The following is a 115,343-nucleotide window of genomic DNA, read 5'->3' as shown; positions in this document are numbered from 1 at the left end:
CTTCACATCGCCGTTGAGCTTGGCCAGCACCTCGCGGCGCTTGCCTCGTTCGACTTCTAGCGCCTGGCGGCGGGTATCGAGGTCGGCGCGCTGGGTCAGCAATTGCGCTTGCTGGTTGCCGATGTCACGTTCGACACCGGCCAGTTGGCGCAGGGTGTCATTGAAGGCGCGCAGTTGCTCCAGGCGCGCCTTGCTCAGGTAGTCGTAATAGGTGAGTGTTCGCGCGAATTTTTCGGGGTTCTGCTGGTTGAGCAGCAGCTTGAGGTATTCCTCACGGCCATTCTGATAGGCCGAACGGGCCTGGATGGCAATCAGCCGCTGTTGTTCAACGCGGGCGCTCTGGAGTTTTTTTTTCTCGGTATCAAGGCGCTCCAGCTCGCCCTCGGTCTTTTTTAGTTGCTGCTGCAGGGCCTCCACCTGCTTCTCCAGGTTGCCGATGTCGGTTTCGGTGGCCTTCAGGTCTTTCTGCACGCCGGCCTTTTCTTCCTGGAGCTTGCCCAAGGTTTTCTTGAGCTCGGCGATGTCCTGGCGGGTGGCGTCCAGTTGCTGCTGGGTCTGTGCGCGCTCGTCGGCGAACGCCGGGGTGAGCAGGCAAGACAAGGCGAGAAGGATCAGGGCGCGAAGCATGGGTTTGGCATACCGGGGATGGAGACTGGCCTAGTATGAATGAGCGGCAGGCTGCACGCTACACGCCACAGGAAAGGGCCGCGAACTGGCCCGTGCTTCTTGTGGCGTGTGGCATGACTGTCAGGCGTCGATCAGGATGGACGTGCCTGTCATCTCGGCAGGCTTCTCCAGCCCCAGCAGCTTGAGCATGGTCGGTGCCACGTCTGCCAGCACTCCGCCTTCGCGGACCTTGAGGTTGCGCTTGCCTACATAGATGAACGGCACCGGCTCGGTGGTGTGTGCGGTGTGCGCCTGGCCGGTGGATTCGTCTTCCATTTGCTCGACGTTGCCATGGTCAGCCGTGATCAGTGCTTCGCCACCGACCTTGTCCAGCGCCGCGACGATGCGGCCCATGCAGCCATCCAGGGCCTCGACGGCCTTGACTGCGGCATCGAACACACCGGTATGGCCAACCATGTCGCCGTTCGCGTAGTTCACCACGATCACGTCATGACGCTGCTGCTCGATGGCTTCGACGATGCGGTCGGTGACTTCGGGCGCGCTCATTTCCGGCTGCAGGTCATAAGTAGCGACCTTGGGCGATGGAATGAGGATGCGCTCTTCGCCTTCGAATGGTTCTTCGCGCCCGCCCGAGAAGAAGAAGGTGACATGTGCGTACTTTTCGGTCTCGGCGATGCGCAGCTGGGTCTTGCCATTGTTCGCCAGGTATTCGCCCAGCACGTTGTGCAGGCTGGCCGGCGCGAAGGCGGCCGGCGCCGGGATCTTGGCCGAATACTGGGTCAGGCCGATGAACGCCGCCACTTTCGGCAGACGCGCGCGCGGGAATTCGTTGAAGTCCGGCTCGACGAACACGCGCGACAGCTCGCGGGCGCGGTCGGCGCGGAAGTTCATGAAAATCACTGCATCGCCGTCTTCGACCTTGACGGGCTCGCCGATGCGCGTGGCCTTGACGAACTCATCACTCTCATCGCGGGCGTAGGCTGCTTCGAGACCGGCCAGGGCAGTGTCGGCGGTGTATTGCGCGTCACTGTCTACGATCAGGTTGTAAGCGGCGCTCACCCGGTCCCAGCGGTTGTCGCGGTCCATGGCAAAATAGCGGCCGATGAGACTGGCGATGCGGCCTTTGCCCAACCGGGCGAACGTGGCATCGAGCAGTTCGATGGAGGACTGGGCGCTGCGCGGCGGGGTGTCGCGGCCATCGAGGAAGGCGTGCAGGTAGATTTTTTCGGCCCCACGCTGCGCAGCCAGCTCAGCCATGGCAACGAGGTGGTCCTGGTGGCTGTGAACGCCACCGTCGGACAGCAGGCCGAGAATGTGCACGGCCTTGCCAGCGCCCGCCGCCGCATCGACCGCACCGGTGAGCACCGGGTTGGTGAAGAACTCGCCGTCACGGATGGCCTTGGTGACGCGGGTGAAGTCCTGGTAAACGACGCGCCCGGCGCCCAGGTTCATGTGGCCGACCTCGGAGTTGCCCATCTGGCCATCCGGCAGGCCGACATCCATGCCCGAACCGGAAATCAGGCCGTGCGGCTGGGTAGCCTGCAAGCGGTCGTACACCGGCGTGTTGGCGGCGTGGATGGCGTTGTACTCAGGGCTTTCGCTGTAACCGAAGCCGTCCAGGATGATCAGGACCAGGGGTTTGGGCGTGCTCGTCATCAATCAAACTCACGGTTGTTCAAAGATGATAAAGACACGCATTTTAGGGCAAATGCGCCGGTGTGGGCGAATAATCGTCCTCAAGCCCGACCGGCGCACCCTCACGGCATTGTGTAACGGCACTTGCTTCGCGGCCCGGTCAGGCTTTGGTGGCACCGGGCTGGTGTGTATACTGGCCGGCATTTTCAATCGCGTGGAACACCCCAGATGGTTGCTAACCTGATTCAATTCGCGACAAACCACTACCTCCTGGTGGCGATCTTCGTCGTTCTGCTGGCGGCATTGCTGGTCAACGAAATCCGCCGTGGCGGGCAGAGCCTGAGCAATGGGCAACTCACCGCCCTGGTCAACGCCGACAAAGGCCTGGTAATCGATATTCGCCCGGCCAAGGAATATGCTGCCGGTCACATCGTCGGTGCGCTCAGCATCCCCCAGGACAAGCTGGCCACCCGCATGACCGAGCTTGAAAAGCACAAGGACAAGACCCTGATCGTGGTGGACGCGATGGGTCAGCATGCCGGCACCGTGTGCCGCGACCTGCTCAAGGCTGGTTACAACGCTGCCAAGCTCAGCGGTGGCGTTTCCAGCTGGAAAGCCGACAACCTGCCTTTGGTGAAGTGATATGAAACCTGTCATCGTCTATTCCAGCGACTACTGCCCCTACTGCATGCGTGCCAAGTACCTGCTCGAAAGCAAGGGTGTGGCATTCGAGGAAATCAAGGTCGATGGCAAGCCGCAGGTTCGCGCTGAAATGACCCAGAAGGCCGGTCGCACCTCCGTGCCGCAAATCTGGATCGGCAGCACCCACGTCGGTGGCTGCGATGAACTGCATGCCCTGGAGCGCGCCGGTAAGCTCGACGCACTGCTTGCCGACTGATTTTTGCACTGCATTCCCAAACATTAGGATAAGGATCTGCCATGACTGACCAACAGACCACCGGCGCTGCTGCAGAAGACAACAGCCCTCAGTTCTCGATGCAGCGCATCTACGTGCGTGACTTGTCGTTCGAAGCCCCGAAAAGCCCGCAGATCTTCCGTCAGACCTGGGAGCCGAGCGTTGGGCTTGACCTGAACACCAAGCAAAAGGCCCTGGAAGGCGACTTCCACGAAGTGGTGCTGACCCTGTCGGTGACGGTCAAGAACGGTGACGAAGTCGCCTTCATCGCCGAAGTGCAGCAGGCGGGTATCTTCCTGATCAAGAACCTGGATGCCGAGTCGATGAGCCACACCTTGGGTGCGTTCTGCCCGAACATCCTGTTCCCGTATGCCCGCGAAACCCTGGACAGCCTGGTGACCCGTGGCTCGTTCCCGGCCCTGATGCTGTCGCCGGTCAACTTCGATGCGCTGTATGCGCAAGAAATGCAGCGCATGCAGGAAGCCGGCGAAGCACCCACCGTGCAGTGATCGCCCGCATCACGAAAAGCGCCCTTAGTGGCGCTTTTTGTTTGCCTGGCATAAAGCCCCTAGCAGGCCCCCGTGGGCTATTGCGCTGCTGCGTAGCGCTTTGTCAGCTGCCGGCAAACCCATTCTGGCGCCAGGCTTCATAGACCGTCACCGCCACTGTGTTGGACAGGTTCAGGCTCCGGCAGCCGGGGCGCATGGGCAGTCGCAGCCGTTGTTCGGCAGGCAGGCTGTCCAGCACTTCGGTCGGCAGGCCGCGGCTTTCGGGGCCGAACAGAAACGCATCGCCTGGCTGGTAGGCCACTTCATGGAAAGGGTGCGAACCTTTGGTCGTGAAGGCGAAGAGCCGTGGCTGGCCCAGGCTTTCGAGGCAGTGCGCCAGGCTCGGGTGGCGCTTGAGCGTGGCATACTCGTGGTAATCGAGGCCTGCGCGGCGCAAGCGCTTGTCGTCCAGTTCGAAGCTGATGGGTTCGATCAGGTGCAGCGCGCACCCGCTGTTGGCGCACAGGCGAATGATGTTGCCCGTATTGGGTGGAATTTCGGGTTGAAAAAGGATGACGTGAAACATGCACGGCTCCAAGCATGAAGATGGCGAGCATTCTACCCCTGAACTGGACGTGCGATCGAAAGCCTTCCCTCGGGTGATGCTTTCATTGGCGATTGTGGGCGTGATGATCGGCTTGATGATTGGCCGCCTGACCGCGCCCGTCGAGCGTGAGTTGCAGCAGGTGAGCGTGGCGCAAGACGGGTTGGTGTTGTGGTTCAACGCAGAACCCAAGCTGCATGGCGAGATTGTGGAAGGCACCGTGGCGTTGCTGTTTCAGGCCAAGGGCCGCCCTCAGCGAGGGCAGCTGACCGTGCGTGGCAAGCCGGTCAGCTGGCGAGTGCAGGACAGTCAGGAGGGCCTGCTGTTGACGGTGGTGGCTGCGCGTACGCTGCAGGGTCACTGGTCCAGTGAAGAAGTATCTGGACGGTGGCGTGTGCAGGTGGACCTGCACGAATAAAAGAGGGGATTCCCGGCCTGCCTGTACCAAGGTCCCCGAAACGTGTGCGTGAGCGAATAAAAGAGGGGTCACCTGGCCTGCCTGTACCAGGGCCCCGAAACTGGAGTTATTTGTCTTATTGCAGGTGCCGTGCCAACTTTTGAACCCTGTTAATGCGGGGTAAAAGGGGGAAAACGGCCAGTATGCGCGGCCATTTGTGCCTTCAGGCGGTGCGTGTGGCACAGCAACGGTGCACCTAACCCTCAAACTGAAAAGGGCCGCTAAGCGGCCCTTCTCTGGTGTTCTGCAGCAGTCGACGCCTAGTGGTCTTCACCCTCTTCCTCATCACCACCGGCGACGTTCATGCCCAGCTCCTTGATCTTGCGCGTCAAGGTATTGCGACCCCATCCCAGCAACAATGCCGCATCTCGGCGCCGCCCTGCGGTGTGCTTGAGGGCCGTCTCGATCATGATGCGTTCGAAACTCGGTACGGCGCTGTCGAGCAAGCTGGTCTGCCCGCGCGCCAGTGCCTGGTCCGCCCACTGGCGCAGCGCTTGCTCCCAGTTGGTAACCGGCGTGGCATCCTGCGGCAGGTTCAATAACTCAGGTGGCAAATCGCCGATCAGTACCTCACGGCTCGAAGCCATTACCGTGATCCAGCGGCAGGTGTTTTCCATCTGTCGCACGTTGCCCGGCCATGGCAGGTTGCGGATGAATTCCTCGGTCTCGGGCTTGAGTACCTTGGGTTCTACCGACAGCTCCTGGGCCGCCCTGGCCAGGAAATGGCGAGCAAGGGCGGGAATGTCTTCACGGCGATCTGCCAACCGAGGGATATGAATGCGAATGACGTTCAGGCGATGGAACAGGTCTTCGCGGAACTTGCCGGCCTGCACCAGCGCCTCCAGGTTCTGGTGGGTCGCTGCAATGATGCGCACATCGACCTTGACCGGAATGTGGCCGCCGACGCGATAGAACTCGCCGTCGGCCAGCACGCGCAGCAGGCGCGTCTGGGTATCGGCCGGCATGTCGCCGATTTCATCGAGAAACAGTGTGCCGCCGTCCGCTTGCTCGAAGCGTCCTCGACGCAGGTTGGCCGCGCCAGTGAAAGCGCCTTTTTCATGGCCAAACAGCTCCGACTCCATCAGGTCCTTGGGGATCGCCGCCATGTTCAAGGCGATGAAAGGTGCGGCTGCCCGCGGGCTGTGCCGATGCAGTGCGTGGGCGACCAGCTCCTTGCCCGTACCGGACTCGCCATTGATCAGTACGGTGATGTTGGAATGGCTCAGGCGCCCGATGGCACGGAACACCTCCTGCATTGCCGGTGCTTCACCGATGATTTCAGGCGTGCGCGCCAGGTTTTGCGGCACCTCCAACCCTTGCTGCTCCTGGGCGTGCTGGTTGGCACGCTTGACCAGGGCAACCGCTTCATCCACATCGAAAGGTTTGGGCAAATACTCGAAAGCGCCGCCCTGGTATGACGCCACTGCGCTATCCAGGTCCGAGTGTGCGGTCATGATGATGACCGGCAGGCGAGGGTGTTGGTCGCGTATCTGCGCCAGAAGCTCCAGGCCACTGGAGCCAGGCATGCGGATGTCGGAAATGATCACGTCTGGCTGCTGACGGGCCAGGCGACCCATGACACCCTCGGCGCTGTCGAAGCTCTGGGTGGTCATCCCTTCCTGTTGCAGGGCTTTTTCAAGGACCCAGCGAATGGAGCGATCATCGTCGACGATCCATACGGTTTCACTTCGGCTCATGAGGCGGTGGCTCCTTGTTCCAGGGGCAGATAGATTGAGAAGGCGGTGTGGCCTGCGTGGCTTTCACACTCGATCAGCCCCTGGTGCTGGCTGATGATGTTTTGGGTAATGGCCAGGCCCAGGCCGGTACCGTCCGGGCGACCACTGACCATGGGGTAGAAGAGGGTGTCCTGCAGCTCGGCAGGGATGCCAGGGCCGTTGTCGATGATCTCGACGCGTGCCACCAGGCGATGGCGCACGTGGCCGATGGTGAACTGGCGCAGTGCCCGGCTGCGCAAGGTGATGCGGCCCAGGCGCAGCTCATTTTGCGAGCTGATGGCCTGCATGGCGTTGCGCACGATGTTGAGCACCGCCTGGATCATCTGTTCGCGGTCGATCAGCACGTCCGGAAGGCTGGGGTCATAGTCGCGCGCCAGGGTGATGCAGCCCTGGCTTTCGGCCTCCACCAAGCTGCATACCCGCTCCAGCACCTCGTGGATATTGGTCATGGCCAGCGACGGCAGCTTGTTCGAGCCCAGCATGCGATCGACCAGGTTTCGCAGGCGGTCAGCTTCCTCGATGATCACGTTGGTGTAATCGCGCAAGCTCTCTTCGGGCAACTGACGCGCCAGCAATTGTGCTGCACCGCGAATACCGCCCAGCGGGTTCTTGATCTCATGGGCCAAGCCGCGCACCAGCATCTTGGTGGTCTCTTGCTTGCTCAGCTGGGCTTCTTCCTTGGTGATGCGCAGCAGGCGATCGCGCGGGTGGACCTCCAGCAAGAGCAAGGTCTGGCCCAGGTGCAGGATTGGTGTGACGGCATAGTCCACCGTGATGGTCTGCCCCGTCAGCGAGGTCAACTGGGCTTCACGCTTGGTGAAGGGGTGCGCCTGCTCCACGGCCTGACGCAGCGAACTCAACGCTTCGGTGGACTCGGTGAACAGTTCGCTGATGAACTGCCCGTGACTGCGCTGGCCACTGACGGCTAGCAGCATTTCGGCGGCCGGGTTCATGTACTCCAGCCGCAGCTCGGCATTGAGCAGCAGCGTGGCCGTGGTCAGGTTGTCCAAAAGCAGACGGTGTTGTGCATCGCTGATGGTCATGGTGCGGCGTCGACCTCTTTCGGTGCTTGCTGGCAAAGGAGGCGCGCGATGCGCGACACATCCAGTGGTGGCTGTTGGTCTGGAAATGCAAGAAACAAACCAAGGCGCCGAAAAGAGGCAGATTCGACAGGATCCTGTGAGTTTTCGCCCAGATTCGCACCAGAAGACACTGCATTAACGTTTCAGGTGCCTCATTATGGCTTGAATCGCAGTGCGGCCATGGAATTGCTGCACCATTTTGGAGCATAAGGTGTTTAAGACGGATCGCAAAGCTGGCCAGTTGCCCTGATCATGCCCTGCTTCATCAGCGGTGCACTTGGCCGGCTCGCAATAGCGGTGGCCACGCTTCGTGCGCAGGCCTGACCGTCCTGACGCCTGAATGCCGCGAGCTGTTCAAGCAACTGACCTTCTAGCCTGTCCAGCTTCGGGCGAATGACAGTCTGCAGGTCCGCCCGAAGGTTGTCCGGCGCCCGCCCTTCCAGGCGCCATTGGTGAAGCAGGGTGTACTGCACAAGCTTGTTGGCTTCTATCTGGTCGGCAAAAAAGGCTTCGGCATCGTGCGGGGCCAGGCCCAGCCCGGGCGCGGCCACCTGCACGCGCGCCAAGACTGCTTGCTCGCGGTCAGTGGCTTGCACGGGTTGCTCTTTGTCCCATTTGTGCAGGGCAACGGCCTGTGCAATGGCCAGGCGCTGCTCAATGGTATCTAGCAACGGCTCAAGAGCAGGGTGCCGCGGTGAAGCGGCGGTGCAGCCGCTCAAGCTGAACGCGGTGAGCAGGCAAAGCAGTCGATTGCGCATGGGGTGCCTCCTTAGGATGGAGGCTTGATTTTGAGAGGGAAGGGCAACGGATCGAGGTAGGCAACTTCCGAAATGCTTGAAGTCCAAAACGCAAACGGCCTCCCAAGGGAGGCCGTTTCGATCGAGTCATCGGCGCCAGGCGCCGATCAGATCAGCAGCTGTAGTACAGCTCGTATTCAAGCGGGTGAACGAAGGTGCGGACCTTGATTTCTTCTTCGCTCTTGAGCTCGATGAACGCGTCGATGAAGTCGTCGGAGAAGACGCCGCCCTTGGTCAGGAACGCACGACCTTTGTCCAGCTCTTCCAGCGCTTCTTTCAAGCTGCCGCACACCTGCGGGATGTCCTTGGCTTCTTCAGGCGGCAGGTCATACAGGTTTTTGTCGGCTGCATCGCCTGGGTGAATCTTGTTCTGGATGCCGTCCAGGCCAGCCATCAGCAAGGCCGCGAAGGCCAGGTACGGGTTGGCCGATGGGTCCGGGAAGCGCGCTTCGATACGGCGGGCTTTCGGGCTGCCAACATAGGGAATACGGATCGAAGCCGAACGGTTGCGCGCCGAGTAGGCCAGCATTACCGGTGCTTCGAAACCTGGGACCAGACGCTTGTACGAGTTGGTCGACGGGTTGGTGAAGCCGTTCAGAGCCTTACCGTGCTTGATGATGCCGCCGATGAAGTACAGGGCGGTGTCAGACAGGCCGGCATAGCCTTCACCTGCGAAGGTGTTCTTGCCGTCTTTCCAGATCGACATGTGCACGTGCATGCCCGAGCCGTTGTCGCCGTACAGCGGCTTTGGCATGAAGGTCGCGGTGCGGCCGTAGGCGTCGGCAACATTGTGCACGACATACTTAAGAGCCTGGACTTCGTCGGCCTTCTTCACCAGGGTGTTGAACTTGACGCCGATTTCGTTCTGGCCTGCAGTGGCCACTTCGTGGTGGTGCACTTCGACCAGTTGGCCCATTTCTTCCAGTGCGTTGCACATGGCAGTACGGATTTCGTGGTCGTGGTCGAAGGGTGGCACGGGGAAGTAGCCACCTTTGACGCCTGGACGGTGGCCTTTGTTGCCGCCTTCGATATCGGCACCGGTCATCCACGAGCCTTGCTCGGAGAAGATCTTGAACATCGAGCCGGAGATGTCCGACTGGAACTTCACTTCGTCGAAGATGAAGAATTCGGGCTCTGGGCCGGCGAACACGGTGTCACCGATGCCAGTGCTCTTGAGGTATTCCTCTGCGCGCTTGGCGATCGCACGTGGGTCACGGTCGTAGCCCTGCATGCTCGACGGGTCGACGATGTCACAGGTGATGATCAGCGTCGGCTCTTCGGTGAACGGGTCCAGAACGGCAGTTTCGTCCACCGGCATCAGGATCATGTCGGAGGCTTCGATGCCTTTCCAGCCAGCGATGGAGGAGCCGTCGAACATCTTGCCGACTTCGAAGAAGTCTTCGTCCAACGCATCACGCGCCGGCATGGTCACGTGGTGCTGAGTACCTTTGGTGTCCGTGAAACGCAGATCAATCCACTTGACGTCATGATCTTTGATGAGCTGAACCGACTTCGACATGTTGTCCTCCGGATGGTCTAGGGCACGGTTGGCCGCCGCCCTGGAAAAAGGGTGTTGCCGGGCGCGGATAGTCGGCCAAGCTTACCTGCCTCACAAGGGAGCAAATTGCATGCCAGTGCTCGAAAATGGCGAGGTCTGGACAGAAGGAGGCGTTTACGGGCATCTGGCTGGGGCTGCAGATGGAAAAGTGCACCCTTACGATGCGATTTTTTTGAGTTTCGCACCAATAGGGTGCGTCGGGTTGGATGGCTGTGAGCTGGCCATGTTCCAGGTATGGGTTCAACCAGATGCTATGCGCCGTCTACCCCTACCATGCAGATACCTCCTCAAGCCCCAAAGCGCGGTGTCTGAAGGTGGTCTCCTGCATTTTTCTGCAAGCTTCTGCTCAAAAGTTGGTCAAATCCTGAGCAATTTCCGATATAATTCGCGCCCCTTATTTTCGGCAGGCCCTGCGCGCGCTGTAAACCAATGAAACTTATCGTCAAAGTCTTCCCAGAGATCACCATCAAGAGCCGGCCGGTGCGCAAGCGCTTCATCCGTCAGCTCGCCAAGAACATCCGCAACGTGCTCAAGGATCTGGATCCTGAGCTCGTGGTCGATGGTGTCTGGGACAACCTCGAGGTGATCACCCGCATCGAGGACGAGAAGGTTCAGCGCGAGATCGTCGAGCGCCTGACCTGTACGCCGGGTATCACCCACTTCCTGCAGGTCGAGGAGTACCCCCTGGGTGACTTCGACGACATCGTTGCCAAGTGCAAGCAGCACTTCGGTCACCTGCTGGCCGGCAAGCACTTTGCGGTGCGTTGCAAGCGCGGTGGGCACCATGACTTCACGTCGATGGACGTTGATCGCTACGTTGGCAGCCAGTTGCGTCAGCAGTGCGGTGCGGCCGGTATCACGTTGAAGAACCCGGATGTGCTGGTACGCATCGAAATTCGCAACCAGCGCCTGTTCGTGATCCACAACCAGCACCAGGGGATCGGCGGTTACCCGCTTGGCGCCCTGGAGCAGACCTTGGTCCTGATGTCCGGCGGCTTCGACTCTACCGTGGCCGCCTACCAGATGATGCGTCGCGGCCTGATGACGCACTTTTGCTTCTTCAACCTCGGTGGACGTGCCCACGAACTGGGCGTGATGGAAGTGGCACACTTCCTTTGGAAGAAGTACGGCAGCAGCCAGCGCGTACTGTTCATCAGCGTGCCCTTCGAGGAAGTGGTCGGCGAGATCCTCAACAAGGTCGACAACAGCTACATGGGCGTCACTCTCAAGCGCATGATGCTGCGCGCCGCGACGCGCATGGCCGAGCGCCTCGAGATCGATGCGCTGGTGACCGGCGAAGCCATATCCCAGGTGTCCAGCCAGACCCTGCCGAACCTGTCGATCATCGACTCGGCCACCGACAAGCTGGTGCTGCGCCCTCTGCTGGCGACCCACAAGCAGGACATCATCGACCAGGCCAACGCCATCGGGACCGCCGATTTCGCCAAGCACATGCCCGAGTACTGCGGCGTGATTTCGGTGAACCCGACCACCCATGCCAAGCGTCACCGCATGGAGCACGAAGAAAAGCAGTTCGAGATGCAGGTGCTCGAGCGCGCCATTGAGCGCGCCAAGTTCATCTCCATCGACCATGTGATCGATGAGCTGGGCAAGGACATCGAGATCGAAGAAGTGGCCGAGGCATTGCCGGGCCAGATCGTCATCGATATCCGCCACCCCGACGCCCAGGAGGACGAGCCTCTGGCGATCGACGGTATCGAAGTCCAGGCGCTCCCGTTCTATGCCATCAACAGCAAGTTCAAGCACCTGGACCCCACGCGCCAGTACTTGCTGTATTGCGACAAAGGTGTGATGAGCCGTCTGCACGCACACCACCTGCTCAGTGAGGGACATGCCAATGTGCGTGTTTATCGTCCGGCATAAGACGCCAGGGCTGTATGGCGGCAGCATCCGCCATCGCCCTCCCGACCTACGGGCCCGCTGAGCCTCAAACGTACTTATTCGCCGCCTACACTGGCGGCAACCGAATCCTCTGATCGAGATACAGTTGTGATCGAAAATCTGCGTAACATCGCCATCATCGCCCACGTTGACCATGGTAAAACCACCCTGGTCGACAAACTCCTGCGCCAGTCGGGCACGCTCGAGCGTAACGAGCTCAACGACGAGCGCGTGATGGACTCCAACGACCAGGAAAAAGAGCGCGGCATTACCATTCTGGCGAAGAACACCGCCATCAACTGGAACGGCTACCACATCAACATCGTCGACACCCCCGGCCACGCCGACTTCGGTGGCGAGGTTGAGCGTGTGATGTCGATGGTCGACTCCGTGCTGCTGCTGGTCGATGCCCAGGACGGCCCGATGCCACAGACCCGCTTCGTGACCAAGAAGGCGTTCGAAGCTGGCCTCAAGCCAATCGTGGTCATCAACAAGGTCGACCGTCCGGGCGCGCGTCCTGACTGGGTTCTGGACCAGATCTTCGATCTGTTCGACAACCTGGGCGCCACCGATGAGCAGCTGGACTTCAAAGTCGTCTACGCCTCGGCCCTGAACGGCATCGCCGGCCTGGACCACACCGATATGGCCGAAGACATGACCCCGCTGTATCAGTCGATCATCGACAACGTACCTGCGCCTTCGGTTGACCGTGACGGCCCGTTCCAGATGCAAATCTCGGCACTGGACTACAACAGCTTCCTCGGCGTGATCGGCGTTGGCCGCATCGCCCGTGGTCGCGTCAAGCCCAACACCCCGGTTGTCGCCATCGACACCAACGGCAAGAAGCGTAACGGTCGTATCCTGAAGCTGATGGGTCACCACGGTCTGCACCGCGTCGACGTTGAAGAAGCCCAGGCTGGCGACATCGTCTGCATCAGCGGTTTCGACGAGCTGTTCATCTCCGACACCCTGTGTGACCCAACCGCGGTCGAGGCGATGAAGCCACTGACCGTTGACGAGCCAACCGTATCCATGACCTTCCAGGTCAACGATTCGCCGTTCTGCGGCAAGGAAGGCAAGTTCGTCACCAGCCGGAACATCAAGGACCGTCTGGACAAGGAACTGCTGTACAACGTGGCCCTGCGCGTTCAGGAAACCGATTCCCCTGACAAGTTCAAGGTATCGGGCCGTGGCGAGCTGCACCTGTCGGTACTGATCGAAACCATGCGTCGCGAAGGCTTCGAGATGGCTGTGGGCCGTCCGGAAGTGATCATTCGTGAAGTCGACGGCGTCAAGCAAGAGCCGTTCGAAAACGTCACCATCGACATCCCTGAAGAATCCCAGGGCAAGGTCATGGAAGAGATGGGCCTGCGTAAGGGCGACCTGACCAACATGGTTCCGGATGGCAAAGGCCGTGTGCGCCTTGAGTACAACATCCCGGCCCGTGGCCTGATCGGTTTCCGTAACCAGTTCCTGACCCTGACCAACGGTGCAGGCATCCTGACCTCGATCTTCGATCGCTACGACACCATGAAGTCGGGCCAGATGTCCGGCCGTCTGAACGGTGTCCTGGTATCGGTCGAGACCGGCAAGGCCCTGACCTACTCCCTGGAAACCCTGCAGGCGCGCGGCAAGCTGTTCGTCGAGCACGGTCAGGAAATCTACGGTGGTCAGATCATCGGCCTGAACAGCCGCGACAACGACCTGGGCGTGAACCCGACCAAAGGCAAGAAGCTCGACAACATGCGTGCTTCGGGCAAGGACGAAGTCATCGCCCTGGTTCCGCCAGTTCGCCACACCCTGGAACAGGCCCTGGAATTCATCCAGGACGACGAGCTGTGCGAAGTCACGCCTAAGTCGATCCGTCTGCGCAAGAAGATCCTGGACGAAGGCGAGCGTACCCGCGCGGCCAAGAAAGCCAAGAACTGAGTTAGCTCAGGCTCAATGAAAACGCCCCCGGTCGAAAGGCCGGGGGCGTTTTTTTATGTCCAATTCTGAGTCAATGCAAAAATAGGTGTTGCCTTTGATGTCTCGCGTGCGCTGTTCTTTTATCTTTATGCTCAGAAAATACTTATGACAACGGTAGGCGTTTAGGTAGGTGTCAGACCGAAAAATTAGTTTTATGCAGTGGAATACAGAAATCGTTATTAGAACCAAATACTCTATCTCAGCTAGGGTAAGGTAAAGGCAGCCGCTGAGTACCTGCTTCCATGTGTGCGAAAGTCTAGAGGTGTTTTAGCTTACAGTCTCCAATCGCTAATTTGAGATCAGGAGATTGAAATCATGGCGGCATTGAATGTTTGCAAAGATATCTGTGTGATTGATAATGGCATAACGGACGAAGAGCACACGAAAATACTCAAGCTCCTCACTGGCGCAACGTGGCGTTATGGCTGGCCCTATCCTTATGCTCCCCTTGATCGGCCATGTTGGCATAGTTTTATTGCTGGTACTCGCAGGAACGAGTTGGAAGATTGTGAACAAGAATTACGAGAGCGAACAGACTGGGGTTTCCTGGCGGATATCTGGGCGCGTATCAAAGCTGCGCACATGCCCTCGGCGACACTGTTAGGTGTGTACGCCAATGGTCAAGCCAGCAGTCAGGATGGTCCTATTCATCGTGACAATACAGTCGAGGCACCAGGGAAAACCGTAATGCTGTTCTGCAGTGAGTACTGGGCCACTTGCTGGGGCGGGGAGTTGGTGTTCTACGACGCTGACAAAGAAAGTATCGTCCTGTCGATACAGCCCAAGCCGAGGCGGGTTGTCGTTTTCAATGGGGAAGTGCCGCATGCCGCTCGGGCACCTGGTGTGAGTTGTAACCGGCTACGTATGAGCATCGCCTTCAAGACCCTGATAAGGGAGTAGCGAAAGATGGCCAAAACACTAGAAATTATCTTGGGCTACGTTGAGAAACCGGTGGCAGTGGGTGCAGCATCTACTTCCCTGACGGATCAGTACAATAGCGACAAGTCAGGGTTTGCTCTCGTGAACCAGAGTGCCCAGGCTGGCGCTGCGGTCGCAGGTGTAACATCAATTGTGAAACTGACTGCGGGTTTTACGCCCTTTCTCAATATCAAGGCTAATACGCTTGCGGCGACTACAGTATTTCTAAAAATTACTGCTCAGTACAAAACTGACAAGAATTTTGACAAAGGTGACGTCCTGAGCCTTGTTGGGAATGTTGCGGGGATTGTCGGTAGCGTAAGCCTGCTCGCTGGAGCTGGCACTCCCGCAGCCATTTTTACTGCTGTAGGCGTTGGAGCTAATGCGTTGGGGATTCTGAATTCCGATGCGGCAAAAAATTTGTATCACTCTTTAATCGCCCCTGTCCTGCAAAAGCATTTCGTTGCAAACACGAATGCCATCTATCCTGATTATTGGGTGGCTCCGGATTTTGCCCTTGCATCCCTCGCCCAAGTCAGCGCAATCTATGCGGGTCGAGTTGCGGTAGCCCATTGGAATTCGGACACGCAGAGCGTAGTGGCTGGAAGTGATCATTTGCATCTCTATCAAATATCTGCGGGTGGCGGGGGTGGGTATTTTGAGCCGGATGGTGGGGGTGGGCCTATCATATTTCCATTGCCGGAGTACCCTGGGTGGAGTGTTGATATAGGTCCTATAGAAATTGTTCCGCCTGGGGGAGGACTAGGTGGAGTTGATAGATACCATTGAAGTGCTTCAATAGTCTGTTTGTTAAGCGTAATGGGAGGAGCGTGTGCATTCTTTTTCCGGTTTCGTTAAACTGCTCAAGTCGTCCTCTCCATTAAAGTGCGCCCAATTGCTCACGGTTGTTGTGGTTACGATGCTGGCAGGTGTTGCGCTTTATTTAAGTCAATTGATGGTTTATACAGCTCCAGATGCGTCTAGATTGATGGTCATAGAGGGAAGGGTGTCCGGTTATCCGGACAGCTGGGAGCATAATCGTTCGCTGGTGCATTTTGGCGTAGCGTACAAACTGGATGGGAAGCGTGAGGGTAAACCTATCTATACCTATCGGGAGCTGTATGAGGCGTCGAGGCTTCGTATCAACACAAAAGTTGTTCTCACGGTAGAGCGTGTGGATGAAGGCAGCAGGGTGCGTGAACTTGCCACATTGGACGGACGAATACTCTACGACGATCGGCTTGGTCAACAGGTCGTGCTTTGGAATAACGAATCGATTCGATCCACGGTAATTTTGGGTTGCTTGGCATCAATAGGAACTGCCGTAGCTGCGGTCGTCATGCTTGCACGTCATCAGCGCGGGATGGGCCTTCAGAGTTGACTTGGATTCTGGGCCATTTTCGCTCCTCCTGCAGGTGTAATGAAAACGCCCCCGTTCGAAAGACCGGGGGCATTTTGTTTGTCCAGTTTCAAGTCAACCCGTGGATAACATGCCGAGGCATGAGTGGCCATTTCCCTCTATTCGACGTTTTGAAGGTGCTTCAGGTTTCAATAGCTATTCGCGGACTTCACGACTAAGACTGGTGTCATGGCAGTGAAAATATCCTGATTGAGGCGTAACAAAAGATGGCCGCAACGCTGGAAATTATCATGGGTTACATCACGTCGGCGGCGGAGCTGCTACCTCCCTGGTTGTCAATCACGACAGCGAAAAGCTGAGGCTCGCGCTGGTCGATCAAAACGCCCAGGCCGAATCCACAGTCAGCAGTGGAAACCTGTGGGGGCAGGCTTACGGTGAGAGGTCGGCGTATGCAACGGATTACCGCCCAACCACCTTCGGCTTGTACGCACAATACCCCGGCCGTGGCCCGACCTTCGGATGGTTGCGGCAGGTGTCGGGGCGCTTGTCATAAATGGTGCACAGCCGGCTCTTACGATCCAGATACATGCAATCGTCGTTGCTCATGCGCGTCAGGGTGAAGATGCCTGACTTCTGGTTGAAGCGCTCGATGATGCCTTCTTTCTGCAAGCGCTTGGCCACGTTCTTGGGCGGCTCGTCTTTTTCGAATTCATCCACCACGCCGATGCGGATCAGGTCCTTGATCTTGACCTCCACCGGCAAGGTGCAGCAAGTTGAGTGGCAGCCGCCGCACATGTGGCTGGCATAGCGCTGCCAAGTCTCCAGGCGGTCGACTTCGGCAGCGGCGATCAGGGTCGTTTTCATCGTTTTATGAGGTGGATCACGGTGTAGGGCGCGCGATGATACCGGAATTGTTCAATTTATGAACAATTTTATGACCGGTTGCACGCTGCCGCGCAAATACTCGAACACTGGTGATTGCGGCCGGTCGAAGCGTCTAGGCTCAACATTTGCTTTCTGCTCTTGTCCACTTGCCCCGAGGATGACGCATGTCCCAGGAACCCAAAGCGCGTGACGCTGAAGTCGCGGATTTTCGCGCCGCAGTGCTGGATAAACTTACCTATGCCGTCGGCAAGGACCCGGAGCATGCTTTCGATCATGACTGGTTCGAAGCCATCGCCCTGGCCGCGCGCGACCATATGGTCGATCACTGGATGGACCATACCCGGCAATCCTACCGACGCAGCCAGAAGCGGGTGTACTACCTCTCCTTGGAGTTCCTGATCGGTCGCCTGCTGTATGACAGCCTGAGCAACCTGGGCCTGCTGGACATCGCGCGCGAAGCGCTGGACGGCCTGGATGTGGACCTGGAGCGCATTCGCCTGCTCGAGCCCGACGCGGCGTTGGGCAACGGCGGCCTGGGCCGGCTGGCGGCATGCTTCATGGAAAGCATGTCGACGCTGGGCATTGCTGCGCATGGCTACGGCATCCGCTACGAGCACGGCCTGTTCCGGCAGGCGATGGTGGACGGCTGGCAGCAGGAACAGACGGAAAACTGGCTGGATTTCGGTAACCCATGGGAATTCGAGCGGGCCGAAGTCATCTACCCCATCAGTTTTGGTGGCAGCGTCGAAACGGTCAGCGACACGCATGGCAACCAGCGCCAGGTGTGGTCACCCAGCGAAACCGTCCGGGCGGTGGCGTATGACACGCCGGTGGTCGGCTGGCGAGGCTCCAGCGTCAATACCTTGCGCCTGTGGCGTGCACGGGCGCTGGAAGAGCTGCACCTGGAGCGCTTCAACGCAGGTGACCACCTGGGCGCCGTTGCCGAGGTAGCGCGCGCCGAAAGCATCTCCCGCGTGCTGTACCCGGCCGACAGTACCGAGGCTGGCCAAGAGCTGCGCCTGCGGCAGGAATACTTCTTCGTGTCGGCATCGCTGCAAGACCTGCTGCGCCGGCACCTGAACATGCACGACAACTTGCTCAACCTGCCCGATGCGGCGGCCATTCAGCTCAACGATACCCACCCCTCCATCGCCGTGGCCGAGCTGATGCGGTTGCTGGTCGATGAACATCAAATCCCCTGGGATACCGCCTGGGAACTGACCGTGGGTACCTTGGCCTACACCAACCACACCTTGCTGCCCGAGGCCCTGGAAACCTGGCCGGTGGCATTGATGGAACGCATGCTGCCAAGGCACATGCAGATCATCTACCTGATCAACGCCTACCACATCGACTCGTTGCGGGCCAAAGGCATGCACGACTTCGACGTGCTGCGTGCCGTGTCCTTGATCGAAGAAGACAACGGCCGGCGGGTGCGCATGGGCAACCTGGCCTTCCTGGGCTCGCACAGCGTCAATGGCGTGTCGGCCCTACACAGCCAATTGATGAAAAGCACGGTCTTTTCCGAGTTGCACAAGCTGTACCCGCAGCGAATCAACAACAAGACCAACGGCATCACCTTCCGCCGCTGGCTCTACCAGTCCAACCCCCAGCTGACCGGCATGCTGGTGGAGGCATTGGGCCCGGAACTTCTGGACGATCCTGAGCGGCTGTTGACCGGGCTGGCTCCGTTCGCCGACAAAGCCAGTTTCTGCAAGCAGTTCGCGGCGCAGCGGCTGCACAGCAAGCGTGCATTGGCGAGCATCATCCAGGACCGGGTGGGCGTTACGGTGAACCCGGAGGCGATGTTCGACGTGCAGGTCAAGCGCATCCACGAGTACAAGCGGCAATTGCTCAACCTTCTGCACACCGTCGCGTTGTACCAGGCCATTCGCCACGACCCGGGTACGCACTGGGTACCGCGGGTCAAGATCTTCGCGGGCAAAGCGGCGGCCAGCTACCATCAGGCCAAGCTCATCATCAAGCTGACCAACGACATCGCGCGCGTGGTCAACAACGATCCCACCGTGCGCGGCCTGCTCAAGGTGGTGTTCCTGCCCAATTACAACGTCAGCCTAGCCGAAAGCATTATCCCGGCCGCGGACCTTTCCGAGCAGATATCCACTGCCGGTTACGAGGCCTCGGGTACTAGCAACATGAAGTTCGGCCTCAATGGCGCCCTGACCATCGGCACCCTCGATGGCGCGAACGTGGAGATGAGTGAGCAGGTCGGCCCCGACAACATGTTCATCTTCGGGTTGACGGCGCAGCAGGTCGAGGCGCGCAAGCGCGCTGGCGATTTTGGTGCCTCTGCTGCCATCGCGGCCTCCGGGCGCTTGAACGATGTGTTGCAGGCCATTCGCAGTGGCGTGTTCTCCTCGGACGACCCTTCGCGTTACACCGGTCTGATCGATGGCCTGATTGGCTACGACCGCTTCATGGTCTGCGCCGACTTCGATGCCTATTGGGATGCTCAGCAACGGGTGGAAGACCTGTGGCACCAGCCGCAGCAGTGGTGGCGCATGGCTGTGCTGAACACGGCACGCATGGGCTGGTTCTCGTCGGACAGGACCATCCGCGAGTACGCGACCGAGATCTGGAAGGCACTGGACTGACACAGGGACGGCCAGGGGGGCACCGCTCTGGCTCGTCAGCGTTGCCATCTGTAGCGAGCACAGGCTGGCCGGCGCCAGGATGGGGCCGGCAGCCCGGTGCCCGACCGTCGGCCTGGCGAGCGCTGAACTCCCGATCCATTGTGCCGTCTGACAGCCGTGGCGAGTCTCATCGCTCGCTAGCCCGCCGCTCTCCCTGTAAACTGCGTGGGTTTTCCATCCCCAATCCTGTTGGAGCCATACATGTCCCGCGTTACCCTTAGTCGCTATCTGATTGAGCAGACCCGCAGCAACAATACCCCTGCCGATCTGCGCTTCCTGATCGAAGTGGTGGCGCGTGCGTGCAAGGAAATCAGCCACCACGTGTCCAAGGGCGCCCTTGGCGGCGTGCTGGGCAGCATGGGCACCGAAAACGTCCAGGGCGAAGTTCAGAAGAAGCTGGACGTGATCTCCAATGACATCCTGCTCGAAGCCAACGAGTGGGGCGGTCATCTGGCCGGCATGGCGTCCGAAGAAATGGACAATGCCTACCAGATTCCGGGTCGCTACCCCAAAGGTGCCTACCTGCTGGTCTTCGACCCGCTGGACGGCTCCTCCAACATTGATGTCAACGTGTCGGTCGGCACCATCTTCTCGGTACTGCGTTGCCCCAACGAGTACCTGAGCCAGAACGAAACCCTGAACGAAAATGCCTTCCTGCAGCCGGGTACCGAGCAGGTGGCGGCCGGCTATGCCATCTATGGCCCGCAAACCATGCTGATCCTGACCCTGGGCAACGGCGTCAAGGGCTTCACCCTGGATCGCGAATTGGGCAGCTTCGTGCTGACTCACGAGAACATCAGTATTCCGGAAACCACCGCCGAATTCGCCATCAACATGTCCAACCAGCGTCACTGGGAAGCCCCGGTACAGCGCTACGTGGGCGAGTTGCTGGCAGGCGAGACCGGCCCGCTGAAAAAGAACTACAACATGCGTTGGATCGCCTCGATGGTGGCCGACGTACACCGTATTCTGACCCGTGGCGGCCTGTTCATGTACCCGCGCGATGCCCGTGAGCCGAGCAAGCCGGGCAAGCTGCGCCTGATGTATGAGGCCAACCCGATGTCGTTCATCATCGAACAGGCCGGTGGCGCGTCCACCAACGGTTACGACCGCATCCTCGACATTCAGCCAGAAAGCCTGCACCAGCGCGTGTCGGTGATCCTGGGCTCGAAGGAAGAGGTCGAGCGCGTCACCGCCTACCACAAGGAGTAAGTCATGCTCGCACCTTGGCAGCCTTTGCTGGAATGGTGGTTCGGTTGGGGCACCAGTGCCCAGGCCGTGGCTGACGAGAAGAGCGCCCAATGGTTCGGCAAGCATCACGACGCCGAGGCTCAGGCGCTGTTCGGTGAGCTTGTAGAACAGGCGTTGGCTGGCGGGCTAGACGAGTGGCAGCAAAGCCCTCAGGGCTGGCTCGGGCTTCTGCTTCTGCTCGATCAGTTGCCACGCATGATCTACCGCGACACGCCGCGTGCGTTCGAAGGTGATCGGCGTGCGCAAGTGGTTGCCCTGCAAGGGTTGCAGAAGGACTGGGATTACCAGTTGCTCCCGATCCAGCGGGTATTCGTGCTGCTGGTGCTCGAACATGCCGAAGTGCTGGACTGGCAGAACATGTCCGTCGAGCGCTACCAGGTGCTGCTCGATGAGCAGCCTGAAGCCAACCGTCGGTTGTTCGAAGGTTTTCTGGATTATGCCCAGCAGCACCAGCGGGTGATCGAGCGGTTCGGCCGGTTCCCGCACCGCAACCTGGTGTTGGACAGGCCAAGTACCAGTGAAGAAATGGACTTTCTGCTCGAGCCCGGTTCCAGGTTCTGAAGCGGCGTTGTGCGTCCAATGCCTGAGGCCGCCCTTCATGGGCTAATGCGATTGACTTGAAACCGTTGGGGCCGCTGTGCGGCCCATCGCGGCCGGTCCGGCGCCCCGGCGAGGCCGCTCCTACACCAACCACGTAGCGCCTGAATTGACGGGTTCGCAGCTGGGGCCGCTTTACGGCCAGTCTGGCATACCGGTAAAGCCGGTCCCGCCACGTTCTGCGGCCTCGCCTATTCAGGCATCACGCGGTCAGTGTAGGAGCGGCCTCGCCGGGGCGCCGGACCGGCCGCGATGGGCCGCACAGCGGCCCCAGTGGTGTCCGCTATTTCAGGCCCAGCCCAAGCATATAAAGCCCCATACAGAACACACCCATCCCCCGGCGGCTCATTCGAATAAGCCGTTTTCCCGATCAGCGGTAGCAGTCATGGGCAGGCCCACCAGGGAACCTGGGAGGCATTTTCCCGTCGAAGGGCACTGCAGGCCACTCGCCTGCTCCCTCGTTCAGGAGTGTCTTCATGTCGTTGCGTTCCCTCGCCCTGTTGTCGCTGTGTGTCGTGCTTGTCGCCTGCAGCAAGATCAATCAGGAAAACTATTCCAAACTCAAGGCTGGCATGAGCAAGGCCGACGTCGAGCAATTGCTCGGCACGCCAACCGAGTGCTCGGGCGCTTTGGGCATGAGCAGTTGCACGTGGGGGGACGAACGTAGCTTCATCAGCGTGCAGTACGCGTCGAACAAAGTCTTGATGTATTCCGGGCAGGGCCTCAAATGAGGGCTGTCGGTCTGCTGTTGGGCCTGTGCCTAACCCTCTTGCTCGGCGGGTGCGCGGGGTCGATGAATGACCCGCTTGCACCGAAGACCGCAGGGCAGGTTGATCTCAAGCGTTATCAGGGCAAGTGGTACGAGCTTGCACGCTTGCCCATGCGCTATCAGGCCGGCTGCGAACAGTCCGAGGCGCATTACAACCTACGGCCCGACGGGTCGTTCGGTCTGCTGAACCGCTGCCGCACCCTGGGTGACGAGTGGTTGCGTGCCGAGGGCCGCGCCTATATCGAGGCGCCAGGTCATACCGACAGGCTGTGGGTCGAGTTCGATAACTGGTTCACACGGCTGGTCCCGGGCGTTGCCAGGGGCGAATACTGGATCTTGTACGTGGACGAGCGGTACCGCACCGCGGTCGTCGGCAGCCCGGACCGCAAATACTTGTGGATTCTGTCACGCACGCCCAGCTTGCCGGCCTGGGAGCGCGAGCACTTGCTGGCCAAGGCTCGCCAGCAGGGCTACGACACCAGCCGGTTGATTTGGCGAGCTTCCGATCAGCAGATCATCAAGATGCACTGAGGACGTTGCAGGCGTGGTGGGCCGAAAGGAACGTCAAGCCTACCGGGTTCTCCTGTACTGCCTCAGCTTGAATCGCGGTCGCCACTACGCGGCCTCGATCCCTTCATCCCAAAAGCTGCCGCAGCACCTGAGCGAATGCCGCCCGGCTTTGCTCCTCTTGCAGATGATGGCCTTGGCGTACCACCCACTGTCCATTGACCATCACGTCGCGCACCTGCCGATCGCCGCCGGCAAACAGCCATCGATTGAGAATGCCGTCGCCATCGGTTGTGGCGATGTAGGGGTCCTGATCATCAAGCACCAGCCAGTCGGCGCGCTTGCCTACAGCCAGTTCGCCAATGGGCTGGCCCAGCGCCTGTGCACCCCCTGCCCACGCAGCGTCAAGCAAGGTGCGCCCGACCATGGGTTGATCGTGGCGATGCAAGCGGTTGCGCCTTTGGTCGCGCAGGCGTTGGCCGTATTCCAGCCAGCGCAGCTCTTCGACCACGCTTAGCGAGACATGGCTGTCCGAACCAATCCCCAGGCGCCCGCCCTGCGCAAGGTAATCCGCAGCCGGGAAAATGCCGTCGCCCAGGTTGGCTTCGGTCGTCAGGCACAATCCCGCCACGGCGCCGCTGCGGGCCATGGCTGTCACTTCGTCGGGCTGGGCGTGGGTGGCGTGTACCAGGCACCAGCGCTCATCCACGGCCACGTGTTCATACAGCCATTGCAAGGGCCGCAGACCGCTCCAGGCCAGGCAGTCATCGACTTCCCGTTGCTGCTCGGCAATATGAATGTGCACCGGGCATTGATCGTCACTGGCTGCCAACACCTCGGCGATTTGCCCAGGCGTCACAGCCCGCAGCGAGTGAAAGCACAAGCCCAGCCTCTGCGCCGGTTGCGCGGCCACCAGCGGCGCCAGTCGCGCCTGCAGTTGCAGGTAGTGGTCGGTGGACTGGATGAACCGGCGTTGGCCAGCGCTTGGCGTCTGGCCGCCAAAGCCTGCATGGCTATAAAGCACCGGCAGCAGGGTCAGGCCGATACCGCTCTGCGCGGCCGCTGCGCTGATCCGGCGAGACAACTCGGTCGGGTCTGCATACGCATTACCTGCCTGGTCGTGGTGCACGTAATGGAACTCCGCCACCGCGGTATAGCCCGCTTTGAGCATCTCGATGTAGAGCTGGCGGGCGATGACCTGCAACTGCTCAGCTGTGATCTGCCCGACCAGGCGGTACATGAGGTCGCGCCAGGTCCAGAAGCTGTCACTGGGGTCGCCGGCGACTTCGGCAAGCCCGGCCATGGCGCGCTGGAACGCATGGGAATGCACATTCGGCATACCGGGCAGTACGGGGCCCGCCAGATGCTCTGCGCCGTCGGCGCAAGCGTCGGCTTCAACCCGCGTCAGGTACCCGTCCACGCCGACGTCGAAGCGCACATCGCGGGCCCACCCTGAGGGCAACAAGGCACGTTGGGCAAAATAGGCGGGCATTACGGGCTCCTGTTTTTGTTAGGTTGTATATACATATACAGGCGTTTGCCTGCCGGGTAAACTCCGGCAAGCTAATGCTCATTTCTTATGCACAAGGATTCCTGGCCGTGCCGACACCTCCTGTCAACGCGCTGGTTGCCCCCATGGGCGAGGGCCCGGCGCCGCTGTACGCGCGGGTCAAACAGATGATCAAGCAGCACATTGATGACGGTAGCTGGCCGCCGCATCACCGTGTGCCATCGGAAAGCGAACTGGTCAGCCAACTGGGCTTCAGCCGCATGACCATCAATCGTGCCCTGCGCGAGCTCACAGCCGAAGGGCTGTTGGTGCGCATGCAAGGTGTCGGCACCTTCGTAGCCGAACCCAAAGGCCGCTCTGCGCTGTTCGAAGTAAACAACATCGCCGATGAAATCGCCGCGCGTGGGCATCGGCATAGTTGTCAGGTCGTGGTGCTTGCCGAGGAAGCGGCAGGTTCCGAGCGAGCGCTGGCCTTGAACATGCGCGAAGGCCAGCGGGTATTTCATTCGCTGATCGTGCATTTCGAGAACGATACCCCGGTGCAGATCGAGGATCGCTACGTCAACGCGGCCGTGGCGCCCGAATATCTGCTGCAGGACTTCACCCGTCAAACGCCTTATGCCTATCTGTCCCAGGTAGCCCCACTGACAGAGGGTGAGCATGTGGTCGAGGCGATCCTGGCAGAGCCCGAGGAGTGCCAACTCCTGCAAATCGAACGCGGCGAGCCATGCCTGCTCATCCGCCGCCGTACCTGGTCCGGGCGCCAGCCGGTCACGGCCGCGCGGCTGATTCACCCCGGATCGCGCCACCGCCTGGAAGGACGTTTTGGCAAATGAGCCGAGTGCATGTATTGCAGGCGCGGGGCTACCCGCGCATGGCCTGGAAAAACGGCGGCGGCTTCACCGAGGAAATCGCCCGTGACCAAGGCCAGGGCCTGGACGGTTTTGGCTGGCGACTGTCGATTGCCGATATCCAGGCGTCGGGTGCTTTTTCGAGCTTCGCCGGCTACCAGCGGTTCATCACCGTGCTGCAGGGCGATGGCATGCAACTGTTGGTAGACGGCCAACTCAGCCGGCCGTTGCTGCCCTTCGACGGGTTTGCATTCGACGGGGCAAGCGAGGTCGATTGCCAACTGATCGGCGGGCCGATTCGTGATTTCAACCTCATCTATGCACCGCAGCGCTATCGGGCACGCTTGCAATGGCTGGAAGGTTTCAATCGTGTGCACACCTCGGCTTCGACCGTGCTGCTGTTTGCCGGCAGCCAAGCGGTAGACGTTAAGGCGGGGCAACAGGCCCTGCAATTGGAGCAGCATGACTGCCTGCAACTGGAAGGCAACGAAGCGTTGCTGGCGTTGGACGTACAGGGGCGGTGCTGCCTGATCGAACTCGATCCCCGTTGAGCTGACCCTGGGCTGGCATCGCTTGCAGCGACACGGTTTGAGAATTTCACTTGTCCATGCTTGTACATACAAGTAAAGATGTGTTTGTATTGCTCCACGACATATCTGCTGCAGCCGACCGCAAAGGACATTCCCGTGACCGACAACAACAAATACCGTGACGTTGAAATCCGTGCCCCGCGTGGCAATACGCTCACTGCCAAAAGCTGGCTGACCGAAGCGCCACTGCGCATGTTGATGAACAACCTCGACCCGCAGGTCGCCGAAAACCCCAAGGAGCTGGTGGTGTACGGTGGCATCGGCCGGGCCGCGCGCAACTGGGACTGCTACGACAAGATCGTCGAAACCCTGACCCGTCTGGAAGACGACGAAACCTTGCTGGTCCAGTCCGGCAAGCCGGTCGGCGTGTTCAAGACCCACAGCAACGCCCCACGCGTGCTGATTGCCAACTCGAACCTGGTCCCTCACTGGGCCAGCTGGGAGCACTTCAACGAACTCGACGCCAAGGGCCTGGCCATGTACGGCCAGATGACCGCGGGCAGCTGGATCTACATCGGTAGCCAGGGCATCGTACAAGGCACTTACGAAACCTTCGTCGAGGCGGGTCGCCAGCACTATGGCGGCAGCCTGAAGGGCAAGTGGGTGCTGACCGCAGGCTTGGGCGGCATGGGTGGGGCCCAGCCATTGGCCGCGACCCTGGCCGGGGCTTGCTCGCTGAACATCGAGTGCCAGCAAAGCCGTATCGATTTCCGCCTGCAAACCCGCTATGTCGATGAGCAGGCCACGGACCTGGACGACGCGCTGGCGCGCATCGCCCGCTACACCGCCGAAGGCAAGGCCATTTCCATTGCCTTGCATGGCAACGCGGCCGAAGTGTTGCCTGAGTTGGTCAGGCGCGGGGTGCGGCCAGACATGGTCACCGACCAGACCAGCGCGCATGACCCGCTCAACGGCTACCTACCTGCCGGCTGGACCTGGGAGCAGTACCGCGACCGCGCCCAGACCGACCCGGTAGCCGTGGTCAAGGCGGCCAAGCAATCGATGGCCGTGCATGTGCAGGCCATGCTCGATTTTCAGCAGCAGGGCGTCCCCACTTTCGACTACGGCAACAACATCCGCCAGATGGCCAAGGAAGAGGGTGTGGCCAACGCGTTCGATTTCCCAGGTTTCGTGCCGGCTTACATTCGCCCACTGTTCTGCCGCGGCATCGGCCCCTTCCGCTGGGCAGCGTTGTCGGGCGATGCCGAAGACATCTACAAGACCGATGCCAAGGTCAAGGAACTGATCCCCGATGACGCCCACCTGCACCGCTGGCTGGACATGGCCCGCGAGCGCATCAGTTTCCAGGGCTTGCCGGCCCGCATCTGCTGGGTAGGGCTGGGGCTGCGGGCCAAGCTGGGCCTGGCGTTCAACGAAATGGTGCGCAGTGGTGAGCTGTCGGCACCGATCGTGATCGGACGCGACCACCTCGATTCGGGTTCGGTAGCCAGCCCCAACCGCGAAACCGAGGCCATGCGCGATGGCTCCGACGCGGTCTCCGATTGGCCATTGCTCAATGCCCTGCTCAATACCGCCAGCGGTGCCACCTGGGTGTCGCTGCACCATGGCGGCGGTGTCGGCATGGGCTTCTCCCAGCATTCGGGCATGGTCATCGTCTGTGATGGCAGCGACGAGGCGGCCGCCCGTATCGCTCGCGTGCTGGCCAATGATCCAGGCACCGGTGTCATGCGTCACGCCGATGCCGGTTACGCTATCGCCATTGAGTGCGCGCAAGCGCAGGGGCTGGACCTGCCGATGATCACCGGCTGATCACTGTCCTCTGCAATGCCCCACAAGGTGATACTCAACAACAAGAAGAGGCGGGCTGGCGCTGCCTGCCATGCCTCGCGAACTGGAGTAGCAACGTGACCGAACTTACCCTCAAGCCCGGCTGCCTGACCCTGGCGCAACTGCGCACTGTGCATGCAGGCCCAGTAAGGCTTCAGCTCGACGCCAGCGCCGGCCTGGCCATCGATGCCAGCGTGGCCTGCGTCGAACAGATCATCGCGCAGGACCGTACCGCCTATGGCATCAACACAGGTTTCGGGCTGCTGGCATCGACCCGCATCGCCAGCCACGACCTGGAAAACCTGCAGCGTTCGCTGGTGCTGTCCCATGCTGCCGGGATCGGCGCGCCCCTCGATGACGCTTTGGTCCGATTGATCATGGTGCTGAAGATCAACAGCCTGAGCCGCGGCTTTTCCGGTATTCGCCGCAAGGTCATCGACGCGCTGATCGCGCTGGTCAACGCCGAGGTCTATCCTCACATCCCCCTCAAAGGCTCGGTCGGCGCTTCCGGTGATCTCGCGCCGCTGGCCCACATGTCCCTGGTACTGCTGGGGGAGGGCAAGACGCGCTATAAGGGCCAGTGGCTTGCGGCTACCGAGGCCCTGGCCATCGCTGGCCTTGAGCCGTTGACCCTGGCCGCCAAAGAGGGGCTCGCCCTGCTCAATGGCACCCAGGCCTCCACGGCCTATGCCCTGCGCGGGCTATTCCATGGCGAGGACCTGTTCGCCGCCGCGGTCACCTGCGGCGCGCTCAGCGTGGAAGCCGCCCTTGGTTCGCGCTCGCCCTTCGATGCCCGTATCCATGAAGTGCGCGGCCAGCGCGGGCAGATCGACACCGCTGCCTGCTTCCGGGACCTGCTGGGGGACACCAGCGAGGTATCGCTCTCGCACCAGAACTGCGACAAGGTCCAGGATCCTTACTCGCTGCGCTGCCAACCACAAGTGATGGGCGCCTGCCTCACCCAACTGCGCCAGGCTGCCGAGGTGCTCGGCGTCGAGGCCAATGCTGTGTCGGACAACCCTTTGGTGTTCGCCGCCGAAGGCGACGTGGTTTCAGGGGGTAATTTCCATGCCGAGCCGGTGGCGATGGCCGCCGACAACATCGCCTTGGCCATCGCCGAAATGGGCTCGTTGAGCGAGCGCCGCATCTCGCTGATGATGGACAAGCACATGTCCCAACTGCCGCCTTTCCTGGTAGAAAACGGTGGGGTCAACTCCGGCTTCATGATTGCCCAGGTCACCGCCGCTGCCCTGGCAAGCGAGAACAAGGCCCTGTCGCATCCCCACAGCGTCGACAGCCTGCCGACCTCCGCCAACCAGGAGGACCATGTGTCAATGGCTCCGGCTGCCGGCAAACGTCTATGGGAAATGGCCGAAAATACCCGGGGCGTGCTGGCGATCGAATGGTTGGGCGCCTGCCAGGGCCTGGATCTGCGCAAAGGGCTCAAGACCTCCGCCAAGCTTGAGCAAGCACGCCAGGCGTTGCGCTGTGAAGTGCCGCACTACGACCGCGACCGGTTCTTTGCACCGGACATCGAAAAGGCCGTGCACCTGCTGGCCGAAGGCAGCCTGACCGCGCTGTTGCCAGCGGGCGTGCTCCCTAGTCTGTAATGCCCTTGGGGGCCTTTGGTGGCGGCCCCCGGATCTCACGACCACAAAAACAATTCAAGGACGTGACATGCAACCTGCACAAGGTCTAAAGCGCGGGCTGACTGCCCGCCACATTCGTTTCATGGCCCTCGGCTCGGCTATCGGTACCGGCCTGTTCTATGGCTCGGCCTCGGCCATCCAGATGGCCGGCCCGGCGGTATTGCTGGCTTACCTGATTGGCGGCGCAGCGGTATTCATGGTCATGCGGGCATTGGGCGAGATGGCCGTACACAACCCCGTAGCCGGGTCGTTCGGTCACTATGCCAGCACCTACCTGAGCCCCATGGCCGGCTTCATCCTCGGCTGGACCTACGCGTTCGAGATGGTCATCGTCGCCATTGCCGACGTGACGGCGTTCGGTATCTACATGGGCTTCTGGTTCCCGGAGGTCGCCCGCTGGACATGGGTGCTGGGCATAGTCTTGTTCATCGGCGCGCTCAACCTGTGCAACGTCAAGGTGTTCGGCGAGCTGGAATTCTGGCTGTCCTTGCTCAAGGTGGGGGCGATCGTGGCCATGATCCTGGCGGGCCTGGGCATCATGGCGTTCGGCTTCAGCCAGGTGGGCAGCGGGCAGGCCGTGGGCCTGGGCAACCTGTTCGACCATGGTGGTTTCATGCCTAACGGTGTCGCCGGGCTGATCGCCTCGTTCGCAGTGGTGATGTTCGCCTTCGGCGGCATCGAGATCATCGGGGTGACCGCAGGCGAGGCCAAGGATCCGCAACGGGTGATTCCCAAGGCGATCAACGCCGTGCCCCTGCGCATCCTGCTGTTCTATGTACTCACCCTGTTCGTGTTGATGTGCCTGTACCCCTGGCCGCAGATTGGCAGCCAGGGCAGCCCCTTCGTGCAGATCTTCAGCAACCTGGGGATCGGCTCTGCGGCTGCGGTGCTGAACGTGGTGGTGATCTCCGCAGCCGTTTCGGCCATCAACAGCGATATCTTCGGTGCGGGCCGCATGATGTATGGTCTGGCCCAGCAGGGGCATGCCCCCAAGGGCTTCAGTCGGCTGTCCAGGCATGGCGTGCCGTGGATGACGGTACTGGTCATGGGGGCAGCGCTGCTGGTTGGCGTACTGCTCAATTACCTGATCCCCGAAAACGTGTTTCTGCTGATCGCCTCGATCGCCACCTTCGCCACCGTCTGGGTCTGGCTGATGATCCTCATCACTCAAGTGGCGATGCGGCGCAGCATGAGCCGTGAGCAGATGGCCGAGCTCAAGTTCCCGGTACCGTTCTGGCCCTGGGGGCCGGCGTTGGCCATTGCCTTCATGGTCTTTGTCTTCGGTGTGCTTGGCTATTTCCCCGACACCCAGGCGGCGTTGCTGGTCGGCATGGTCTGGCTGGTCTTTCTGGTGGCGTCCTACCTGCTGTGGTGCAAGCCGCGGACAGGACAGGGCGCGCCAGTGGCCGAAGCCGCCGAGCTGCATCGCTAGCAAAGGAGAACCTGCATGAAAACCCTCTGGCAGCACTGCCATGTGGCAACCATGGCCGAAGGCCGTTATTCGATCATCGAAGACGCCGCCATCGTGACCGGTGGTGGGCGAATCCTGTGGATCGGCCCACGTGCCGACTGGGCAGTCGAAGGGGCCGAGCAGACGGTGGACCTGGGTGGTGCCTGGGTAACGCCCGGGCTGATCGATTGCCACACGCACGCGGTATTCGGCGGCAACCGCAGCGGCGAGTTCGAACAGCGGCTGCAAGGTGTGAGCTATGCCGAGATCGCCGCGCAGGGCGGGGGCATTGCCAGTACCGTGAGGGCCACCCGCGCCGCCAGTGAAGACATGCTGTTCGCCAGCGCCCAGCAGCGCGTCCAGGCGTTGATGCGCGATGGCGTGACCACCCTGGAGATCAAGTCCGGTTACGGCCTGGACCTGGCCAACGAGCGCAAGATGCTGCGTGTAGCCCGACGTCTGGGTGACGAGCTGGGTATCACGGTTCGGGCCACGTGTCTGGCAGCCCACGCCTTACCGCCGGAATACGCCGAACGCAGCGACGACTACATTGCCCACATCTGCAATGACATGCTGCCGGCATTGGCAGCAGAAGGGCTGGTGGATGCGGTGGATGCCTTCTGCGAACACCTGGCCTTCTCACCCGCACAGGTTGAACGCTTGTTCATCAAGGCGCAGCAATTGGGTTTGCCGGTCAAGCTGCACGCGGAACAATTGTCCTCCTTGCACGGCTCCAGCCTGGCTGCCCGCTACCAGGCACTGTCGGCCGATCACCTGGAATTCATGACAGAAGAAGATGCCATGGCCATGGCAGCGGCTGGCACCGTGGCCGTCTTGTTGCCCGGCGCGTTCTACTTTCTGCGCGAAACCCAGCTTCCGCCAATGGACGCCCTGCGCCGGCACGGCGTGAAAGTCGCCCTGGCCAGCGACCTGAACCCGGGCACTTCGCCGGGCCTGTCGCTGCGGCTAATGCTGAACATGGGCTGCACCCTGATGCGCATGACGCCTGAAGAAGCCCTTGCCGGTGTCACCACCCATGCGGCGCACGCGCTGGGCATGGGAAGCAGCCATGGCACCCTTGAAACGGGCAAGGCTGCGGACTTCGTTGCCTGGCAAATAGAACGCCCTGCCGACCTGGCCTATTGGCTTGGCGGCGACCTGCCCAAGCGCGTGGTGCGCGGCGGCCATGAACGTGATATCTGAGCGAGGCGAGATGGACAAGGTACTGAGCTTTCACCAGGGCCAATTGCCGCTGTTGATCAGCATTCCCCATGCGGGCCTGAAGCTGACCCCGGCAGTGGCCGATGGCCTGGTCGACCAGGCGCGCAGCCTGCCCGATACGGACTGGCACATTCCCCGTCTGTACGATTTCGCCCAGGCGCTGGGCGCCAGCGTACTGACGGCCGAGTATTCGCGTTTCGTCATCGACCTCAACCGCCCGGAGGACGATAAGCCGCTGTATGCAGGGGCCACCACCGGGCTCTATCCGGACACCCTCTTTGAGGGTGAACCTTTGTTCAAGGAGGGGCTGGCGCCAAGCCCGGCAGAGCGCAAGCACTACCTTGAGCACATCTGGCACCCTTATCACAGGGCAATCAGGCATGAGCTGGCACGCTTGCGTGAGACGTTTGGCTATGTCTTGCTCTGGGACGCCCACTCCATCCGCTCGCACATTCCTCGGCTGTTCGACGGCAAGCTGCCGGACTTCAACCTCGGGACCTTCAACGATGCGAGTTGCGACCCGAGCCTGGCCCAGCGGCTGACGCACGTCTGCCAACAGGCACAAGGTTACGATCATGTGCTCAATGGGCGCTTCAAGGGCGGGCACATCACCCGTCACTACGGCAACCCAGCCGCTCACGTTCACGCCGTCCAACTGGAGCTCGCGCAAAGCACCTACATGCAAGAGCGTGAACCTTTTACCTACCGTGAAGACTTGGCACGCCCAACCCAGGCGGTGCTCAAGCAGCTGCTGGAGGCGCTGCTGGCATGGGGCCAGGCGCGTTATCGCAACTGAAGCCAGTCGGCCAGGCAGCGCGCGGTGCACGCGCGGCCTGGTCTATCGTCAGTCTTTGGCGACCTCCTTGAGCGTGAGCTCGCGCAGCAGTGCCTGCTCCTCGAGCTCCCGGTCCACTTGCAAGCCTTGTTGCAAGACCACCTCTTCCTGCAGCGGATGGCTGGTATTGGCCAGTTCCATCACCCGCTGGCGGTACCGGTTCTCAATTTCCTCGAACCGCTCGGCGTATTCACCGCGAAGGCGCTGGGTCCAGTCCTGGTTGGACAGCAGGTAATCGATGAAGGCTTCGCTGTGTTCGCGCTTGCGCACGTGTTCGAGAACGCTCGAAAGCTCATCGGCTGCCAGGTTGGCAGCACTTCGGAAACGCATACGGTCAGCGATGGGCAGCTCGAGTTCCTTGGCCAGCTCGCGGCGGTAGGCCAGGCGCACCGAAACCAGATCCCCCGGTATCGCGCGGTGCTGGGCAAGGCGTTCGAGTTCCTCTACCCGGAACAGCTGCAGCAGCCTTTGACGCATCTGCTGCAGGCTATCCCCCGCATCAATCACGACACGTTGATGCATCAGGTACAACTCGATGTTGTTGAACGCCTGAAGCGCACCGTCATGGCAAGTTTGTGCGCCACTCTCGTCAGGCAGCGCCTCTACAGCGATGCTTTCCAGCAATGGCCGCTCGGCCGGGTTGCTCGCCGCCGCGACCAGCATCAGTCGCACCCGTTCGCAGAAGCTGCCCCGGGTGGCAGGCTCCACATAAGGGGCCGCGTTTTGCAAACGGCCTGCCAGGCGCAGCAAGTCGCTGCCTGCAAGCGCCTCCCAGCATGCCTGCAAAGATTCATTTTGCAGTGCATTTCCCAGCATCCACGACTCCATCCGGGGGGTATCGTCACTGGCCACCGGGAAATGCGGGTGGTCCAGGGAGCCATCACTGGAACCGTCGGTGAGCAGTAGATCGTTGGGAATGTCCAGGGCGAAGGAGAAGCTGTGGTGGCTGTCCGAAAACGTACGGACCCGCTGGATGGTTGCAGCTGGCAGCGGGTTGTCGAGCAAGGACACGGAAGAAATCGGAATGGCGTTATCCAGATTCGACAGGATGTGGTCCGGCAGTTCGGTGATGTTGTTCGAGCTGAGGTCCAGCAATTCGAGCGGCAGCAACTGATCGCACCAGCTTGGCCAGCCCTGCAGGTCCATGTTGCTCAGCACCAAAGACTGCAGATTCGCCGCGAGGTGAGCAGGGACGTGGTTGATGGCGCCCACCCGGTTGCCCGACAGGTCCAGTGAGGTGAGGTGGGGCAGGCGACCAAAGATCTCGAACATGGGTTGGTCGATTTCCAGGTTCATGTTGCGCAGTTCCAGGTACTCCAGCGCTGGCAAGCGCAGCAAGGCGGTAGGCAGTGTCGATTGCGGCGCTTGATGACCGTCTATGGTCAAGCGCGTGATACCTGGAAAGCGACTGAGCAACTCATCGAGCTGCGCAGTCGTGCCCCGCAGGCGAGTCAAGGCCAGGGCGCGAACACGCTCGCCAAAGAATGGCGGCAGGCGCCTGGGGAAGTGCTCAATCGACACGTCTTCCAGTTGCAGCCTGAGGTATCGATGGCCCTGTTCCTGATGCGTCCAGAAATCGTTGATCGCCGTTTCAATGCGCTGACGCTCGGCCAGGGCGGTTTGTGTCAAAGGGTTGCTGGAACTCGATGCCTGCGCCCAGCCTTCGAGCGCTTCTCGTACCTGCGAGCGCTCGTTGCGCAGGCGCGTGATTCCCTCGATAAGCGACGGCGGTTGGTCCACGCGAATGCCGGAAGTGTCCAGTTGCTCGTTCATAAGCAAACGCTGCACGTGAATTTCGTTTATAGGGTTGCCTTCAAGATTGATGACCGGCGGCAGGCGAAGTGATTCGGCTTCGTGCAGCAGGAACGTTGGCAGCGTGAGCAGGTTATTGTCGCGCAGCGACAGCTCACCGATGCGGCTCAAGGCGTCGCTGCCGATGCCCATTGGCCATTGCGACAGCTGCATGCGGTCGAGCCCGAGGTAATTGAGTGTGAGCGCGTGGAAGCTAGGCCGGTTACTCTGCGCCAAGCGGTTTCCAGAGAGGTCCAGATGACGCAGTTGACCGGCGCCGGTCAGCATGTCCAGGTCACTGGAGGACAAGGCAATGTTCTGGTTGGTCAGTGCCAGGCGCTGCAACCGTGGCAGATTCTCCAGAATGGTGGGTATGCTGAACATGAATGCCGAGGGTGTTGCCCGGGGTGTGTAGGGACGGTCGATTTCCAATGCCTCGAGTTGCGGCATCTGACGGAGCAGGCGTTGCAGCAAACGCTCGTTCTGCGCCCAACTGGCCATCGCGCCTGAGGGCAGGTCATACAAGATCAGGCTGCTCACTCGCTGGTAGAAGAACTCGGGTAAGTTCAGCGGAATATCAGCCAGAGAGATCTGCGCCAGGCGTAACACGGCCGAACTCCGGTCGCCTTCGTCCAACGCCGTGTCATACCAGAACTGCACGATCGCCTCGCGCAATGCGTCGTAGTTGCGTGCTGCCTCGTCGGTCGGCGGCGAGATGGCCTCGCTCCAGTCATCGAGCCTGCTTTGCAGTTCGGTGCGCTGTTCGGCCAAGCGTTGCAGGTGCTCGAAAATCTGCAGGCGGGTGCGGCCGCCACTGGCCAGCGTATTGATTACTTGATCGGCAGAGCGGCCGGTACGCTGCGCCAACTCCAGTGCCTCGACCGCTGCAATGAGTTGTGAGTGAGAGACCGCATGGGCTTGCGGGCCACCGCCGCTCAGCGGATACCCCAGGCGACCATCGGCAAGGCGCATGGGTGAGCGATAGCCGGGGCGCACCGGCCGCATGCCCAGAACCTTGCGCAAGGCTGGGCGAGGCAGCAGCGGGCTTTCCTGCATCAGGTGCTGCAGGGCCGGCGCGTCAGCCGCGCCGAGTTTTGCCATGACCTCTGGCAGCGCCGCGTGCAGCGCGGTAAAGAGGTCCGGATGTGCCGTTATCAGCCGAGATGGATCGTCTTGATCCTGGACGATGTACCCCGCATGGGCATGGATGATGGTTACGCGGGGGCTGCCTTGCTCGGGGCCGACTGCCTCGGCTTGAGTGGGCCAGGACCCACCCCTTACGATTTGTAGTCTGGTTTCGGCAGGCCATTTGCTGAGTGTGGGCAGGGTGTGCAGCACCAGTCGATCGCTGTCCCAGCCTTGAGCCCCTACCAGGAACAACCCCTCGTAAGCCCGCGCCAGACGGACCTGTTGCAGATAAACACGAATTTCCTCACTCAGCCGCAGCGGCACCCTACCGCTTGCCAGCACGCCTCGTTCGTTGGCATTGGCGCTGCTTACCAGCTCGTCGGCAATGGCGGCTGGAAGACCGGGGTATGCACGCATGATCGGTTCGGCATCGGGCAGTTGGGCCGATGTCATGCGGCTGTAGGCTCTGGAAAATTCGGTTGATCGGTCTGCCGTGGTGGGCAGCTGGCTTATCGACTGGTCAAGCTTGAATCGCTGCAGCGTGTCTTGTAGCAACGCAGGCAACCGCTCGTTCTCCACCAGCGCCCTGCGCACGGCATCTTCGTCCGTGTCACTGATCTTTAGCATTCGTCGCAGCGTCGGCTCATCGAAGTCGGCACTCAGGTGCCCCATTCTTTGCAACAGTGTCGAACCTGTCCAGGTAGCTGGGCGGTCTGTGACCTGAACCCACGCGCCAGCGCCATTATGGCGCAGCGGTGGCTGATAGCGATGCTCGCCGCGTGGGTGTTGCAGCCGGTATTGGCCGGTGCCAGCGTCTGACACGACCCGATACTGGCGGCCCTGCAGTATCAGCCGTTGTTGACCCTCATGCACCAACAGGCCCTGCTCATTGGGCACCCCTGCCTGCGGCAGTGGGTCCTGGATTTGATAGGGCGTGAGATCAGGTTTCCACAGACTTACCTGCCCATCAGGCATGCCCACGTCTTCCAGCTCCTCGATGAATGACGGGGTTTCTACGGGAGTGCGCGCGTCACCGGGTTCGTCGTCGGGTTCCTCGACGATGGGTTCGTCGCCCTCGGAGGCTTCCGATGTTCCCTTGAGCGCATGGCCAGCAGCTGCCAGCGCAGCCATGACCGCTACGTTCTCGACGACATCGACCAGATAGTCGTAAGCCGTGTCGCGCTCGTCTGCTTCCCAGGCTTCGATGCCCTCATACACTTCATGGGCTAGCTGGACGATACCCACCAGTAGCATGGCCTCACCGAGGCCAGGCACGAAGAAGCCGGCGATGTTCAGTGCCAGTAATGCGCGCTCGGCAATGAGTTCGCGGTGAGCCTGGGCCGCACGCCGGTCGACGATCTCGGTTGGAACGGCGTGAAAGAGAATGTCCTGTTCATGACGTTCCACCTTGCGAAAAGCCATGAGCCCCTCAAACGCGTGACTGAAAGGCGTTTGAACGGGATAGAGCCTGGCATTGGGATCGAGTACGGGCTCGTACACGCCGCGAGTACTCCAGCCCAGCGGCATCAGACGCGCTTGCAGGCGCTGTCGAACCATCGCCTTGTCGCGCTCGGGCACATGCTTGTCCAGGTAGCCCATGTCGGCCTGAAGTCGATCCCGCAGCACGTCATGCATGGCCTGCGTATCAGCGAACTCCTTGAGAGGAGTATGCTCGTCGGCGGGAATGTACAGCGCAACGCGGCTATCGGTAGCCGATTGCGTGTCGATGGCCACTACCCCCGTCAGTACGCAACCCCAGAGTTGCAGCTCGCTGAACCTGATCCCTGAGGCGTAAGGGTCCAGCTTTTGATCAAGCGGCACTGCCAGCGCGGCGGTGTAGAACGTCTCGCTGATATCGCCCTTCAAGCGAGCGTAATGCAGGGACTGCCGCCAGGCCGACCCCTCTGTTCGTCCCAGTGTTTGATACACCTCCAAGGCCACCTCGTCGGCACTGCGGTCGGCCGTTGCGGCCGGGTAATAGATCGCGTGGATCAGGTCGTGATATTTCCTACCAATGTCCAGCGTTCGACACAGGTCGGCGAAGGCCTCTGCCGGTATATCCAGCGCATTGGTGATGGGCACGGTGCCCATGAAGCGTCGGTGGTCGAGAATCACCGATTTTTTCAAGAGCGCGTCGGGTGCATCCATGCCCCCCTCAACGGCGGCCGATGCCTCGAAATTATGCAGGGCTGCCTGAAGCAGTGAGCGGGTCGCCCGTTCCACGGCCTGCCGCCCGTCCAGGGCGTTGTGCTCCTTGATCAGGCGCGCGTCCACCAGGTAGCTCCGGTCGACATCGACCTGCAGACCAAAGCGTTCAGCGATGGCTTCGGTCAACGCCTTTCTAGCATAGCTCTTCAGGTCTGCAACCTGCTCGAACAGCGCCGCGACCTGCGCTTGGTGTTGACGGTGCTGAGCATGTTCCATGCTCCAGGCACGCGCGATGGCCGGTTGCTCTGTAATCGCTGACGCCAGCCAGGCAGGTGCCTGTCGCCAGTTGCGCAAGGCTTGATGCGTCTGGGCCGGGCTCTTTTTCAGCCACTGGGGGATGCGCTTGGCGATGGTGGAGTAATGGACACCTTGTAAGGGTAGGGTATCGCTGGTTGGGGTGGGCATTTCGTAGTCCTCAGCACGATGGGGTGAAGGACTCTGTAGGGCCGGGGACGGAGAAAGGAGGTAGATATGTCTGCCTGGCAACTGTATCGGGCCAGGCATGGAGTTGATGTACAAGCATGCTCTGCGCTCAATTCAGGTTTATGATGGCTCACGGCCGAACAACCTTCACACGGAGTGCGCAATGCAGACCCTCTACCCGCAGATCAAACCCTACGCCCGGCACGATCTGGCCGTGGAAGCGCCACACGTGCTGTACGTCGATGAAAGCGGCTCACCCGAAGGTTTGCCGGTGCTCTTCATTCATGGCGGCCCGGGTGCAGGCTGCGATGCCCAGAGCCGGTGCTATTTCGATCCCACCCTGTACCGCATCATCACCTTCGACCAGCGCGGCTGCGGCCGCTCCACTCCCCATGCCAGCCTGGAAAACAACACCACCTGGCACCTGGTGGAGGACATGGAGCGCATCCGTGAACACCTGGGCATCGACAAGTGGGTACTGTTCGGCGGCTCATGGGGCTCCACGCTCGCCCTGGCCTACGCCCAGACCCACCCTGAACGCGTGCATGGCCTGATCCTGCGCGGGATCTTCCTGTGCAGGCCTCAGGAGATACAGTGGTTCTACCAGGAAGGTGCCAGCCGCCTGTTCCCGGACTACTGGCAGGACTACATTGCGCCCATTCCACCGGAGGAGCGCGGCGATTTGGTCAGCGCGTTCCACAAGCGCCTGACCGGTTCTGACCAGATTGCCCAGATGCACGCGGCCAAGGCATGGTCCACCTGGGAGGGCCGTACGGCCACGCTGCGGCCCAACCCCCTGGTGGTGGATCGCTTCTCCGAGCCGCAACGGGCCTTGTCCATCGCCCGCATCGAATGCCACTACTTCATGAACAACGCCTTTCTCGAGCCTAACCAGCTGGTGCGCGACCTGCCCAGGATCGCCCACCTGCCAGCGGTGATCGTGCACGGGCGCTACGATGTGATCTGCCCACTGGACAACGCTTGGGAGCTGCACCAGGCGTGGCCGAACAGCGAATTGAAGGTGATTCGTGATGCCGGGCATGCCGCCTCCGAACCGGGCATTACCGATGCCCTGGTGCGCGCAGCCGACCAGATGGCCAGGCGCCTGCTCGACTTGCCCCTGGAAGAAGCATGAAGGGCCTGTTGCAACGGGTGCGCAACGCGCGGGTGGAAGTGCAGGGCCAGGTCATTGGCGCTGTTGAGCAAGGCCTGCTGGTACTGGTGGCCGTGGAGCCGGACGACACCCGCGAGCATGCCGACAAGCTGCTGCACAAGTTGTTGAACTACCGCGTGTTCAGCGATGAGCAGGGCAAGATGAACCTGTCGTTGAAAGAGGTGGGTGGCGGTCTGCTGCTGGTCTCGCAATTCACACTAGCGGCCGACACCCGCAACGGCATGCGACCCAGCTTTTCCACGGCGGCACCCCCGGCCCTGGGGGCCGAGCTGTTCGACTACCTGGTGACGCAAGCCAGAGGCCGCCATGCCGACGTTGCTACCGGTCAATTCGGTGCCGATATGCAGGTGCACCTCGTCAATGATGGCCCTGTAACACTACTGTTACAAATTTAAGGTTAAAAAAGCCGCTTTCCTGAATGAATAAGCGGTTCTATACCATAAATAGTTGTTGCAGCCTGATGCGTTGTCACGCGACCTGCTGGATAATCGCGCGCTGCATGAGGCCTGCGTTCGCAGGCCCGTTTCACTCTGACTCGAGCATTGTCCGTAGCCGTTTGGGGAATCATTACGCCCTTACGGGGTCCGAACAGTGCTCGCCAACCCGGCATTTGTCGCTGGCCGTTGGTTTCATGATCTGTTTTCGGCGAGGGTTGCTCGTGATTGTTAGTCCCCAAAAAGCATCAAGAATCCCCGGCGTCAGGCTACGCAAGGCGCTGATGGCCAGCATGGCAATCGTTGGCCTGATGAGCGCGGGCCAGCTGTGGGCATTCAATCTTGACGATGTTGCCGCCAAGGCAAAGGATCTGGCCGGCCAGAAGTACGAAGCGCCCAAAAGCAACCTGCCGGCCGTTTTCCGCGACATGAAGTTCGCGGACTACCAGAAGATCCATTTCCTGCAGGAAAAGGCCGAGTGGGCCAACGACAAGACGCCGTTCAAGCTGTCGTTCTACCACCAGGGCATGCATTTCGATACGCCGGTGAAAATCAACGAAGTCACCGCCACCAAGGTCCAGGAAATCAAGTACGACCCGAGCCGCTTCGAGTTCGGCGACGTGCCGCATGATGCCAATGCCACCAAGAACCTGGGCTATGCGGGCTTCCGCGTGCTGTACCCGATCAACAAGGCCGACAAGCAGGACGAAATCATGACCCTGCTTGGCGCCAGCTATTTCCGCGTCGTTGGCAAGGGCCATGTCTATGGCCTGTCGGCCCGTGGCTTGGCCATCGACACGGCGCTGCCCTCGGGCGAAGAATTCCCACGGTTCACCGAGTTCTGGGTCGAGAAGCCGCAGCCGGCCGACAAGCATTTAGTGATCTACGCGCTGCTGGACTCGCCGCGCTCAACCGGTGCCTACAAGCTCACCCTGCGTCCTGGCAACGACACGGTCGTTGACGTGCAGTCGCGCGTGTACCTGCGCGATCACGTCAGCCGCCTTGGCGTAGCGCCGTTGACCAGCATGTACCTGTTCGGCCCGAACCAGCCGTCCAAGGTCCTCAACTACCGCCCAGCGCTGCACGATTCCGAAGGCTTGTCCATCCATACCGGCAACGGCGAGTGGCTGTGGCGCCCGCTGAACAACCCCAAGCATCTGTCGGTCAGCAACTTCAGCGTCGAGAACCCGCGCGGGTTTGGTCTGATGCAGCGCCAGCGCGCCTTCAGCGACTATGAAGACCTGGACGATAACTACCAGAAGCGCCCAAGTGCCTGGATCGAACCCAAAGGCGACTGGGGCAAGGGTACCGTCGACCTGGTGGAAATCCCGACGGCCGACGAAACCAACGACAACATCGTTGCCTTCTGGAGCCCGGAAAAGCTGCCCGAGCCTGGCGAAGCGGCCGAGTTCGCCTACCGCCTGCACTGGACCATCGACGAGCCCAAGTTCCAGGCGCCTGAGTTGGGCTGGGTCAAGCAGACCCTGCGCTCCACCGGTGACGTCAAGCAGTCCAACCTGATCCGCCAGCCTGATGGCAGCGTGGCGTTTCTGGTCGACTTCGCAGGCCCGGCCCTGGCCGCCTTGCCTGAAGACACCCCAGTGCGCAGCCAGATCAGCGTGGGCGACAACGGTGAGGTGGTCGAGAATAACCTGCGCTACAACCCTGAAACCAAGGGCTGGCGCCTGACCCTGCGCCTGAAGGTCAAGGAGGCCAACAAGTCGACTGAAATGCGTGCAGCGCTGGTACGTGATGTGCCGGTAGAGGCGCCAGCGCCTGCCAAGGACGCCAAGCAGGAAAAGGCGTCTGCCAAGCATGCCAAGGCCGAGAAGACCGTCAAAGCCGAACAACCTGCCGCCGACGCGGCGCCCGCTGCCGGGGCTGCGGCCACCACCGAAAAGGTGCTGACCGAAACCTGGACCTATCAGTTGCCTGCCGATGAGTAATCCGAGCCCAAGGCCGGTATCGCTTGGCGAATACCTGGCCCACCTTCCACTGAGCGATGAGCAGCGCGCGGAACTTGCCACGTGCACATCGTTCAGCGAACTGCACCAGCGCCTGGCGGCCACCTCGCCCGCCAGCCCAGCCGAGGCCGTGCAGGCCTCGGTGGGCTCGCGCCTGACGGTCGGCACTGCGGGCGAACTGGAAGAGGCCGAAATGCTCGGTGTGGACGGTAACGGGCGCCTGTGCCTGAAGATCGCGCCGCCCATCACGCGTACCAAGGTCGTGCCCGAACCATGGCGTACCAATCTGCTGGTGCGGGCATGGCGGCGCCTGACCGGGCGTACCAACGTACCGCAGCCACCCAAGCGTGAGTTGCCGGCGGCCCGCTGGCGTACTGTCGGTTCGATCCGCCGATACATCCTGTTGGCACTGATGATCGGGCAGACCTTGGTCGCTGGCTGGTACATGAAGAGCATCCTGCCCTACCAGGGCTGGTCGTTTGTCGATCTGGACGAAATCTTCGCCCAGCCGATCTGGGATACGGTGGTGCAGGTATGGCCGTACGCCTTGCAGACGTCCATCCTGATTCTCTTCGGGATTCTGTTCTGCTGGGTGTCGGCCGGCTTCTGGACAGCCCTGATGGGCTTCCTCGAGCTGCTAACCGGGCGCGACAAGTACAAGATTTCCGGCAGCAGTGCCGGCAACGAACCCATCGCGCCAGACGCACGGACCGCGCTGGTCATGCCGATCTGCAACGAAGACGTGCCGCGGGTGTTCGCAGGCCTGCGTGCAACGTTCGAGTCGGTGGCAGCCAGCGGTAACCTGGACCGCTTCGACTTCTTTGTGCTCAGCGACACCAACGACACCGACATTGCCGTTGCCGAGCAACAGGCATGGCTGGACGTGTGCCGTGAAACCAAGGGGTTCGGCCGTATCTTCTACCGCCGTCGCCGGCGTCGGGTGAAGCGCAAAAGCGGTAACCTCGACGACTTCTGCCGCCGCTGGGGCAGCGAGTACAAGTACATGGTGGTGCTGGACGCCGACAGCGTCATGAGCGGCGAATGCCTGAGCAGCCTGGTGCGCCTGATGGAGGCCAACCCTGATGCCGGCATCATCCAGACCGGGCCCAAGGCGTCGGGTATGGATACCCTGTATGCACGCATGCAGCAGTTCGCCACGCGCGTATACGGCCCATTGTTCACGGCCGGCCTGCATTTCTGGCAGCTGGGCGAGTCGCACTACTGGGGGCACAATGCGATCATCCGCATGAAGCCGTTCATCGAACACTGCGCATTGGCGCCATTGCCAGGCAAGGGTGCGTTCGCTGGGGCCATTCTCTCCCACGATTTCGTCGAAGCCGCGCTCATGCGCCGTGCCGGTTGGGGGGTATGGATCGCCTATGACTTGCCGGGCAGCTATGAAGAACTGCCGCCCAACCTGCTCGACGAACTCAAGCGCGACCGTCGCTGGTGCCATGGCAACCTGATGAACTTCCGGCTGTTCCTGGTCAAGGGCATGCACCCGGTGCACCGTGCCGTGTTCCTGACGGGTGTCATGTCCTACCTGTCTGCGCCGTTGTGGTTCCTGTTCCTGGTGCTGTCGACCGCGTTGCTGGCGACCAACACCTTGATGGAGCCCCAGTACTTCATCGAGCCGTACCAGCTGTACCCGCTGTGGCCTCAATGGCACCCGGAAAAAGCCGTGGCGTTGTTCTCCACCACCATCGTGCTGCTGTTCCTGCCCAAACTGCTCAGCGTCATCCTGATCTGGGCCAAGGGCGCGGTGGAGTACGGTGGGCGGATCAAGGTCACCTTGTCGATGCTCATGGAAATGTTGTTCTCCATGTTGCTGGCTCCGGTGCGCATGATCTTCCACACCCGCTTCGTGCTCGCCGCATTCCTGGGCTGGGCCGCCACCTGGAACTCTCCCCAGCGCGACGATGACTCCACGCCCTGGAGCGAGGCGGTCAAGCGCCATGGTCCGCAAACCTTGCTGGGCGTGGCATGGGCAGGCCTGGTAGCCTGGCTGAACCCCAGCTTCCTGTGGTGGCTGACGCCGATCGTGGGCTCGTTGATGCTGTCCATCCCGGTCTCGGTCATTTCCAGCCGTACCCGCCTGGGTCTGGCCGCCAAGGACGAGAAGCTGTTCCTGATTCCTGAGGAGTACGCCACGCCGCAGGAGCTGCTGGCCACGGACCAGTACACCCACGAGAACCGCTGGCACGCCCTGCGCGACGGTTTTGTGCGCGCTGTGGTGGACCCGCGGCAGAACGCCCTGGCGTGCGCCATGGCCACTGCCCGGCACGGTCAGGCAGCACCCATCGAGGCCATGCGGGCCGAACGCATCGCCAAAGCCCTGGAAGTCGGCCCCCATGGGCTCGACCTGGGCACGCGCCTGGCATTGCTGAGCGATCCCGTTGCGCTGACCCGCCTGCACGACCAGGTATGGTCGCAGCAGCACGCGGCATGGATCGATGCCTGGCGCGCTTCGATCAAGAGCGACCCGCATTCGCCGTTGTTGCCGCTGCATCCTGAACAGGAAGGCCAACCGGCGCTCGCAGGCTCTTGACCTGCGCCATACGCGGGCCAGCCCGTTCTGACCTGCCCTGCAGCCGAGGCTTGCAGGTCAGACCGGAGCGGGTTGGCCCGCGACGCTTTCGCCCTTCGGGCCGATTTAGGCCAACAAAGTCCCCCCCGATGCTATATCGCCAGCGCGCCATGCGTTAGCATCCCTCTCCGATAGCTCACGGCGGCCCGCAAGGCCGTACCAATAAGAAAACGCGCTACTTCTACTTTCAGGGGACTTGGTGATGTTCAAGAAATACCTTTCGCGGCTGCTGGTGGGCATGACCGCTCTGGTAGCGGTGTCCGCTGCCCAGGCCGGGGCCATTGACGAGGCCGTCAAGCGTGGCACGCTGCGTGTGGGCATGGACCCGACCTACATGCCGTTCCAGATGACCAACAAGCGTGGCGAGATCATCGGCTTCGAGGTCGACATCCTCAAGGCCATGGCCAAGTCGATGGGCGTGAAGTTCGAAGCGGTATCCACCGCTTATGACGGCATCATTCCCGCCCTGCTGACCGACAAGTTCGACATGATCGGCAGCGGCATGACCCTGACCCAGGAGCGCAACCTGCGCCTGAACTTCAGCGAACCCTTCATCGTCGTGGGCCAGACCCTGCTGATCCGCAAGGACCTGGCCGGCGAGATCAAGTCGTACAAGGACCTGAACAACGAGAAGTATCGCCTGACCTCCAAGCTGGGGACCACCGGCGAGATGGTGTCCAAGAAGCTGATCGGCAACGCCAAGTACCACGGCTATGACAATGAGCAGGAAGCGGTCATGGATGTGGTCAACGGCAAGGCGGATGCCTTTGTCTATGACGCTCCTTATAACGTAGTGGCCGTCGAGAAGGCCGGTGCGGGCAAGCTGCTGTTCCTCGAAGAACCCTTCACCTACGAGCCGCTGGCCTTCGGCCTGAAGAAAGGCGACTACGACAGCATCAACTTCATCAACAACTTCCTGCACCAGATCAAGCATGACGGGACCTACGATCGTATTCACGACAAGTGGTTCAAGAACAAGGACTGGCTCAAGGACATGGAATAAAAGGCACCTTCAGGCCGCAAGCTGCAGGCCGCAGCCAGTGACCGACCTTACGGGATCGGCCATAGGCTGCGGCTTGTGGCTTGCGGCCTGCCGTTTTCCGGAGTATCCAACGTGATCAAACACAAGAAGGCCCAGTGGCCCTGGCATGGGCTGACTGCACTGGTCCTGGTAGGCCTGGCCGTCAGCCTGTACATGGCCACCTCGATGATTTCATACGAGTGGCGCTGGAACCGCGTCCCTCAGTATTTCGCCTATCAGGCCGAGGACGTACAGCGCGCGAGCGACTACGGCACCGTGCAGGAAGTCGTCATCACCGGGGATGAAGCCCGCGTCACCTTGAAGGATGAAAGCGGGGCGCTTCAGGTCCTGGACGTGGCCAAGGACAGCCTGCAACTGAGCCGCGGCGACGATGTGGCCGAAGGGGACCAGATAGGGGTGACCCGGCACTGGGCCGCAGGGCCACTGGCTTGGGGGTTGTGGACCACACTGTGGATTTCGGTGGTTTCCGGTGCGCTGGGGCTGCTGATCGGGCTGTTTGCCGGCCTGTGCCGGTTGTCGACCAACCCCACGCTGCATGACCTGTCGACCGTCTATGTCGAGCTGGTGCGCGGCACGCCGCTGCTGGTTCAGATCTTCATCTTCTACTTCTTCATCGGCACGGTCCTGAACCTGTCGCGGGAGTTTGCCGGTGTAGCCGCCCTTGCGCTGTTCACAGGTGCCTATGTGGCGGAAATCGTGCGTGCCGGCGTGCAGTCCATCGCCAAGGGGCAGAACGAAGCTGCGCGCTCGCTGGGCCTCAATGCCGGGCAGTCGATGCGTCATGTGATACTGCCCCAGGCGTTCAAGCGTGTACTGCCGCCGTTGGCTGGTCAGTTCATCAGCCTGGTCAAGGACACCTCGCTGGTGTCGGTGATCGCCATTACCGAACTGACGAAAAGCGGACGGGAAGCCATCACCACGTCGTTCTCGACCTTCGAGATCTGGTTCTGCGTGGCAGGCTTGTACCTGCTGATCAACCTGCCGCTGTCGCACATTGCCAGCCGGCTCGAGCGGAGGCTTGCGCAAAGTGATTGAAGTCCGTGACCTACTCAAGGTATTCGACACCCGTGGCCATGTGGTGCGGGCGGTCGACAACGTCACCACGCACGTGGCAAAAGGCGAAGTAGTCGTGGTCCTCGGCCCTTCGGGCTCGGGCAAGTCGACCTTCTTGCGTTGCCTCAACGGCCTGGAGCACTTCGACGAGGGCCATGTGGCCATCGCCGGCCTGGATCTGGCGCACCCCAAGACCGACATCAACGCCTACCGCCGCGAAGTCGGGATGGTGTTCCAGCATTTCAACCTGTTTCCGCACATGACCGTGCTGGAAAACCTGTGTCTGGCACAGAAGGTGGTGCGCAAGCGCAACAAGGCCGACCGCGAAGCCAAGGCCCGGGCTTTGTTGCAGAAGGTGGGGATCGCGGAGAAAGCCAACGAGTATCCGTCGCGGTTGTCGGGCGGTCAGCAGCAACGGGTCGCGATTGCCCGCGCGTTGGCCATGGACCCGAAAGTGATGCTGTTCGACGAGCCCACCTCGGCGCTGGACCCGGAAATGGTAGGGGAGGTGCTGGATGTGATGAAGACTCTGGCCCTTGAGGGCATGACCATGGTCTGCGTCACCCACGAAATGGGCTTTGCCCGTGAAGTGGCCGACCGCGTGCTGTTCTTCGACCATGGCAAGCTGCTGGAAGATGCCTCGCCAAACACGTTCTTCAATGCACCAAAGGATCCGCGCGCGCAGGCGTTCCTGCGTCAGGTGCTGTAACCGCTGAGGGGGCTCTGCACCCCATTTGCGGAACAAGGTCGCTCTTACGACGGACCTGTATCCCTGAACGACCTTGTGCCGCAACGCGGCTCAACAATCCCGTCACCTGAACCGTCCCGCCAGCTCTGCAAACGGATCCCCAGCCGTGTGAATGCCACACTTGAACTGGCTGGGCCTTCACGGGTAACCGGAAGATCAGATCAGATATTGGTAAGACGGTCTTACTTTAAATGTAAAATTCTCACTCCGTGATATGGGGGGGCTCTGACGTCGGAGCGGGATTTCTTGGCGTATATTCATGGGGTTGATGGGCTCGAGTTGATCTAGGCCCGCTTTGTTAGCAGGCAAGCCTAATAAGTCCATTTGCCTTGCAAATTTAGAATGTAATGTAGTTACTCTTTCCTCCAAGGCACGGATCTCAGCGCGTGAGTTCGCTTTGAGGGACTTTAATTCGCGCTTCTGCTTCTTTAATATCTTCTGATAACGGGTATGTTCGGCCCAGGCATCATAGTTTTCAGCCAAGTCTAAGCTGGTACATGTACTTTTGATGTCGGCAATAAGCTTGTCAATGCGTGATTGATGGTTGGTGATTTGCTGTCGGGTGTGCTGCATTTGATTGTAGGTATCCAGAGCAGCGGCCTTCTGGGTATCATATGCCTTTAAATACTTAGCGTACCTAGTTTTATTAAAGATGTTAATAAGGGATTGTGGAGGTATCGGATAATGCCCTGACGGGTCTTTGTAGTTTGTCGGGTCCCCGCCGCAATACGAATAACTACTAATCACGGTGAAAGGTGAGATATTGTCTGGTGAGGCGAACCGCATAATTGATGGCAGGTAAAGCCTGTAGCCATTGCCTAGTAAATATCCTCTTGAGCTGACGTCGTAAGGTTCTCCGGCGAAAGCGATAGGGACTGACGCACTTGCAGGAGAGAAACCATAGGGCGTATAAGCAGGGGTGAACAGCGTGTTGTGAGAGTTTGCGGTATACATATGCAACCTGCTCCGAGTTGATGTTGATAACCTATCGTGAAATTTAAAGGGGGGGCAACTGGCATTTTTGCCAGTTGCCAGCGCCAGTGTATTTACAAGCTGAAACGCCTGACCATCCCCCTCAGTTGCTGCCCAAGCTGATCCAAATCTCCACTTGAAGCCGCCGTCTGCTCACTGGCTGCACTGGTCTGATCGGACGCATCACGCACATTCAACACGCTGCGATTGATCTGTTCGGCCACCACGCTCTGCTGTTCGCTGGCCGTGGCGATCTGCTGGTTCATACCCTGGATGCTCGAGACCGTCCCGGTGATCTGGCTCAGCGCATCGCCTGCCTTGCGGCTCAATTCCACGCTTTGCTCGGTAAGGTTCTTGCTGCTGTCCAGCAAGCGCGTAACTTCGTCGGTGCCGTTGTGCAGGCTGTCGATCAGTTGACCGATTTCTTCCGTGGCGGTGGAGGTGCGTTGGGCCAGGCCGCGCACTTCGTCGGCTACCACCGCGAAGCCCCGCCCGGCTTCACCCGCCCGTGCCGCCTCGATCGCGGCGTTGAGCGCCAGCAGGTTGGTCTGTTCGGAGACAGACTTGATCACGTCCAGAATACTGCCGATGCGCTGACTCTCGCCGGCCAGGTGCTGCATGGCTGCCAGGCAATGGTCCATCTGCCCGGACAACTGTTCGATACGCCCAATGGCTTCGGTCACCACCTGATCGCCCACCTGCGCCTGCTGGTCGGCATTGGTGGCGGCCATCGATGCCTGCTCTGCATTTTGCGCCACCTCCTGGACCGTGGCGCTCATCTGGTTCATGGCAGTGGCAACCTGGTCGGTCTCCTCTCGCTGCTGGTTGATGCGCACTTTGGTGTCTTCGCTGCTGGAGGCCAATTGCGACGCGGCTTGCGAGAGTTGCCCGACACCGTGGTCGATGCCGCCGATCAGTTCGCGCAAGCTTATTGTCATTTCACGCATGCTGGCCTGCAGCTTGCCCATCTCGTCGCGGCGCTGCACCGGCTCGACTTGGCTCAGGTCCCCTTTGGCGATACGTGCGGCCACCTCCAGGGTCTGGCGCAGCGGTTGGGTGATCTGCAATGTGATCAGCCACCCGGCGACCACGCCGACCAACAGCGCCAGCAGTGCCACGGTGGTCAACAGCGAGCGGGCGGCCAGTGCTTCCCTGTCGCGCTGTTCGACCTTGCGCTTGCCAAGTTCCAGGCTCACCGAGCGTAACTCGTCGCCGCGGCGCTCCATGGTGTTCTGCAGCTGCTCGGCCTTGACGGCGACTTGGCGGTACTGATCCAAGGTGGCACGGTATCGGGCCAATTCGGTGCCTGGTTGCTCGATCACGGCGCGCGGCAGCCCGAGAGGCGCCAGGCCCTTGACCAGTTGAGCCAGGCTAGTGCCTGCGGCCTGCAAGGCGCTTTCACCGACCTTGGCGAAGTCTTCGACAGGGGCGAAGGTGTAGGCCGGTACCAGGCTCTGCTGGTTGGCGCTCTCCACATGCCGACTCAGGGTATCCATCATGCCCAGCACATTGGTCTGCTGCCCATCGGCAGGCATCTTCAACAGGGCCTGGGTTTCAAGTTCATCGATGGCCGTGCTGAGTTTCTGTTCCTGAACCAGCAGAGCCTGGCGCAAGGTGGCGCGGCTAGTGGCAGTGCGCTGCAGCTCAGTGAAGTCATCGCGCAATTGCTGCAGCAAACCCAGCTTTTCGGTGAGCATCTGCCGTGATTCTTCGACATTGCTGCGCTGCTGAAGGGTAGTGAGCCTATCGCTCAGCTGTTCGAGTATGCGGCCGATCCGCGTCTTGCTCTGCTCATCGTCGAGCACACGGTACGTGATGCGCTCGGCGCGCAGGTCCTTGGTCAGGTCATTGATTTCGCCAATTTCACTCAATTGCTGCGAGCGAACGATGGCGCCGTCCAGGGCGCGCCAGCCACTGATCGTAGTGACCAGCGTGAGCAGCAGCACCACGGCGAAACCAAGGGCCAACTTGGCGGCGACGCTGATGTTGCCGAGCTTGCGGTTGAGGTAACCGAGCATGGGGATTCTCCGTGCAAGTGGAAGGAATGAAGAGCACGCGCAATACGTGCAAGCCATCCCTGCCCATCGGCGGAGGACGTGTAGGACTTGACCTGAAATCCATGTAGGAAAATTCGGAGCGGTCAGTCAGATCTTTTTCGGTTACGCAGCTATAACGGCAATGCCCGGTACGCGCCTATTCAAGCCACCTGCGTGCGCATAAAGAGGCTGCGTGCGAGCCTCATTCTGAATGCGCCTATTGACCGGCATGGTCATTGACCGCGCCGAAAGAGCTGCCCGTCAAAGCTTGAAACGCCCCACCAACCCCTGCAAGTGAGTGCCCAGGCGGGCCAGCTCGACACTGGAGCTGGCAGTCTGCTCGCTGGCCGCCGAGGTCTGGTCTGAAATATCCCGTACGTTGATCACGCTGCGGTTGATCTCTTCGGCCACCGCCGTTTGCTCCTCGGCTGCCGTGGCGATCTGCTGGTTCATCGCCTGGATGGACGAGACCGTACGGGTGATGTTTTCCAGCGAGCTGCCTGCACGGCGGGTCAGTTCGACGGTGCTGTCGGTGAGTTGCCGGCTGCTGTCCATCTTGCTCGCTGCGCGCTGGGTGCCGCTTTGCAGGCCGGCGATCAGTTCCTCGATCTCTTCGGTGGATTGCTGCGTGCGTTGCGCCAGGCTGCGCACCTCGTCAGCCACCACTGCAAACCCGCGTCCGGCCTCGCCTGCACGGGCCGCTTCGATCGCCGCGTTGAGCGCCAGCAGGTTGGTCTGCTGGGCCACCGACTTGATCACATCCAGCACGCTACCGATCTTGTCGCTTTCACCCTTGAGCTGGCTCATGGCTTCGCTGGAGTTGGCCACCTCGCTGGCCAGCCGCTCGATCTGCGCCACCGCTTCGCTGACCACACGATCGCCCTCACGGGCCTGCTGGTCGGCCATGACGGCTGCCTCCGAGGCCTGCTCGGCGTTACGTGCCACGTCGTGAACGGTCGCCGTCATCTGGTTCATCGCCGTGGCAACCTGGTCAGTCTCCACCTTCTGGTTGGTAACCCCTGCGCTGGTCTGCTCGGTCACTGCCGAGAGCTCTTCGGCAGCACTGGCAATCTGGGTTACGCCATCGCCTATGCCACCAATCAGGTCGCGCAGGCCTTGGGTCATGCGCTGCATGCTGGCCTGCAACTGGCCAAGCTCGTCTCGACGCCTCGAAGGCTCATGCAGGGTGAGATCGCCGCTGGCCACCCGTTCAGCCCCGCGCAGCGCCTCGCGCAGCGGCAGGATGATCTGGCGGGTAATCACCCAGGCTGCCAGCAGGCCCAGCAAGACGGCCAGGCCCGTGGCCAACCCCAGCAACGCCTTTGCCTGAGCGGCCGCCGTGTCACGTACCTGGGTCTGCGAGCTGGTCATGGCCTGGCTGGTCTGCATCAAGGTCACGCCTTGGTCGGCCATCTGCTGCAACGCCTGGGCGCTGGCGCTCTGCGCTTCGCCGAACTGCATCACGGCGTCGCGGTAGCCGCCCATGGCGGTACTGGCGTCGGTCAGGCCGGCGGCGAATTCAGCAGGCAGCTTGGCGGGCAGCCCTCGCAACTCGTCCAGCGCCTGGTCGATGGCCTTGAGTGCCGTTTGCTGATAGTCGGCGTTGCCGCTATAGGTGTAACCACGCACCTGGAAGCGCGCTTGCTGGAGCAGGCTGTTGACGGTGACGGCATATTGGTACTGGGTGATATCGCCCGCTTGAAGCAGGCGCTGCTGGACCCGGCCCACCAGTTCGACGGCCTTGTCCGCGCTGTCCCCCAACACGCCACGGCTGGCCTCGCGCCGCAAGTTCGACTGTTTGAGCTGCGCGAAGGCTTGCTGGTAGGCCGCTACCGCATCGCGCTGCTGTTCGAGGCGCTGATGATCGGCGGGTTCGTCGATCTGGCCAAGCATCAGCTGAACCTGACGGTCCAGGGTGCCAAGCGCCTTCTCCATCTCGCCGATCGAGGCTTCGTCGCGCTGGCGTTCATAATGCTGACGGGCAATGCGCAGCTCCTGGGCGTACTGCTGGATGACCGAGATGTTGCCCAGCTTGTCACCCCTGGCCGTGATGCTGTTCATGCCGTGCCACCCGGTCAGGGTGATGATCAGTGTCAGCAGCAACACCAGGCCGAAGCCCAGCGCCAGTTTGCGGGTCACACTCACGTTGCCCAAAAGCTGGGTTAACCATTGATTCATAGAAACTCCCTGGCGGCTTGGCAGCACGATTTAGTTGTTGTTGCCAATGGCATCGGCCAGGGAAACGGAAACTTGATGGGTAAAAGCTGACCGGTTCGTCAGAATATACGTGAGAGCAAGGCCGTGACGGCCGTTTCCACCCGAAGGATGCGTGCACCGAGCTGCACCGGGGCCAAACCCGCTTTGCCCAGCAGATCCACCTCGTAGGGGATCCACCCGCCTTCCGGGCCAATGGCCAGGGTGACTGCCTGTTCTACCGCGCGAGGGCAGGCGGGATAGTCGCCTGGGTGACCGACCAGCCCAAGGGTGCCTTCGGCAATGGCAGGCAGACGGTCCTCGACGAAGGGTTTGAAGCGTTTTTCGATGATGACTTCCGGCAGCACGGTGTCACGTGCCTGTTCCAGACCCAGGATCAGGTTTTCACGGATGACGTCGGGCTGAAGGAAGGGGGTTTGCCAGAAGCTCTTTTCCACCTTGTAGCTGTTGAGCAGGATCAGGCGCGGCACCCCAAGGGTGGCGACGGTCTGGAACAGCCTGCGCAGCATCTTGGGCCGTGGCACCGCCAGCACCAGGGTCAACGGCAGCTTGGCCGGTGGCGCCTGATCGAAGCTGACGTGAAGCTCGGCTTCATGGCGCTCCAGGCGCTGCACCGTCGCCAGGCCCATCAGGCCGTTGATGCGGCCAACGCGCAACGTGTCACCGACGGCGACCCCGTGCACATTTTGCATATGGACGAAACGACGATCAGCCAATACAACCCGGTCAGCCGCGATGAAATCGGCCTCCTCCAGCAGCAGCAGGTTCACGGCTGCGTCGCGGGTGGTTGGTCTTGATGATCATCGGCAGGCTGTTCGTCGCTGCCACGCTTGCGAATCAGGCTGCCGCACAGCACGCCGACCTCGAACAGTAGCCACATGGGGACGGCCAACAGGGTCTGGGAGAAGATGTCCGGGGGCGTCAGCACCATGCCGACAACGAAGCAGCCAATGATCACGTAGGGGCGGATCTTCTTCAGGTACTTCACATCGACCACGCCGATCCAGACCAGCAGCACCACGGCCACCGGAATCTCGAAGGCTACGCCGAAGGCGAAGAACAACGTCATCACGAAGTCCAGGTAGCTGGCGATGTCGGTCATCATCGATACGCCTTCAGGCGTTGCGCTGGCGAAGAAGCCAAAGATCAACGGGAAGACCAGAAAATAGGCAAAGGCCATGCCGGCATAGAACAGCACGATGCTCGACATCAGCAGGGGTATGGCGATGCGCTTTTCATGACGGTACAGGCCTGGTGCGATGAAGCCCCAGATCTGCTGCAGGATGAAGGGGATCGCCAGGAACAGCGAAACGATCATGGTCAGCTTGAACGGCGTCAGGAAGGGCGAGGCCACGTCAGTGGCGATCATGGTCGCATTGGCGGGCAGATGATCACGCAGCGGCGCCGAGACCAGGGTGTAGATCTGCTGGGCGAAGGAAAACAACCCGGCAAAGATCAGGAAGATGACGGCAACGCAACGCAGCAGGCGGGTGCGCAGTTCGGTCAGGTGCGAAACCAGCGGCATGGGCTGGTCGTGTTCCGGGTTCTCGCTCATGGGGCTCGCGGCGGCTCGGGCGCTACAGGGGTAGGGTGCGCAGTGGCAGGGGCAGTTGCATCGGTTTCAGCTAGCGTGGTTGGCAGGCCAGCGGGGGGCTGTACGGTGGCCGTGGTCACCGGAGGCTGGGCAGGCGGCGCATTGGGGTTGAGGATGCGCTTGGCCTGCTCTTCCATATGCATGATGTGCTCGTTGTGCAGCTGGCGGCGGATGTCATCGGCGCCGATTTCGCGTTCGACTTCCATCTTGATGCTGTTGAAGCTGCGTTTGAGCCGGCCGATCCACAAGCCCGCCGTACGGGCGGCGCCCGGCAGGCGCTCGGGGCCGAGCACCAGCAGGGCGACGAGGCCGACGAGCAGCAGCTCGCCGAAACTGATGCCGAACATAAGTCAGTCTTTCCGCTGCGGCTCTTGGACCGGTTGGGCCTGGCCTTCGATGGTATGGCCCTGGCTGGCCTGGGCAGTGGTCTGCACCGGTTGCACAGGGGGTACGGGCTGGGCCGGAGGAGGGGTAGGTTCAGCCGGCTTGGTTTCTTCTTCGTTCATGGCCTTGCGAAAGCCCTTGATCGATTCGCCCAGGTCGCTGCCGAGGTTCTTCAGCTTCTTGGTGCCGAACACCAGCACCACCACGACCAGCAGGACGATCCAGTGTTTCCAGTCAAAGATACCCATTACGTACTCCCGAAAATTGTGTGAAGGTCACCGGGCGTCAGCCCTGAACATACATCAGGCCGAAGGCTGGCGGGCGGCTTTTTCGTCATGGCCCGACAACCCGAAGCGCCGGTCGAGCTCGTCGAGCACGGCTTGCGGGTGCTGACCCAGGGCGCTGAGCATCACCAGGCTGTGAAACCACAGGTCGGCCGTTTCATAGATGACGTCGCTGCAGTCCTTGCTGAGCGCAGCATCCTTGGCGGCAATGATGGTTTCAACCGACTCTTCGCCGAGCTTTTCCAGAATCTTGTTGAGGCCCTTGTGGTACAGGCTGGCCACATAGGAGCTGTCCGGCGCCGCCTGCTTGCGTTCTTCGAGCACGGCGGCCAGCCGGTTGAGGGTGTCGCTCATGTCAGTGTCCTGCGTCGTAGATGGCGTGCGGGTCTTTCAGGACCGGGTCGACGGTGGCCCATTGGCCGTCTGCGTAGACGCGGTAGAAGCAGCTTTCCCGGCCGGTATGGCAGGCGATGTGGCCCACCTGCTCGACCATGAGGATGATCACGTCGGCGTCGCAGTCCAGGCGCATTTCGTGAAGCTTTTGCACATGGCCCGACTCCTCGCCCTTGCGCCACAGTTTACCGCGCGAGCGCGACCAGTAGATGGCGCGTTGCTCGGTAGCGGTCAATGCCAGTGCTTCACGGTTCATCCACGCCATCATCAGCACGCGTCCGGTCTTGTGGTCCTGGGCTATGGCCGGCACCAGGCCATCGCTGTTCCACTTGATCTCGTCCAGCCAGTCTTTCATCGTCGACTCCAAAACGGGCCCGTCTGCGTCGCGGGCCTTTTGCGCTAGTGTGCCAGCCATGGGCGCGGCTGGCTATTGGCGCACGATCAGGTAAAGGCCTGCGGCCAGCATCAACCAGGCCGGCCACGCCGTGGCGGCCGCCAGGCTACCGGCCTGCAGGGCGACACCGCCCAGGATCACACCCCCGCCCAGCAAGCCGGCACCGAGCAGGCGCAGGGCCCAATGGTCGCCATTTCGGCGCTCTGGCATCTTGGGGTCGTGCAGGTGCGGTTGCGACAGTCGTTCGAGCAAGTCCCGGGTCATGTTGGCCAGGTGCGGCAACTGCTCAGCCTGGCTGTGCAGGTTGCCCAGCAAGGCCTTGGGGCTCATGCGCTGGCGCATCCAGCGCTCAAGGTAAGGCTTGGCCGTGCTCCACAGGTCCAGTTCAGGGTACAGCTGACGCCCCAGGCCTTCGATGTTGAGCAGGGTCTTCTGCAGCAGCACCAGTTGAGGTTGCACTTCCATGTTGAAGCGGCGCGCGGTCTGGAACAGGCGCATCAGCACCTGGCCGAAGGAAATGTCCTTGAGGGGTTTTTCGAAGATCGGCTCGCACACGGTGCGGATGGCCGCTTCGAACTCATTGACCTTGGTGTTGGCCGGTACCCAGCCCGAGTCGATGTGCAGCTGGGCGACGCGGCGATAATCGCGCTTGAAGAAGGCAATCAGGTTGCGCGCGAGGTAATCCTGGTCTTCATCGGTGAGGCTGCCGACGATGCCGCAGTCGATGGCGATGTACTTGGGGCTCCACGGCTTGACCGTGCTCACGAAGATGTTGCCCGGGTGCATGTCGGCATGGAAGAAGCTGTCACGAAACACCTGCATGAAGAACACTTCGACGCCGCGTTCGGCCAGCATCTTCATGTCGGTGCGCTGATCGGCGAGGGTAGCCATGTCGGTCACCGGCACGCCGTAGATACGCTCCATCACCAGCACTTTGGGCCGGCACCAGTCCCAATAGACCTGGGGCACGTACATGAGCTCGGAATCCTCGAAATTGCGCCGCAGCTGGCTGGCGTTGGCCGCCTCGCGAAGCAGGTCGAGTTCGTCGTAAATGGTTTTCTCGTAATCGCCGACAACCTCCACCGGGTGCAGGCGACGTGCATCGGCAGAAAGGCGCTCGGCGCCCTTGGCGATCAGGAACAGCCAGGCAATGTCGGCAGCGATGATTGGCTTGAGCCCCGGCCGTACCACCTTGACCACCACTTCTTCACCGCTTTTCAGGCGCGCGGCGTGCACTTGCGCCACCGATGCGGACGCCAGGGGCTCCACGTCGAAGCGGCTGAACACCTCACCCACCTTGGCCCCAAGCTGGGCTTCGATCAGCGCCACGGCTTTTTGCGGATCGAACGGCGGCACCCGATCCTGGAGCAGCATCAGCTCGTCGGCAATGTCGGTGGGCAGCAAGTCGCGCCGGGTAGACAACAGCTGGCCGAACTTGATGAAGATAGGCCCCAGGTCCTGCAGCGCCATGCGCAACCGCGCGCCGCGGCTCAGCTCGGAGGCGCGACGCGGTAGCCAGCGCCACGGCAGCAGCAGCCGCAGGCTCATCAACCACCAGGGCAGAGGGTAGTCGAACAGCAGATCATCGAGCCGGTAGCGGATGACGACGCGCTGGATGCGGAAAAGGCGGCGGAAGGCGAGCAGCTTCATGCGTTATCGCTGGAATCAAGGGATCGGGAAAGGCGCAGGATGCGCGCCTCGAGGCGTTCTGTATCGACCTTCATGGCATCGAGTTCGCTGAAGGCGGCCTCGGCTTCGCGTTTGCCTACCAGCGTACGCGATTCTTCCGCCAGATACTCGGACAGGCTCTGGCTCAGGCGTGCCAGGCCTTGACGGGTCCACCGGGTGCGCAGGCGGATGTGCCCTGCGATCAGAGCCGTGGGCACAGGGCCCAGCCACTTCTGCAGCTCATGCTCCCAGTCCAGCTCCAGGTCCTGGAGAATGCCGAACAGATCGAGCAAGGCCGCGGTATCGCCGTGCAACGCCACATGGGGGCTGTGCAGGACTGCCGTCTTGTCTCGCGACAACGCCAGGTGCGCCAGGCTTGCCGCCGGCGCGCTCAACCGGCAGTCGACTTCGCCTTCCCAAGCACTGGCCAGCATCAGGCCCTGCTCGTCAGGCAGGATGAAGACCTGCATGGCCGGTTGGCGGCAGTCGATCTCGATGACCTTGCCTTCCAGCGCTGCTAGCCTTGGCAATGCCGTGCTGTCCATGCGCAGGACGCGGTTCAGGCCATGTTCGGCGCTGGCGAGCAGACCGGCCATGAGCATCAGGGCTTGATCCCCCGGTGCACAGCCACGATGCCGCTGGTCATGTTGTGGTAGGTCACCCGGTCGAACCCGGCCTGCACCATCATGGCCTTGAGGGTTTCCTGGTCAGGGTGCATGCGGATCGATTCGGCCAGGTAGCGGTAGCTCTCGGAATCGTTGGTGATCAGCTTGCCGGCCAGGGGCATGAAGGCGAATGAGTAGGCGTCGTAGGCCTTGGACATCAGCTTGTTGGTCGGCTTGGAGAACTCCAGCACCAGCAGGCGGCCACCCGGCTTGAGCACGCGCAGCATGGAGCGAATGGCATCTTCCTTGTGGGTGACGTTGCGCAGGCCGAAGGCGATGGTCACGCAGTCGAAATGGTTGTCCGGAAACGGCAGCTTTTCAGCGTCGGCCTGGACGAACTCGATGTTGCCGGCCACGCCACGGTCCAGTAGGCGGTCGCGGCCGACCTTGAGCATGGACTCGTTGATGTCGGCCAGCACCACGTGCCCGGTCGGGCCCACCAGGCGCGAGAACTTGGCTGCCAGGTCGCCCGTGCCGCCGGCGATGTCCAGCACACGGTTGCCGCTGCGAACGCCCGACAGCTCGATGGTGAAGCGCTTCCACAGGCGGTGCATGCCGCCGGACAGCACGTCGTTCATCAGGTCGTATTTGGCCGCCACCGAGTGGAACACTTCGGCAACCTTGCGCGCCTTCTGGCTTTCAGGCACGTCCTGGTAGCCAAAATGGGTCGTGGGTTCGGCGTGGTCGCCTTTGCGCTGGTCGTTCATATCGCTTCACCGAAATTAATTGACGCCATTCTAGGGCGAACGAGCGGATTTGTCTTGGCGGGGTGTGCCGCCAGGCGGGGGCGGGCATAATGCCGATTATGTCTACATGTTCAGGAACACCCGCATGACCCAGATCAGCGTCGAACGCAAACACACCCTCGGGCGCGACGCCGCCCGTTCCAAGGCCCAAGCGCTGGTGGACCGCCTCAGCCGCGAGTATGACCTCAAGGCCTCGTGGGATGGCGACCGCGTCGATGTGGCACGCAGCGGCGCGAACGGCAGCGTGCACATCGGCCAGGACAGCATCCGTGTCGATCTCAAGCTCGGCATGATGATGTCGATGATGAGCGGCACCATCAAGGGCGAAATCGAGCGGGCGCTGGACAAGGCACTTGCCTGAATCTGGACACCGGCCGTTCGGCCCGGTTCGGCCGGTGATCGCGAATGGGGCGTTTCAGGTTGGCTCGGCCAGAAACTTCATGATGACCGGCGCGATGGCGTGTGGCCGGGTGATCAGAAACAGATGACCATCATCGATGATGTGCAACTGCGCATTGGGGATACGCCAGGCCAGCAGACGCATGTTCACCAGCGGAATCAACGGATCGTCATCCCCGGCAAGCACCAGGGTGGGCTGGCGGAGCTTGTGCAGCCAATGGATGCTGGTCCAGCCAAGTGCCGCGAACAGTTGCCAGTAATAACCCAGCTTGCCAGCCGAGCGTGCCGTGGCCGCGTGCTTTAGCGCCAGGTGCGGATCCCGGCGAAACCCGCCGCCATACACCAGCGGCGCAATGCGCATGACATGGGAGGGGTCTACGTACCGGCGGGGGCTGGCCATGCTCCACAACACCTTGGGCTTGCCAGGTACCATGACCGCGCCTGCGGCCGTGGCAGCCAGGATGAGTTTTCGGCAGCGCTGCGGGTAGTCATGGGCGAATTGCTGAGCCAGCCCGCCTCCCCACGACACGCCGATGACGTTGACCTGGCCGTAATTTAGCGTGTCGAGCAGCCGAGCGGCGAGCCGGGCCAGTCCTGAAAACCGATAAGGCCGCTGCGGCGTGGATGAACCGCCCACACCTGGGGCGTCGAAGGCGATGACCTGCAAGTCGGGGTCCAGTGCTTCGATGAACGGAAATATCAGCTCGAAGTTGGCCCCGATGCCGTTGAAGATCAGCAAGGGCGCCAAGGTCGATTGACCTGGACGCACGACGGTACGGATGGACAGGCCATCGAGCTCGACCGTTTTGAACACGTAAGGTGACGGCATGCGCATGGCTCCTGGAGCTGGTAAACGCCTTGGCACCGCGCAGGTGGCCACGGCGCAGGGGTTCAACGCTGGTGCACGTAGCTGCCTGGCGCAGCTTCGGCTGCAGGATGGCTGCGGCACCCCAAGTGGCTCGGTGCCTCGATCAATGCCCCGGCTCGGTCGGCCAGCCAGCCCTGCCAGTGCAGCCACCATGAATCGACGTGCCTGACGGCGCCCTGTTGCCAGGCAAGCGGATCGTCATGCTGGCCATCCCCAGCCTGAAAGCGCGCCTTCGGGTTGCCGGGCGGATTGATGATGCTCTGGATGTGCCCGCTGTTGGACAGCACGAACTCGACCTTGCCCCCGAACAGTCGCGCCGAGCGATAGCAGGCCTGCCAAGGCGTAATATGGTCGGCATTGCCCGCCACACTGAAGAGATCGCACTTGACCTGCTTGAGGTCGATGGCGGTACCGCAGACAGTGAGGCCACCGGGGCGGGTGAGCGGATTGCGCCTGTACATCTCGATCAGGTCGGCATGGAATGCGGCGGGCAGGCGCGTGGTGTCGTTGTTCCAGTACAGGATGTCGAACGCCGGCGGCTCATTGCCGAGCAGGTAATTGTTGACCCAGTAGTTCCAGATCAGGTCATTGGGACGCATCCAGGCAAACAGCCGGGCTAGATCGCTGCCCTCGAGTACCCCCGCCTGCTGGGATTGACGCTTGGCCGCATCCAGCGCCTGGTCGTCGACGAACAATGCCAGCGCATTGTCGAGCGTGGCGTCCAGCACGCTGACCAGCAGGGTCAAGGCATTGACCTTGGTTTCATTACGCGCCGCAAGATGACCCAGCAACGCGGTGCAGGTAATCCCCCCTGAGCATGCACCGAGCATGTTCAGGGTCGCACTGCCGGTGATGCTCAGCACGGCGTCCACCGCCTCGCCAAGTGCCTGCACATAGGTAGACAAGTCCCAGTCACGCTGCGCCCTGGTCGGGTTGCGCCAACTGACCATGAAGGTTTGTTGCCGGGCGTCCAGACAGAAGCGCATCAGGCTTTTTTCCGGGCACAGATCAAAGATGTAGAACTTGTTGATCTGCGGTGGCACCACCAGCAGTGGCCGCTGATGCACCTGCTCGGTGACGGGGCTGTACTGGATCAATTCCAGCACCTGATTACGGTACACGACCGCGCCGCTACTGCTGCCCAGGTCCTTGCCCACTTCGAAAGCATCCATGTTCACCTGGCGGGGCATGCCGCCGTTGTGGACCACGTCCCTGGCCAGGTTCGACAGACCATCGAGCACGCTCTTGCCGCCGGTCTCGAAGAAGCGCTTGAGCGCGGCAGGATTGGACAGGTTATTGGTAGGCGCCAGCGCTTCGGTCATGAGCTGGATGACGAACTGCCCGCGGCTGATGTCCTCAGGGGGCAGGTCACTGCTGCTGATCCAGGCCTGCAGTTCATTACGCCATGCCAGGTAGCTTTGCAGGTAACGTCGGTAAAGCGGGTTCTGTGACCAGGTCGGGTCGTTGAAGCGGCGATCATCGCTGGCAGGGGCAAGGCTCGATTTGCCCAGCATCACATTTTTCAGTTCGAGCCCGAATGCAAGCGCGTGCTTGGCACTGTGCAGGGGCTGACGCACAGCCTGGCGCAGCACGGTCTGGGCCGTGCCCAACAGGTCCTTGCGTCGAACGCCGACCATCGGGTTCAGGCCCGTGGCGCGTTGCGGGCTCTGCTGCTGATCTTCATTGTTGTTGTTACTCATCCGCGACGCTCCGTTGTCTGAGACGAGTACCGGCTGGCGAGGGTGCACCGACGTGTCCCCGATACCGCTACTCGGGTAATCCGTGACCGCGTCCTGCAGTGCTACGGACGATCAGGCGCCTGCAGCGCCATGCTGGTAAATGGCCACCTCTACTGGTTACCCGAGTTTCAGGCGCGAAGCAACCTGGCGCTGTCGTAAGCTCCTTACCACTGTCAGTTGGGCCGGCATGGCGGACGAAGGCGCGTGCGAGGGGAGCGGCTAAAGCATCAGCTTGACCACGGACTCCGAAGGGTCACGGGTCTTGCCGGCCTTGTGCAGCGCCTCGAGGTATTCAGCCCACAAGGCATCCTGCCGCAGGCACAGCTGCTCCAGGTATTCCCAGGTGAACAGGCCGCTGTCATGGCCATCGTCGAAGGTAAGTTTCAGGGCGTATTGACCCGCCGGCTCCAGTCCGACGAGGCCGACGTTGACCTTGCCAAACTGCAAAATGGGGTTGCCGTGCCCCTGGACTTCGGCGGAGGGGGAGTGCACGCGCAGGAATTCGGCGGGCAGGTGGTAGACCTCATCGGGCCCATAGGTAAGGCGCAGGGTCTTGGAGGCTTTGTGCAGGTTGATGGCGGTAGGCATGCGAGCCATGGGCGTGATCTCTGTTTGAGTTACACACCGCACGCTACCCGCTGCAAGAAGCGCTCGCCAGCTTCTTGAGCAAAAAACCTGTGTCGCCAGGCTGCAAGCGCCGCACGGGCTCGCTTGCAGCCTGGCGCAGGCCCGTTACAGGATGTAGCGGGACAGGTCTTCGTTCTGGGCCAACTCGCCCAGGTGGCTGTTCACGTAAGCTGCGTCGATCTGGATCGGCGCTTCGTCATGGGCACTGGCCAGGTCGCCAGCGCTGAACGACACCTCTTCGAGCAGGCGTTCGAGCAACGTGTGCAGGCGACGGGCACCGATGTTCTCGGTTTTCTCGTTGACCTGGTAGGCGATCTCGGCCAAACGCTTGATGCCATCCTCGACGAACTCGATGTTAAGCCCTTCGGTCTTGAGCAGTGCCTGGTACTGTTCGGTCAGCGAGGCATGCGGCTCGCGCAGGATGCGCTGGAAATCTTCCGGCGTCAGGGCCTTGAGCTCCACGCGGATCGGCAGGCGACCTTGCAGTTCAGGCACCAGGTCGCTCGGCTTGCTCAAGTGGAACGCGCCGGAGGCGATGAACAGGATGTGGTCGGTCTTGACCATGCCCAGCTTGGTATTGACCGTGCAGCCTTCGATCAGCGGCAGCAGATCGCGCTGCACACCCTCACGGGAGACATCGGCACCGCCGACATTGCCGCGTTTGGTGACCTTGTCGATCTCGTCGATGAACACGATGCCGTGCTGCTCGACCGCTTCCAGCGCCTTGGCCTTGAGCTCTTCTTCATTGACCAGGCGACCGGCCTCCTCGTCGCGCACCATTTTCAGCGCTTCGCGAACCTTCAGCTTGCGCGACTTGCGCTTGCCCTTGCCCATGTTGGCGAACAGGCTCTGCAACTGATTGGTCATTTCTTCCATGCCGGGAGGCGCGGCGATTTCGACGCCCACGGCATCGGCCACCTCGATTTCGATTTCCTTGTCGTCCAGCTGGCCTTCGCGCAGGCGCTTGCGGAACAGTTGGCGGGTGTTGGAATCGGAACTGGTCTGGGCGGCTTCCTCGCTGAAGCTGCTGACCCGTGCCGGTGGCAGCAGGGCATCGAGGATGCGCTCTTCGGCGGCATCTTCGGCGCGGTGGCGCACGCGGATGATTTCCTGCTCACGCAGCATCTTCAAGGCCGCGTCGGCCAGGTCGCGGATGATGGATTCCACATCGCGGCCCACATAGCCCACTTCAGTGAACTTGGTGGCTTCGACCTTGAGGAACGGGGCATTGGCCAGCTTGGCCAGGCGCCGGGCGATCTCGGTCTTGCCCACGCCGGTGGGGCCGATCATCAGGATGTTCTTGGGCGTCACTTCGGCGCGCAGCTCGGCAGGGAGCTGCATGCGCCGCCAGCGGTTGCGCAAGGCGATGGCCACGGCGCGCTTGGCGTCGTCTTGGCCAATGATGTGGCGGTTGAGTTCGTGGACGATCTCGCGGGGGGTCATGGACATGATCAATAGGGTCCTGATACGAATGATTCAGCGTGGAAAAGCCCCGTCACCGGGACGGGGCGCCAGAGCAGCTGATCACTCGGCCAGGTCCTGCTCCTCGATGGTCAGGTTGTGGTTGGTGAACACGCAGATGTCACCGGCGATGTTCAGCGCGGTCTCGGCGATTTCGCGGGCCGAGAGGTCGGTCTTGTTCAGCAGCGCACGGGCTGCGGCCTGGGCGTAGGCGCCGCCGGAACCCATGGCGATCAGGCCGTCTTCAGGCTCGACCACGTCACCGTTGCCGGTGATGATCAGCGACGCATCCTTGTTGGCCACGGCCAGCATGGCTTCGAGGCGGCTGAGGGAACGGTCGGTACGCCATTCCTTGGCCAGTTCCACGGCCGCGCGAATCAGGTGGCCCTGGTGTTTCTCCAGTTGGCCCTCGAAGCGTTCGAACAGGGTGAAGGCATCGGCAGTGGCGCCGGCAAAGCCCGCGATGACCTGACCGTGGTACAGGCGCCGCACTTTCTTGGCGTTGCCTTTCATCACGGTGTTGCCGAGGGATACCTGGCCGTCGCCGCCCATGACGACTTTGCCATTGCGGCGGACTGAAACGATGGTGGTCAAGGGAGAGTCTCCACGCAGCGGGGCGAAAATGCCTGTTGCAAACTCATATGGGGGTGCAAGGCGGGATTTCAACCGTGGGGGATGAACGGTTCGAGGGGGCGGGGCTCGGGATCAGTGGCAGGGGGTGCCCAGGTTCTGGGGAAGCACCCCGAGGGGGAACGCAGCAGCCCAGGGATTTTGGCTCGCAGCGCGTATCGTTGGGGCCGCTGTGCGGCCCATCGCGGCACAAGACCGCTCCTACACCGGAATCAGTAAGCCTCACAAATACGCTGCAAGGCGATTGCTCCCCTCAGGTGCACCACCCTCCCTGTAGGAGCGGCCTCGTGCCGCGATGGGCCGCGCAGCGGCCCCAACGATACGCGCTGCGAAGCTGAAACCCTAAACCGCCGCGCAACCCTTTGACCGGCCCACCAGGCTCAAGCCTCGTGACAGATACGCCCATCGACCAACGTATAGCGCACGGCACCCGGCAGGCAGTGCCCGATGAACGGGCAGTTGTCGCCACGGGAGTACCAATGCTCACCGGCCACGGTCGAGGCCTGTGGATCGAACACCACCAAGTCAGCCGCAGCGCCAACCTTCAGCTGGCCAGCCGGCAGCCGCATGGCATCAGCGGGACCACAGGTCAGGCGCGCCAGCAAGGTCGGCAGGTCGAGCAAGCCATCCTGCACCAACGTCATGGCCAACGGCAGCAACACGTCCACGCTGCTGATACCCGGCTCTGTGGCGCCGAAGGGGGCCAGCTTGGCATCGCGTTCATGAGGCTGGTGATGGCTGGAGATCGCCTGGATCACGCCGGTTTTCACCGCCTCGCGCAGGCCATCGCGATCGGCAGCGCTACGCAGTGGCGGTTGCACGTGGTACAGGCTGGAAAATTCACGCAGCGATTCGTCGGTCAGGATCAACTGGTACAACGCGACATCGGCAGTGACCGGCAAACCAAGGCTTTGCGCCTGGGCGATCAGCCGCGCGCCACGGGCGCTGGTGATCTGGGTGAAGTGGGCGCGGACGCCGGTCTGCTCCACTAGCAGCAGGTTGCGCGCCAACGCCACGGTTTCAGCAGTTTCGGGAATGCCGGGCAAACCCAGGAAGCTGGCCATGGCACCTTCATGGGCAAGGCCGCCTTGGGCCAGGTCGCGGTCCTGGGAGTGGAACACCACCGTCAGGTCGAACGTGGCGGCGTATTCCAGCGCACGGGCCAAGGTGCGGTTGTTGGGGATTTCCTTCAGGCCATTGCCGAACGCGACGCAGCCGGTGTCACGCAGGCCCACCAGTTCGGCCAACTGTTCCCCCTCCAGGCCCTTGGTCAGCGCGCCGATCGGGTAAACCTTGCTGTTGCCCGCCTCGCGGGCGCGGTCCAGGATCAGCTCGGCCACCGCCGAGGTGTCCAGGGCCGGGCGGGTCTGCGGCGGGCAGCACAGGCTGGTCACGCCACCGGCCACGGCCGCGCGGGTCTCGCTGGCGATGGTGCCTTTGCGGCTATAGCCGGGCTCGCGCAGCGACACGCCCAGGTCCACCAGGCCAGGGGCGACGACCAGGCCATCGGCCTGAAGGGTGCGGTTGGCGGTAAAGCCAACGGGCGCGGCGCCCATGGCGGCAATGCGGCCGCCCTCCAGGTGCAGGTCGGTGACCTGGTCAAGGCCGCTTTGAGGGTCGATGACCCGGGCGCCAAGAATGCTGATGCTCACTGGGCGATCTCCTGGTCGAGTTGACGTTGTACGTTTTGCCCGCTCATGGCCATGGACAGCACGGCCATGCGCACGGCGATCCCGTAGGTGACCTGGTTCAGGATCACCGAATGCTTGCCATCGGCCACGGCAGATTCGATTTCCACTCCACGGTTGATCGGACCGGGGTGCATGACGATGGCGTCCGGCTTGGCCCCTGCCAGGCGGGCAGTGGTCAGGCCGAACAGGCGGTAGAACTCGCCTTCGCTGGGCAGCAGGCCACCGGCCATGCGCTCACGCTGCAGGCGCAGCATGATCACCACGTCGACGTCCTTGAGGCCTTCGGCCAGGTCGGTGTACACCTTCACGCCATACTGCTCGATGCCGATCGGGATCAGGGTTTTCGGGCCGATCACGCGAATGTCCGGGCAGCCCAGCGCCTTGAGCGCGAGCATGTCCGAACGCGCCACGCGCGAATGAAGGATATCGCCGACGATGGCAACCGAGAGGTTCTCGAAGCCGCCCTTGTGCCGGCGAATGGTGAGCATGTCGAGCATGCCCTGGGTCGGGTGCGCATGGCGGCCGTCACCGCCGTTGATCACGGCCACCTCCGGGCACACGTGCTCGGCAATGAAGTGCGCCGCGCCTGAATCCGAGTGGCGCACCACGAACATATCGGCGGCCATGGCTTCAAGGTTGCGCAGGGTATCGAACAGCGTCTCGCCTTTGCTGGTCGAGGAGGTCGACACATTCAGGCTGATCACGTCGGCGGACAGGCGCTGGGCGGCCAGCTCGAACGTGGTCCGGGTGCGGGTGGAGTTCTCGAAGAAGACGTTGCACACCGTCTTGCCACGCAGCAGCGGCACTTTCTTCACGGCGCGGGCGCCGACTTCCAGGAAGGAATCGGCAGTGTCGAGGATTTCGGTCAGCAGTTCGCGGGGCAAACCGTCAAGCGAAAGGAAATGGCGCAGCTGGCCCTGATCATTGAGCTGCAGCGGGCGCTTGGCGTCGATTGGCGTCATCGCGGGGGACTCTTAAAGGGCGGTAGCGGGGGCGAGGTCCTGGCGCTCGAGGGCGAGCGGTGCGGGTCCGGTCAATTTTACCCGTTCATGGGCCGCCAGTGACAAGGTGGCGCCGAGCACATTCGGGCGGATGGGCAGCTCGCCTGCATCCAGGTCCAGCAGGCAGACCAGGGTGACGCTGGCCGGACGGCCGTAGTCGAACAGTTCGTTGAGGGCGGCGCGAATGGTGCGACCGCTCATCAGCACGTCGTCCACCAGCACCAGGTGCTGGCCTTCGATCTCAAATGGCAGCTCCGAGGGGCGCACCTGCGGGTGCAGGCCATTCTGGCTGAAGTCGTCTCGATAGAACGACACGTCAAGCGTACCCATGGCACTGGTGTCGTCCATGGCCTGTTGCAATGCCTGGGCCACCCACACGCCTCCGGTGCGAATGCCGATGTAGCGTGGCTCGACGATGGCACGGCGGGCCAGATGGGCGCGAAGGTCGACAGCCATCTGCCGGATCAGCGCGGCAGGATCAGGTAGGCTCATTGCAGGTTCCTCGGAAGGGTGCGCCGGATGCATCCGGTCGCGAAGATGATCAGGTATTGGCCTCCAGCCAGCCTTGCAGCAGCAGGGCGGCGGCGATGGCGTCGACCGGGTTGTCCCGGTACGTGCCGCGCTGGCCGCCACGGGCCATGCGCTCGCCCTTGGCCTCGAACGTGGTCAGGCGTTCGTCATGGGTATGCACCGGCAGGTTGAAGCGCCCATTGAGGCGGCGGGCGAATTTTTCGGCCCGGGCGCTCATTTCGCTGGGGGTGCCGTCCATGTTCAGCGGCAGGCCGACGACGATGGCGTCAGGCTTCCATTCAGCGATCAGGCGCTCGATCTGGGCCCAGTCCGGCACGCCATTCTGGGCGCGCAACGTACAGAGTTCACGGGCCTGGCCGGTGACCGCCTGGCCGACGGCCACGCCGATCTGCTTGGTGCCATAGTCGAAACCCAGCAGCAGCCGGGGTGCGGCAAGCGCGTCGGCCATCAGGCGTGGCCCGCCTGGCTGGTCAGCAGATGCAGGTTGATGCCAAGGCTCGCGGCCGCCGCTTCCAGGCGCAGCTCGCTGGTCATGGCAAACAGGATATCCGGGTCGAACGCACAGTTGAGCCAGGCGTTATCGGCCAGTTCGGCCTCGAGCTGGCCCGCTTCCCAGCCGGCATAACCCAAGGTGATCAGGCTCTTTTCCGGGCCCACGCCCTCGGCGATGGCGAACAGCACGTCCTGGGACGTGGAAAGCGAGAGGCCCTGCAGTTCCACCGTGGCCTGGTAGCTGCACTCGCTGGTATGCAGCACGAAGCCGCGGTCGGTCTGCACCGGGCCGCCTTGGTAGATAGGCACCTGCAGCGTGCTGGCCGGCGGGGTTTCGTCCGGGCGCAGTTGCTCGAGGATGTCGGCCAGGTTCAGTTCCTGCGGCTTGTTCACCACAAGCCCCATCGCGCCATGAGCATTGTGCTCGACGATGTACGTGAGGGTCTGGGCGAAGTTCGGGTCGGCCATGTGCGGCATGGCGATCAGGAACTGGTGCTTGAGGTAGCTCGGCGTGAGGTTCTTCATGGGGGATAGTGTGGCGCCACCCGGCCACCGCTGCAAGCGTGCCGGCTCAGTTGCTGGACAACCGATCACCCCTGGCGAAGCGCCAGGTACGGATGATTTCCAGCCGGTCGTACTCGGCCAGATCACCGGTGAACGGCGCGAACGGTGCGGCCAGGCGCACGATGCGCTGGGCAGCCTGGTCCAGCACGGGCTGGCCGGACGATTCAAGCACCAGCACTTCGTAGAGTGACCCGTCGCGGTTGATCGAGACCATCATGCGCAGGTTGCCGTAGATCTGCTGCCGGCGTGCCTCGTCCGGATAATTCAGGTTACCCACGCGTTCGACTTTCTTGCGCCATTCCTCTTTGTACCAGGCGCCCTTGTCGCGCATGGTCGAGGCCGCATTCAGGCGATGGATACGCGGGCGCTTGGCATATTGCTGCTGCTCATTGGCAAGCTCTGCCTCAAGGCTGGCGATCTGGCTGGACAGCTGCGAGCTGTCGAACTCGCGCACGGGCGTGCTCGGCTTGGGCTGGGGCTTGCTTTCCCGTGGCTTGGGCTCGACCTTCTGCGCCTTCGGAGCCTTGGTCGCGACCGCCGACTTCTGCGGGGGCGGCGGTACCTCGGGCCTGGCGGCAGGTGGCGGGGTGATCTTGTTGATCTTGGTGTCCTGGAAAGGCGCAAGCTCGGTGGTCTTGGGCACGGCCTTCTTGTCCAGGGTGCCGCTGCCTTGCTGGTTGTCTTGCGCCTGGAAGTCGGCCTTTTCCGGCGGCTTTTCGCTTTTGAACGTGGCCAGGGTGATGTCCATGGTGCGGCTGATCTGCGCCGGCTTGACCACGGTAAAGCCCACCCCGAGGATCAACGCCAGGTGCACCAGCGCCGCCAGAAACAGCGTGAAGCCCAGCCTGTCCACCGGGCGAACGCGGGGCGGCAACAGGTCGGCGGGGATGTCAGCGGGCAGCGTCATCAGGTATCCAGGGGCATCGTCGAGCTACAAACGGCACGCAACAGGCAGCAGAGGCACGGGGCGGGCGTACCGGTCTTGCAGCCTGTCGTTTGCGGGTGAGCATGATACCCCACGCCAGTCCGTTACCGAATGTCCGTGGTCAACGCGTCTTGAGCTGGCGATCAATGGCATCCATCAGCTGGCCGCCGATGTCGGTGCCGTAGGCGGCGTCGATTTCGCGGATGCAGGTGGGGCTGGTCACGTTGATTTCGGTGAGGTAGTCGCCAATCACGTCCAGACCGACGAACAGCAGGCCCTTCTGGCGCAATGTCGGGCCTACCTGCGCCGCGATCCAGCGGTCGCGCTCGCTCAGGGGGCGTGCTTCGCCACGACCGCCGGCTGCCAGGTTGCCACGGGTTTCGCCGCTGGCCGGAATACGGGCCAGGCAGTAGTCGATCGGCTCGCCGTCGATCATCAGGATACGCTTGTCGCCGTCCTTGATCGCCGGCAGGTAGGCCTGGGCCATGATCTGCTGAGTACCCAGCAGGGTCAGGGTTTCGAGGATCACCGACAGGTTCGGGTCGCCCGCCCGGTGACGGAAGATCGACGTGCCGCCCATGCCATCCAGGGGCTTGAGGATCACATCGCCATGCTCGGCGGCAAACGCGCGGATGATGTCCGGGCGACGGCTGACCAGGGTGGGTGGCGTACATTGCGGGAACAGCGTGGCGAACAGCTTTTCGTTGCAGTCACGCAGGCTCTGAGGGCGGTTGACCACCAGCACGCCTTCGCTTTCGGCTTGTTCGAGCAGGTAGGTGCTGTAGACGAATTCCAGGTCGAAGGGTGGGTCCTTGCGCATCAGGATCACGTCCAGTTCGGCCAGGGCGCTGTCCTGCTCCTCGCCCAGCTCGTACCAGCGGGCCGGGTCTGCGTGCACCGTCAACGGGCGCATGCGCGCACGTGCCTTGCCTTGACCTTGATACAGGTCGCGCTGCTCCATGTAGAACAGGCTCCAGCCGCGTGCCTGGGCAGCCAGCAACATGGCCAGCGAACTGTCCTTCTTGTAGGAGATGGACGCGATAGGGTCCATGACAATGCCGAGGCGAACGCTCATGGGGTGGTTCCTCCTGGCGGCGTAGCCGCGATGGATCGAAAGAAAAGTGGCTCAGGGTGGCGCCGCCAACGCCGCCGGTCAAGGGGCGCGGCAGATGGAATGGCTACCCGGACTGTGCTAAAAATGCAGCTTCAAGCCTTCGGCTACACGCCTCAAGCGAAAAGCGGCCACGGGCCCATTGGGCTTTCCTGTAGCGTGGCGCTTGCAACGTGCAGCTCAATTCCCCGGGTAGGCGTTTATGGAACAACCCCTGAAAGTGATGGTGATCGACGATTCACGCACCATTCGCCGCACGGCGCAGATGCTGCTCGGTGAGGTGGGCTGCGAGGTCATCACTGCCAGCGATGGCTTCGATGCCCTGGCCAAGATTGTCGATCACAACCCGGCCGTGATCTTCGTCGATGTCTTGATGCCGCGTCTGGACGGCTATCAGACGTGCGCGGTGATCAAGCAGAACAGCACCTTCAAGGACGTCCCGGTGATTCTGTTGTCGTCGCGCGACGGTCTGTTCGACAAGGCCCGTGGGCGTGTGGTCGGTTCTGATCAGTTTCTGACCAAACCGTTTACCAAGGAAGAACTGATCGAGGCGATACAGGCCCATGTACCTGGGTTTGCCACCGCTCAACAAACAGCACCCTGACCGCGCCCTGCCATGGCACGGTCTTTCGAATCCTGATGGGGAACCCGTATGGCCCGCGTTCTGATTGTCGACGACTCGCCGACAGAGATGTATCGATTGACCCAATGGCTGGAAAACCACGGGCACGAGGTACTCAAGGCCAACAACGGCGCCGATGGCGTGGCCCTTGCCCGGCAGGAGAAGCCCGATGCAGTGCTCATGGATATCGTGATGCCAGGCATGAACGGCTTCCAGGCCACTCGCCAGCTCAGCAAGGACCCGGAGACCAAGGGCATTCCGGTCATCGTGGTGACCACCAAGGATCAGGAAACCGACCGCATCTGGGCGACGCGCCAGGGCGCACGTGACTTCCTGACCAAACCTGTGGAAGAAGACGCACTGGTGCACAAGCTCCAAGAGGTGCTGGGGGCTTGACCACACGCCCGCAGGGAGCGTCGCTGACCGCCTTCGAACTGTTGCTGGATATCGATCGGCGCTGCCGCCTGCTGGTAGCCGACCAACCGGCTTCGGGTGACAGGTTGCGGCAGTGGAGCGGCATCGGTTTTCGTGTAGCCGGGCAATGGTTCGTCGCCCCCATGGGCGAGGTGGCCGAAGTGCTGCGTGAGCCCCGCAGTAGTCGAGTACCTGGGGTGCAACCCTGGGTATGCGGGGTGGCCAATCTGCGTGGCCGGTTGCTGCCCGTGATGGACCTGGGCCGTTTCCTCGGCCTGGGCAGTGCTGTGCCCGGCAAGCAACGGCGCGTCCTGGTGCTTGATCACGAGGCGCTTTTCGTTGGCCTGCTGGTGGACGAAGTGGTAGGCCTGCAGCACTTTGCAATCGACAGCCTGCAACCCGCGCTGCCGGTGACCGATGCTGCCGGGCCCTTCGTTCAGGGGCGCTTTGAACGCGACCACGACTACTGGGCGATTTTCAGCCCCTTTGCCCTGGCCCAGGCACCGGGCTTTCTCGATGTGGCGTTATAGGACCTTGCAAACGTGAACCAGCCTGCTCCCCCCGTCACCGCCACTACCGTGAGCCCCCGCACCCGCAGCATTGCGCAGATCACCGTGCTGTTCCTGATCCTGATCCTCTCGATCATTCTGCTGTTCGCCAATTTCGCCTACCTCAACACCCAGTCCAACTACGACAAGCAATACATCGGCCATGCCGGCGAGCTGCGCGTGTTGTCCCAGCGCATCGCCAAGAACGCCACTGAAGCGGCTGCCGGCAAGGGCGTAGCCTTCAGGCTGCTGTCCGATGCACGCAACGACTTCGAGCGTCGCTGGGGCTACCTGCGCGAAGGCGACAAGGCCACAGGGCTGCCCGCGGCGCCAGCCTCGGTACGCGAAGAGATGGAAGCGGTGCGCGATGACTGGGAGAGCCTGCGCAAGAGCACCGACACCATCCTGGCCAGCGAACAGACCGTGCTGTCCTTGCACCAGGTGGCGGCCACCCTGGCCGAAACCGTCCCGCAGTTGCAGGTCGAATACGAAAAGGTGGTCGAAATCCTGCTGCAAAGTGGCGCCCCGGCCAGCCAGGTTGCCGTGGCACAGCGCCAGCTGCTGCTGGCCGAACGTATCCTGGGGTCGGTCAACACCGTACTGGCCGGAGATGCGGCGGCGGCGCAGGCCGCCGATGCCTTCGGCCGCGATGCTGGCCGCTTCGGCCAGGTGCTCGAGGGCATGCTCAAGGGCGATGCTGCCATTGGCGTGACCCGTGTCGAAGACGCCGATGCCAGGGCGCGGCTGGCGGAAATCGCCGAGCTGTTCCAGTTCGTGGCCGGCTCGGTCGATGAAATTCTCGAGACCTCGCCGGAGCTGTTCCGGGTGCGGGAGGCGGCCGGCAGCATTTTCAGCCTGTCGCAGACCTTGCTCGAGGAAGCCTCGCACCTGGCCAACGGCTTCGAGAACCTGGCCAGCGGGCGCACGCTCGATACCGTTGGGGGGTATGCACTGGGCTTGTTGGCACTGGCCTCGATCATCCTCATCGGCCTGGTCATGGTGCGCACCACCAACCGTCAATTGCGTGAGACCGCCGAAAAGAACGAACGCAACCAGCAGGCGATCATGCGCCTGCTCGATGAAATCGAAGAGTTGGCAGATGGCGACCTGACGGTGACCGTCTCGGTGACCGAAGACTTCACCGGTGCCATCGCCGACTCCATCAACTACTCCGTCGACCAATTGCGCGACCTGGTCGCCACCATCAACCACAGCGCAGTACAGGTCGCCTCGGCGGTGCAGGACACGCAGAATACGGCCCGCCAGTTGGCCAAGGCGTCCGAGCAGCAGGCCGAACAGATCAGCGAAGCCTCCGAGGCAGTCGGGGACATGGTCGAGTCGATCGACCGTGTTTCGGCCCATGCCTACGAATCGGCCAAGGTCGCCGAGCGGTCCGTGGCCATTGCCAACAAGGGCAATGAGGTGGTGCACAACACCATCGACGGCATGAACAACATTCGCGAGCAGATCCAGGACACCGCCAAGCGCATCAAGCGCCTGGGCGAATCGTCCCAGGAAATCGGCGATATCGTCAGCCTGATCGACGACATCGCCGACCAGACCAACATCCTGGCCTTGAACGCCGCTATCCAGGCCTCCCTGGCGGGTGAGGCAGGGCGCGGGTTCGCCGTGGTCGCGGACGAGGTCCAGCGCCTGGCCGAGCGCTCGTCCTCCGCTACACGGCAGATCGAAGCCCTTGTGCGGACCATTCAGGCCGACACCAACGAAGCGGTCATCTCCATGGAACAGACCACGGCCGAAGTCGTGCGAGGCGCCAGGCTGGCCCAGGACGCCGGCGTGGCGCTGGCCGAGATCGAAGGCGTTTCGCAGAACCTTGCCGACCTTATCCACAGCATTTCCGACGCGGCCCAGCTGCAAACCTCCTCGGCGGGGCAGATCTCACACACCATGGCCGTCATCCAGCAGATCACCGCCCAGACGTCCGCAGGTTCCGGCGCCACCGCCGACAGTATTCGTCACCTGGCGCGCATGGCCAGCGAGATGCGTCGCTCTGTTTCCGGATTCACCCTGCCGGCACCTGCCGAGCCCCATTGAGAAATGCCCATGTCCACGCCCATGCCCGGCTCCATTGCTGGCCCTGCCCGCCACGATACCGTGGGCTTGGCCTGGACCAAGGCTGCCCTGCTCGATTGCCTGGGGCAGGGGCGCCAGGCGCTGGAACGCTTTGCCGGCGAGCCTGAAGACCTGTCGCTACTCACCTTCGTGGCGGACAACCTGCACCAGGTACACGGTTGCCTGGTGATGCTGGAGTTGCCTGGGGCCACGCGCCTTGCCCAGGAGCTGGAAATGCTTGTGACCGACCTGGCCAGCGGTAAGGTCACCCCGCGAGGCGACTGCTTAGGCGCGCTGTTCAGGGGCCTGGAGCTGTTGCCTTCGTACCTTGAACGTCTGCGCGGCGCTCGCCATGACCTGCCACTGGTGATGTTGCCGCTCCTCAACCAGCTGCGTGCTTGCCGAGGCGCGGAACCGGTGGTTCATGGCCGCCTGCTCGGCAGTGCAGGCCAGCGTCTGGCAGGTGCCGAGGACCTGGCGAACCTTGACGTGTCGCTGGGCAACTGGCGCGAGCAGTTGCAGGCCGGGGAGGGCCGCGATGCGCTAAGGTCGGTGGTGGCGGCATTGTGTGACGACCTCATGCGCATCAAGGACCGCCTGGACCAGTTCGTGCGCAGCGACCGGCAGCACAATGAACAACTGGAGGTGTTGCTCGCTCCTCTGCGCCACGTGGCCGACACCCTGGCTGTGCTGGGTTTCCAGCAGCCGCGTCGGGTCATCATCGATCAAGTGATGACGCTGCAAGGGCTGGCCCAGGGCGATCGGGCCGTGGATGACGCGGTGTTGATGGATGTGGCGGGGGCATTGCTGTATGTGGAGGCCACGCTCAACGGCATGGTCGGGCCGCTCGAAGAAGGGGGAGAGGCAGGCCTGCCGGGCGCCGATGTCGCCGAGATTCGCCTGGTCGTGCTGCGAGAGTCGCTGAACGTGTTGCAGCAAGCCAAGGACCTGTTGGGCGATTGCCTGGAGTCGGGTTGGCCCCGTCAACACCTGCAGGCCTTGCCAGGTTTGCTCCAGCAGGTGCGCGGCGCCCTTGCCATACTGATGCTGCCGGCAGCTGCCGAGGTGTTCGCGCGCTGCACGGCGTTTGTCCAGGGCTGGGTACAACAGGCGCAGGCCGACCCCTCCTCCGAGGAGCTGACGCTGCTGGCCGAAGCCTTGAGCGCTGGCGAATGCTACCTGCAATGGCGCGTGGCCGACCCGCTGGCCGACGCCCAGCGCTTCATCGTCATGGCCCGCGAGCGCCTGGGGGCGTTGGGCGTCCACTGTTCCACCGCACAAGAGCATGCCGACCTGGAGGACGGGGACGGCCTTCAGGACGAGTTGCGTGGCGTATTCATCGAAGAAGCCCAAACACTGCTTCAGGACATTGAGCGGCACTGGCTGAACTGGCGTGCCGACCACCAGCAGCAGGACGCGCTGATCGACGTGCACCGGGCGTTGCATACGCTCAAGGGCGCAGCCCGCCTGGTGCATGCCCAGGCGTTGGCAGAGCTGGCTTGGGCCGCCGAGCACCTGCTCAACCGCGTGCTTGCCGGCCGCAACGTGCTTGGCGCAGACGGGCAGATAGCGCTTGAGCAAGCGTTCGCGCAACTGCCCGAGGTGCTCGCCGACTTCGCCGCAGGGCACCTGCCGCACGTGAGCGCAGTACAGCAATTGGTGGGCCGCCTGCATGCCCTTGCCGAGCGCGATTTGCCAGCCGCGGCCAACGCGCAGGGGCTCGACCCGCAGTTGCTGGACATCTTCCGTTCCGAGGCGCAAGGCCACCTGGCCAGCCTCGATACATTCCTGGCACATGCCCAGCACGGCGTCCCTGTGGACGACGCCCTGCAGCGGGCCTTGCACACCCTCAAGGGCAGTGCGGCCATGGCCGGGGTCTTGCCCATGGCCGAACTTGCCACCGTATTCGATCGGCTGGTGCGTGAGTACAAGGCGCACGACCTGCTGCTCGACGAAACAGAGCTGCGCTGGCTCACGTCCGCCGCCTCCATGTTCGGGCAGGGCCTGGCGCAGTTATCCACCAGCCCGCTCGACCCCCTGCCCGGCGCGGCCCAGTTGATCGAGCAGGTTGAGTTGGCCCTGGATGCGCGTATTGCCGCCCTGGGTGGCGATGCGCATGCCTCGACCGGCAACGCCCGCGACCCGCAACAGGTCGCAACGTTCCTGTCACAGGCCATGGACCGTCTGCTGGATGCCGAGACGTTGCTGGCCGACTGGCAGCGGCACCCGGCCCAACGGGGGGCCTTGGACACGCTGCTCGATGACATGACCGAACTTGCCCATGCCGCCCATTCAGCCGATCTGTGGCAGGTCGATGAGGTGTGCGAAGCGTTGCTGGACCTGTACGGTGCCGTGGAGGAGGGCAGTCTGCCTGCCGATGGGCAGTTCTTCACCCACGCCCAGCACGCCCACGAAGCGCTGCTGGACATGCTCGACGAGCTGGCTGCTGGCCAGGACGTAGCCCCGCGTACGGCGCTGGTGACCCGTCTGCGCGATCTGCAGGGGCAAGGGTTGGCTCCGGATGCCACCGGGCGCGTGGGCCTCGACAGTGTCACACCGCTGCACCCGGACATGGACGTGCAGCTGATCGATACACCGACCCCTGACGTAGCCCTCGACCCGGCGCCAGTACAGCCGTCCCAGGCTCCGGAAAGCGCTGGGGAAGAGCTGATGGAGGTCTTTCTCGAAGAAAGCTCGGACATCGTCGAGAGCGCTGCGGCGGCCCTGGCGCGGTGGCAGGCCGACCCACGCAGCACGGTGGAGGTGGACAACCTGATGCGCGACCTGCACACCCTCAAAGGGGTGGCACGCATGGTCGAAATCGGCCCCATCGGTGACCTAGCCCATGAGCTGGAATTTTTGTACGAGTTGCTCGCGGCAGGGCGCCTGCCACCGAGCGGGGCCTTGTTCTCGCTGTTGCAGAACTGCCACGACCGCCTGGCGCACATGCTCGATGCCGTGCGCCTGGGGCAACCGCTGCACGCTGCCACGGCGCTGATCGATTACATCCGCAACTTCAGCAGCGCCGGGCTGACCGACAGCGCGGCCGGCACCAGCCCGGTCGAAACTGCCGCCAGCGAAGGTCCAGCAGTAACCCCTGAGCGCGTACCGGGGGATATGGTCAAGGTCGATGCCGAATTGCTGGACGACCTGGGCAACCTGGCTGGTGAGCATTCGATCATCCGTGGACGCATTGAGCAGCAGGTCAACGACGCCCAGTTCACGCTCAACGAAATGGAAACCACGCTCGAGCGCATGCGTGACCAGCTGCTACGCCTGGATATCGAAACCCAGGGCCGGATCTCCAGCCGCCAGCAGCTCGAAGGCGATGTCTATGAAGATTTCGACCCACTGGAAATGGACCGCCACTCGCAGTTGCAGCAGTTGTCGCGGGCCCTGTTCGAGTCGGCTTCGGACCTGCTGGACCTGAAGGAGACCATGGCCCAGCGCGCCCAGGAAGCCTACGGCCTGCTCCAGCAGCAGGCGCGGGTCAACAGCCAACTGCAGGAAGGCCTGACGGCAACGTTGATGGTGCCCTTCGAACGCCTGGTGCCGCGCTTGCAGCGCGTGGTGCGGCAGGTGGCGAGCGAGCTGGGCAAGCAGGTTGAGCTGGTGGTGGGCAACGCCGAGGGCGAGCTCGACCGCAGTGTGCTCGAACGCATGGTGGCGCCCCTTGAACACATGTTGCGCAATGCCGTCGACCATGGCCTGGAAAGCCGCAAAGCCCGATTGGCCGCAGGCAAGCCCGAGCAGGGCACGATCCACCTGAACCTGCTGCACGAGGGGGCGGACATCGTCATCGAGATGACCGACGACGGCGCCGGCGTGCCGCTGCACGCTGTCCGGCTCAAGGCCATCAAACGCGGCCTGCTGGACCCGCAGGCGCAGCTGAGCGACCACGAGATACTGCAGTTCATCCTCAGGCCGGGCTTTTCCACGGCCGAAAAGATCACGCAGATCTCAGGGCGGGGCCTGGGCATGGACGTCGTCCACGAAGAGGTCAAGCAGTTGGGCGGCTCGATGACCATCGAGTCGGCCCAGGGCAAGGGGGCGCGTTTCCAGATTCGCCTGCCGTTCACGGTGTCGATCAACCGCGCACTGATGGTGCACCTGGGCGATGAGCAGTACGCGATCCCGCTCAACACCATCGAAGGCATCGTGCGGGTACCGCCCGCTGAACTGGCGGCCTGCTACGAGCAGGAGCCGCCGCGCTACGCCTACGCAGGCCATCAGTACCAGCTGCGCTACCTGGGCGAGCTGGTGCAGGGCGCCCCGCGTCCCACGCTGCTGGGCCAGAGCGTGCCATTGCCCTTGCTGCTGGTGCACTCGCAGGAGCAGTCGTTCGCCATCCAGGTCGACAGCTTGTCGCCCAGCCGGGAGATCGTGGTCAAAAGCCTGGGCCCGCAGTTCGCGGCCGTTGCCGGCCTTTCGGGTGCAACGTTGCTGGGGGATGGGCGAGTGGTGCTGATTCTGGACCTTCTGGGGCAGTTGCGCGGCCAGCAACGGCGGCTTGCTCGTTTGCCTGGAGGCATGCCACGTGGGTTGCTGCCGGCAGCAACCCCGGATCGCACCTTGCTGGTGATGGTGGTGGATGACTCGGTCACGGTGCGCAAGGTCACCAGCCGGCTGTTGGAGCGCCATGGCATGAGCGTGATCACCGCCAAGGACGGAGTGGATGCCATGGCAGTGCTGGAAGGGCACCGGCCCGATGTGTTGCTGCTGGATATCGAAATGCCGCGCATGGACGGCTTCGAAGTGGCGACCCGCATTCGCCAGGACGCCCGCCTCAAGGACCTGCCCATTATCATGATCACCTCGCGTACGGGGCAGAAGCACCGCGACCGAGCCATGGCCATCGGGGTCAACGAATACCTCGGCAAGCCTTATCAGGAGTCGGTATTGCTGCACAGCATCCTCCAGTGGAGCCAGTCCCATGCTTGAACTGATAGCCGGGCAGCGCAGCAGCCTCACCGGGCTGTTGCTGCCCTTGGGCGACCGTACGTTGGTGCTGCCCAATGTGGCCGTGGCCGAACTCAGTGGGCTGCGCAATGTGGCGTGCCAGCGCGGTGACCTGCCCTGGCACCTGGGCTGGGTCGACTGGCGCCAGCAGCGCTTGCCCCTGATCGGTTTCGAAGCGGCCTGCGACAGCCATACGCCCTGTGGCGAACGGGCCCGCGTGGTAGTGCTCAACGCATTGGGCGACACGGGCTTGCGTTACCTGGCCTTGCTGCTGCAAGGCATACCGCGCTCGTGCAAGCTCGACAGCCAGCTCAACTACGTCGACGTGGCATTGGCACCCCTTGAGTTGGCCGCTGTCCAGGTAGGGGAGCAGGTGGCGCGCGTACCTGACCTGGTGGGGCTCGAGCGCCTGGTCAGGGACGCGCAACGCAGCGGCAGGCTGCAAGCGTCGGGTTAGAGCGTACGGTCGCCGTGCGTCGATTGTCGTGGCTGAAACTAGATGGGTTTCGAAAGGTCTTTAAGGGCATGTATTACGGTGAACGCTTCAATGCCTGGACCCACTTGGTGGGTGCGTTGCTGGCAGGCCTCGGTGCCCTCTGGCTGATCATCGGGGCCGCCTTGCAGGGGGACCCCTGGAAGATCGTCAGTTTCTCCATCTACGGCGGCACGCTGTTGCTGCTGTACAGCATTTCGACGCTGTATCACAGCACGCGCGGACGGGCGAAGGTGATCATGCGCAAGCTCGATCACCTCTCTATCTATTTGCTGATCGCCGGCAGCTACACGCCCTTCTGCCTGATCAGCCTGCGCGGGCCTTGGGGCTGGAGCCTGTTCGGCATCGTCTGGGGGCTGGCAGTACTGGGCATGCTGCAGGAAATCAAGCCGCGCTCCGAAGCACGGGTCTTGTCCATCGTGATCTATGCCGTGATGGGCTGGATCGTGCTGGTCGCGGTCAACCCGCTGCTGCAGGCGCTGGGTACCACCGGTTTTGCCTGGCTGGGCGCAGGGGGCGTGTTCTACACCGTGGGCATCATCTTTTTCGCATTCGACCGGCGTTTTCGTCACTGGCATGGCATCTGGCACTTGTTCGTGATTGCCGGCAGCCTGATGCATTTCGTGGCGGTGTCGCACTACGTGCGCTGATCACCCCAGCCTGCGAGCACCGCCCGTGCGCCTGGGAAGGCTTAGAAATCACCCCAGAGCTGTTGTGCCACTGCAAGGGCCACCACGGGGGCGGTTTCGGTGCGCAATACCCGCGGGCCCAGGCGCGCCGCATGAAAGCCCGCTGCCTTGGCCTGCTCGACCTCGGGTTCGCTCAAGCCGCCTTCTGGGCCAATCAGGAACGCCAGGCTTGCCGGTTTGGCATGGCTGACCAGCGGTTCGGCTACCGGATGCAACACCAGCTTGAGCTGCGCCTGGGTGGCGGCCAGCCACTCAGCCAGGGTGATGGGCGGGTGGATGATCGGCAGGCTGGAGCGGCCACACTGTTCGCAGGCGCTGATCGCCACTTGCCGCCAGTGGGCCAGGCGCTTGTCGGCGCGCTCGTCCTTCAGGCGCACCTCGCACCGCTCGCTGACGATCGGGGTGATCTCATTGGCGCCCAGCTCGGTGGCTTTCTGGATGGCCCAGTCCATACGCTCGCCCCGCGACAGCCCTTGGCCCAGGTGCACCTGCAGCGGTGAGTCGGCTTGGCCAGCGAATGCCTGGTCCAGGCTCACGCGCACGGCTTTCTTGCCCACCTCCAGCAACTGCCCACGGTATTCCTGGCCGCTGCCGTCGAACAGCTGCACGGGGTCACCCGCCGCCATGCGCAATACGCGGCCGATGTAGTGGGCCTGTGCCTCGGGCAGGTCGTGTTCGCCAAGGCTCAGGGGGGCGTCGATGAAGAAGCGGGACAGTCTCATGGGTAAGCTCTGAAAAGGTAAGGACGACCGGAAGGCCCACGCCGGCATGACGCATGCAGCGCAGGTTCCGGAGCGGTCGCAGGCATGGCCTTTGACTCGCTATCAGCCCGGATCGCGAAAATCCGGGTGGAAGGTGCTGGGCACCGTCACGCGGGTGCTGTCGCGGGTGGCGATGTCGATGCCTTCGCTGGCCACTTCGGCCAGGAAGTCGATCTGTTCGGGCGTGATGATATACGGTGGCAGGAAATACACCACACTGCCCAGCGGGCGCAGCAGCGCGCCACGGGTCAGGGCATGCTCGAACACTTTGAGGCCGCGTCGCGCCTGCCAGGGGTAGGGCACCTTGCCGGCCTTGTCCTGGACCATTTCGATGGCCAGGACCATGCCGGTCTGGCGAATCTCGGCCACGTGGGCATGGTCGGCCAGATGCGCAGTGGCGCTGGCCATGCGCGTAGCCAGCGCCTTGTTGGCCTCGATCACGTTGTCTTGCTCGAAGATGTCGAGGGTGGCCAAGGCGGCCGCGCACGCCAGCGGGTTGCCGGTGTAGCTGTGCGAATGCAAGAACGCGCGCAACGTGCGGTAGTCGTCATAGAACGCCTGGTACACCTTGTCGGTGGTCAGGCAGGCAGCCAGGGGCAGATACCCCCCGGTCAGGGCCTTGGACAGGCACAGGAAGTCCGGGCGAATACCTGCCTGCTCGCAGGCGAACATGGTGCCCGTGCGACCGAAGCCAACCGCGATCTCGTCATGGATCAGGTGCACGTCGTAGCGATCGCAGGCTTCGCGCAAGAGCTTGAGATAGACCGGATGGTACATGCGCATGCCGCCGGCGCCCTGGATCAACGGCTCGATGATGACCGCGCTGATCGAGGCATGATGCTCGGCCAAGGTCTGCTCCATGACCTGGAACAGGGTGCGTGAATGCGCCTCCCAGCTGACGCCCTCCGGGCGCAGATAGCAATCGGGGCTCGGGACTTTTAGGGTGTCGAGCAGCAACGCCTTGTAGGTTTCGGTGAACAACGGGACGTCACCGACGGACATGGCGGCGATGGTTTCCCCGTGATAGCTGTTGGTCAGGGTGACGAACCGCTTCTTGTCCGGCTTGCCGACGTTCTGCCAGTAGTGAAAGCTCATCTTCAGCGCCACTTCGATGCAGGACGAGCCATTGTCGGCGTAGAACACCCGGTCGAGCCCGGCTGGCGTCATGGCCACCAGGCGTTCGGACAGCTCGATGACAGGCTGGTGGCTGAAGCCTGCCAGAATCACGTGCTCAAGCTGGTCGACCTGCTCCTTGATGCGCTCATTGATACGCGGGTTGGCATGGCCGAACACGTTTACCCACCAGCTGCTCACAGCATCCAGGTAGCGCCGGCCTTCGAAATCCTCGAGCCACACCCCTTCACCGCGCTTGATCGGTATCAGCGGTAGTTGCTCGTGGTCTTTCATCTGGGTGCAGGGGTGCCAGAGGACCTTGAGGTCGCGCTGCATCCACTGATCATTGAGGCCCATGAGCACTTCTCCTGGCTTGGCGGCGTGGGGGCGTAAGCCTAAGCAATGGCACGGGTGAGAACAACCCGCCAGAAAATGTCATTTAGCCAGACCACTTGATGTCACTCCACTGGCAGCCCTGGCAGCGGTGACGTATTCTACCGCCTCTCTCGGGGCATCCCGCCTCTCTCTGTTTTTCTGCAACCTTTGACTCGGAGTTCGCCAACATGGCTGCTGCTTGGGTGCGCCTGTGCGCGTTGGTATTGATTGGTGTTTCCAGCGGTGCCGCGCTGGCGAGTGACAAGACGCCCACGGCAATCGTCGTGGGCGGCGGCATGGCGGGCCTTACCGCAGCCTATGAGCTGCAGAACAAGGGCTGGCAGGTGACCCTGCTCGAAGCCAAGGCAGGCATGGGCGGCCGCTCGGGCCTGGCCACCAGCGAATGGATCGGCAATACCAAGGCGCAGCCGGTACTCAACCAGTACGTTGATCGCTTCAAGCTCGACACGCTGCCGGCGCCCGAATTCGTGCGCACCCCTGGGTACCTGATCGATGGCGAGTACTTCAGTGCCGCAGACCTGGCCCTCAAGCAGCCGGCCACGGCCGAAGCTCTCAAGCGCTACGAGAAAACCCTGGACGACCTGGCCCGTTCGATCGACGATCCGCTCAACCCCCAGGCGACCAGCACCCTGTTCGCTCTGGACCAGATCAACGTGTCCTCCTGGCTGGACAAGTTGCAGTTACCTGCCACGGCCCGTCAGTTGGTCAACCAGCAGATCCGCAGCCGCTACGACGAACCGTCGCGCCTGTCGCTGCTGTATTTCGCCCAGCAGAACCGCGTCTACCGTGACGTGAGCGACCGTGACCTGCGTGCAGCGCGGCTGCCCGGCGGCAGCCCGGTGCTGGCGCAGGCGTTCGTCAAGCAACTGAAGACCATCAAGACCGGCTCGCCGGTGAGTGCAATCGTTCAGGACAAGGACGGCGTTACCGTGAAAGTCGGCAGCGTGGGCTACCGCGCCGATTACGTGGTGATGGCCGTGCCCCTGCGTGCACTGGCCAAGATCCAGATGACGCCTGGCCTGGATAACCAGCATGTGGCGGCGCTCAAGGGCACCAACTACGGTTGGCGCGACCAGGTGATGCTCAAGTTCAAGAAACCGGTCTGGGAAAGTCGGGCGCGTATGTCGGGTGAGATCTTCAGCAATACGGGCCTTGGCATGTTGTGGATCGAACCGGCCCTCAAGGGCGGTGCCAACGTGGTGATCAACCTTTCCGGCGACAACGCCCGCCTGCTGCAGGCCTTTGGTGACAAGCAGATGGTCGACCAGGTGCTCATTCGCCTGCATACCTTCTACCCTCAGGCCCGTGGCGCTTTCACCGGTTATGAAGTCAAGCGCTACAGCGCCGATGCCGGCACTGGAGGTGCCTACCTGGCCTATGGACCTGGCCAGATCAGCAAGTACTGGCGCCTTTGGGAGCGCCCGGTACAACGCATCGCCTTTGCCGGTGAGCACACCGATGCCTTGTACCCAGGCACCCTTGAAGGCGCACTGCGCAGCGGTCAACGGGCTGCCGGCCAAGTGCAGGACCTGCTGGCCGGCAAGTCGTTCGACCCGGTCAAGGCCGTGCCAGTGGCAGCGACCGCCGCTGCAGGCGCGGCAGCGGCCAAGAGCAAGGGCAATTTCTTCACCAACCTGTTCGGCGGCGGCGCGTCCGACAAGGACAAGGCAGTCGACCAAGCGCCGGCCAAGCCTGAGACCCAATCGGCCGATGCGACGGGCCAGAAAAAACCAGGCTTCTTCGCTCGCCTGTTCGGTGCCAAGGAAACCCCGGCGCCAGCGCCTCAACCGGCGGCCAAGGCAGCTGAAGTAGCCCCTGTGGCGCCACCCGCAGCGCAACCGGCGGCGCAAGCCCCGGCACAGGCACCGGCCAGCCCGGCGCCCGTCGTCAAGGCAGCGCCCACTAAGGCGGCAACCACCAAGGCTGCCCCGGTCAAGCAGGCGCCGGCCCACAAGCCAGCGGCCAAACCGGTGCACAAGCCAGCGCACAAGCCTGCCGACAGCAAAAAAGCTGCTACCAAGCCGGCGCCAGCCAAGAAGCCTGCAACCGATAGCCAGGCCAAGGCGAGCTGATACTGCAGGTCTGTCGGGCACTGCCCGGCAGGCCTGTCAGAAGGGCTCAGCCACTTGACTGAGCCCTGTGTCATGCGCGTTGCTCGAAGCACTCGCTGCCCGTTATCGGCGTTAACGTTTCCTTAATAGGCCGTAGCGAAACTTGCTATCGGATTTGTCGATAATCCAAAGCAAGTTTTTCCGCTTTTATTCGATACGTTTGACGCTAGTCTTTGCATAGCTTTCACGGGGAAGAACGCCAACATGCAAGTGCGCAATTCATCTTCACGCTACGGCGCTGTCAGCATCTTCATGCACTGGGGCGTGGCGCTGACCGTCTTCAGCCTTTTCGGCCTCGGGCTGTGGATGGTCGGGCTCGACTACTATGACCCATGGCGCAAGGCCGGCCCGGACCTGCATAAAAGCATCGGTCTGGTGCTGCTGGCGGTGATGCTGTTGCGCGTGCTGTGGCGCTTTGTGAGCCCCCCACCGCCGGCACTGGCCAGTTATGGCCCGCTCACCCGCTTGGGTGCCAAGCTGGGGCATCTGGCGCTGTACCTGGGATTGTTCGCCGTAATGATCGCCGGTTACCTGATATCCACCGCCGACGGCGTAGGTATTCCGGTGTTTGGCCTGTTCGAGGTGCCCGCCCTGGTCAGCAATCTGCCAGACCAGGCGGACCTGGCTGGTGTCATTCACCTGTGGCTGGCGTGGGGTGTGGTGGTTTTTGCGGGGTTGCACGCCCTGGCCGCACTCAAGCACCATTTCATCGACCGTGACGCGACCCTCATGCGCATGCTGGGCCGCAAAGCTTGACGCTCAACCTCAATCGCAAAGGAAGGAAGTAACGATGTTGAAAAAGACTTTTGCCGCTCTGGCGCTCGGTACTGCTCTGTTCTCCGCTGGCCAGGCCATGGCAGCCGAGTACAAGATCGACAAGGAAGGCCAGCACGCTTTCGTGGACTGGAAGATCAGCCACCTGGGCTACAGCTTCATTCACGGTACGTTCAAGGACTTTGACGGTAACTTCACTTGGGACAGTGCCAAGCCTGAAGCCAGCAAGATCAGCGTCGACCTAAAAACCGCCAGCCTGTGGTCGAACCACGCCGAGCGTGACAAGCACATTGCCAGCGCCGACTTCCTGGACGTGAAGAAGTACCCGGATGCCAAGTTCGTATCCACCAGCGTCAAGTCCACGGGTGACAAGACCGCTGACGTGACCGGTGACCTGACCCTGCACGGCGTGACCAAGCCGGTGACGTTCAAGGCTACCTTCAATGGTGAGGGCAAGGACCCGTGGGGCGGTGAGCGCGCTGGCTTCAACGCCACCACCACCTTGAACCTGAACGACTTCGGCATCAAAGGCCCAGGTCCAACCTCGCAAACGCTGGATCTGGACATCAGCGTCGAGGGCGTGAAGCAGAAGTAATAAACGCCAGCCGAATGAAAAACGGGGCCGCTAGCGGCCCCGTTTTCGTTTACGACCCCTTGCGGGTCAGCAGTGCCGGGCGTTCGCCCCGCGGACGGCTTGGCAGATCGTCCAGTTGCTCGGGAGTCGGATAACGGTCCAGCTTGGATTCCTTGCGGATGATCACAGGCTGATGCTGGGGCTGGCGCGTGTTACCCACGGCCGGTTCCAGGCGGGCGGCGGCGTCACGCGGTGGACGACCACCACGTGCGCCGCCGTCACGGCGGGCAGCGCCGCCATTATTGCCGCGAGGCGGGCGTTTTTCGCCACCGCCAGTACGGGGTTGACCGTTGTTGCGGCCTTGACCACCGGCATTGGTACGCGGCGTACCCCCTTGCGGTTGACCGCCATTACCGGCTGGGCGACGGTTGCGGCCCTGTGCCTTGCCATTCTGGTAGGGGCTTACGTAGTCGGCACGGTTACCGAAGTTGTCTACATCGTCATCCAGAAACTCTTCCGGGTCGCGGTTGGGCTGCATGATCGGAGGGGTAGCGTTACTGGCCTGTTGCTGACGAGGCTTTTTGTCACGTGGCTTGCGCGGCTGTTGCTGCCTGTCGCCGGCCTTTTCCTTGTCAGCGGGTTTGTCCGCAGCCTGCTGGCGGGTCTTGCCCTTGTCCTTGCCCTTGTCCTTGCGGCCACCGTTGGCGTCTTTGCCACCCTCGCCACGGGCCTGCTGACCACGACCGCCGCGGCCATTGGTTTGCTGGCGTTCGCGTACTTCGGGCTTCTCGGCCTCGACCTGGCTGGCATCGAAGCCCATCAGGTCGCCGTCCGCGATTTTCTGACGGGTCACACGCTCGATGCTCTTGAGCAGTTTTTCCTCGTCAGGTGCCACCAGGGAGATGGCCTCGCCCGAGCGACCGGCGCGACCAGTACGGCCAATGCGGTGCACGTAGTCTTCTTCGACGTTGGGCAGCTCGAAGTTGACGACGTGGGGCAGTTGGTCGATGTCCAGCCCGCGAGCGGCGATGTCGGTGGCGACCAGAACGCGAATGTTGTTGGCCTTGAAATCAGCCAGGGCCTTGGTGCGCGCGTTCTGGCTCTTGTTGCCGTGGATGGCGGCGGCAGTCAGGCCGTGCTTTTCCAGATACTCGGCCAGGCGGTTGGCGCCGTGCTTGGTGCGGGTGAAGACCAGCACTTGCTCCCACGCACCCAGGGTGATCAGGTGCGCCAACAGAGCACGCTTGTGGCTGGCCGGCAGGCGGTAGACACGCTGCTCGATGCGCTCGACGGTGGTGTTGGGCGGGGTGACCTCGATGCGCTCCGGGTTGTGCAGGAGCTTGTCGGCAAGGTCGGTGATGTCTTTGGAGAACGTGGCCGAGAACAGCAGGTTCTGGCGTTTGGCCGGCAGGCGGGCCAGCACTTTCTTGACGTCGTGGATGAAGCCCATGTCGAGCATGCGGTCAGCTTCATCCAGGACCAGAATTTCTACATGGGCCAGGTCAACCTTGCCTTGACCGGCCAGATCGAGCAGGCGGCCAGGGCAGGCAACCAGGACGTCGACGCCCTTGGCAATGGCCTGCACCTGCGGGTTCATGCCGACGCCGCCGAAGACGCACGCACTGACCAGCGGCAGGTCGCGGGCGTACAGCTTGAAGCTGTCGTGCACCTGGGCCGCGAGTTCGCGGGTCGGGGTCAGTACCAGGACGCGTGGCTGGCGTGGGCCATGGCGCTGGGATTTGTCAGGATGACCGGCCGGGAACAGACGTTCGAGAATCGGCAGGGCGAAGCCGCCGGTCTTACCGGTACCGGTTTGTGCGGCGACCATCAGGTCGCGGCCTTGCAACACGGCGGGAATTGCCCGCTGTTGCACGGGGGTCGGCTGGGTATAGCCCGCGGCTTCAATGGCGCGGACAAGAGCCTCGGAGAGACCGAGGGAAGCAAAGGACATGGGCAATCCTGTTCTCGTGTGGGCTGGGCCCGTAGGGATGTTCTGCCTGGCGCGACTGGCATCGGCAAGATGCGATCGCGTCCGGTCCAGCTGGGCGTTCACTGCACATCCGGGAAACGGAGGGCTGACGCCTGAGTGCGTCGATGCCGATCGGGATGCCTGTTGCGAGGCCGAGCGTCCGGGCGTGAGCCGGGCGGGAAGGCCCGAGTATAACAGAGCTAGCGCGCTGTGCTGCTTTCCTGCTGCTCAACGGCGTTCGCAACGGTCTCAGGGTCGTGTGTGTAATGGTCCATGATGGCCGCATAGGCCGGTTCCTGCTTGAAGCGTCGCAGTTCCTCGGCAAAGGCCTGGGCCAGTGCCTCGCGCCCGGGCTTGCGGGCCAGGCCCAGGTATTGGGGCTGACGACTGACGACAAGCGGCAAGGCCTCGATCTGTTGCTCCAGGCCCATGAGCCGGATGACATGCAGGCCGACCCTGCGGTCGGTGATCGCAAGGTCTATACGCCCCAGCGCCAGCTTGCCGAAGTTCGCTTCATGGGTCGGCGCCGCTTCGCGCTTGAAGAACTCAGCCTCATTGAAAGCCGCACTGTAGTTGTAGCCTGGCGAGGTGCCGACGGTCAGGCCGGCCAGGTCATCCAGGCTCGACACCTCATGCCGGCGTGCCTTGGTCTGGAACAGGATCAACTCGGCCGTGGACATGGGTTCTGGGACATACAGCAAATAAGGATGGCGGGACTCGACCTGGAAGACATCCATGATGCCGTCGGCCTGCCCTTGCTCGATCATCGCCAGGCAACGTTTGAAGGGCATGAATTGCCATTGGACCTCGTACCCCAGGCGACGCAGCACCTCGGTCGTGACCTCGTAGTCGATGCCTCGCGGCTGACCGTTTTGCTCGTAGACATAGGGTGCCCAGTCATCGCTTACCAGGCGCAAGCGCTCGCCCAGCGCGAACGGGCTGAGGCAAAAGAGCAGCAGGATCCAGATCAGACGGGCGGAGATTGGCATGCCCGGAGATTACGCGCTCGGCCAGGTCAAGACCAGTGCCGGATTGGGTGGAGCAGCGCGCCGCAGGTGGGGCCTGCGACACGTGCGAATGAACCAGGCGCCGGTCAGAAACCAGCACGTGGTCCATCAGGCTTCAACGAGAGGGTTGGAGGTTGTTCCAGATCGCCATGCTCGGTTCTGCCTGGTTCAAGGTATAGAAGTGCAGGCTCGGTGCGCCGCCTTGCAGCAGCTCCTCGCACATGCGGGTGATGACTTCTTTCCCGAAGGCCTGGATGCTGGCCGTATCGTCCGCATAGGCTTCGAGCTGTTTGCGAATCCAGCGTGGAATTTCGGCGCCACAGGCGTCGGAAAAACGCGCCAGCTTGCTGTAGTTGGTGATCGGCATGATGCCGGGCACCACTGGAATGTCCACGCCCAGCTTCTGGGCCCGCTCGACGAAGTAGAAGTAGCTGTCGGCGTTGAAGAAGTACTGGGTGATGGCGCTGTCGGCACCGGCCTTGACCTTGTGCGCGAAATTGGCCAGGTCGGCTTCGAAGTTGCGTGCCTGCGGGTGCATCTCGGGGTAGGCGGCGACTTCGAGGTGGAAGTGGTCACCCGTTTCCTGACGGATGAACTCGACCAGGTCGCTGGCATAACGCATCTCGCCACTGGCCATGCCCATGCCCGAAGGCAAGTCACCGCGCAGTGCGACGATGCGCTTGATGCCGACTTGCTTGTACTCGGCCAGCAGCGCGCGCAACTCGGCCTTGGTATCGCCCACGCACGAGAGGTGGGGCGCAGCCGGCACCTGCACCTGGCTCTCCAGTTGCAACACGGTGTTGAGCGTGCGGTCGCGGGTGGAACCACCAGCGCCATAGGTGCAGGAGAAGAAATCAGGGTTGCAGGCGGCCAACTGGCGCGCCACGCCCATCAGCTTTTCATGACCTGCGTCGGTTTTGGTCGGGAAGAACTCGAAACTGTAGCGGCGTTCCTGTGACATCACTCGTTCCTCTAACAGCAAGCCCAAAGCTGCAAGCTGCAAGTAGAAGCCAGGTCGGTGATGGCCGACCTGGCCTGGCATCGTTCACGTTTCTTTCAGGCGTGTACTCCAAGCGGCAATGCCACGGTCTGGCACTGCCTGGCGCTTGAAGTGTGCCAATCAGTAACGGTAAGCGTCAGGCTTGAACGGGCCTTCAACGGTTACGCCGATGTAGTCGGCCTGCTGCTTGGTCAACTGGGTAACCACGCCGCCAAAACCGCGGACCATTTCCAGGGCTACTTCTTCGTCGAGCTTCTTGGGCAGCACTTCGACCGTCAGGCGCTCGGCTTTCTTCTCGGCCGACAGGTCGGCGTACTTCTGCTCGAACAGGAAGATCTGTGCCAGGACCTGGTTGGCGAAGGAGCCGTCCATGATGCGGCTTGGGTGGCCAGTGGCATTGCCCAGGTTGACCAGGCGGCCTTCGGCCAGCAGGATCAGGTAGTCGTCGTTCTGAGGATCGAAGCTGCCAGCACCAGTGCGGTGAATCTTGTGCACCTGCGGCTTGACCTCTTCCCATGCCCAGTTCTTGCGCATGAAAGCGGTATCGATTTCGTTGTCGAAGTGGCCGATGTTGCAGACAACGGCACGCTTTTTCAGGGCCTTGAGCATGTTGGCGTCGCAGACGTTGACGTTACCGGTGGTGGTGACGATCAGGTCGATCTTGCCCAGCAGCGCCTTGTCGACACTGGCCTCGGTGCCATCGTTCAGGCCATCGAGGAAGGGCGAAACCACTTCGAAACCGTCCATGCAGGCCTGCATCGCGCAGATGGGGTCGACTTCGGTGACCTTGACGATCATGCCTTCCTGACGCAGCGACTGAGCCGAGCCCTTGCCCACGTCACCGTAGCCGATCACCAGGGCCTGCTTGCCCGACAGCAGGTGGTCGGTACCGCGCTTGATGGCATCGTTCAGGCTGTGACGGCAGCCGTACTTGTTGTCGTTCTTGCTCTTGGTGACCGAGTCGTTGACGTTGATGGCCGGAACCTTCAGCTCGCCCTTGGCCAGCATGTCCAGCAGGCGGTGCACGCCGGTGGTGGTTTCTTCGGTCACGCCGTGGACGCGCTCGAGCACCTGTGGGTACTTCTTGTGCAGCAGCTCGGTCAGGTCGCCACCGTCATCCAGGACCATGTTGGCATCCCAGGGCTGGCCGTCCTTGAGGATGGTCTGTTCCAGGCACCATTCGTATTCCTGCTCGGTTTCACCCTTCCAGGCGAAGACCGGGATACCGGCGGCTGCAATGGAGGCGGCGGCCTGGTCCTGGGTGGAGAAGATGTTGCACGACGACCAGCGCACTTCGGCACCCAGGGCGACCAGGGTTTCGATCAGCACGGCAGTCTGGATGGTCATGTGGATGCAGCCCAGGATCTTGGCACCCTTGAGCGGTTGCTCGGCCTGGTACTTGCGGCGCAGGCCCATCAGCGCAGGCATTTCCGATTCGGCGATGATGGTTTCGCGACGGCCCCAGGCGGCCAGAGAGATGTCGGCAACTTTGAAATCGGTAAAACCAGCAGGCATGTTTGCAGCGCTCATCAGAGCCTCCATTCGTAGTGTGCGAATGGGCGCCGTTGTGCGTTGAGCGTCCGCGGGAGCGGACAACGCCCCATCCGAGCCTGACAGGTCGAGCCTGCTGCAGCGCCCCTCGGACAGGTGGCGGGCATGGCGCCGCTGTGGACGGCCATGTAAAACGGCCACGATTATAGCCGGGTGCGGCACCATCCCCAAGGTTTTCTGTCGATTAATCGAGACGATAGTCGATGTTGGGTGGAGTGACGCTGGCCGCTCTGCCATCATCGTTTTACGCAAGCCAGGATGCTCAGGAGTCCCGATGAACTTCCATACCCGCAAGTGGGTTAAACCCGAAGACCTCAACCCCAACGGCACGCTGTTCGGTGGCAGCCTGCTGCGCTGGATCGACGAGGAAGCGGCCATCTATGCCATCGTGCAGCTGGGCAACCAGCGCGTGGTGACCAAGTACATGTCGGAAATCAACTTCGTCAGTGCCTCGCGCAAAGGCGACATCATCGAGCTGGGCATCACGGCCACCGAGTTCGGCCGCACCTCGATCACGCTGCGCTGCGAAGTGCGCAACAAGATCACGCGCAAGAGCATCCTGACCGTCGAACGCATGGTCTTCGTGAACCTGGGCGAGGACGGTCTGCCTGCACCGCACGGGCGTACCGAGATCAAGTACGTGCAGGACCAGTTCCCCGATTCTGCCGTGGAGTGACGGTCTGGGGCTGCTGGGTGCAGCCCCGCTTCTTTCAGGGTTGTGCGCTGACCCTGCGCACCACCTTGCCGATGCTCAGGCCCTGGACCAGGATCGAGGACAGCACCACGATGTAGGTGATCGACAGCAGCAGGTCACGCTCTTCACCCAATGGCAACGACAGCGCCAGGGCTACCGATACCCCACCCCGCAGGCCACCCCAGGTCAGCACCCGCACCGTGCCCTTGGGCACCGCACGCCAACGCCGCAGCAACACGATGGCCGGCGCCACGGTCAGCAGGCGCGACAGCAGCACGGCCAGCGCCAGTACACTGCCGGCGGCCATGTGCAGCCAGTTGAACGGTAGCAACAGCAGTTCGAGGCCGATCAACGCGAACAGCAGCGCGTTGAGCATGTCGTCGATCAACTCCCAGAAACCGTCCATGTAGCGACGGGTCATGTCGTTCATCGCCAGGTTGCGGCCTAGGTTGCCGATGATCAGGCCCGCCACCACCATCGCGATGGGGGCCGAGACGTGCAGCTCGTAGCACATCGCCGAGCCACCGATCACCAGTGCCAGGGTCAGCATGACCTCGACCTGATACTGCTCCACGCTCTTGATCATGCGGTAGGTGGCGTAGCCGATCACACCGCCGAACAGCACACCGCCGATGGCTTCGCGAGCGAACAGCAGCGCGGTGTCGGCGATGCTCGGGGTTTCACCGAGCTGGATGATGCCCAGCAGCACGGTGAAGACCACAACGGCAGTACCGTCGTTGAACAGCGACTCGCCGACGATGGTGGTCTTCAGGGGTTTTGGAGCGTTGGCCGTACGCAGGGCGCCCAACACTGCAATCGGGTCGGTCGGGGAGATAAGCGCGCCGAACAGCAGGCAGTAGATCAGCGGCACCTGCCAGCCGAACATCGCGAACACCCAGTGCGACAGGTAGCCGATGACCACGGTGGCGATCAGCACGCCCACGGTGGCCAGCAGGCCGATGGGCCAGCGGTAGCTGCGCAGGTCGGACAAGTTCACGTGCAAGGCACCGGCGAACAGCAGGAACGCCAGCATCCAGTGCATCAGCAGGTCATTGAAGTCGATCTGGTTCATCAGGGCTTCGACGCGGGCTTCCAGGCCCGGAAAGCCGATCAGGCTCAATGCCTGCAGCATGAGCGAAAACAGCAAGGCCGTGACCATCACGCCGATCGCAGGGGGCAGGCCGATGAATCGATAGTTCACATACGTGAGCAGGGTGGTGAGGCAGATAAACGCGGCAACTAATTCAAGCATCCCGATTCCTGTAACAGTGGCTTCCAAGTCGTCACCCGAATGACTCGGGCAGCTCTTTGATGACCTGACGAGGGGTTCGGGGCACAGGGTTTGACCGAATTTGCCGTAAACGTTCCCGTTCGAGCCCTGCTAAAGGCGGTGGGCGGGCTGCAACACAGGGACGCAAGGCCGCCTTGTGATTGACGCGTTCACCTGGCCAGGGCTTATAGTCTGCGTCCGGTAACCCATTGAGGACCCACCGCGTGTTGGCCACGTCTCTGGTGCTGATCGCTGCCTTGCTTCATGCCACCTGGAACACCTTGATCAAATTCAGCGGCGAGCGCCTGCTGGTCATTGCGAGCATGGACACGGTGGCCCTGGCGCTGGTGGTGCCTGCGGTGGCCTTCGTGGACATCCCGCCTGCCGGTATCTGGCCCTGGTTGCTGGCTTCGGCGTTTGCCGAGCAGCTGTATCGCTGGCTGCTGATCAAGGCTTACCGCGTGGGTGATTTGGGCCTGGTCTATCCGCTGATGCGTGGGCTGTCGCCCCTGGTCGTGCTGGCGCTAACCCTGGTGTTCGCCGGAGAACCTCTGAGCCAGCAACAAATCATCGGCATTCTGCTGATTCCCTGTGGCATGGCCTGCCTGTTGTGGCAGGGCGGTGGCGGGGACCGGCTGCCCTGGTCGATGTTGCCGGTAGTGGCCCTGATCGGGCTGTGCATCGGGTGCTATACCTGGTTTGACGGTCAGGCCGTGCGCGAGTGGGGCAAGCCCTGGGACTACCTGGTGTGGCTGACGTTGCTCAGCGCCTGGCAATTCCCCGCGCTGGCCGTGGTGGCGCGCCGGGCCCCGTTCGTGCTGTTCTGGAAAACCCAGTGGCGGCTGGGCCTGGCCGTTGGGCTGTGCGTGCTGTTCAGTTATGCCCTGGTGCTCTGGGCGATGCACCTGGGGTCGGTGGCCGAGGCAGCGGCGCTGCGCGAGCTGAGCGTGATCCTGGTGGTGTTGCTGGGGATGCGCTACCTCAAAGAACCTTTCGGCGGGCCAAGACTCCTAGCTTGCGGGCTGGTACTGGCAGGTATGCTGGTAATGAAGCTCTGACCGACTGACGAACGAGGAACCCTGTCCATGACCGTTGCCCTGTGGTGCATCCTGATCGCAATGATCCTGCCGCCGCTTTGTGCGCTGATCGCCAAGCTGGCGAGCGGCCGGTTCGGCTTGAAGCACAACCATGACCCGCGCGCCTTCCTCGATACCCTGTCCGGGCTGCCGCGCCGCGCGCACTCAGCCCAGCAGAACGGGTACGAAGCCTTTCCGGCATTCGCCGCCGCCGTGCTGGTGGCAGACATCGTCGGCAATGCCGAACAGGTGACCCAGGATGTGCTGGGGGTGATGTACATCACCAGCCGACTGCTTTACATCATCTGCTACCTCGCCGACTGGGCGGTACTGCGCTCGTTGGTCTGGTTCGCCGGCCTTGCGATCATCGTGGCGTTCTTCGTGGTCTCGGCCTGACCCCATCGCCCGATGCCAAGGCCCTGGTCACGGGACCTTGGGCACCTCAGGCAGCGGTTGGCCCTTGGGCCACAGCATCCAGATCTGGCCCTGCTGCTTCATGTTCCCGGCCAGGTCTCCGGCTGCCTGGCCGGTCCCCCAGAACAGGTCGGCGCGCACCTCGCCTGCAATGGCGCCTCCGGTGTCCTGGGCTGCGACCGGGCGCACGACGGGGCTGCCGTCCGGGCGTGTGGTCGATAGCCACAGCAGACTGCCAAGCGGGATGACTTTGCGGTCAATGGCCACACTGTAGCCCGCCGTCAGCGGAACGTTGAGCGAACCACGTGGCCCCTCGTTGCTGTCGGGGCGTGGGCTGAAGAACACGTAGCTGGGGTTGCTGGCCAGCAATTCAGGCACCCGTGAAGGGTTGGCCTGGGCCCACGCATGAATGGCGCCCATGCTCACGTCTTCTTTTTTCAGCTGCCCTTGCTCGACCAACCAGCGGCCAATGGGACGATACGGATGACCGTTCTGGTCGGCGTAACCCAGGCGCAGCTGGCGCCCGCCCTCCAGTTGAACACGGCCAGAGCCCTGGATTTGCAGGAACTGCAAGTCCATCGGGTCGGTCAGCCAGGCCAGTACCGGTGCCTTGGCGCCGTTGCGGTTGATCACCTCTGCGGTGTCGTAGGGCTTGAGCACGCGCCCTTCGAGGCGACCGCGCAGGCGCTTGCCCTTGAGTTCCGGGTACACGCTGGCCAGGTCCACCGTGATCATGTCTTCGGGAGGGCCGTAGACCGCCACATGATAGGTGGCAGATGGGGTCAGGCTGCCGGGGTAGACAGGCTCGTAATAGCCGGTGATCAAGCCGTTGGCACTGTTGTCGGCCGAACGCAGGCCGTAGACCTCGAGGTTCTGCTCGAGAAAGGTGCGCACCTGTGCAGCGCTTGCCGGCTGGCTCCCGGCGGCTTCACAGGTGGCGGCCCAGACCGGGTCGCGCGTGAGTTTTTCGCAGCCGCTGCGCCAGGCATAGAAACCGGCGAGCATGTCTTCGTCGCTGACCGTGGGCAGGTCTTTCCAGGCAACAGGCGCGTAGGTCGCGATGGCGTGGGGCTCGGGCTTTGTCGTCTGGTCGTTGTCGCAGCCGGCCAGCAACGCCATTAGCGGGAATGACCAGGCCAGGTGGCGCAAGGCATGTTTCATCGTTGTATTCCTGTCATGGACGAACACGCGGTTCACCCCTGTTTTTTATGTGGCTATTGGTCTTTCGCCTTTTGCCAGCGATACTGCCGGCCCTTTTTACCAGGCATGGGTAGGCGAGATGTTTAAGCGGTTGGGCGTTGTGGTGCTTGCAGTATTGACCTTGGGCAGTGGCCTGGCGGGGTGCGGGGGCGTTGACCCCGACTCGCCGCTGGGTAAGCGCAAGGCCATCTTCAAGGACATGCTCACGACAAGCGAGGACCTGGGCGGCATGTTGCGTGGTCGACTGCCGTTCGACGCCGGCCGCTTCGCCCAAGGGGCGCAGACACTGGATACGCTGTCTCACCAACCCTGGCAGCACTTTACGCAGGTGCGTGAAGGCGACAGCAGCGCAGCCCGCCCTGAGGTGTGGCAACGGCAGGCGCGCTTTCAGGACCTGGCCCGGCAATTGGAGGCAGCCACTGGCGAGCTCGTACAAGCGACGCGCCAGCCATCGCTGGACGCTGCGCAATTGAAGGCGCCCATGGACAAAGTCGAAGGCGCATGCCGAGCGTGCCATAGCGAATTTCGTAACCATTGAATGGCGAGGCGGGCGGCGGCTGGCCCGTGCGCCGCCTCAGGCGCTGGCCTCAGCGGTCAAGGTCGTCTACCGCGTCCTGCAGTTCCTTGCGGGACTCGGCGAGCTTGTCCTTGCGCTTGTTGATCTTTTCGGCATCGCCCTTCTTCTCGGCCTTTTTCAGGTCTTTCTCTCGCTGGGCCACCTCATGGCGCGCATCGAGCACCTTCTGCTCACGCTCCTTGCGTAGGCTGGCGTCAGTGCAGTTGGCTACGCCACGCAAGGCTTCTTCCAGCCCGGCCGCCTGAGCGGCATTGCCATGCTCACGGGCGATTTTGAGCTGGTTCTCGATCGCGCTGCGCTTGGCGTCGCAACCTGTCAGGCCGGCATCGGGCGCGGCTGCTTGTACAGTGCCTGCGCCCAGGCCCAAGGCCGCGAGCAGAAAAAGGGGGGGAAAGCGTTTCATGAAAAGCCTCCTGGACGGGGCAGGGCAACGAGAAAAATTCTGGATGGAAATCCTGCCTTGGTTTTGGCTATTTAGAAACCCTTGATAAAGCTGGGCCGCTAAATCTCCGGCTTTTCCTACAGTTTTTTTGGTAAATAATCATTGCTCAGGCCTGAGCGGCTGCTCCGAGAACCCGTCTACAGCCTGCCCGGCCAGATGGGCTGCAATGGCTTGCACCTCGGCGCTGGCGAAGAATCGCGCAAGTTCGTCCGCCCTTTTCGAGCCGATGCCAGGCTGGGCTTGCCACTGCACGTGCGTCTGGGCAACCACTGTCGGCCAGTCACCGGGCAGCAGCACACCTTTGCCAATGGGTGCTCCTATACCGCGAACCCATTGGGAAAATGGGCGCGAGCGGGCCTGCTCGAAGGCGGCTAGCAATTGGGCTGCCCTCAGAGCGCTGATGCCTGGCACCTGTTGCAGGCGCCCCTCATCGAGCTCCAGCCAGTCGGTCATCGTCGACACCAGGCCTGCCTCGACCAGTCGCCGCCAGGTCCCTGGGCCCATCCCAGGCAGGACCAGGCCCTGTTTGCCGGCCAGCCAGCTGAGGCGGGCGATGAACTGCTCATTGCAGCCTTCTCCAGCACGCCAGCAGCTATGGGCATGGTATTGGTCGACTGCAGGTGCGTTGACTGGCTGGCGTTCGACCGAGTAATGCACGATCTGCTCGAAACGGGGGATGGTCAGCCCCGCCAGGCTAATGGCTATCTGGTCGCCTGGCCGAACGTCCAATGCCTGCCAGCGTGACAGCGAACCCAGGCTGATACGGGTCACGCGTCGGTCATCGAGGGTGACCGGCTCGAGGTGAACGATGGGGGTAACCTTGCCAGTACGGCCGACCTGGAAGCGCACATCGCGTACCTGCGCCAACTTTCGTGCGTAGGGGTATTTCCAGGCTGCGATCCAGTACGGCGCCTTGGCCTGCCAGCGTTGGGCGGGTGGGCGTTTGCCCTGGCGCAGGATCACCCCGTCGCTGGCGAAGTGTAGCGGCGTGCTGAACCAGTGGTCCCGCCACCGCGCAGCTTCTTCGGGAGTATTGATCGCAACGCTGTAATGCTGACTGTCCGCAAAACCTAACTGGACCAGCTGCGACAGGCGCTCGGTTTGCTGCTCAGGCCCGTTGGGCCAATCCCACACGAACAGACCGATGCGGGCGCCTTGTTCCTCGTCGATTTGGTGGCGAGCAAGCAGGCCGGCGACCGTGCCACGGGCATTTATACCCCCTGCGCTTGCCTGTATGTGGCCCTCAAGGCGCAAGTAGAGCTCGCCTTGAAGCGACAGATCGAGCGGGTGGGGCAGTCGCCGGACAATCCGTCCGAGTTGTGGGATGTGGCGGCTCCAATCGTGTCCCTGGACCCCGTCGCCTCGGCTGATCAACTGGGTCAGCCGGCCTTGGCGGTAGATCAGTGAAACGGCCACGCCATCGACCTTTGGCTGTATCCATAGGTCAGTCTTGCCAACCATCCAGCCGGCAACACGCTGGAAGTCGGCCAGCTTCTGCACGCCGGTGTGCGGCACGGGATGGACGACTGGGCCACCTGCGCTGGCCAGCGGCGAGGCCTGGGTCGCAAGGCCAACGCAGCGTTGCAGCATGGCCAGGTGATCGCGGCTCTGGTCATACAGCTCATCGGCCACCAGTGCCACGCCGTCACGGTGATAACGTTCGTCCCAGTGCGCGAGCGTGGCGCTCAGCTGGGCGATCTCAGCGTGTGAGCGCGACGGTGTCCAATCCGGGCACGGGTTGGCCCAGGTCGGCGGCAGGTGGAACACCACCATGATCAGCAGCAATACGATTGGCATGGCCCGCTTCCTTGCGTGGCTGAAAGTGTGCCGAGCCTATGGGTTTTTCACGGTGTTCGCCTCGGGCGGTTTGTCAGGCGATATGTCACAAAAAAGCCCCTGCCGATTGCTCGGCAGGGGCTTTCGCTCAGCGCTGTAGGAAATTACAGGCCGGCAGCGTCACGCAGCGCTTCAGCGCGGTCGGTGCGTTCCCAGGTGAAGGTGGTGAAGGTGTCGTCACCCACTGTTTTTTGTTGCGGGGTGCGGCCGAAGTGGCCGTAGGCAGCGGTTTCCTGGTACATCGGGTGCAGCAGGTCGAGCATGGTGGTGATGGCATATGGACGCAGGTCGAAGCACTCGCGCACCAGCTGGATGATCTTCTCGTCCGACACTTTGCCGGTGCCAAAGGTGTTGATCGAGATGGAAGTCGGCTGGGCCACGCCGATGGCGTACGAGACCTGGATCTCGCAGCGCTCGGCCAGGCCGGCGGCGACGATGTTCTTGGCCACGTAGCGGCCGGCATAGGCGGCGGAACGGTCGACCTTGGACGGGTCCTTGCCCGAGAACGCGCCGCCACCGTGGCGGGCCATGCCGCCGTAGGAGTCGACGATGATCTTGCGACCGGTCAGACCACAGTCACCGACCGGGCCGCCGATGATGAAGTTGCCGGTCGGGTTGATGTGGTACTGGGTACCCTTGTGCAGCAGCTCGGCAGGCAGCGTGTGCTTGACGATCAGTTCCATGACCGCTTCCTGCAGGTCTTTCTGCGATACCTCAGGGTTATGCTGGGTGGACAGGACCACCGCATCGATGCCCACGACCTTGCCACCTTCGTAGCGGCAGGTGACCTGCGACTTGGCATCCGGGCGCAGCCAGGGCAGCAGGCCAGACTTGCGTGCTTCGGCCTGGCGTTCGACCAGGCGGTGCGAGAAGCAGATCGGCGCTGGCATCAGCACTTCGGTCTCGTTGCTGGCGTAGCCGAACATCAGGCCCTGGTCACCGGCGCCCTGGTCTTCTGGCTTGGAACGGTCGACGCCCTGGGCGATGTCCACCGACTGCTTGCCGATGATGTTCATCACGGCGCAGGTGGCACCGTCGAAGCCTACGTCCGAGCTGTTGTAGCCGATGTCGATGATGACCTTGCGTACCAGGTCCTCAAGGTCGACCCAGGCCGAGGTGCTCACCTCGCCGGCAATGATCGCCACGCCGGTCTTGACCAGCGTTTCACAGGCGACGCGGGCGTACTTGTCCTGGGCGATGATCGCATCCAGCACGGCGTCAGAAATCTGGTCGGCGATTTTATCCGGATGCCCTTCGGACACGGACTCGGAGGTGAAAAGGGAGTATTCGCTCATCTCGAAGGTTCCTGAAATTTACCGATGGTGTATGTCGCCAGCCGTCCGCTGGAAATGGCGGACCTGGATCTGGAAACCGTTACGCAGGCCTACGTACAGGCTATCCCCGTGGGACAGGCCTGCCGCGTTGGCCCAGCGGGCCAAGTCGTCCTGTTCGAAGCCGAGCCACAGGTCGCCGCAGGCTTCCCGCGCCCACCCCTGGTCATGGCTGCACAACTCGGTGATCAGCAGGCTGCCGCCTGCTTTCACCCGTTTGGCCAGCTGGCACAACGCCAGGGCCGGGTCGCTGAAATGGTGCAGGACCATGTTCAGCACAACGCAGTCAGCGACCACATCCGTTGCACCCAGTGCATCGGCCAACTGCAGGTTCACATTGTCCAGCCCTTCGCGCTGGCAGACCTGGCGGGCGAGTTCGAGCATGGTCGGGCTGTTGTCCAGCGCCGTGACCTGGGCAAAGCGCCGAGCCAGGTCCGGCAGGAACCCGCCATCGCCGGGGCCGACTTCAAGCGCGCTGGCGCTTGGGTCGAAATGCAGTTTGTCGAGCAGCGCCAGCAGGCTCTCGCGGTATTGCGGCAAGCCTGCGATCAGGTCCTGCTGGGCGCGAAAGCGTTCTTCCACACGCAGGAAGAAGTCCTGGCTGGTTGCTGCGCGGCGCTGCTGCACCTGGGCGATGCGGCCCTGCACCTCAGCGGGCAAGGCCAGGTTATCGACCTCGTCGAGCAACGCGGCGTGCAGGCGCCCGCCCAGGCGCAGGCTATCGGGTAGGGCACGGCGATAGAAAATGGCGTTGCCTTCCCGACGGGTGGCGACCAGGTCGGCCTGGGCCAGCACCTTGAGGTGGTGGCTCATGCCCGACTGACCGATGTCGAAGATCTGCGCCAGCTCCAGCACGCCGAAGGAATCGTTGGCCAGGGCGCGCAGTACATTCAGGCGCAACTCGTCGCCACTGGCCTTGCACAGGGCGGCCAGTGCCTCGCGTTGTTCCGGAATTGCTTGCGCACGAAGGTTCATGGTGCGGGAGTCTAGACAGGCATCGTTGCCCTAGCAAGTTCTATATCAAAAAGTTTTGATATTGCAGGCCTGCTACCCAGTCGCCCTGGCCCTGGCGTTGCCATTGCGCCCGATGCTCGGACTAATGCACGCCGCCTGCTGCTTAAATGTTTGCCCCAAGCGCCCCAGTGGGCGAAAATGGCCGCCTTTTTCGTAATACCACCTATTCAAGCCCCCAGGAGATCAGCGATGCCCAGCCGTCGTGAACGTGCCAACGCCATTCGTGCCCTTAGCATGGATGCCGTGCAAAAGGCCAACAGCGGCCACCCCGGTGCCCCCATGGGCATGGCGGATATCGCCGAAGTTCTTTGGCGCGACTACCTCAAGCACAACCCGAGCAACCCGGCATTTCCCGATCGCGACCGCTTCGTGCTGTCCAACGGCCACGGTTCGATGCTCATCTACTCGCTGCTGCACCTGACTGGCTACGACCTGTCGATCGACGACCTCAAGGGCTTCCGTCAACTGCACAGCCGTACCCCGGGCCACCCGGAGCACGGTTACACCCCCGGGGTGGAAACCACCACCGGCCCGCTCGGGCAAGGCATCGCCAACGCCGTGGGCTTCGCCCTGGCCGAAAAGGTCATGGCGGCCCAGTTCAACCGTGACGGCCACACCATCGTCGACCACAACACCTACGTGTTCCTGGGCGATGGCTGCATGATGGAAGGCATCTCCCACGAAGTGGCCTCACTGGCCGGCACCCTGGGGCTGAACAAGCTGATCGCCTTCTACGACGACAACGGCATTTCCATCGACGGCGAAGTGCATGGCTGGTTCACCGACAATACCCCGGGGCGCTTTGAAGCCTACAACTGGCAGGTGATCCGCAACGTCAACGGCCACGACGCCGAAGAGATCAAGACGGCCATCGAGACCGCCCGCAAGAGCGACCGTCCGACCCTGATCTGCTGCAAGACCACCATCGGTTTCGGTTCGCCGAACAAGCAGGGCAAGGAAGAGTCCCACGGCGCGCCGCTGGGCAACGACGAAATTGCCCTGACCCGTAAGGCATTGGGCTGGAACCACGGCCCGTTCGAAATCCCTGCCGACATCTATGCCGAGTGGGACGCCAAGCAAGCCGGTGCCAAGGCCGAAGCCGAGTGGAACCAGCGTTTCGAGGCCTACGCCCAGGCTCATCCGGAGCTGGCCGCAGAGTTCAAGCGCCGCATGGCCGGTGACCTGCCTGCCGATTTCAGCGAAAAGGCCCAGGCCTACATCGAGGAAGTGGCGGCCAAGGGCGAAACCATCGCCAGCCGCAAGGCCAGCCAGAATGCCCTGAACGCCTATGGCCCGATGTTGCCTGAATTCCTTGGCGGCTCGGCGGACCTGGCCGGTTCCAACCTGACCCTGTGGAAGGGTTGCAAGGGTGTGGAAGCCGGCGACGCCAGCGGTAACTACGTGTTCTACGGCGTACGTGAGTTCGGCATGACCGCCATCATGAACGGCGTGGCACTGCACGGCGGTCTGGTGCCTTACGGCGCGACTTTCCTGATGTTCATGGAATATGCCCGCAATGCCGTGCGCATGTCGGCGTTGATGAAACAGCGCGTTATCCACGTCTACACCCACGACTCCATTGGCCTGGGCGAAGACGGCCCGACCCACCAGCCGATCGAGCAGCTGACCAGCCTGCGCACCACGCCGAACCTGGACACCTGGCGCCCCGCAGATGCCGTGGAGTCGGCCGTGGCCTGGAAGAACGCCCTGGAGCGCAAGGATGGCCCATCGGCGCTGATCTTCTCGCGCCAGAACCTGCAGCACCAGGCTCGCGATGCGCAGCAGCTCGCTGCCATCAGCCGTGGCGGCTACGTGCTCAAGGATTGCGCGGGCGAGCCGGAGCTGATCCTGATCGCCACCGGCTCGGAAGTGGGCCTGGCCGTTCAGGCCTACGACAAGCTGACCGAGCAGGGCCGCAACGTGCGCGTGGTGTCCATGCCGTCGACCAGCGTGTTCGATACCCAGGATGCTGCCTACAAGCAGTCGGTGTTGCCGTTGGAAGTCAGCGCCCGTATCGCCATCGAAGCGGCCCATGCGGACTTCTGGTACAAGTACGTCGGCCTCGAAGGCCGCGTCATCGGCATGACCACCTACGGTGAGTCGGCGCCGGCTTCGGCACTGTTCGAAGAATTCGGCTTCACCCTGGAGAACATCCTGGGTACTGCCGAAGAGCTGCTGGAAGACTGATGTATCAGGGAGGGCAGGATGCCCTCCTGGTCGTGCGAGGGGAGGGCGTCGCCCTCCATCGCGCCATGAGGCCGCTTCCACAGGTACTACCCTGCCAGCAACGGCGTGGTACCTGTGGAAGCGGCCTTGTGCCGCGATAGGCCGCCATGCGGCCTCGAAGCCATCACGCTTAGCGAGTCAACGAATGTCCCACTTGCGTCCCTATAAAGTTGCACTCAACGGTTATGGCCGTATCGGCCGCTGTGTTCTGCGCGCGCTGTTCGAGCGGGGCAGCAGGGCCGATTTCGAGATCGTCGCACTCAACGACCTGGCCGACCAGGCCAGCCTGGAATACCTCACCCGCTTCGACTCCACCCACGGGCGCTTTCCCGGCGAGGTCAAGGTCGATGGCGATTGCCTGCATATCAATGGCGATTGCGTAAAGGTGATGCGCAGCGCCACGCCCGAAGGCATCGACTGGGCAGCCCTGGACGTGGACCTGGTCCTGGAGTGTTCCGGGGCCTACAACACCCGTGCCGATGGCCAGCGCTTTCTTGAGGCGGGTGCGCCACGGGTGCTGTTTTCCCAGCCCATGGCCAGCGAGGCCGACGTCGATGCCACGGTGGTCTACGGTATCAACCAGGATTGCCTGACCGGCACTGAGCGCCTAGTCTCCAATGCTTCGTGCACCACCAACTGCGGTGTACCGCTGCTGAGGGTGCTGGATCAGGCATTTGGCATCGACTACGTACAGATCACCACCATTCACTCGGCCATGAACGATCAGCCGGTGATCGACGCCTATCACCATGAAGACCTGCGCCGTACCCGTTCGGCGTTCCAGTCGGTGATTCCGGTGTCCACCGGGCTTGCGCGCGGCATCGAGCGCCTGCTCCCGGAACTTGCCGGGCGAATCCAGGCCAAAGCGGTACGCGTGCCGACGGTCAACGTCTCGTGCCTGGACATCACCTTGCAGACCGCTCGCGACACCACCGCAGCCGAGGTCAACAGGGTGCTGCGCGAGGCCGCGCTGACCGGGCCGCTCAAAGGCCTGCTGGCCTATACTGAGCTGCCCCACGCCAGTTGTGATTTCAACCACGACCCGCATTCGGCCATCGTCGATGCCAGCCAGACCCGTGTATCAGGCCCGCGCCTGGTCAACCTGCTGGCCTGGTTCGACAACGAATGGGGGTTTGCAAACCGTATGCTCGACGTCGCCGGACATTTTCTGCACGTCGTCCACCCAAACCGCAACAAACAGCCCTGAAGGACCGCATTCATGACCGTGTTGAAGATGACCGACCTCGACCTGCAAGGTAAGCGCGTACTGATTCGCGAAGACCTGAACGTGCCTGTCAAGGACGGTGTGGTGACCAGCGATGCGCGCATCCAGGCGGCGCTGCCGACCATCAAGCTGGCCTTGGAAAAGGGCGCGGCGGTGATGGTCTGCTCGCACCTGGGCCGCCCCACTGAAGGTGAATTCTCTGCCGAAAACAGCCTCAAGCCGGTTGCCCAGTACTTGAGCCAGGCGCTGGGCCGCGACGTACCACTGGTGGGTGACTACCTCGATGGCGTCGAGATCAAGGCCGGCGAGCTGGTGCTGTTCGAGAACGTGCGCTTCAACAAGGGCGAGAAGAAGAACGCCGATGAGCTGGCCCAGCAGTACGCGGCATTGTGCGACGTGTTCGTGATGGACGCCTTCGGCACGGCGCACCGCGCCGAGGGTTCTACCCATGGCGTTGCCAAGTTCGCCAAGGTCGCGGCGGCTGGCCCGTTGCTGGCAGCTGAGCTGGATGCCCTGGGCAAGGCGCTGAAGGCCCCGGCCAAGCCAATGGCCGCCATCGTTGCCGGTTCCAAGGTTTCCACCAAGCTGGACGTGCTCAACAGCCTGAGCTCGGTATGCGATCAGCTGATCGTCGGTGGCGGCATCGCCAACACCTTCCTGGCGGCTGCCGGGCACCCGGTCGGTAAGTCGCTGTACGAGCCTGATCTGGTCGAAACGGCCAAGGCCATTGCCGCCAAGGTCAGCGTGCCGCTGCCTGTCGATGTGGTGGTTGCCAAGGCCTTTGCCGAAGACGCCGAAGCCACCGTCAAGGCCATTGCCGATGTCGCTGCCGACGACATGATCCTGGACATCGGCCCGCAGACCGCCGCCCAGTTCGCCGACTTGCTCAAGTCCTCCAAGACCATCCTGTGGAATGGCCCGGTCGGCGTATTCGAGTTCGATCAGTTCGGCAATGGCACCCAGGTGCTGGCCAAGGCGATCGCCGACAGCGCCGCGTTCTCCATTGCCGGTGGCGGTGATACCCTGGCGGCCATCGACAAATATGGCGTCAGCCAGGATATCTCCTACATTTCTACCGGTGGCGGCGCCTTCCTCGAATTCGTCGAAGGCAAAGTCCTGCCAGCGGTGGCCATGCTCGAAGAGCGGGCCAAAGCCTGATGAACACGGCGCCTGGCAAAAGGAGTGGCCTGGTGGCCAAGCAGTTGCCTGTGTTGCTGCTGGCCGGGCTGCTGAGCGCCTGCGCCGGCAGCCCGGATGCCCAGGACGACCCGGCGCAACCGCCCAAGGGCGGGTGCTATCAGTCCGAATGGCAAGCCGAAACCGTGCCGGTGATCAGCAAGCGCGTAGGCCCGGAAGGCCTGGAAAAGTACGACGAAGAGCACCAGCGCAAGGCGCCAGGCTGCCCTTGATCGGGCCGGCAACCTGCAGGCCGGTTTGTGGTCTTGGAGAAGGGCCGTGTGCTGCCCATCGAGGTAATTGAATGAAAGCGCTCTTGGCCGTAATGGCCCTGGCGACACTGGCAGGATGTTCACTGCTGCAGCCGGCGCAGACCGCGCCGGCGGACAACTGGACCCGCTGGGTCTGCGACACCCAGGCCGAAGTGCTGTGGCGGTTTGCCGACCCGCAGCGGGACCAGGTCGACGTGCGTCTTGGTGGCGGCGACCAGGTGTACCGGCTCAAGGCCGAGCCCGGCGCGTCCGGCGCGCTGTACAGCGACGGCATGCTGGCGTTCCACACCCAGGGTGAGGAAGGCCTGGTGTACTGGGTGGCGACCAACGATCTGATAGGGCGGGGCTGCAAGGCACCGTGACTGGCCGGGCCGCTAGGCTCTGTGTGAAAAGCCTAGGTGGCCCACACTACTTGAACAGCAACCGCCCCTGCGGCAGGCTTGCACGAAACAACGACGCTTGTCGGGAGAGAGATACACAATGGCACTCATTAGCATGCGCCAGATGCTGGACCACGCCGCCGAGTTCGGTTACGGCGTACCGGCTTTCAACGTCAACAACCTCGAGCAGATGCGCGCCATCATGGAAGCGGCTGACAAGACCGACTCCCCTGTGATCGTCCAGGCCTCGGCTGGTGCGCGCAAGTACGCGGGTGCGCCGTTCCTGCGCCACCTGATCCTGGCGGCCATCGAAGAATTCCCGCATATCCCGGTGTGCATGCACCAGGATCACGGCACCAGCCCGGATGTCTGCCAGCGTTCCATCCAGCTGGGCTTCAGCTCGGTCATGATGGACGGCTCGCTCGGCGAAGACGGCAAGACCCCGACCGACTACGAATACAACGTGCGCGTCACCCAGCAGACCGTTGCCATGGCCCATGCCTGTGGTGTGTCGGTAGAAGGCGAACTGGGTTGCCTGGGCTCGCTGGAAACCGGCATGGCAGGTGAAGAAGACGGTATCGGTGCCGAAGGCGTGCTCGACCACAGCCAGATGCTGACCGACCCTGAAGAAGCGGCCGACTTCGTCAAGAAGACCCAGGTCGATGCCCTGGCCATCGCCATCGGCACCAGCCATGGTGCGTACAAGTTCACCAAGCCGCCTACCGGTGACGTGCTGGCCATCGACCGCATCAAGGAAATCCACAAGCGCATCCCCGACACCCACCTGGTGATGCACGGCTCTTCCTCGGTACCGCAGGAGTGGCTGGCGATCATCAACCAGTACGGCGGCGACATCAAGGAAACCTACGGTGTGCCGGTCGAGGAAATCGTCGAAGGCATCAAGTACGGCGTGCGCAAGGTCAACATCGACACCGACCTGCGTCTGGCGTCCACCGGTGCCATCCGTCGTCACATGGCCATGAACCCAAGCGAGTTCGACCCGCGCAAGTTCTTCGCTGAAACCGTAAAAGCCATGCGCGACGTGTGCATCGCCCGTTACGAAGCATTCGGCACTGCCGGCCATGCCTCGAAGATCAAGCCGATCTCCCTGGAAGGCATGTTCCAGCGCTACGCCAAAGGCGAGTTGGCTGCAAAGGTCAACTAAGCCACCCGGCCTCGAAAAAACCCGCAGCGATGCGGGTTTTTCGTTTCTGGCAGTGGCTGCGAAACCGATCTGCCGTTGCGTATCACAGAATGTCAGCGAAACCGCTATCGGTCGGCTACCTTCAGTCAGTGACTGATGGTTTTGGCTTGTGATGCGTGCTATCAGCTCATGCCTGGGGTAAAACTGGATCCAACGGCCAGTTTGTAGTCGGTCATATAACAGAGATGCAGCATGGATGGCGCTCACCTTCAACTCATGCCACAGGATGGCAGCTCGGTGCTTCTGGTAGTCGACGATTACCCGGAGAACCTCATCAGTATGCAAGCCTTGTTGTCGCGCCAGGATTGGCAGGTGCTGACGGCAAGTTCGGGCCGAGAAGCCCTGAGCGCGTTGTTGGAAAACGATGTCGACCTGGTTTTACTCGATGTGCATATGCCCGAGATGGACGGCTTCGAAGTCGCTCGTCTGATGCGTGGCAGCCAGCGAACCCGGCTTACGCCCATCATTTTCCTGACAGCCAACGAGCAGTCCCAGGCCGCCGTGTTGAAAGGCTATGCCAACGGCGCCGTGGACTACATGTTCAAGCCGTTCGACCCGCAGATTCTCAAGCCCAAGGTTCAGGCCCTGCTCGACCAGCAGCGCAATCGGCGGCGTTTGCAGGCGCTGACCCGTGAACTCGACGAAGCCCGCGCCTTCAATGCATCCATTCTGGACAATGCGGCCGAGGGTATTCTGGTGGTGGATGCAGGCGGCATCATCCGCTTCGCCAACCCGGCTGTCTGTTCCCTGCTGGCAACGCCTATCGAACTGTTGCAGAACGTCGACCTGCTGGGGCTGTTGCAGCTGAGCACGCCGAGTACGTGGCAGGATTCGGCGTTCTACCAAAGCTACCTGGCCAGGCGCATCTACCGCCTGCACGACGCCCAATTGCGTCGCCCGAGCGGCGAGCTGCTGCCGGTGGCCCTGTCCTGTGCGCCCCTGCCTGCCGAGCAGCAGGCGATGGTGGTGACCGTGCTGGACATGTCGGCGGTGCACAACCTGCACCAACAGCTCGAATACCAGGCCATTACCGACCCACTTACCGGCCTGCTTAACCGCCGTGGGTTCTACCAGGCGGCCGAAGGGGCATTGCTGCGCAATGAGCGCTCCGACCGGGCGCAGGCCTTGATGTACATGGACCTGGATGGCTTCAAGCGTATCAACGATTCCCTCGGCCACGATGCAGGTGACCGGGTATTGCGCTGGGTGGCCGAGCAGCTCAAGGATTGTCTGGGCAGTGAAGCCCTGCTGGCGCGCATGGGCGGAGACGAATTCACCGCGCTGTTCGACGGCTTGCCCTATGCCGAGCAAGCCGGGCGCTACGCCGAGCGGCTGCTCGAGCGCATTGCCATCAGCCACCAGATCGATGGGCTGGACGTATGCCTGGGCGTGAGCATCGGCATCGCTACCTACCCCGACTGCGGTGGCAACGTCGAAGGCTTGCTGCGCGCAGCCGACGCGGCCATGTACGCTGCCAAGCAGGCAGGGCGCCAGCAGTATCGCTTCTACGACCAGGAGCTCAATGGCCGCGCCCGTTCCCGCCTGATGCTCGAAGACGGCGTGCGTACGGCCATCGAGCAGCAGGATTTTACCTTGGTGTATCAACCGCAAGTGGCCTTCGCCGATGGTCGCCTGCGCGGCTTCGAAGCCCTGCTACGCTGGCAGCACCCCAGCGTTGGCGATGTGCCGCCAGGCCTGTTCATTCCCCTGCTCGAGGAAGCGCGGCTGATCAACCGCCTGGCCGGCTGGATCTACGGACAGAGTGCTGCCCAGCGCCAGGCCTGGTACCAATGCTTTGCGACCGACATTGTGTTGGGCATAAGCCTGAGCCGGGCCCAGTTCGTCTCGCCAAGCCTGGTCGAGGAGCTGCAACGGGTCATCCAGCGCTATAGCCTGCAGCCAGCGCACCTGGAAGTGGAAGTGGCCGAAACCTCGCTCATGTACAACATCGATGCGGCGGTCAAGCAGGTCGACCGGTTGCGCGCGCTGGGTGTACGTGTGGCGCTGGACGATTTCGGCGCCGGTGACTGCTCACTGCGTATGCTGCGCGATTTGCCCATCGATACCCTGAAACTCGATCGCCACCTGGTGGCGCGCCTGCCGGACGCGTCGGCCGATGCGGCGCTGGCACGCAGCGTCATCGGGCTGTGTGCCGATTACGGGATCACCGTGATTGCCGAGGGCGTGGAAACCCAGGCCCAGGCTCAATGGCTCAAAGCCGCAGGCTGCCAATACGTTCAGGGCTTCTTGGTAGCGCACCCTATGACAGCTGCCGATGCCGGCAACTTCCCGGCAATTTTCCCCTGGCCTGCCCCGCCAGCGGGTTAGAATTCGCGTTCGTTACGCCGACTGTACTGCCATGACCGTCCTACGCTACCTGCAAGCTTACCCACCGCACCTGCAACAACAGGTGCGGCAGATGATCGACAGCGACCGCCTTGGCGAATACCTGCACAAGCGCTACCCCGAGCGCCACGAGGTACAAAGCGACAAGGCCTTGTACGGCTACGCCCAGGAACTGCGCCAGCGTTTTCTGCGCAGTGCACCGCCACTGGACAAGGTGCTGTTCGACAGCCGGCTGGACCTGACCCACCGGGCGCTGGGCCTGAACACTGCCGTCTCTCGCGTGCAGGGCGGCAAACTCAAGGCCAAGAAGGAAATCCGCATCGCCTCGCTGTTCAAGGAGGCTGCGCCGCAGTTTCTGCGCATGATCGTGGTGCATGAGTTGGCCCACTTGCGCGAGCGTGACCACAACAAGGCGTTCTACCAGCTCTGTCAGCACATGGAGCCGGACTACCATCAACTGGAATTCGACCTGCGCGTCTACCTGACCTATCGGGAGTTGCCGGGTAACGCTTGAGGACCCGCAGCATGGAAGTAAGCAAGACCAAGAGCAGTTTCTACCGCCGTCTTTATGTCGCCTGGCTGATCGACCGCCAGGCCGCTACCAGCGTGCCTGCGCTGATGGAGGCTACGGGCATGCCCCGGCGCACGGCCCAGGACACCCTTGCAGCGCTGGCCGATCTGGACATCGTCTGCACCTTCGAGCAGCAAGAAGGCGCGCGCAATCACGCAGGCCACTACCGCATAAAGGACTGGGGGGCCATCGACCGGCAGTGGATCGAGCGTCACCTGAATCAAATACGCAAGGTACTGGGTTATCCCTGACCTTTACCCGTTAAGGCCACTGCAATAAAAACCGTAGGTTCGGCCAGAATAGAGGCTAGATGACACTATTGGCCGCTGCCCCGACCAGAGCCTTTGTGTAAGCTCACCCGCAGTGTACGTTTCTTCACCGCGCAAGGGCTTGGGCATGCGGCTGATGCTTTGTGTTCTCGGGTTACTGGCCACTGTCATGGCGCCTCCGGCCGCCGCCTCCGGCAAGCTGCGCCTGGTATCGGATCATTGGCCGCCCTTCACCGACGCCAGTATGCCTGGCGGCGGTCTGGCCATCAGCATCGTGACCACGGCGCTGACGCGGGCGGGGTATAGCAGCAGCTTCGAGGAGGCACCCTGGGCTCGGGCCCTGGCAGGCGTCGGGGACGGTCGTTACGACATACTGATCAACGCCTGGCACAACGAATCGCGTGCGCGCATCGGACTTTTTTCCAGCGCCTACCTGAACAACCGTATCCGCCTGCTGCAGCGTAAGGGTGCGGGCCTGCATTATGAGCACATCTCGGACCTGTATCCCTACAGCATCGCCGTGGTGCGTGATTACGCCTACTCGAGCGCGTTCGACGGCAATACCCGCTTGCACAAGGTAGCGGTGAGTACATTTTCGTCCGCCGTGCGCATGCTGGCGGCAGGGCGTGTGAGCCTGGCCGTGGAGGACGAGTACGTGGCCCGCTATCACCTGCAGCGCGAGCCGGACAATGTGCGTGACAAGGTGGAGCTGGTGGAGCCTGTACTGGGCGAAAACCCGCTGCACATTCTGGTTAGCTTGAAGCACCCGGACCACCAGTCGATCGTCGCTCGCTTCGACGCGGCCATCGCCGCCATGAAGGCCGATGGCAGTTATGAACGGTTACTGCATCAGTATGGTTTCTAGGCGAGCAGGGGTGGCGTTACGATGCGCCGGCTTGGCAATGGCTTCAGGATTGCAGCTTCGCAGCTCATGGTGCCGGGGGCCGCTCTGCGGCCCATCGCGGCACAAGGGCCGCTCCTACAAAGACCGCGTTTGCCTGCAAGTCGGTGCATCCAAAGGCAATCGATTTCTCGGGTGGGAGCGGCCTTGCCGGGGCGCCGGACCGGCCGCGATGGGCCGCAAAGCGGCCCCGGCAGTATGCGCTGCGAAGCTGAAATATCAGGCTATTGCATAGCCCCTACCAATCCGCTGTCCCTGGAGATTCGCCAGCCTGCGAAGACTAATCAAAGCTATTCATCCTTGCTCCAGACCTAACGCGAAGCGCCACCTGCCGGAGCATCCTTCTTGATCAAATGCGCCGCCAACGTACGCAGCGGAGCCAATTGGCGGCAGATCAGTGCCAGTTGCGTCTGTACCAGGCGCTGATGTTCATCCACCTCTTCGGGCATCTGCTCCAAGGCGTTGGCAAGCGCTTCTTCGGCATCGCTGTGAATCGCTACCGGTGAGCGCGCCGCCAGGCCATTGGCTATTTCCTCAAGGCTGTTTGCCAGGCGGCTGCCTGCGTCTTCGATCAAGTGCTCCCGTGCGTCGGCCGGCAGAGCCGTGTCACGGTGGGCGCCCAGTCCCGACAGGTAGCTGAGCAGGGTGTGCGACAGCACCAGGAAGCGGAAGCCCACATCGGCCTCCTTGCGAAAGTGGCCAGGCTCCATGAGCATGTTAGCCAAGGTCGTCGACAGGGCCGCATCGGCATTGTGGGCATTGCGCCGCGCCAGGCGATAGGCCAGGTCGTCGCGCTTGCCGTAGGCATATTGCTGCATGATCTGGCGCAGGTACTCGCTGGCACAGATCAGCGTGTTGGCCAAGGCCTTGTTCAAGCGGCGGCCTTGCCAGTCGGGCAGGAACAGGAACACGGCAAGAATGGCGATCAGGCTCCCGACCAGGGTGTCGAACAGCCGCGGCAGGAACAGCCCGTAGCCGTCGCCGATCTGGTTGAAACAGAACAGCACCATCAGTGTGATCGCAGCGGTGGCCAGGGTGTAGCGCGTGGTTCGGTTGACGAAGAACACCACCCCCGCCACGACCGCGAACAGCGACTGGATGACCGGGTTGGGGAACAGGTCGAACAGCGCCCAGCCGACGGTCAGGCCCACGGCAGTGCCGATGATGCGCTGCACCAGTTTGCGCCGGGTTGCTCCGTAGTTGGGTTGGCACACGAACAGCGTGGTCAGGATGATCCAGTAGCCCTGGGTCGGGTGGATCAGGTGCACCATGCCGTAACCGATGGACAGGGCCAGCGGCAGGCGCAGGGCGTGGCGGAACAACAGCGAGGTGGGCGTCAATTGCGTACGCAGGCGCTTGCCCATGTCCTTGAGCGAGCGCGGCGAGCGGTCCAGCAAGCTGCTGTCGCTGGCATCGGCCAGGCTGTCAGGGTTGCTTGCGGCACCGAGCAGGCGATCGAGCGTGGCCAGGTTGGCCGCCAGTGCACGTAGTGAACGCAGCAGCCCGCGCCAGGCCGGGTTGTTCTGGCCGCGCAGGTGTTCGAGCGAAGCGTTGAGGTCTTCGAGTGCCTCGGTAAAGCCGCTGGCCAACACGAAGGGTTGGCGCAACCGAATCGAGCGTGCAAGTTCCTGGCACGAGGCACCTTGCTTGCGCAGCAGGCGCTGGCACCGGAACATCACATCGCTGTGGAAGAAAGCTTCGGCCAGTGCATTGTAGGGGTAGTGGGAGGCGCTGACCCGCTCATGGATGTCCTGGGCCAGGAAGTAGAGTTTCAGGTAACGGCTGACCTTGGAGTTGGGCTGGCTGTTGCCCACCCGGTGCAGGATGATTTCCTTCGCCGCGTTGAGGGCCGCCACCACCTTGCCATTTTGCTGGGCGAGTTCGAGCCGACGTGCTTCGACGTCCAGGGTGCGGACAGGCTCGAACAGGCTGGCCTTGAGCTTGAGATAGCTGCCCAGTTCGAAGAACAGCTTCGCCAGGCTCTGCTGCACCGGCTGGTTGGAGAACAACGCCTGCCACAGCACCGAGAGCAGCCCATACCAGGCCGCGCCTGCCACCAGCAGCATGGGTTCGTGCCAGAAGTCCGTCACCTGCCCGCCGCGCTGGTCCACGCCGATCATCGTGTAGACCGCCGTGATGAGTGTTGCCGATGCGATGGCGCCGTAGCGCTCGCCCAGGGCGCCCAGCATGGTCAAGGCAAACGCTGCCAGGGCCAGGGCGCAGACGAAGATCAGGGGGTAGGGGAACAGCAGTTCGACCGCGAGCGCCGCGATGGCAAAACAGACCAGGGTGACCGCCAGGGCGCTGAGGCGGCCTTGCCAGCTGTCGTCGGTTTCAGCCAGGGCACTGGCGATGATGCCCAGAAACAACGGGATCAGCAGGGCCATTTCGTTCTGGTGCCAGCACAGGGCAAGGCTGCCGGTAAGGGCAATGGTTACCCGGATGCTGTAGCTGAACTTGTCCTGGCCCCACAGGCGACGCAGTGAATGACGTAACGAGCTCGATGACATGATGGCCTGCCGGGCAGTGATCGTAGAAATACCGTAGCGATGAGCGGGGCCGCCAGGCGCCCCGCCACCCGCTATTGAGCACGTGCCAGCAAGAAGCGTTCCGTGCTGCGCGGTGGATTCTACCCTAGACGAACTGCGCTGCGGCGTTGGCCGATGCCCAAGCCCACTGGAAGTTGAAGCCGCCCAGGTGCCCCGTGACGTCCAGCACTTCACCGATGAAGTAAAGCCCCGGGCTCTTGAGCGACTCCATGGTCTTGGACGAGACCTCACGGGTGTCCACACCGCCCAAGGTCACCTCGGCAGTGCGGTAACCCTCGGTGCCGGCAGGCACCAGTTGCCAGCGTGCCAGCTTGTCGGCGATCAGGGCCAGTTCAGCCGGTGTGTACTGCTTCATCGGCTTGGATTCGAACCACTGCTCGGCCAGCAAAGTGGCCAGCTTGCGCGTGAACACCTCACCCAGCACGGTCTTGAGTTCAGCATTGCCGCGCTCGGTTTGCTGGGTCTGCAACCAGTCCAGCGCATCGCGGTCAGGCAGCAGGTTGATCTCAAGCGTATCGCCGGCTTCCCAGAACGATGAGACCTGCAGGATCGCCGGGCCGCTCAGGCCCCGGTGGGTGAACAGCAGGTTTTCACGGAAGCTGGTGCCGTTGCAGCTGGCGGTGCAGTCCAGCGAGGTGCCGGACAGCTCGCTGCACATGGCCTTGAGCTGGGGCTCGGTGATGGTGAATGGCACCAGGCCCGCGCGGGTCGGCAGCAAGGTATGGCCGAACTGTCGGGCCACCTGGTAGCCGAAACCGGTCGCACCCAAC

The 115,343-nt window shown here is 62.3% G+C and carries 101 protein-coding genes, 2 pseudogenes and 1 riboswitch (2 of these 104 cut by a window edge); of the genes and pseudogenes, 53 read left to right on the top strand and 50 right to left on the bottom strand.

Annotated features, from left to right (window positions below):
• On the bottom strand, window positions 1-627 hold the beginning of the coding sequence (locus FS777_RS02025) for a murein hydrolase activator EnvC (RefSeq protein WP_145253773.1). The gene continues 675 nt to the left of window position 1, outside the view; 627 of the gene's 1,302 nt are visible here — the first part of the coding sequence; its start codon is at window positions 625-627; its stop codon lies off the left edge, out of view.
• Between the two features lie 120 nt (window positions 628-747).
• On the bottom strand, window positions 748-2,283 hold the full coding sequence (gpmI, locus tag FS777_RS02020) for a 2,3-bisphosphoglycerate-independent phosphoglycerate mutase (protein ID WP_058604253.1): 1,536 nt from the start codon (window positions 2,281-2,283) through the stop codon (window positions 748-750).
• A gap of 207 nt (window positions 2,284-2,490) precedes the next feature.
• On the opposite strand from gpmI, the gene FS777_RS02015 reads away from it, so the two are divergent.
• The 3 genes from FS777_RS02015 to secB are packed head-to-tail and all read left to right on the top strand — an operon-like array spanning window position 2,491 to window position 3,687.
• Window positions 2,491-2,904 (top strand): rhodanese-like domain-containing protein, encoded by a 414-nt coding sequence (locus FS777_RS02015; protein ID WP_023532978.1) that lies wholly within the window; start codon window positions 2,491-2,493, stop codon window positions 2,902-2,904.
• Between the two features lies 1 nt (window position 2,905).
• The gene (gene grxC / locus FS777_RS02010; RefSeq protein ID WP_023532936.1) at window positions 2,906-3,160 is read left to right on the top strand and encodes a glutaredoxin 3; all 255 of its coding nucleotides are present in this window, start codon (window positions 2,906-2,908) and stop codon (window positions 3,158-3,160) included.
• Window positions 3,161-3,201: 41 nt separating this feature from the next.
• Entirely contained in the window at window positions 3,202-3,687 is a 486-nt protein-coding gene (secB, locus tag FS777_RS02005) for a protein-export chaperone SecB (RefSeq protein WP_023532907.1), read from the top strand.
• Window positions 3,688-3,790: 103 nt separating this feature from the next.
• Here the strand turns inward: secB and trmL are convergent, their stop codons facing one another.
• Window positions 3,791-4,252, bottom strand: a complete 462-nt coding sequence (trmL, locus tag FS777_RS02000; RefSeq protein WP_058604254.1) for a tRNA (uridine(34)/cytosine(34)/5-carboxymethylaminomethyluridine(34)-2'-O)-methyltransferase TrmL — start codon at window positions 4,250-4,252, stop codon at window positions 3,791-3,793.
• On the opposite strand from trmL, the gene FS777_RS01995 reads away from it, so the two are divergent.
• Window positions 4,251-4,688 carry a hypothetical protein gene (locus FS777_RS01995; protein ID WP_058639157.1) on the top strand — a complete coding sequence of 146 codons (438 nt, stop codon included), beginning with the start codon at window positions 4,251-4,253 and terminating at the stop codon, window positions 4,686-4,688. The two genes, trmL and FS777_RS01995, sit on opposite strands and share 2 nt — an antisense overlap.
• Window positions 4,689-4,987: 299 nt before the next feature.
• Here the strand turns inward: FS777_RS01995 and ntrC are convergent, their stop codons facing one another.
• The 4 genes from ntrC to glnA form a co-directional block, all read right to left on the bottom strand.
• Window positions 4,988-6,424 carry a nitrogen regulation protein NR(I) gene (gene ntrC / locus FS777_RS01990; protein WP_058639156.1) on the bottom strand — a complete coding sequence of 479 codons (1,437 nt, stop codon included), beginning with the start codon at window positions 6,422-6,424 and terminating at the stop codon, window positions 4,988-4,990.
• Complete coding sequence (gene glnL, locus FS777_RS01985; protein ID WP_058639155.1) at window positions 6,421-7,506, bottom strand: nitrogen regulation protein NR(II); 1,086 nt, start codon at window positions 7,504-7,506, stop codon at window positions 6,421-6,423. The genes ntrC and glnL overlap by 4 nt, the downstream gene beginning before the upstream one ends.
• Window positions 7,507-7,760: 254 nt before the next feature.
• Window positions 7,761-8,303 carry a chorismate mutase gene (locus tag FS777_RS01980; RefSeq protein WP_058639154.1) on the bottom strand — a complete coding sequence of 181 codons (543 nt, stop codon included), beginning with the start codon at window positions 8,301-8,303 and terminating at the stop codon, window positions 7,761-7,763.
• A gap of 151 nt (window positions 8,304-8,454) precedes the next feature.
• Window positions 8,455-9,861, bottom strand: a complete 1,407-nt coding sequence (glnA, locus tag FS777_RS01975) for a type I glutamate--ammonia ligase (protein WP_023532915.1) — start codon at window positions 9,859-9,861, stop codon at window positions 8,455-8,457.
• A 468-nt stretch (window positions 9,862-10,329) separates the two neighbouring features.
• Here glnA and thiI point away from each other — a divergent pair, with 468 nt between their 5' ends.
• The 5 genes from thiI (at window position 10,330) to FS777_RS01950 (ending at window position 16,069) form a co-directional block, all read left to right on the top strand.
• A complete protein-coding gene (thiI, locus tag FS777_RS01970) occupies window positions 10,330-11,784 on the top strand; it encodes a tRNA uracil 4-sulfurtransferase ThiI (RefSeq protein WP_058639153.1) in 1,455 nt (484 codons plus the stop codon).
• A gap of 126 nt (window positions 11,785-11,910) precedes the next feature.
• On the top strand, window positions 11,911-13,731 hold the full coding sequence (gene typA, locus FS777_RS01965) for a translational GTPase TypA (protein WP_023532979.1): 1,821 nt from the start codon (window positions 11,911-11,913) through the stop codon (window positions 13,729-13,731).
• A 354-nt stretch (window positions 13,732-14,085) separates the two neighbouring features.
• The gene (locus FS777_RS01960; RefSeq protein ID WP_145253770.1) at window positions 14,086-14,670 is read left to right on the top strand and encodes a 2OG-Fe(II) oxygenase; all 585 of its coding nucleotides are present in this window, start codon (window positions 14,086-14,088) and stop codon (window positions 14,668-14,670) included.
• Between the two features lie 6 nt (window positions 14,671-14,676).
• Window positions 14,677-15,477 (top strand): hypothetical protein, encoded by an 801-nt coding sequence (locus FS777_RS01955; RefSeq protein ID WP_058639152.1) that lies wholly within the window; start codon window positions 14,677-14,679, stop codon window positions 15,475-15,477.
• Window positions 15,478-15,520: 43 nt separating this feature from the next.
• The gene (locus FS777_RS01950) at window positions 15,521-16,069 is read left to right on the top strand and encodes a hypothetical protein (RefSeq protein ID WP_078477856.1); all 549 of its coding nucleotides are present in this window, start codon (window positions 15,521-15,523) and stop codon (window positions 16,067-16,069) included.
• A gap of 438 nt (window positions 16,070-16,507) precedes the next feature.
• Here FS777_RS01950 and FS777_RS01945 read toward each other — a convergent pair whose 3' ends face one another.
• On the bottom strand, window positions 16,508-16,912 hold the full coding sequence (locus tag FS777_RS01945) for a YkgJ family cysteine cluster protein (RefSeq protein WP_016712459.1): 405 nt from the start codon (window positions 16,910-16,912) through the stop codon (window positions 16,508-16,510).
• Window positions 16,913-17,097: 185 nt separating this feature from the next.
• Between FS777_RS01945 and FS777_RS01940 the strand changes: the two genes are divergently transcribed.
• From FS777_RS01940 to FS777_RS01920, 5 genes are all read left to right on the top strand, one after another.
• On the top strand, window positions 17,098-19,548 hold the full coding sequence (locus FS777_RS01940; RefSeq protein WP_145253767.1) for a glycogen/starch/alpha-glucan phosphorylase: 2,451 nt from the start codon (window positions 17,098-17,100) through the stop codon (window positions 19,546-19,548).
• A gap of 240 nt (window positions 19,549-19,788) precedes the next feature.
• The gene (locus FS777_RS01935; protein WP_023532920.1) at window positions 19,789-20,799 is read left to right on the top strand and encodes a class 1 fructose-bisphosphatase; all 1,011 of its coding nucleotides are present in this window, start codon (window positions 19,789-19,791) and stop codon (window positions 20,797-20,799) included.
• Window positions 20,800-20,802: 3 nt separating this feature from the next.
• Window positions 20,803-21,399 (top strand): DUF924 family protein, encoded by a 597-nt coding sequence (locus tag FS777_RS01930; RefSeq protein ID WP_023533038.1) that lies wholly within the window; start codon window positions 20,803-20,805, stop codon window positions 21,397-21,399.
• A gap of 512 nt (window positions 21,400-21,911) precedes the next feature.
• Window positions 21,912-22,166, top strand: coding sequence for an outer membrane protein assembly factor BamE (bamE, locus tag FS777_RS01925; RefSeq protein WP_058604263.1), 255 nt, complete (start codon window positions 21,912-21,914; stop codon window positions 22,164-22,166).
• Window positions 22,163-22,735, top strand: coding sequence for a lipocalin family protein (locus FS777_RS01920; protein WP_145253764.1), 573 nt, complete (start codon window positions 22,163-22,165; stop codon window positions 22,733-22,735). Before bamE ends, FS777_RS01920 begins: the two co-directional genes overlap by 4 nt.
• Before the next feature lie 103 nt (window positions 22,736-22,838).
• Here the strand turns inward: FS777_RS01920 and FS777_RS01915 are convergent, their stop codons facing one another.
• Complete coding sequence (locus FS777_RS01915) at window positions 22,839-24,203, bottom strand: formimidoylglutamate deiminase (protein ID WP_145253761.1); 1,365 nt, start codon at window positions 24,201-24,203, stop codon at window positions 22,839-22,841.
• Between the two features lie 143 nt (window positions 24,204-24,346).
• Here FS777_RS01915 and hutC point away from each other — a divergent pair, with 143 nt between their 5' ends.
• The 7 genes from hutC to hutG all read left to right on the top strand — a co-directional run bounded on the left by hutC (window position 24,347) and on the right by hutG (window position 32,566).
• Window positions 24,347-25,057 carry a histidine utilization repressor gene (hutC, locus tag FS777_RS01910; RefSeq protein ID WP_173645899.1) on the top strand — a complete coding sequence of 237 codons (711 nt, stop codon included), beginning with the start codon at window positions 24,347-24,349 and terminating at the stop codon, window positions 25,055-25,057.
• A complete protein-coding gene (locus FS777_RS01905; RefSeq protein ID WP_145253758.1) occupies window positions 25,054-25,623 on the top strand; it encodes a HutD family protein in 570 nt (189 codons plus the stop codon). Before hutC ends, FS777_RS01905 begins: the two co-directional genes overlap by 4 nt.
• 135 nt (window positions 25,624-25,758) lie before the next feature.
• Window positions 25,759-27,432 (top strand): urocanate hydratase, encoded by a 1,674-nt coding sequence (hutU, locus tag FS777_RS01900; RefSeq protein WP_058604267.1) that lies wholly within the window; start codon window positions 25,759-25,761, stop codon window positions 27,430-27,432.
• Window positions 27,433-27,527: 95 nt separating this feature from the next.
• Entirely contained in the window at window positions 27,528-29,060 is a 1,533-nt protein-coding gene (hutH, locus tag FS777_RS01895) for a histidine ammonia-lyase (protein WP_145253755.1), read from the top strand.
• 67 nt (window positions 29,061-29,127) lie between these two features.
• Entirely contained in the window at window positions 29,128-30,531 is a 1,404-nt protein-coding gene (locus tag FS777_RS01890) for an amino acid permease (RefSeq protein ID WP_145253752.1), read from the top strand.
• Between the two features lie 15 nt (window positions 30,532-30,546).
• Window positions 30,547-31,752: an imidazolonepropionase gene (gene hutI / locus FS777_RS01885; RefSeq protein ID WP_145253749.1), complete on the top strand. Its 1,206-nt coding sequence runs from the start codon at window positions 30,547-30,549 to the stop codon at window positions 31,750-31,752.
• 10 nt (window positions 31,753-31,762) lie between these two features.
• The gene (hutG, locus tag FS777_RS01880) at window positions 31,763-32,566 is read left to right on the top strand and encodes an N-formylglutamate deformylase (RefSeq protein WP_058639865.1); all 804 of its coding nucleotides are present in this window, start codon (window positions 31,763-31,765) and stop codon (window positions 32,564-32,566) included.
• A gap of 48 nt (window positions 32,567-32,614) precedes the next feature.
• Here hutG and FS777_RS01875 read toward each other — a convergent pair whose 3' ends face one another.
• Window positions 32,615-38,137, bottom strand: coding sequence for a dermonecrotic toxin domain-containing protein (locus FS777_RS01875; protein ID WP_256675144.1), 5,523 nt, complete (start codon window positions 38,135-38,137; stop codon window positions 32,615-32,617).
• Between the two features lie 181 nt (window positions 38,138-38,318).
• On the opposite strand from FS777_RS01875, the gene pip reads away from it, so the two are divergent.
• The 7 genes from pip (at window position 38,319) to FS777_RS01840 (ending at window position 47,118) form a co-directional block, all read left to right on the top strand.
• Window positions 38,319-39,290, top strand: coding sequence for a prolyl aminopeptidase (gene pip / locus FS777_RS01870; protein WP_058604272.1), 972 nt, complete (start codon window positions 38,319-38,321; stop codon window positions 39,288-39,290).
• Window positions 39,287-39,724, top strand: a complete 438-nt coding sequence (dtd, locus tag FS777_RS01865; protein WP_058604273.1) for a D-aminoacyl-tRNA deacylase — start codon at window positions 39,287-39,289, stop codon at window positions 39,722-39,724. Before pip ends, dtd begins: the two co-directional genes overlap by 4 nt.
• Before the next feature lie 263 nt (window positions 39,725-39,987).
• A complete protein-coding gene (locus FS777_RS01860; RefSeq protein WP_206597718.1) occupies window positions 39,988-41,709 on the top strand; it encodes a glucan biosynthesis protein G in 1,722 nt (573 codons plus the stop codon).
• Complete coding sequence (mdoH, locus tag FS777_RS01855; RefSeq protein WP_058604275.1) at window positions 41,702-44,275, top strand: glucans biosynthesis glucosyltransferase MdoH; 2,574 nt, start codon at window positions 41,702-41,704, stop codon at window positions 44,273-44,275. The genes FS777_RS01860 and mdoH overlap by 8 nt, the downstream gene beginning before the upstream one ends.
• A 241-nt stretch (window positions 44,276-44,516) precedes the next feature.
• Window positions 44,517-45,317, top strand: coding sequence for a transporter substrate-binding domain-containing protein (locus FS777_RS01850; RefSeq protein ID WP_145253746.1), 801 nt, complete (start codon window positions 44,517-44,519; stop codon window positions 45,315-45,317).
• A 111-nt stretch (window positions 45,318-45,428) separates the two neighbouring features.
• Window positions 45,429-46,391, top strand: a complete 963-nt coding sequence (locus FS777_RS01845; protein ID WP_058639867.1) for an amino acid ABC transporter permease — start codon at window positions 45,429-45,431, stop codon at window positions 46,389-46,391.
• Window positions 46,384-47,118 carry an amino acid ABC transporter ATP-binding protein gene (locus tag FS777_RS01840; RefSeq protein WP_058639881.1) on the top strand — a complete coding sequence of 245 codons (735 nt, stop codon included), beginning with the start codon at window positions 46,384-46,386 and terminating at the stop codon, window positions 47,116-47,118. Before FS777_RS01845 ends, FS777_RS01840 begins: the two co-directional genes overlap by 8 nt.
• Before the next feature lie 195 nt (window positions 47,119-47,313).
• On the opposite strand, the gene FS777_RS01835 is transcribed toward FS777_RS01840, so the two are convergent.
• The 14 genes and pseudogenes from FS777_RS01835 to ubiE form a co-directional block, all read right to left on the bottom strand.
• Complete coding sequence (locus FS777_RS01835; RefSeq protein WP_078477863.1) at window positions 47,314-48,111, bottom strand: RHS repeat-associated core domain-containing protein; 798 nt, start codon at window positions 48,109-48,111, stop codon at window positions 47,314-47,316.
• A gap of 92 nt (window positions 48,112-48,203) precedes the next feature.
• Window positions 48,204-48,908, bottom strand: coding sequence for a methyl-accepting chemotaxis protein (locus FS777_RS21825; RefSeq protein ID WP_372239205.1), 705 nt, complete (start codon window positions 48,906-48,908; stop codon window positions 48,204-48,206).
• Between the two features lie 198 nt (window positions 48,909-49,106).
• A pseudogene (locus FS777_RS21820) lies at window positions 49,107-50,147 on the bottom strand (methyl-accepting chemotaxis protein); the annotation flags it as partial.
• Between the two features lie 279 nt (window positions 50,148-50,426).
• Complete coding sequence (locus tag FS777_RS21815) at window positions 50,427-51,290, bottom strand: methyl-accepting chemotaxis protein (protein ID WP_372239204.1); 864 nt, start codon at window positions 51,288-51,290, stop codon at window positions 50,427-50,429.
• Window positions 51,282-52,226 (bottom strand): annotated as a pseudogene (locus FS777_RS21810) (methyl-accepting chemotaxis protein); the annotation flags it as partial. The pseudogene FS777_RS21810 and the gene FS777_RS21815, both read right to left, overlap by 9 nt.
• A 215-nt stretch (window positions 52,227-52,441) precedes the next feature.
• A complete protein-coding gene (locus FS777_RS01820) occupies window positions 52,442-53,149 on the bottom strand; it encodes a 16S rRNA (uracil(1498)-N(3))-methyltransferase (protein WP_058639871.1) in 708 nt (235 codons plus the stop codon).
• Entirely contained in the window at window positions 53,146-53,934 is a 789-nt protein-coding gene (gene tatC / locus FS777_RS01815; RefSeq protein ID WP_058604281.1) for a twin-arginine translocase subunit TatC, read from the bottom strand. Before tatC ends, FS777_RS01820 begins: the two co-directional genes overlap by 4 nt.
• Window positions 53,931-54,320 carry a Sec-independent protein translocase protein TatB gene (tatB, locus tag FS777_RS01810; protein WP_145253740.1) on the bottom strand — a complete coding sequence of 130 codons (390 nt, stop codon included), beginning with the start codon at window positions 54,318-54,320 and terminating at the stop codon, window positions 53,931-53,933. The genes tatC and tatB overlap by 4 nt, the downstream gene beginning before the upstream one ends.
• 3 nt (window positions 54,321-54,323) lie before the next feature.
• The gene (locus tag FS777_RS01805; RefSeq protein WP_023533071.1) at window positions 54,324-54,605 is read right to left on the bottom strand and encodes a twin-arginine translocase TatA/TatE family subunit; all 282 of its coding nucleotides are present in this window, start codon (window positions 54,603-54,605) and stop codon (window positions 54,324-54,326) included.
• A gap of 54 nt (window positions 54,606-54,659) precedes the next feature.
• Window positions 54,660-54,995 (bottom strand): phosphoribosyl-ATP diphosphatase, encoded by a 336-nt coding sequence (locus tag FS777_RS01800; protein WP_023532983.1) that lies wholly within the window; start codon window positions 54,993-54,995, stop codon window positions 54,660-54,662.
• Between the two features lies 1 nt (window position 54,996).
• Window positions 54,997-55,389 carry a phosphoribosyl-AMP cyclohydrolase gene (hisI, locus tag FS777_RS01795; RefSeq protein ID WP_058604283.1) on the bottom strand — a complete coding sequence of 131 codons (393 nt, stop codon included), beginning with the start codon at window positions 55,387-55,389 and terminating at the stop codon, window positions 54,997-54,999.
• 72 nt (window positions 55,390-55,461) lie between these two features.
• Window positions 55,462-57,078 carry a ubiquinone biosynthesis regulatory protein kinase UbiB gene (gene ubiB, locus FS777_RS01790; RefSeq protein WP_058639874.1) on the bottom strand — a complete coding sequence of 539 codons (1,617 nt, stop codon included), beginning with the start codon at window positions 57,076-57,078 and terminating at the stop codon, window positions 55,462-55,464.
• Window positions 57,075-57,698 (bottom strand): SCP2 domain-containing protein, encoded by a 624-nt coding sequence (locus tag FS777_RS01785; RefSeq protein ID WP_078477866.1) that lies wholly within the window; start codon window positions 57,696-57,698, stop codon window positions 57,075-57,077. The genes ubiB and FS777_RS01785 overlap by 4 nt, the downstream gene beginning before the upstream one ends.
• Window positions 57,698-58,468, bottom strand: coding sequence for a bifunctional demethylmenaquinone methyltransferase/2-methoxy-6-polyprenyl-1,4-benzoquinol methylase UbiE (gene ubiE / locus FS777_RS01780; protein ID WP_058604286.1), 771 nt, complete (start codon window positions 58,466-58,468; stop codon window positions 57,698-57,700). Before ubiE ends, FS777_RS01785 begins: the two co-directional genes overlap by 1 nt.
• A 124-nt stretch (window positions 58,469-58,592) precedes the next feature.
• Here ubiE and FS777_RS01775 point away from each other — a divergent pair, with 124 nt between their 5' ends.
• A complete protein-coding gene (locus FS777_RS01775; RefSeq protein ID WP_058639876.1) occupies window positions 58,593-58,868 on the top strand; it encodes a polyhydroxyalkanoic acid system family protein in 276 nt (91 codons plus the stop codon).
• A gap of 54 nt (window positions 58,869-58,922) precedes the next feature.
• On the opposite strand, the gene phaZ is transcribed toward FS777_RS01775, so the two are convergent.
• The 12 genes from phaZ to gshB form a co-directional block, all read right to left on the bottom strand.
• Window positions 58,923-59,735 carry a poly(3-hydroxyalkanoate) depolymerase gene (phaZ, locus tag FS777_RS01770; RefSeq protein ID WP_058604287.1) on the bottom strand — a complete coding sequence of 271 codons (813 nt, stop codon included), beginning with the start codon at window positions 59,733-59,735 and terminating at the stop codon, window positions 58,923-58,925.
• A 62-nt stretch (window positions 59,736-59,797) separates the two neighbouring features.
• Complete coding sequence (gene phaC, locus FS777_RS01765) at window positions 59,798-61,474, bottom strand: class II poly(R)-hydroxyalkanoic acid synthase (protein WP_145253737.1); 1,677 nt, start codon at window positions 61,472-61,474, stop codon at window positions 59,798-59,800.
• Window positions 61,475-61,732: 258 nt separating this feature from the next.
• Window positions 61,733-62,110, bottom strand: coding sequence for a gamma-butyrobetaine hydroxylase-like domain-containing protein (locus tag FS777_RS01760; protein WP_058639878.1), 378 nt, complete (start codon window positions 62,108-62,110; stop codon window positions 61,733-61,735).
• Between the two features lie 135 nt (window positions 62,111-62,245).
• On the bottom strand, window positions 62,246-63,589 hold the full coding sequence (gene hslU, locus FS777_RS01755; RefSeq protein ID WP_145253734.1) for an ATP-dependent protease ATPase subunit HslU: 1,344 nt from the start codon (window positions 63,587-63,589) through the stop codon (window positions 62,246-62,248).
• A 75-nt stretch (window positions 63,590-63,664) separates the two neighbouring features.
• On the bottom strand, window positions 63,665-64,195 hold the full coding sequence (gene hslV / locus FS777_RS01750; protein ID WP_023533032.1) for an ATP-dependent protease subunit HslV: 531 nt from the start codon (window positions 64,193-64,195) through the stop codon (window positions 63,665-63,667).
• Between the two features lie 416 nt (window positions 64,196-64,611).
• On the bottom strand, window positions 64,612-65,883 hold the full coding sequence (locus tag FS777_RS01745; RefSeq protein ID WP_058638867.1) for a dihydroorotase: 1,272 nt from the start codon (window positions 65,881-65,883) through the stop codon (window positions 64,612-64,614).
• Window positions 65,880-66,884, bottom strand: a complete 1,005-nt coding sequence (locus FS777_RS01740) for an aspartate carbamoyltransferase catalytic subunit (protein WP_058604064.1) — start codon at window positions 66,882-66,884, stop codon at window positions 65,880-65,882. Before FS777_RS01740 ends, FS777_RS01745 begins: the two co-directional genes overlap by 4 nt.
• 12 nt (window positions 66,885-66,896) lie before the next feature.
• Window positions 66,897-67,415, bottom strand: a complete 519-nt coding sequence (gene pyrR, locus FS777_RS01735) for a bifunctional pyr operon transcriptional regulator/uracil phosphoribosyltransferase PyrR (protein WP_078477869.1) — start codon at window positions 67,413-67,415, stop codon at window positions 66,897-66,899.
• A gap of 49 nt (window positions 67,416-67,464) precedes the next feature.
• On the bottom strand, window positions 67,465-67,902 hold the full coding sequence (ruvX, locus tag FS777_RS01730) for a Holliday junction resolvase RuvX (RefSeq protein WP_145253731.1): 438 nt from the start codon (window positions 67,900-67,902) through the stop codon (window positions 67,465-67,467).
• Window positions 67,902-68,471 carry a YqgE/AlgH family protein gene (locus tag FS777_RS01725; RefSeq protein ID WP_023532990.1) on the bottom strand — a complete coding sequence of 190 codons (570 nt, stop codon included), beginning with the start codon at window positions 68,469-68,471 and terminating at the stop codon, window positions 67,902-67,904. Before FS777_RS01725 ends, ruvX begins: the two co-directional genes overlap by 1 nt.
• 46 nt (window positions 68,472-68,517) lie before the next feature.
• Window positions 68,518-69,417, bottom strand: coding sequence for an energy transducer TonB (locus FS777_RS01720; RefSeq protein WP_027914038.1), 900 nt, complete (start codon window positions 69,415-69,417; stop codon window positions 68,518-68,520).
• A 139-nt stretch (window positions 69,418-69,556) separates the two neighbouring features.
• Entirely contained in the window at window positions 69,557-70,510 is a 954-nt protein-coding gene (gene gshB / locus FS777_RS01715) for a glutathione synthase (protein WP_058638871.1), read from the bottom strand.
• Window positions 70,511-70,748: 238 nt separating this feature from the next.
• On the opposite strand from gshB, the gene FS777_RS01710 reads away from it, so the two are divergent.
• The 7 genes from FS777_RS01710 (at window position 70,749) to FS777_RS01680 (ending at window position 80,305) form a co-directional block, all read left to right on the top strand.
• Entirely contained in the window at window positions 70,749-71,150 is a 402-nt protein-coding gene (locus FS777_RS01710; RefSeq protein WP_058604060.1) for a PleD family two-component system response regulator, read from the top strand.
• Between the two features lie 48 nt (window positions 71,151-71,198).
• On the top strand, window positions 71,199-71,564 hold the full coding sequence (gene pilH / locus FS777_RS01705) for a twitching motility response regulator PilH (protein ID WP_058638872.1): 366 nt from the start codon (window positions 71,199-71,201) through the stop codon (window positions 71,562-71,564).
• Window positions 71,561-72,112: a chemotaxis protein CheW gene (locus FS777_RS01700; RefSeq protein ID WP_058638873.1), complete on the top strand. Its 552-nt coding sequence runs from the start codon at window positions 71,561-71,563 to the stop codon at window positions 72,110-72,112. The genes pilH and FS777_RS01700 overlap by 4 nt, the downstream gene beginning before the upstream one ends.
• 48 nt (window positions 72,113-72,160) lie before the next feature.
• Window positions 72,161-74,185 (top strand): methyl-accepting chemotaxis protein, encoded by a 2,025-nt coding sequence (locus FS777_RS01695; RefSeq protein WP_241493095.1) that lies wholly within the window; start codon window positions 72,161-72,163, stop codon window positions 74,183-74,185.
• A 9-nt stretch (window positions 74,186-74,194) separates the two neighbouring features.
• Window positions 74,195-79,144 carry an Hpt domain-containing protein gene (locus FS777_RS01690; protein WP_256675143.1) on the top strand — a complete coding sequence of 1,650 codons (4,950 nt, stop codon included), beginning with the start codon at window positions 74,195-74,197 and terminating at the stop codon, window positions 79,142-79,144.
• Window positions 79,137-79,619 carry a chemotaxis protein CheW gene (locus tag FS777_RS01685; protein ID WP_058604056.1) on the top strand — a complete coding sequence of 161 codons (483 nt, stop codon included), beginning with the start codon at window positions 79,137-79,139 and terminating at the stop codon, window positions 79,617-79,619. The genes FS777_RS01690 and FS777_RS01685 overlap by 8 nt, the downstream gene beginning before the upstream one ends.
• Window positions 79,620-79,687: 68 nt before the next feature.
• The gene (locus FS777_RS01680; protein ID WP_058638874.1) at window positions 79,688-80,305 is read left to right on the top strand and encodes a hemolysin III family protein; all 618 of its coding nucleotides are present in this window, start codon (window positions 79,688-79,690) and stop codon (window positions 80,303-80,305) included.
• A gap of 41 nt (window positions 80,306-80,346) precedes the next feature.
• On the opposite strand, the gene FS777_RS01675 is transcribed toward FS777_RS01680, so the two are convergent.
• Complete coding sequence (locus FS777_RS01675) at window positions 80,347-81,066, bottom strand: 16S rRNA (uracil(1498)-N(3))-methyltransferase (protein ID WP_058638875.1); 720 nt, start codon at window positions 81,064-81,066, stop codon at window positions 80,347-80,349.
• Window positions 81,067-81,168: 102 nt separating this feature from the next.
• On the bottom strand, window positions 81,169-82,575 hold the full coding sequence (locus FS777_RS01670) for an adenosylmethionine--8-amino-7-oxononanoate transaminase (RefSeq protein ID WP_058638876.1): 1,407 nt from the start codon (window positions 82,573-82,575) through the stop codon (window positions 81,169-81,171).
• Window positions 82,576-82,781: 206 nt separating this feature from the next.
• Between FS777_RS01670 and FS777_RS01665 the strand changes: the two genes are divergently transcribed.
• The 3 genes from FS777_RS01665 (at window position 82,782) to FS777_RS01655 (ending at window position 86,094) form a co-directional block, all read left to right on the top strand.
• Window positions 82,782-84,686 (top strand): FAD-dependent oxidoreductase, encoded by a 1,905-nt coding sequence (locus FS777_RS01665; protein WP_145253728.1) that lies wholly within the window; start codon window positions 82,782-82,784, stop codon window positions 84,684-84,686.
• A 243-nt stretch (window positions 84,687-84,929) separates the two neighbouring features.
• Entirely contained in the window at window positions 84,930-85,481 is a 552-nt protein-coding gene (locus FS777_RS01660) for a cytochrome b (protein ID WP_058638878.1), read from the top strand.
• A gap of 34 nt (window positions 85,482-85,515) precedes the next feature.
• Window positions 85,516-86,094: a YceI family protein gene (locus tag FS777_RS01655; RefSeq protein WP_058604050.1), complete on the top strand. Its 579-nt coding sequence runs from the start codon at window positions 85,516-85,518 to the stop codon at window positions 86,092-86,094.
• A gap of 49 nt (window positions 86,095-86,143) precedes the next feature.
• Here FS777_RS01655 and FS777_RS01650 read toward each other — a convergent pair whose 3' ends face one another.
• From FS777_RS01650 to ahcY, 4 genes are all read right to left on the bottom strand, one after another.
• Complete coding sequence (locus FS777_RS01650) at window positions 86,144-88,024, bottom strand: DEAD/DEAH box helicase (protein WP_145253725.1); 1,881 nt, start codon at window positions 88,022-88,024, stop codon at window positions 86,144-86,146.
• A gap of 218 nt (window positions 88,025-88,242) precedes the next feature.
• Complete coding sequence (locus FS777_RS01645; protein ID WP_145253722.1) at window positions 88,243-89,031, bottom strand: ABC transporter substrate-binding protein; 789 nt, start codon at window positions 89,029-89,031, stop codon at window positions 88,243-88,245.
• Window positions 89,032-89,164: 133 nt separating this feature from the next.
• Window positions 89,165-90,010, bottom strand: coding sequence for a methylenetetrahydrofolate reductase [NAD(P)H] (metF, locus tag FS777_RS01640; RefSeq protein WP_145253720.1), 846 nt, complete (start codon window positions 90,008-90,010; stop codon window positions 89,165-89,167).
• Between the two features lie 159 nt (window positions 90,011-90,169).
• Window positions 90,170-91,579 (bottom strand): adenosylhomocysteinase, encoded by a 1,410-nt coding sequence (gene ahcY / locus FS777_RS01635; protein WP_027914022.1) that lies wholly within the window; start codon window positions 91,577-91,579, stop codon window positions 90,170-90,172.
• Window positions 91,580-91,599: 20 nt separating this feature from the next.
• Window positions 91,600-91,696, bottom strand: a riboswitch (S-adenosyl-L-homocysteine riboswitch).
• Window positions 91,697-91,874: 178 nt separating this feature from the next.
• Between ahcY and FS777_RS01630 the strand changes: the two genes are divergently transcribed.
• Window positions 91,875-92,276, top strand: a complete 402-nt coding sequence (locus FS777_RS01630; RefSeq protein ID WP_023533000.1) for an acyl-CoA thioesterase — start codon at window positions 91,875-91,877, stop codon at window positions 92,274-92,276.
• 34 nt (window positions 92,277-92,310) lie between these two features.
• Here FS777_RS01630 and FS777_RS01625 read toward each other — a convergent pair whose 3' ends face one another.
• The gene (locus FS777_RS01625; RefSeq protein WP_058604046.1) at window positions 92,311-93,546 is read right to left on the bottom strand and encodes a sodium:proton antiporter; all 1,236 of its coding nucleotides are present in this window, start codon (window positions 93,544-93,546) and stop codon (window positions 92,311-92,313) included.
• Between the two features lie 242 nt (window positions 93,547-93,788).
• Between FS777_RS01625 and FS777_RS01620 the strand changes: the two genes are divergently transcribed.
• Window positions 93,789-94,622 (top strand): DMT family transporter, encoded by an 834-nt coding sequence (locus FS777_RS01620; RefSeq protein ID WP_058638881.1) that lies wholly within the window; start codon window positions 93,789-93,791, stop codon window positions 94,620-94,622.
• Between the two features lie 27 nt (window positions 94,623-94,649).
• The gene (locus tag FS777_RS01615; protein WP_058638882.1) at window positions 94,650-95,036 is read left to right on the top strand and encodes an MAPEG family protein; all 387 of its coding nucleotides are present in this window, start codon (window positions 94,650-94,652) and stop codon (window positions 95,034-95,036) included.
• A 27-nt stretch (window positions 95,037-95,063) separates the two neighbouring features.
• Here FS777_RS01615 and FS777_RS01610 read toward each other — a convergent pair whose 3' ends face one another.
• Complete coding sequence (locus FS777_RS01610) at window positions 95,064-96,215, bottom strand: murein transglycosylase A (RefSeq protein ID WP_058638883.1); 1,152 nt, start codon at window positions 96,213-96,215, stop codon at window positions 95,064-95,066.
• A 118-nt stretch (window positions 96,216-96,333) separates the two neighbouring features.
• Between FS777_RS01610 and FS777_RS01605 the strand changes: the two genes are divergently transcribed.
• A complete protein-coding gene (locus FS777_RS01605; RefSeq protein ID WP_145253717.1) occupies window positions 96,334-96,792 on the top strand; it encodes a cytochrome c in 459 nt (152 codons plus the stop codon).
• A 49-nt stretch (window positions 96,793-96,841) separates the two neighbouring features.
• Here the strand turns inward: FS777_RS01605 and FS777_RS01600 are convergent, their stop codons facing one another.
• The 4 genes from FS777_RS01600 to FS777_RS01585 all read right to left on the bottom strand — a co-directional run bounded on the left by FS777_RS01600 (window position 96,842) and on the right by FS777_RS01585 (window position 101,415).
• Window positions 96,842-97,234, bottom strand: a complete 393-nt coding sequence (locus tag FS777_RS01600; protein WP_145253714.1) for a DUF1090 domain-containing protein — start codon at window positions 97,232-97,234, stop codon at window positions 96,842-96,844.
• Between the two features lie 138 nt (window positions 97,235-97,372).
• Window positions 97,373-99,070: an NAD-dependent DNA ligase LigB gene (gene ligB / locus FS777_RS01595; RefSeq protein ID WP_058638884.1), complete on the bottom strand. Its 1,698-nt coding sequence runs from the start codon at window positions 99,068-99,070 to the stop codon at window positions 97,373-97,375.
• 143 nt (window positions 99,071-99,213) lie between these two features.
• Window positions 99,214-100,404: a methionine adenosyltransferase gene (gene metK / locus FS777_RS01590; protein WP_023532964.1), complete on the bottom strand. Its 1,191-nt coding sequence runs from the start codon at window positions 100,402-100,404 to the stop codon at window positions 99,214-99,216.
• Between the two features lie 18 nt (window positions 100,405-100,422).
• Window positions 100,423-101,415 (bottom strand): metalloregulator ArsR/SmtB family transcription factor, encoded by a 993-nt coding sequence (locus FS777_RS01585; protein ID WP_078477878.1) that lies wholly within the window; start codon window positions 101,413-101,415, stop codon window positions 100,423-100,425.
• 228 nt (window positions 101,416-101,643) lie between these two features.
• Between FS777_RS01585 and tkt the strand changes: the two genes are divergently transcribed.
• From tkt to FS777_RS01535, 10 genes are all read left to right on the top strand, one after another.
• Complete coding sequence (tkt, locus tag FS777_RS01580) at window positions 101,644-103,641, top strand: transketolase (RefSeq protein ID WP_145253711.1); 1,998 nt, start codon at window positions 101,644-101,646, stop codon at window positions 103,639-103,641.
• A gap of 184 nt (window positions 103,642-103,825) precedes the next feature.
• Window positions 103,826-104,887: an erythrose-4-phosphate dehydrogenase gene (gene epd, locus FS777_RS01575; protein WP_058604038.1), complete on the top strand. Its 1,062-nt coding sequence runs from the start codon at window positions 103,826-103,828 to the stop codon at window positions 104,885-104,887.
• Between the two features lie 12 nt (window positions 104,888-104,899).
• Window positions 104,900-106,063, top strand: a complete 1,164-nt coding sequence (locus FS777_RS01570; protein ID WP_058604037.1) for a phosphoglycerate kinase — start codon at window positions 104,900-104,902, stop codon at window positions 106,061-106,063.
• A complete protein-coding gene (locus FS777_RS01565; RefSeq protein ID WP_058604036.1) occupies window positions 106,063-106,314 on the top strand; it encodes a hypothetical protein in 252 nt (83 codons plus the stop codon). Before FS777_RS01570 ends, FS777_RS01565 begins: the two co-directional genes overlap by 1 nt.
• A gap of 71 nt (window positions 106,315-106,385) precedes the next feature.
• Window positions 106,386-106,715 (top strand): MliC family protein, encoded by a 330-nt coding sequence (locus FS777_RS01560; protein ID WP_058638886.1) that lies wholly within the window; start codon window positions 106,386-106,388, stop codon window positions 106,713-106,715.
• Window positions 106,716-106,833: 118 nt separating this feature from the next.
• Window positions 106,834-107,898, top strand: a complete 1,065-nt coding sequence (gene fba / locus FS777_RS01555; RefSeq protein ID WP_023533056.1) for a class II fructose-bisphosphate aldolase — start codon at window positions 106,834-106,836, stop codon at window positions 107,896-107,898.
• A gap of 231 nt (window positions 107,899-108,129) precedes the next feature.
• The gene (locus FS777_RS01550) at window positions 108,130-110,265 is read left to right on the top strand and encodes a bifunctional diguanylate cyclase/phosphodiesterase (RefSeq protein ID WP_145253708.1); all 2,136 of its coding nucleotides are present in this window, start codon (window positions 108,130-108,132) and stop codon (window positions 110,263-110,265) included.
• Between the two features lie 31 nt (window positions 110,266-110,296).
• A complete protein-coding gene (locus FS777_RS01545) occupies window positions 110,297-110,797 on the top strand; it encodes a M48 family metallopeptidase (RefSeq protein ID WP_058638888.1) in 501 nt (166 codons plus the stop codon).
• A gap of 11 nt (window positions 110,798-110,808) precedes the next feature.
• Window positions 110,809-111,105 carry a helix-turn-helix domain-containing protein gene (locus tag FS777_RS01540; RefSeq protein WP_145253705.1) on the top strand — a complete coding sequence of 99 codons (297 nt, stop codon included), beginning with the start codon at window positions 110,809-110,811 and terminating at the stop codon, window positions 111,103-111,105.
• 145 nt (window positions 111,106-111,250) lie between these two features.
• On the top strand, window positions 111,251-111,988 hold the full coding sequence (locus FS777_RS01535) for an ABC transporter substrate-binding protein (RefSeq protein ID WP_058638890.1): 738 nt from the start codon (window positions 111,251-111,253) through the stop codon (window positions 111,986-111,988).
• A gap of 347 nt (window positions 111,989-112,335) precedes the next feature.
• Here the strand turns inward: FS777_RS01535 and yccS are convergent, their stop codons facing one another.
• Together yccS and FS777_RS01525 are read right to left on the bottom strand one after the other, a co-directional pair.
• Complete coding sequence (gene yccS / locus FS777_RS01530) at window positions 112,336-114,534, bottom strand: YccS family putative transporter (RefSeq protein WP_058638891.1); 2,199 nt, start codon at window positions 114,532-114,534, stop codon at window positions 112,336-112,338.
• Between the two features lie 124 nt (window positions 114,535-114,658).
• A protein-coding gene (locus FS777_RS01525; protein WP_078477885.1) for an NAD(P)/FAD-dependent oxidoreductase crosses the window boundary here: on the bottom strand, window positions 114,659-115,343 show its 3' portion. The gene runs 497 nt beyond the window's last position; 685 of the gene's 1,182 nt are visible here — the last part of the coding sequence; its start codon lies off the right edge, out of view — the gene reads right to left on this strand; it ends in the stop codon at window positions 114,659-114,661.

The sequence above is a fragment of the Pseudomonas sp. DE0157 genome (assembly GCF_007678615.1).
In the GTDB taxonomy this organism is placed as follows: domain Bacteria; phylum Pseudomonadota; class Gammaproteobacteria; order Pseudomonadales; family Pseudomonadaceae; genus Aquipseudomonas; species Aquipseudomonas parafulva_B.
This window is presented reverse-complemented; position numbering and strand designations above follow the sequence as displayed.

Bases quoted from the DNA above. Each gene is read 5' to 3' on its own strand.
- gpmI (WP_058604253.1), bottom strand. From the start codon at position 2,283: ATGACGAGCACGCCCAAACCCCTGGTCCTGATCATCCTGGACGGCTTC.
- FS777_RS02015 (WP_023532978.1), top strand. From the start codon at position 2,491: ATGGTTGCTAACCTGATTCAATTCGCGACAAACCACTACCTCCTGGTG.
- grxC (WP_023532936.1), top strand. From the start codon at position 2,906: ATGAAACCTGTCATCGTCTATTCCAGCGACTACTGCCCCTACTGCATG.
- secB (WP_023532907.1), top strand. From the start codon at position 3,202: ATGACTGACCAACAGACCACCGGCGCTGCTGCAGAAGACAACAGCCCT.
- FS777_RS01995 (WP_058639157.1), top strand. From the start codon at position 4,251: ATGCACGGCTCCAAGCATGAAGATGGCGAGCATTCTACCCCTGAACTG.
- trmL (WP_058604254.1), bottom strand. From the start codon at position 4,252: ATGTTTCACGTCATCCTTTTTCAACCCGAAATTCCACCCAATACGGGC.
- ntrC (WP_058639156.1), bottom strand. From the start codon at position 6,424: ATGAGCCGAAGTGAAACCGTATGGATCGTCGACGATGATCGCTCCATT.
- glnL (WP_058639155.1), bottom strand. From the start codon at position 7,506: ATGACCATCAGCGATGCACAACACCGTCTGCTTTTGGACAACCTGACC.
- FS777_RS01980 (WP_058639154.1), bottom strand. From the start codon at position 8,303: ATGCGCAATCGACTGCTTTGCCTGCTCACCGCGTTCAGCTTGAGCGGC.
- glnA (WP_023532915.1), bottom strand. From the start codon at position 9,861: ATGTCGAAGTCGGTTCAGCTCATCAAAGATCATGACGTCAAGTGGATT.
- thiI (WP_058639153.1), top strand. From the start codon at position 10,330: ATGAAACTTATCGTCAAAGTCTTCCCAGAGATCACCATCAAGAGCCGG.
- FS777_RS01960 (WP_145253770.1), top strand. From the start codon at position 14,086: ATGGCGGCATTGAATGTTTGCAAAGATATCTGTGTGATTGATAATGGC.
- FS777_RS01955 (WP_058639152.1), top strand. From the start codon at position 14,677: ATGGCCAAAACACTAGAAATTATCTTGGGCTACGTTGAGAAACCGGTG.
- FS777_RS01945 (WP_016712459.1), bottom strand. From the start codon at position 16,912: ATGAAAACGACCCTGATCGCCGCTGCCGAAGTCGACCGCCTGGAGACT.
- FS777_RS01940 (WP_145253767.1), top strand. From the start codon at position 17,098: ATGTCCCAGGAACCCAAAGCGCGTGACGCTGAAGTCGCGGATTTTCGC.
- FS777_RS01935 (WP_023532920.1), top strand. From the start codon at position 19,789: ATGTCCCGCGTTACCCTTAGTCGCTATCTGATTGAGCAGACCCGCAGC.
- FS777_RS01930 (WP_023533038.1), top strand. From the start codon at position 20,803: ATGCTCGCACCTTGGCAGCCTTTGCTGGAATGGTGGTTCGGTTGGGGC.
- bamE (WP_058604263.1), top strand. From the start codon at position 21,912: ATGTCGTTGCGTTCCCTCGCCCTGTTGTCGCTGTGTGTCGTGCTTGTC.
- FS777_RS01920 (WP_145253764.1), top strand. From the start codon at position 22,163: ATGAGGGCTGTCGGTCTGCTGTTGGGCCTGTGCCTAACCCTCTTGCTC.
- FS777_RS01915 (WP_145253761.1), bottom strand. From the start codon at position 24,203: ATGCCCGCCTATTTTGCCCAACGTGCCTTGTTGCCCTCAGGGTGGGCC.
- hutC (WP_173645899.1), top strand. From the start codon at position 24,347: ATGGGCGAGGGCCCGGCGCCGCTGTACGCGCGGGTCAAACAGATGATC.
- FS777_RS01905 (WP_145253758.1), top strand. From the start codon at position 25,054: ATGAGCCGAGTGCATGTATTGCAGGCGCGGGGCTACCCGCGCATGGCC.
- FS777_RS01890 (WP_145253752.1), top strand. From the start codon at position 29,128: ATGCAACCTGCACAAGGTCTAAAGCGCGGGCTGACTGCCCGCCACATT.
- hutI (WP_145253749.1), top strand. From the start codon at position 30,547: ATGAAAACCCTCTGGCAGCACTGCCATGTGGCAACCATGGCCGAAGGC.
- hutG (WP_058639865.1), top strand. From the start codon at position 31,763: ATGGACAAGGTACTGAGCTTTCACCAGGGCCAATTGCCGCTGTTGATC.
- FS777_RS01875 (WP_256675144.1), bottom strand. From the start codon at position 38,137: ATGCCCACCCCAACCAGCGATACCCTACCCTTACAAGGTGTCCATTAC.
- pip (WP_058604272.1), top strand. From the start codon at position 38,319: ATGCAGACCCTCTACCCGCAGATCAAACCCTACGCCCGGCACGATCTG.
- dtd (WP_058604273.1), top strand. From the start codon at position 39,287: ATGAAGGGCCTGTTGCAACGGGTGCGCAACGCGCGGGTGGAAGTGCAG.
- mdoH (WP_058604275.1), top strand. From the start codon at position 41,702: ATGAGTAATCCGAGCCCAAGGCCGGTATCGCTTGGCGAATACCTGGCC.
- FS777_RS01850 (WP_145253746.1), top strand. From the start codon at position 44,517: ATGTTCAAGAAATACCTTTCGCGGCTGCTGGTGGGCATGACCGCTCTG.
- FS777_RS01835 (WP_078477863.1), bottom strand. From the start codon at position 48,111: ATGTATACCGCAAACTCTCACAACACGCTGTTCACCCCTGCTTATACG.
- FS777_RS21825 (WP_372239205.1), bottom strand. From the start codon at position 48,908: ATGAGCGCCACGGTCCAGGAGGTGGCGCAAAATGCAGAGCAGGCATCG.
- FS777_RS21815 (WP_372239204.1), bottom strand. From the start codon at position 51,290: ATGACCCAAGGCCTGCGCGACCTGATTGGTGGCATAGGCGATGGCGTA.
- tatC (WP_058604281.1), bottom strand. From the start codon at position 53,934: ATGAGCGAGAACCCGGAACACGACCAGCCCATGCCGCTGGTTTCGCAC.
- tatB (WP_145253740.1), bottom strand. From the start codon at position 54,320: ATGTTCGGCATCAGTTTCGGCGAGCTGCTGCTCGTCGGCCTCGTCGCC.
- FS777_RS01805 (WP_023533071.1), bottom strand. From the start codon at position 54,605: ATGGGTATCTTTGACTGGAAACACTGGATCGTCCTGCTGGTCGTGGTG.
- FS777_RS01800 (WP_023532983.1), bottom strand. From the start codon at position 54,995: ATGAGCGACACCCTCAACCGGCTGGCCGCCGTGCTCGAAGAACGCAAG.
- hisI (WP_058604283.1), bottom strand. From the start codon at position 55,389: ATGAAAGACTGGCTGGACGAGATCAAGTGGAACAGCGATGGCCTGGTG.
- ubiB (WP_058639874.1), bottom strand. From the start codon at position 57,078: ATGAAGCTGCTCGCCTTCCGCCGCCTTTTCCGCATCCAGCGCGTCGTC.
- FS777_RS01785 (WP_078477866.1), bottom strand. From the start codon at position 57,698: ATGCTCATGGCCGGTCTGCTCGCCAGCGCCGAACATGGCCTGAACCGC.
- ubiE (WP_058604286.1), bottom strand. From the start codon at position 58,468: ATGAACGACCAGCGCAAAGGCGACCACGCCGAACCCACGACCCATTTT.
- FS777_RS01775 (WP_058639876.1), top strand. From the start codon at position 58,593: ATGACCCAGATCAGCGTCGAACGCAAACACACCCTCGGGCGCGACGCC.
- phaZ (WP_058604287.1), bottom strand. From the start codon at position 59,735: ATGCCGTCACCTTACGTGTTCAAAACGGTCGAGCTCGATGGCCTGTCC.
- phaC (WP_145253737.1), bottom strand. From the start codon at position 61,474: ATGAGTAACAACAACAATGAAGATCAGCAGCAGAGCCCGCAACGCGCC.
- FS777_RS01760 (WP_058639878.1), bottom strand. From the start codon at position 62,110: ATGGCTCGCATGCCTACCGCCATCAACCTGCACAAAGCCTCCAAGACC.
- hslU (WP_145253734.1), bottom strand. From the start codon at position 63,589: ATGTCCATGACCCCCCGCGAGATCGTCCACGAACTCAACCGCCACATC.
- FS777_RS01740 (WP_058604064.1), bottom strand. From the start codon at position 66,884: ATGACGCCAATCGACGCCAAGCGCCCGCTGCAGCTCAATGATCAGGGC.
- pyrR (WP_078477869.1), bottom strand. From the start codon at position 67,415: ATGAGCCTACCTGATCCTGCCGCGCTGATCCGGCAGATGGCTGTCGAC.
- ruvX (WP_145253731.1), bottom strand. From the start codon at position 67,902: ATGGCCGACGCGCTTGCCGCACCCCGGCTGCTGCTGGGTTTCGACTAT.
- FS777_RS01725 (WP_023532990.1), bottom strand. From the start codon at position 68,471: ATGAAGAACCTCACGCCGAGCTACCTCAAGCACCAGTTCCTGATCGCC.
- FS777_RS01720 (WP_027914038.1), bottom strand. From the start codon at position 69,417: ATGACGCTGCCCGCTGACATCCCCGCCGACCTGTTGCCGCCCCGCGTT.
- gshB (WP_058638871.1), bottom strand. From the start codon at position 70,510: ATGAGCGTTCGCCTCGGCATTGTCATGGACCCTATCGCGTCCATCTCC.
- FS777_RS01710 (WP_058604060.1), top strand. From the start codon at position 70,749: ATGGAACAACCCCTGAAAGTGATGGTGATCGACGATTCACGCACCATT.
- pilH (WP_058638872.1), top strand. From the start codon at position 71,199: ATGGCCCGCGTTCTGATTGTCGACGACTCGCCGACAGAGATGTATCGA.
- FS777_RS01690 (WP_256675143.1), top strand. From the start codon at position 74,195: ATGTCCACGCCCATGCCCGGCTCCATTGCTGGCCCTGCCCGCCACGAT.
- FS777_RS01685 (WP_058604056.1), top strand. From the start codon at position 79,137: ATGCTTGAACTGATAGCCGGGCAGCGCAGCAGCCTCACCGGGCTGTTG.
- FS777_RS01680 (WP_058638874.1), top strand. From the start codon at position 79,688: ATGTATTACGGTGAACGCTTCAATGCCTGGACCCACTTGGTGGGTGCG.
- FS777_RS01675 (WP_058638875.1), bottom strand. From the start codon at position 81,066: ATGAGACTGTCCCGCTTCTTCATCGACGCCCCCCTGAGCCTTGGCGAA.
- FS777_RS01670 (WP_058638876.1), bottom strand. From the start codon at position 82,575: ATGGGCCTCAATGATCAGTGGATGCAGCGCGACCTCAAGGTCCTCTGG.
- FS777_RS01665 (WP_145253728.1), top strand. From the start codon at position 82,782: ATGGCTGCTGCTTGGGTGCGCCTGTGCGCGTTGGTATTGATTGGTGTT.
- FS777_RS01660 (WP_058638878.1), top strand. From the start codon at position 84,930: ATGCAAGTGCGCAATTCATCTTCACGCTACGGCGCTGTCAGCATCTTC.
- FS777_RS01655 (WP_058604050.1), top strand. From the start codon at position 85,516: ATGTTGAAAAAGACTTTTGCCGCTCTGGCGCTCGGTACTGCTCTGTTC.
- FS777_RS01650 (WP_145253725.1), bottom strand. From the start codon at position 88,024: ATGTCCTTTGCTTCCCTCGGTCTCTCCGAGGCTCTTGTCCGCGCCATT.
- FS777_RS01645 (WP_145253722.1), bottom strand. From the start codon at position 89,031: ATGCCAATCTCCGCCCGTCTGATCTGGATCCTGCTGCTCTTTTGCCTC.
- metF (WP_145253720.1), bottom strand. From the start codon at position 90,010: ATGTCACAGGAACGCCGCTACAGTTTCGAGTTCTTCCCGACCAAAACC.
- ahcY (WP_027914022.1), bottom strand. From the start codon at position 91,579: ATGAGCGCTGCAAACATGCCTGCTGGTTTTACCGATTTCAAAGTTGCC.
- FS777_RS01630 (WP_023533000.1), top strand. From the start codon at position 91,875: ATGAACTTCCATACCCGCAAGTGGGTTAAACCCGAAGACCTCAACCCC.
- FS777_RS01625 (WP_058604046.1), bottom strand. From the start codon at position 93,546: ATGCTTGAATTAGTTGCCGCGTTTATCTGCCTCACCACCCTGCTCACG.
- FS777_RS01615 (WP_058638882.1), top strand. From the start codon at position 94,650: ATGACCGTTGCCCTGTGGTGCATCCTGATCGCAATGATCCTGCCGCCG.
- FS777_RS01610 (WP_058638883.1), bottom strand. From the start codon at position 96,215: ATGAAACATGCCTTGCGCCACCTGGCCTGGTCATTCCCGCTAATGGCG.
- FS777_RS01605 (WP_145253717.1), top strand. From the start codon at position 96,334: ATGTTTAAGCGGTTGGGCGTTGTGGTGCTTGCAGTATTGACCTTGGGC.
- FS777_RS01600 (WP_145253714.1), bottom strand. From the start codon at position 97,234: ATGAAACGCTTTCCCCCCCTTTTTCTGCTCGCGGCCTTGGGCCTGGGC.
- ligB (WP_058638884.1), bottom strand. From the start codon at position 99,070: ATGCCAATCGTATTGCTGCTGATCATGGTGGTGTTCCACCTGCCGCCG.
- metK (WP_023532964.1), bottom strand. From the start codon at position 100,404: ATGAGCGAATACTCCCTTTTCACCTCCGAGTCCGTGTCCGAAGGGCAT.
- FS777_RS01585 (WP_078477878.1), bottom strand. From the start codon at position 101,415: ATGAACCTTCGTGCGCAAGCAATTCCGGAACAACGCGAGGCACTGGCC.
- tkt (WP_145253711.1), top strand. From the start codon at position 101,644: ATGCCCAGCCGTCGTGAACGTGCCAACGCCATTCGTGCCCTTAGCATG.
- epd (WP_058604038.1), top strand. From the start codon at position 103,826: ATGTCCCACTTGCGTCCCTATAAAGTTGCACTCAACGGTTATGGCCGT.
- FS777_RS01570 (WP_058604037.1), top strand. From the start codon at position 104,900: ATGACCGTGTTGAAGATGACCGACCTCGACCTGCAAGGTAAGCGCGTA.
- FS777_RS01565 (WP_058604036.1), top strand. From the start codon at position 106,063: ATGAACACGGCGCCTGGCAAAAGGAGTGGCCTGGTGGCCAAGCAGTTG.
- FS777_RS01560 (WP_058638886.1), top strand. From the start codon at position 106,386: ATGAAAGCGCTCTTGGCCGTAATGGCCCTGGCGACACTGGCAGGATGT.
- fba (WP_023533056.1), top strand. From the start codon at position 106,834: ATGGCACTCATTAGCATGCGCCAGATGCTGGACCACGCCGCCGAGTTC.
- FS777_RS01550 (WP_145253708.1), top strand. From the start codon at position 108,130: ATGGATGGCGCTCACCTTCAACTCATGCCACAGGATGGCAGCTCGGTG.
- FS777_RS01545 (WP_058638888.1), top strand. From the start codon at position 110,297: ATGACCGTCCTACGCTACCTGCAAGCTTACCCACCGCACCTGCAACAA.
- FS777_RS01540 (WP_145253705.1), top strand. From the start codon at position 110,809: ATGGAAGTAAGCAAGACCAAGAGCAGTTTCTACCGCCGTCTTTATGTC.
- FS777_RS01535 (WP_058638890.1), top strand. From the start codon at position 111,251: ATGCGGCTGATGCTTTGTGTTCTCGGGTTACTGGCCACTGTCATGGCG.
- yccS (WP_058638891.1), bottom strand. From the start codon at position 114,534: ATGTCATCGAGCTCGTTACGTCATTCACTGCGTCGCCTGTGGGGCCAG.